This window comes from Ruegeria sp. CK3, assembly GCF_056536565.1.
Map to the genome: position 1 here is coordinate 114,359 of NZ_JBQFPV010000002.1, position 110,434 is coordinate 224,792.

Annotated in this window: 113 protein-coding genes, 3 tRNA genes, 1 pseudogene and 1 riboswitch (2 of these 118 cut by a window edge); of the genes and pseudogenes, 60 read left to right on the forward strand and 57 right to left on the reverse strand. The window is 58.6% G+C overall.

From position 1 onward, the window contains the following. Positions 1 to 888, reverse strand: partial view of a cation:proton antiporter gene (locus tag ACR0C3_RS02820; RefSeq protein WP_480757055.1) — the 5' portion only. The gene continues 270 nt to the left of window position 1, outside the view; only the first 888 of its 1,158 coding nucleotides appear in the window; its start codon is at positions 886 to 888; the stop codon falls past the left edge of the window. 199 nt (positions 889 to 1,087) lie between these two features. Between ACR0C3_RS02820 and ACR0C3_RS02825 the strand changes: the two genes are divergently transcribed. From ACR0C3_RS02825 to ACR0C3_RS02835, 3 genes and pseudogenes are all read left to right on the forward strand, one after another. Then, positions 1,088 to 1,537 carry a phasin family protein gene (locus tag ACR0C3_RS02825; RefSeq protein WP_480757057.1) on the forward strand — a complete coding sequence of 150 codons (450 nt, stop codon included), beginning with the start codon at positions 1,088 to 1,090 and terminating at the stop codon, positions 1,535 to 1,537. A gap of 57 nt (positions 1,538 to 1,594) precedes the next feature. Continuing rightward, positions 1,595 to 2,002, forward strand: coding sequence for a universal stress protein (locus tag ACR0C3_RS02830; RefSeq protein WP_480757058.1), 408 nt, complete (start codon positions 1,595 to 1,597; stop codon positions 2,000 to 2,002). Positions 2,003 to 2,113: 111 nt separating this feature from the next. Next, a pseudogene (locus tag ACR0C3_RS02835) lies at positions 2,114 to 2,665 on the forward strand (DDE-type integrase/transposase/recombinase); the annotation flags it as partial. Between the two features lie 119 nt (positions 2,666 to 2,784). Here ACR0C3_RS02835 and ACR0C3_RS02840 read toward each other — a convergent pair. Both ACR0C3_RS02840 and ACR0C3_RS02845 read right to left on the reverse strand, forming a co-directional pair. After that, complete coding sequence (locus ACR0C3_RS02840; RefSeq protein ID WP_480757060.1) at positions 2,785 to 2,982, reverse strand: glutathione S-transferase family protein; 198 nt, start codon at positions 2,980 to 2,982, stop codon at positions 2,785 to 2,787. Between the two features lie 207 nt (positions 2,983 to 3,189). Further along, the gene (locus ACR0C3_RS02845; protein ID WP_480757061.1) at positions 3,190 to 3,318 is read right to left on the reverse strand and encodes a thioredoxin domain-containing protein; all 129 of its coding nucleotides are present in this window, start codon (positions 3,316 to 3,318) and stop codon (positions 3,190 to 3,192) included. Between the two features lie 270 nt (positions 3,319 to 3,588). Here ACR0C3_RS02845 and ACR0C3_RS02850 point away from each other — a divergent pair, with 270 nt between their 5' ends. The 4 genes from ACR0C3_RS02850 (at position 3,589) to ACR0C3_RS02865 (ending at position 7,763) form a co-directional block, all read left to right on the forward strand. Further along, complete coding sequence (locus ACR0C3_RS02850; protein ID WP_480757062.1) at positions 3,589 to 4,320, forward strand: sulfotransferase-like domain-containing protein; 732 nt, start codon at positions 3,589 to 3,591, stop codon at positions 4,318 to 4,320. After that, complete coding sequence (locus tag ACR0C3_RS02855) at positions 4,317 to 5,243, forward strand: aminotransferase class IV (RefSeq protein WP_480757064.1); 927 nt, start codon at positions 4,317 to 4,319, stop codon at positions 5,241 to 5,243. Before ACR0C3_RS02850 ends, ACR0C3_RS02855 begins: the two co-directional genes overlap by 4 nt. 334 nt (positions 5,244 to 5,577) lie before the next feature. Further along, on the forward strand, positions 5,578 to 6,477 hold the full coding sequence (locus ACR0C3_RS02860; protein WP_480757307.1) for an aldose epimerase family protein: 900 nt from the start codon (positions 5,578 to 5,580) through the stop codon (positions 6,475 to 6,477). Positions 6,478 to 6,479: 2 nt separating this feature from the next. Further along, positions 6,480 to 7,763, forward strand: coding sequence for a cytochrome-c peroxidase (locus tag ACR0C3_RS02865; RefSeq protein ID WP_480757066.1), 1,284 nt, complete (start codon positions 6,480 to 6,482; stop codon positions 7,761 to 7,763). Here ACR0C3_RS02865 and ACR0C3_RS02870 read toward each other — a convergent pair. Both ACR0C3_RS02870 and ACR0C3_RS02875 read right to left on the reverse strand, forming a co-directional pair. Then, positions 7,757 to 9,268 (reverse strand): CRTAC1 family protein, encoded by a 1,512-nt coding sequence (locus ACR0C3_RS02870; RefSeq protein ID WP_480757067.1) that lies wholly within the window; start codon positions 9,266 to 9,268, stop codon positions 7,757 to 7,759. The genes ACR0C3_RS02865 and ACR0C3_RS02870 overlap by 7 nt on opposite strands. Continuing rightward, positions 9,258 to 10,475: an ROK family protein gene (locus tag ACR0C3_RS02875; RefSeq protein WP_480757069.1), complete on the reverse strand. Its 1,218-nt coding sequence runs from the start codon at positions 10,473 to 10,475 to the stop codon at positions 9,258 to 9,260. Before ACR0C3_RS02875 ends, ACR0C3_RS02870 begins: the two co-directional genes overlap by 11 nt. A 153-nt stretch (positions 10,476 to 10,628) precedes the next feature. On the opposite strand from ACR0C3_RS02875, the gene xylF reads away from it, so the two are divergent. The 4 genes from xylF to xylA all read left to right on the forward strand — a co-directional run bounded on the left by xylF (position 10,629) and on the right by xylA (position 15,127). Continuing rightward, on the forward strand, positions 10,629 to 11,648 hold the full coding sequence (gene xylF, locus ACR0C3_RS02880) for a D-xylose ABC transporter substrate-binding protein (protein WP_480757071.1): 1,020 nt from the start codon (positions 10,629 to 10,631) through the stop codon (positions 11,646 to 11,648). A gap of 66 nt (positions 11,649 to 11,714) precedes the next feature. Next, the gene (locus tag ACR0C3_RS02885; protein WP_170376204.1) at positions 11,715 to 13,013 is read left to right on the forward strand and encodes a sugar ABC transporter permease; all 1,299 of its coding nucleotides are present in this window, start codon (positions 11,715 to 11,717) and stop codon (positions 13,011 to 13,013) included. After that, positions 13,013 to 13,810 (forward strand): ATP-binding cassette domain-containing protein, encoded by a 798-nt coding sequence (locus ACR0C3_RS02890; protein ID WP_480671389.1) that lies wholly within the window; start codon positions 13,013 to 13,015, stop codon positions 13,808 to 13,810. The genes ACR0C3_RS02885 and ACR0C3_RS02890 overlap by 1 nt, the downstream gene beginning before the upstream one ends. Before the next feature lie 9 nt (positions 13,811 to 13,819). Continuing rightward, the gene (gene xylA / locus ACR0C3_RS02895) at positions 13,820 to 15,127 is read left to right on the forward strand and encodes a xylose isomerase (RefSeq protein ID WP_170642307.1); all 1,308 of its coding nucleotides are present in this window, start codon (positions 13,820 to 13,822) and stop codon (positions 15,125 to 15,127) included. 83 nt (positions 15,128 to 15,210) lie between these two features. On the opposite strand, the gene ACR0C3_RS02900 is transcribed toward xylA, so the two are convergent. The 4 genes from ACR0C3_RS02900 to ACR0C3_RS02915 form a co-directional block, all read right to left on the reverse strand. After that, the gene (locus ACR0C3_RS02900) at positions 15,211 to 15,636 is read right to left on the reverse strand and encodes a VOC family protein (protein WP_480757073.1); all 426 of its coding nucleotides are present in this window, start codon (positions 15,634 to 15,636) and stop codon (positions 15,211 to 15,213) included. 111 nt (positions 15,637 to 15,747) lie between these two features. After that, the gene (locus ACR0C3_RS02905; RefSeq protein WP_170376212.1) at positions 15,748 to 16,788 is read right to left on the reverse strand and encodes a TRAP transporter substrate-binding protein; all 1,041 of its coding nucleotides are present in this window, start codon (positions 16,786 to 16,788) and stop codon (positions 15,748 to 15,750) included. Between the two features lie 66 nt (positions 16,789 to 16,854). Beyond that, positions 16,855 to 18,183, reverse strand: a complete 1,329-nt coding sequence (locus ACR0C3_RS02910; protein WP_170551721.1) for a TRAP transporter large permease subunit — start codon at positions 18,181 to 18,183, stop codon at positions 16,855 to 16,857. Then, complete coding sequence (locus ACR0C3_RS02915) at positions 18,180 to 18,740, reverse strand: TRAP transporter small permease subunit (RefSeq protein WP_480757308.1); 561 nt, start codon at positions 18,738 to 18,740, stop codon at positions 18,180 to 18,182. The genes ACR0C3_RS02910 and ACR0C3_RS02915 overlap by 4 nt, the downstream gene beginning before the upstream one ends. A gap of 314 nt (positions 18,741 to 19,054) precedes the next feature. On the opposite strand from ACR0C3_RS02915, the gene ACR0C3_RS02920 reads away from it, so the two are divergent. Further along, positions 19,055 to 20,458, forward strand: coding sequence for an MATE family efflux transporter (locus tag ACR0C3_RS02920; protein ID WP_480757075.1), 1,404 nt, complete (start codon positions 19,055 to 19,057; stop codon positions 20,456 to 20,458). Positions 20,459 to 20,729: 271 nt separating this feature from the next. Here ACR0C3_RS02920 and ACR0C3_RS02925 read toward each other — a convergent pair. From ACR0C3_RS02925 to ACR0C3_RS02950, 6 genes are all read right to left on the reverse strand, one after another. After that, positions 20,730 to 20,804 (reverse strand) — tRNA-Glu (locus tag ACR0C3_RS02925). Between the two features lie 26 nt (positions 20,805 to 20,830). Further along, positions 20,831 to 20,905, reverse strand: a tRNA-Glu gene (locus tag ACR0C3_RS02930). Positions 20,906 to 21,013: 108 nt separating this feature from the next. Next, positions 21,014 to 22,756 (reverse strand): single-stranded-DNA-specific exonuclease RecJ, encoded by a 1,743-nt coding sequence (recJ, locus tag ACR0C3_RS02935; protein WP_480757076.1) that lies wholly within the window; start codon positions 22,754 to 22,756, stop codon positions 21,014 to 21,016. A gap of 92 nt (positions 22,757 to 22,848) precedes the next feature. After that, positions 22,849 to 23,832, reverse strand: coding sequence for a class II fructose-bisphosphatase (gene glpX, locus ACR0C3_RS02940; RefSeq protein WP_170376218.1), 984 nt, complete (start codon positions 23,830 to 23,832; stop codon positions 22,849 to 22,851). Between the two features lie 71 nt (positions 23,833 to 23,903). Continuing rightward, entirely contained in the window at positions 23,904 to 25,190 is a 1,287-nt protein-coding gene (locus ACR0C3_RS02945) for a homoserine dehydrogenase (RefSeq protein WP_480757077.1), read from the reverse strand. A gap of 126 nt (positions 25,191 to 25,316) precedes the next feature. Continuing rightward, positions 25,317 to 25,565, reverse strand: a complete 249-nt coding sequence (locus tag ACR0C3_RS02950) for a hypothetical protein (RefSeq protein WP_170376852.1) — start codon at positions 25,563 to 25,565, stop codon at positions 25,317 to 25,319. 99 nt (positions 25,566 to 25,664) lie between these two features. Here ACR0C3_RS02950 and ACR0C3_RS02955 point away from each other — a divergent pair, with 99 nt between their 5' ends. Continuing rightward, positions 25,665 to 26,252 carry a TetR/AcrR family transcriptional regulator gene (locus ACR0C3_RS02955; protein WP_480757078.1) on the forward strand — a complete coding sequence of 196 codons (588 nt, stop codon included), beginning with the start codon at positions 25,665 to 25,667 and terminating at the stop codon, positions 26,250 to 26,252. 24 nt (positions 26,253 to 26,276) lie between these two features. On the opposite strand, the gene ACR0C3_RS02960 is transcribed toward ACR0C3_RS02955, so the two are convergent. Next, positions 26,277 to 27,188, reverse strand: coding sequence for a pirin family protein (locus ACR0C3_RS02960; protein ID WP_480757080.1), 912 nt, complete (start codon positions 27,186 to 27,188; stop codon positions 26,277 to 26,279). Between the two features lie 158 nt (positions 27,189 to 27,346). On the opposite strand from ACR0C3_RS02960, the gene ACR0C3_RS02965 reads away from it, so the two are divergent. Further along, positions 27,347 to 27,814, forward strand: a complete 468-nt coding sequence (locus ACR0C3_RS02965) for a hypothetical protein (protein ID WP_480757082.1) — start codon at positions 27,347 to 27,349, stop codon at positions 27,812 to 27,814. On the opposite strand, the gene ACR0C3_RS02970 is transcribed toward ACR0C3_RS02965, so the two are convergent. Genes ACR0C3_RS02970 through ACR0C3_RS02980 form a run of 3 tightly spaced genes read right to left on the reverse strand, consistent with a single transcriptional unit; the run spans position 27,803 to position 30,739 of the window. After that, complete coding sequence (locus tag ACR0C3_RS02970) at positions 27,803 to 28,495, reverse strand: TadE/TadG family type IV pilus assembly protein (RefSeq protein ID WP_480757083.1); 693 nt, start codon at positions 28,493 to 28,495, stop codon at positions 27,803 to 27,805. The two genes, ACR0C3_RS02965 and ACR0C3_RS02970, sit on opposite strands and share 12 nt — an antisense overlap. After that, positions 28,485 to 29,054, reverse strand: a complete 570-nt coding sequence (locus ACR0C3_RS02975) for a TadE/TadG family type IV pilus assembly protein (RefSeq protein ID WP_480524633.1) — start codon at positions 29,052 to 29,054, stop codon at positions 28,485 to 28,487. Before ACR0C3_RS02975 ends, ACR0C3_RS02970 begins: the two co-directional genes overlap by 11 nt. Then, positions 29,051 to 30,739: a Tad domain-containing protein gene (locus ACR0C3_RS02980; protein WP_480757085.1), complete on the reverse strand. Its 1,689-nt coding sequence runs from the start codon at positions 30,737 to 30,739 to the stop codon at positions 29,051 to 29,053. Before ACR0C3_RS02980 ends, ACR0C3_RS02975 begins: the two co-directional genes overlap by 4 nt. 425 nt (positions 30,740 to 31,164) lie before the next feature. On the opposite strand from ACR0C3_RS02980, the gene ACR0C3_RS02985 reads away from it, so the two are divergent. The 4 genes from ACR0C3_RS02985 (at position 31,165) to rpoD (ending at position 37,142) form a co-directional block, all read left to right on the forward strand. Continuing rightward, positions 31,165 to 32,595 carry a Glu/Leu/Phe/Val family dehydrogenase gene (locus tag ACR0C3_RS02985; RefSeq protein WP_170376235.1) on the forward strand — a complete coding sequence of 477 codons (1,431 nt, stop codon included), beginning with the start codon at positions 31,165 to 31,167 and terminating at the stop codon, positions 32,593 to 32,595. A 117-nt stretch (positions 32,596 to 32,712) separates the two neighbouring features. Next, a complete protein-coding gene (locus tag ACR0C3_RS02990; RefSeq protein WP_170376237.1) occupies positions 32,713 to 33,009 on the forward strand; it encodes a hypothetical protein in 297 nt (98 codons plus the stop codon). A gap of 80 nt (positions 33,010 to 33,089) precedes the next feature. Then, entirely contained in the window at positions 33,090 to 35,039 is a 1,950-nt protein-coding gene (gene dnaG, locus ACR0C3_RS02995) for a DNA primase (RefSeq protein WP_480757087.1), read from the forward strand. A gap of 114 nt (positions 35,040 to 35,153) precedes the next feature. Continuing rightward, a complete protein-coding gene (gene rpoD / locus ACR0C3_RS03000) occupies positions 35,154 to 37,142 on the forward strand; it encodes an RNA polymerase sigma factor RpoD (protein ID WP_480757089.1) in 1,989 nt (662 codons plus the stop codon). Positions 37,143 to 37,295: 153 nt separating this feature from the next. Here the strand turns inward: rpoD and ACR0C3_RS03005 are convergent, their stop codons facing one another. Further along, entirely contained in the window at positions 37,296 to 38,255 is a 960-nt protein-coding gene (locus ACR0C3_RS03005; protein WP_480757091.1) for a helix-turn-helix domain-containing protein, read from the reverse strand. Positions 38,256 to 38,616: 361 nt separating this feature from the next. On the opposite strand from ACR0C3_RS03005, the gene ACR0C3_RS03010 reads away from it, so the two are divergent. The 6 genes from ACR0C3_RS03010 (at position 38,617) to ribD (ending at position 42,202) form a co-directional block, all read left to right on the forward strand. Continuing rightward, complete coding sequence (locus ACR0C3_RS03010) at positions 38,617 to 39,060, forward strand: thiol-disulfide oxidoreductase DCC family protein (protein WP_480757092.1); 444 nt, start codon at positions 38,617 to 38,619, stop codon at positions 39,058 to 39,060. Continuing rightward, positions 39,057 to 39,602, forward strand: coding sequence for a DUF4166 domain-containing protein (locus ACR0C3_RS03015; protein ID WP_480757094.1), 546 nt, complete (start codon positions 39,057 to 39,059; stop codon positions 39,600 to 39,602). Before ACR0C3_RS03010 ends, ACR0C3_RS03015 begins: the two co-directional genes overlap by 4 nt. Before the next feature lie 76 nt (positions 39,603 to 39,678). Next, on the forward strand, positions 39,679 to 40,077 hold the full coding sequence (locus ACR0C3_RS03020) for a hypothetical protein (RefSeq protein WP_170665391.1): 399 nt from the start codon (positions 39,679 to 39,681) through the stop codon (positions 40,075 to 40,077). Positions 40,078 to 40,102: 25 nt separating this feature from the next. Continuing rightward, on the forward strand, positions 40,103 to 40,516 hold the full coding sequence (locus ACR0C3_RS03025; protein WP_480757096.1) for a secondary thiamine-phosphate synthase enzyme YjbQ: 414 nt from the start codon (positions 40,103 to 40,105) through the stop codon (positions 40,514 to 40,516). Positions 40,517 to 40,634: 118 nt separating this feature from the next. After that, complete coding sequence (nrdR, locus tag ACR0C3_RS03030) at positions 40,635 to 41,105, forward strand: transcriptional regulator NrdR (protein ID WP_170376254.1); 471 nt, start codon at positions 40,635 to 40,637, stop codon at positions 41,103 to 41,105. Beyond that, positions 41,102 to 42,202, forward strand: a complete 1,101-nt coding sequence (gene ribD / locus ACR0C3_RS03035; RefSeq protein WP_480757097.1) for a bifunctional diaminohydroxyphosphoribosylaminopyrimidine deaminase/5-amino-6-(5-phosphoribosylamino)uracil reductase RibD — start codon at positions 41,102 to 41,104, stop codon at positions 42,200 to 42,202. The genes nrdR and ribD overlap by 4 nt, the downstream gene beginning before the upstream one ends. On the opposite strand, the gene ACR0C3_RS03040 is transcribed toward ribD, so the two are convergent. The 3 genes from ACR0C3_RS03040 to ACR0C3_RS03050 all read right to left on the reverse strand — a co-directional run bounded on the left by ACR0C3_RS03040 (position 42,199) and on the right by ACR0C3_RS03050 (position 46,717). Next, a complete protein-coding gene (locus tag ACR0C3_RS03040; protein WP_480757098.1) occupies positions 42,199 to 44,202 on the reverse strand; it encodes a capsular polysaccharide biosynthesis protein in 2,004 nt (667 codons plus the stop codon). The two genes, ribD and ACR0C3_RS03040, sit on opposite strands and share 4 nt — an antisense overlap. 3 nt (positions 44,203 to 44,205) lie before the next feature. Then, on the reverse strand, positions 44,206 to 45,339 hold the full coding sequence (locus ACR0C3_RS03045) for a polysaccharide biosynthesis/export family protein (protein ID WP_170689843.1): 1,134 nt from the start codon (positions 45,337 to 45,339) through the stop codon (positions 44,206 to 44,208). A 79-nt stretch (positions 45,340 to 45,418) separates the two neighbouring features. Beyond that, positions 45,419 to 46,717 (reverse strand): capsule biosynthesis protein, encoded by a 1,299-nt coding sequence (locus ACR0C3_RS03050; protein ID WP_480757100.1) that lies wholly within the window; start codon positions 46,715 to 46,717, stop codon positions 45,419 to 45,421. A gap of 140 nt (positions 46,718 to 46,857) precedes the next feature. Here ACR0C3_RS03050 and ACR0C3_RS03055 point away from each other — a divergent pair, with 140 nt between their 5' ends. From ACR0C3_RS03055 to ACR0C3_RS03075, 5 genes are all read left to right on the forward strand, one after another. Then, on the forward strand, positions 46,858 to 47,445 hold the full coding sequence (locus ACR0C3_RS03055) for a riboflavin synthase (protein ID WP_170689846.1): 588 nt from the start codon (positions 46,858 to 46,860) through the stop codon (positions 47,443 to 47,445). Positions 47,446 to 47,554: 109 nt separating this feature from the next. Then, on the forward strand, positions 47,555 to 48,676 hold the full coding sequence (ribB, locus tag ACR0C3_RS03060; RefSeq protein WP_480757101.1) for a 3,4-dihydroxy-2-butanone-4-phosphate synthase: 1,122 nt from the start codon (positions 47,555 to 47,557) through the stop codon (positions 48,674 to 48,676). Positions 48,677 to 48,678: 2 nt separating this feature from the next. Further along, complete coding sequence (locus ACR0C3_RS03065; protein ID WP_170470226.1) at positions 48,679 to 49,230, forward strand: 6,7-dimethyl-8-ribityllumazine synthase; 552 nt, start codon at positions 48,679 to 48,681, stop codon at positions 49,228 to 49,230. Next, entirely contained in the window at positions 49,227 to 49,709 is a 483-nt protein-coding gene (nusB, locus tag ACR0C3_RS03070) for a transcription antitermination factor NusB (RefSeq protein ID WP_170478264.1), read from the forward strand. Before ACR0C3_RS03065 ends, nusB begins: the two co-directional genes overlap by 4 nt. Before the next feature lie 59 nt (positions 49,710 to 49,768). Further along, positions 49,769 to 50,074, forward strand: coding sequence for a hypothetical protein (locus ACR0C3_RS03075; protein WP_480757103.1), 306 nt, complete (start codon positions 49,769 to 49,771; stop codon positions 50,072 to 50,074). A gap of 213 nt (positions 50,075 to 50,287) precedes the next feature. Here the strand turns inward: ACR0C3_RS03075 and ACR0C3_RS03080 are convergent, their stop codons facing one another. Together ACR0C3_RS03080 and ACR0C3_RS03085 are read right to left on the reverse strand one after the other, a co-directional pair. Further along, a complete protein-coding gene (locus ACR0C3_RS03080) occupies positions 50,288 to 50,713 on the reverse strand; it encodes an SRPBCC family protein (protein WP_170376273.1) in 426 nt (141 codons plus the stop codon). Further along, positions 50,710 to 51,030 carry an ArsR/SmtB family transcription factor gene (locus ACR0C3_RS03085; protein ID WP_480757104.1) on the reverse strand — a complete coding sequence of 107 codons (321 nt, stop codon included), beginning with the start codon at positions 51,028 to 51,030 and terminating at the stop codon, positions 50,710 to 50,712. The genes ACR0C3_RS03080 and ACR0C3_RS03085 overlap by 4 nt, the downstream gene beginning before the upstream one ends. Before the next feature lie 115 nt (positions 51,031 to 51,145). On the opposite strand from ACR0C3_RS03085, the gene ACR0C3_RS03090 reads away from it, so the two are divergent. Next, on the forward strand, positions 51,146 to 51,577 hold the full coding sequence (locus ACR0C3_RS03090) for an MmcB family DNA repair protein (protein WP_480757106.1): 432 nt from the start codon (positions 51,146 to 51,148) through the stop codon (positions 51,575 to 51,577). Positions 51,578 to 51,583: 6 nt separating this feature from the next. Here the strand turns inward: ACR0C3_RS03090 and ACR0C3_RS03095 are convergent, their stop codons facing one another. Continuing rightward, entirely contained in the window at positions 51,584 to 51,772 is a 189-nt protein-coding gene (locus tag ACR0C3_RS03095; RefSeq protein ID WP_170376278.1) for a DUF6324 family protein, read from the reverse strand. A 78-nt stretch (positions 51,773 to 51,850) separates the two neighbouring features. Between ACR0C3_RS03095 and ACR0C3_RS03100 the strand changes: the two genes are divergently transcribed. Both ACR0C3_RS03100 and ACR0C3_RS03105 read left to right on the forward strand, forming a co-directional pair. Continuing rightward, positions 51,851 to 52,333, forward strand: a complete 483-nt coding sequence (locus ACR0C3_RS03100; protein ID WP_480757107.1) for an N-acetyltransferase family protein — start codon at positions 51,851 to 51,853, stop codon at positions 52,331 to 52,333. Between the two features lie 47 nt (positions 52,334 to 52,380). After that, a tRNA-His gene (locus ACR0C3_RS03105) sits at positions 52,381 to 52,457 on the forward strand. A 92-nt stretch (positions 52,458 to 52,549) separates the two neighbouring features. On the opposite strand, the gene ACR0C3_RS03110 is transcribed toward ACR0C3_RS03105, so the two are convergent. The 11 genes from ACR0C3_RS03110 to secG all read right to left on the reverse strand — a co-directional run bounded on the left by ACR0C3_RS03110 (position 52,550) and on the right by secG (position 61,105). Next, entirely contained in the window at positions 52,550 to 53,356 is an 807-nt protein-coding gene (locus ACR0C3_RS03110; protein ID WP_480757108.1) for an ABC transporter permease, read from the reverse strand. After that, positions 53,353 to 54,240, reverse strand: a complete 888-nt coding sequence (locus ACR0C3_RS03115) for an ABC transporter permease (RefSeq protein ID WP_170376284.1) — start codon at positions 54,238 to 54,240, stop codon at positions 53,353 to 53,355. Before ACR0C3_RS03115 ends, ACR0C3_RS03110 begins: the two co-directional genes overlap by 4 nt. A gap of 81 nt (positions 54,241 to 54,321) precedes the next feature. Next, positions 54,322 to 55,071 carry a transporter substrate-binding domain-containing protein gene (locus tag ACR0C3_RS03120; RefSeq protein ID WP_480757109.1) on the reverse strand — a complete coding sequence of 250 codons (750 nt, stop codon included), beginning with the start codon at positions 55,069 to 55,071 and terminating at the stop codon, positions 54,322 to 54,324. Between the two features lie 34 nt (positions 55,072 to 55,105). After that, the gene (locus ACR0C3_RS03125) at positions 55,106 to 55,882 is read right to left on the reverse strand and encodes an ABC transporter ATP-binding protein (protein WP_480757110.1); all 777 of its coding nucleotides are present in this window, start codon (positions 55,880 to 55,882) and stop codon (positions 55,106 to 55,108) included. 125 nt (positions 55,883 to 56,007) lie between these two features. Beyond that, entirely contained in the window at positions 56,008 to 56,751 is a 744-nt protein-coding gene (locus ACR0C3_RS03130; RefSeq protein WP_480757310.1) for a phosphate/phosphite/phosphonate ABC transporter substrate-binding protein, read from the reverse strand. A 5-nt stretch (positions 56,752 to 56,756) separates the two neighbouring features. Then, positions 56,757 to 57,194, reverse strand: a complete 438-nt coding sequence (locus ACR0C3_RS03135; protein WP_170487737.1) for a tellurite resistance TerB family protein — start codon at positions 57,192 to 57,194, stop codon at positions 56,757 to 56,759. 20 nt (positions 57,195 to 57,214) lie between these two features. Beyond that, a complete protein-coding gene (locus ACR0C3_RS03140; RefSeq protein ID WP_170457878.1) occupies positions 57,215 to 57,664 on the reverse strand; it encodes a tellurite resistance TerB family protein in 450 nt (149 codons plus the stop codon). 42 nt (positions 57,665 to 57,706) lie between these two features. Further along, positions 57,707 to 58,000, reverse strand: coding sequence for a DUF1330 domain-containing protein (locus tag ACR0C3_RS03145; protein WP_480757112.1), 294 nt, complete (start codon positions 57,998 to 58,000; stop codon positions 57,707 to 57,709). 62 nt (positions 58,001 to 58,062) lie between these two features. After that, positions 58,063 to 58,839 (reverse strand): isocitrate lyase/PEP mutase family protein, encoded by a 777-nt coding sequence (locus ACR0C3_RS03150; RefSeq protein ID WP_480757113.1) that lies wholly within the window; start codon positions 58,837 to 58,839, stop codon positions 58,063 to 58,065. A gap of 96 nt (positions 58,840 to 58,935) precedes the next feature. Then, on the reverse strand, positions 58,936 to 60,579 hold the full coding sequence (locus ACR0C3_RS03155) for a CTP synthase (protein ID WP_170487733.1): 1,644 nt from the start codon (positions 60,577 to 60,579) through the stop codon (positions 58,936 to 58,938). A gap of 160 nt (positions 60,580 to 60,739) precedes the next feature. Next, positions 60,740 to 61,105, reverse strand: a complete 366-nt coding sequence (gene secG / locus ACR0C3_RS03160; RefSeq protein WP_170376300.1) for a preprotein translocase subunit SecG — start codon at positions 61,103 to 61,105, stop codon at positions 60,740 to 60,742. 150 nt (positions 61,106 to 61,255) lie between these two features. On the opposite strand from secG, the gene nthA reads away from it, so the two are divergent. The 5 genes from nthA to ACR0C3_RS03185 all read left to right on the forward strand — a co-directional run bounded on the left by nthA (position 61,256) and on the right by ACR0C3_RS03185 (position 64,627). Beyond that, positions 61,256 to 61,870, forward strand: coding sequence for a nitrile hydratase subunit alpha (nthA, locus tag ACR0C3_RS03165; protein ID WP_480757115.1), 615 nt, complete (start codon positions 61,256 to 61,258; stop codon positions 61,868 to 61,870). Beyond that, positions 61,867 to 62,544, forward strand: coding sequence for a nitrile hydratase subunit beta (gene nthB, locus ACR0C3_RS03170; RefSeq protein ID WP_480757116.1), 678 nt, complete (start codon positions 61,867 to 61,869; stop codon positions 62,542 to 62,544). The genes nthA and nthB overlap by 4 nt, the downstream gene beginning before the upstream one ends. Next, positions 62,541 to 62,870 carry a nitrile hydratase accessory protein gene (locus tag ACR0C3_RS03175; protein ID WP_480757117.1) on the forward strand — a complete coding sequence of 110 codons (330 nt, stop codon included), beginning with the start codon at positions 62,541 to 62,543 and terminating at the stop codon, positions 62,868 to 62,870. The genes nthB and ACR0C3_RS03175 overlap by 4 nt, the downstream gene beginning before the upstream one ends. 219 nt (positions 62,871 to 63,089) lie before the next feature. Then, complete coding sequence (locus ACR0C3_RS03180; RefSeq protein ID WP_170487726.1) at positions 63,090 to 64,385, forward strand: adenylosuccinate synthase; 1,296 nt, start codon at positions 63,090 to 63,092, stop codon at positions 64,383 to 64,385. Next, positions 64,385 to 64,627, forward strand: coding sequence for a DUF2842 domain-containing protein (locus ACR0C3_RS03185; protein WP_170642268.1), 243 nt, complete (start codon positions 64,385 to 64,387; stop codon positions 64,625 to 64,627). Before ACR0C3_RS03180 ends, ACR0C3_RS03185 begins: the two co-directional genes overlap by 1 nt. Before the next feature lie 151 nt (positions 64,628 to 64,778). Here the strand turns inward: ACR0C3_RS03185 and ACR0C3_RS03190 are convergent, their stop codons facing one another. After that, positions 64,779 to 65,339 carry a GNAT family N-acetyltransferase gene (locus ACR0C3_RS03190; protein ID WP_170765697.1) on the reverse strand — a complete coding sequence of 187 codons (561 nt, stop codon included), beginning with the start codon at positions 65,337 to 65,339 and terminating at the stop codon, positions 64,779 to 64,781. Positions 65,340 to 65,517: 178 nt separating this feature from the next. Next, on the reverse strand, positions 65,518 to 67,131 hold the full coding sequence (locus ACR0C3_RS03195; protein WP_480757119.1) for a hypothetical protein: 1,614 nt from the start codon (positions 67,129 to 67,131) through the stop codon (positions 65,518 to 65,520). Between the two features lie 123 nt (positions 67,132 to 67,254). Here ACR0C3_RS03195 and ACR0C3_RS03200 point away from each other — a divergent pair, with 123 nt between their 5' ends. After that, positions 67,255 to 67,962, forward strand: a complete 708-nt coding sequence (locus tag ACR0C3_RS03200) for a thiamine diphosphokinase (protein WP_480757121.1) — start codon at positions 67,255 to 67,257, stop codon at positions 67,960 to 67,962. On the opposite strand, the gene ACR0C3_RS03205 is transcribed toward ACR0C3_RS03200, so the two are convergent. The 4 genes from ACR0C3_RS03205 to ACR0C3_RS03220 are packed head-to-tail and all read right to left on the reverse strand — an operon-like array spanning position 67,907 to position 71,381. Continuing rightward, positions 67,907 to 68,821 (reverse strand): DMT family transporter, encoded by a 915-nt coding sequence (locus ACR0C3_RS03205; RefSeq protein WP_480757122.1) that lies wholly within the window; start codon positions 68,819 to 68,821, stop codon positions 67,907 to 67,909. The two genes, ACR0C3_RS03200 and ACR0C3_RS03205, sit on opposite strands and share 56 nt — an antisense overlap. A gap of 45 nt (positions 68,822 to 68,866) precedes the next feature. Next, positions 68,867 to 69,283: a GFA family protein gene (locus tag ACR0C3_RS03210; protein ID WP_480671303.1), complete on the reverse strand. Its 417-nt coding sequence runs from the start codon at positions 69,281 to 69,283 to the stop codon at positions 68,867 to 68,869. 21 nt (positions 69,284 to 69,304) lie between these two features. After that, positions 69,305 to 70,678, reverse strand: a complete 1,374-nt coding sequence (locus ACR0C3_RS03215; protein ID WP_480757124.1) for an L-serine ammonia-lyase — start codon at positions 70,676 to 70,678, stop codon at positions 69,305 to 69,307. A 1-nt stretch (position 70,679) separates the two neighbouring features. Continuing rightward, positions 70,680 to 71,381 carry a glutathione S-transferase family protein gene (locus ACR0C3_RS03220; protein WP_480757312.1) on the reverse strand — a complete coding sequence of 234 codons (702 nt, stop codon included), beginning with the start codon at positions 71,379 to 71,381 and terminating at the stop codon, positions 70,680 to 70,682. Positions 71,382 to 71,550: 169 nt separating this feature from the next. Here ACR0C3_RS03220 and rpiA point away from each other — a divergent pair, with 169 nt between their 5' ends. The 6 genes from rpiA to ACR0C3_RS03250 all read left to right on the forward strand — a co-directional run bounded on the left by rpiA (position 71,551) and on the right by ACR0C3_RS03250 (position 77,734). After that, positions 71,551 to 72,339, forward strand: coding sequence for a ribose-5-phosphate isomerase RpiA (gene rpiA, locus ACR0C3_RS03225; RefSeq protein WP_170457893.1), 789 nt, complete (start codon positions 71,551 to 71,553; stop codon positions 72,337 to 72,339). A gap of 124 nt (positions 72,340 to 72,463) precedes the next feature. After that, positions 72,464 to 73,822, forward strand: coding sequence for a glutathione-disulfide reductase (gene gor, locus ACR0C3_RS03230; protein WP_480757314.1), 1,359 nt, complete (start codon positions 72,464 to 72,466; stop codon positions 73,820 to 73,822). Between the two features lie 72 nt (positions 73,823 to 73,894). Next, positions 73,895 to 75,040, forward strand: coding sequence for an FtsH protease activity modulator HflK (gene hflK, locus ACR0C3_RS03235; protein WP_170376323.1), 1,146 nt, complete (start codon positions 73,895 to 73,897; stop codon positions 75,038 to 75,040). After that, the gene (hflC, locus tag ACR0C3_RS03240) at positions 75,040 to 75,918 is read left to right on the forward strand and encodes a protease modulator HflC (protein WP_170470136.1); all 879 of its coding nucleotides are present in this window, start codon (positions 75,040 to 75,042) and stop codon (positions 75,916 to 75,918) included. Before hflK ends, hflC begins: the two co-directional genes overlap by 1 nt. Then, positions 75,918 to 76,112 carry a DUF2065 domain-containing protein gene (locus ACR0C3_RS03245; RefSeq protein ID WP_170381551.1) on the forward strand — a complete coding sequence of 65 codons (195 nt, stop codon included), beginning with the start codon at positions 75,918 to 75,920 and terminating at the stop codon, positions 76,110 to 76,112. The genes hflC and ACR0C3_RS03245 overlap by 1 nt, the downstream gene beginning before the upstream one ends. A 185-nt stretch (positions 76,113 to 76,297) precedes the next feature. After that, entirely contained in the window at positions 76,298 to 77,734 is a 1,437-nt protein-coding gene (locus tag ACR0C3_RS03250) for a Do family serine endopeptidase (protein WP_170642501.1), read from the forward strand. Positions 77,735 to 77,957: 223 nt separating this feature from the next. Here ACR0C3_RS03250 and ACR0C3_RS03255 read toward each other — a convergent pair whose 3' ends face one another. The 5 genes from ACR0C3_RS03255 to ACR0C3_RS03275 form a co-directional block, all read right to left on the reverse strand. After that, complete coding sequence (locus ACR0C3_RS03255; protein ID WP_170376330.1) at positions 77,958 to 78,626, reverse strand: Crp/Fnr family transcriptional regulator; 669 nt, start codon at positions 78,624 to 78,626, stop codon at positions 77,958 to 77,960. Between the two features lie 121 nt (positions 78,627 to 78,747). Beyond that, positions 78,748 to 79,353, reverse strand: coding sequence for an inner membrane-spanning protein YciB (locus ACR0C3_RS03260; protein WP_170765682.1), 606 nt, complete (start codon positions 79,351 to 79,353; stop codon positions 78,748 to 78,750). 16 nt (positions 79,354 to 79,369) lie between these two features. Next, a complete protein-coding gene (locus tag ACR0C3_RS03265) occupies positions 79,370 to 80,272 on the reverse strand; it encodes an EamA family transporter (RefSeq protein ID WP_480757126.1) in 903 nt (300 codons plus the stop codon). Positions 80,273 to 80,358: 86 nt separating this feature from the next. Next, positions 80,359 to 81,444 carry a signal recognition particle-docking protein FtsY gene (ftsY, locus tag ACR0C3_RS03270; RefSeq protein ID WP_480757127.1) on the reverse strand — a complete coding sequence of 362 codons (1,086 nt, stop codon included), beginning with the start codon at positions 81,442 to 81,444 and terminating at the stop codon, positions 80,359 to 80,361. Between the two features lie 59 nt (positions 81,445 to 81,503). Then, entirely contained in the window at positions 81,504 to 82,142 is a 639-nt protein-coding gene (locus ACR0C3_RS03275) for a lysoplasmalogenase family protein (protein ID WP_480757128.1), read from the reverse strand. Positions 82,143 to 82,271: 129 nt separating this feature from the next. Between ACR0C3_RS03275 and ACR0C3_RS03280 the strand changes: the two genes are divergently transcribed. Beyond that, positions 82,272 to 82,667 (forward strand): hypothetical protein, encoded by a 396-nt coding sequence (locus ACR0C3_RS03280; RefSeq protein ID WP_480554587.1) that lies wholly within the window; start codon positions 82,272 to 82,274, stop codon positions 82,665 to 82,667. A 3-nt stretch (positions 82,668 to 82,670) separates the two neighbouring features. On the opposite strand, the gene xseA is transcribed toward ACR0C3_RS03280, so the two are convergent. Then, a complete protein-coding gene (gene xseA / locus ACR0C3_RS03285; RefSeq protein ID WP_480757130.1) occupies positions 82,671 to 84,155 on the reverse strand; it encodes an exodeoxyribonuclease VII large subunit in 1,485 nt (494 codons plus the stop codon). Positions 84,156 to 84,231: 76 nt separating this feature from the next. Here xseA and purD point away from each other — a divergent pair, with 76 nt between their 5' ends. Beyond that, a complete protein-coding gene (purD, locus tag ACR0C3_RS03290) occupies positions 84,232 to 85,494 on the forward strand; it encodes a phosphoribosylamine--glycine ligase (RefSeq protein ID WP_480757131.1) in 1,263 nt (420 codons plus the stop codon). Between the two features lie 81 nt (positions 85,495 to 85,575). On the opposite strand, the gene ACR0C3_RS03295 is transcribed toward purD, so the two are convergent. Continuing rightward, positions 85,576 to 86,343: an FG-GAP repeat domain-containing protein gene (locus ACR0C3_RS03295; RefSeq protein WP_480757133.1), complete on the reverse strand. Its 768-nt coding sequence runs from the start codon at positions 86,341 to 86,343 to the stop codon at positions 85,576 to 85,578. After that, complete coding sequence (locus tag ACR0C3_RS03300) at positions 86,343 to 86,666, reverse strand: 2Fe-2S iron-sulfur cluster-binding protein (RefSeq protein WP_170376365.1); 324 nt, start codon at positions 86,664 to 86,666, stop codon at positions 86,343 to 86,345. Before ACR0C3_RS03300 ends, ACR0C3_RS03295 begins: the two co-directional genes overlap by 1 nt. A 127-nt stretch (positions 86,667 to 86,793) precedes the next feature. On the opposite strand from ACR0C3_RS03300, the gene ACR0C3_RS03305 reads away from it, so the two are divergent. Beyond that, the gene (locus tag ACR0C3_RS03305; protein ID WP_480757135.1) at positions 86,794 to 87,165 is read left to right on the forward strand and encodes an OB-fold nucleic acid binding domain-containing protein; all 372 of its coding nucleotides are present in this window, start codon (positions 86,794 to 86,796) and stop codon (positions 87,163 to 87,165) included. 84 nt (positions 87,166 to 87,249) lie between these two features. On the opposite strand, the gene ACR0C3_RS03310 is transcribed toward ACR0C3_RS03305, so the two are convergent. From ACR0C3_RS03310 to ACR0C3_RS03320, 3 genes are all read right to left on the reverse strand, one after another. Next, positions 87,250 to 88,086, reverse strand: coding sequence for a hypothetical protein (locus ACR0C3_RS03310; protein WP_480757136.1), 837 nt, complete (start codon positions 88,084 to 88,086; stop codon positions 87,250 to 87,252). Between the two features lie 161 nt (positions 88,087 to 88,247). Next, positions 88,248 to 88,937, reverse strand: coding sequence for a glutathione S-transferase N-terminal domain-containing protein (locus tag ACR0C3_RS03315; RefSeq protein ID WP_480757137.1), 690 nt, complete (start codon positions 88,935 to 88,937; stop codon positions 88,248 to 88,250). Between the two features lie 23 nt (positions 88,938 to 88,960). Continuing rightward, entirely contained in the window at positions 88,961 to 89,896 is a 936-nt protein-coding gene (locus ACR0C3_RS03320; RefSeq protein WP_480757138.1) for a DUF726 domain-containing protein, read from the reverse strand. A gap of 132 nt (positions 89,897 to 90,028) precedes the next feature. After that, positions 90,029 to 90,106, forward strand: a riboswitch (SAM riboswitch). Between the two features lie 65 nt (positions 90,107 to 90,171). Between ACR0C3_RS03320 and metZ the strand changes: the two genes are divergently transcribed. Together metZ and folE2 are read left to right on the forward strand one after the other, a co-directional pair. Continuing rightward, a complete protein-coding gene (gene metZ, locus ACR0C3_RS03325; protein ID WP_480757139.1) occupies positions 90,172 to 91,365 on the forward strand; it encodes an O-succinylhomoserine sulfhydrylase in 1,194 nt (397 codons plus the stop codon). Positions 91,366 to 91,584: 219 nt separating this feature from the next. Continuing rightward, entirely contained in the window at positions 91,585 to 92,688 is a 1,104-nt protein-coding gene (gene folE2, locus ACR0C3_RS03330) for a GTP cyclohydrolase FolE2 (RefSeq protein ID WP_480757140.1), read from the forward strand. Between the two features lie 21 nt (positions 92,689 to 92,709). Here folE2 and ACR0C3_RS03335 read toward each other — a convergent pair whose 3' ends face one another. Continuing rightward, positions 92,710 to 93,792 carry a hypothetical protein gene (locus tag ACR0C3_RS03335; protein ID WP_480757142.1) on the reverse strand — a complete coding sequence of 361 codons (1,083 nt, stop codon included), beginning with the start codon at positions 93,790 to 93,792 and terminating at the stop codon, positions 92,710 to 92,712. On the opposite strand from ACR0C3_RS03335, the gene ACR0C3_RS03340 reads away from it, so the two are divergent. Next, on the forward strand, positions 93,791 to 95,239 hold the full coding sequence (locus ACR0C3_RS03340) for a TrkH family potassium uptake protein (protein WP_170376382.1): 1,449 nt from the start codon (positions 93,791 to 93,793) through the stop codon (positions 95,237 to 95,239). The genes ACR0C3_RS03335 and ACR0C3_RS03340 overlap by 2 nt on opposite strands. Then, positions 95,239 to 96,813, forward strand: coding sequence for a 5-guanidino-2-oxopentanoate decarboxylase (locus tag ACR0C3_RS03345; protein WP_480757144.1), 1,575 nt, complete (start codon positions 95,239 to 95,241; stop codon positions 96,811 to 96,813). The genes ACR0C3_RS03340 and ACR0C3_RS03345 overlap by 1 nt, the downstream gene beginning before the upstream one ends. A 59-nt stretch (positions 96,814 to 96,872) precedes the next feature. Here the strand turns inward: ACR0C3_RS03345 and ACR0C3_RS03350 are convergent, their stop codons facing one another. Further along, positions 96,873 to 98,612, reverse strand: coding sequence for a serine protease (locus tag ACR0C3_RS03350; RefSeq protein ID WP_480757145.1), 1,740 nt, complete (start codon positions 98,610 to 98,612; stop codon positions 96,873 to 96,875). A gap of 205 nt (positions 98,613 to 98,817) precedes the next feature. Between ACR0C3_RS03350 and ACR0C3_RS03355 the strand changes: the two genes are divergently transcribed. Then, a complete protein-coding gene (locus ACR0C3_RS03355) occupies positions 98,818 to 99,747 on the forward strand; it encodes a glycine--tRNA ligase subunit alpha (RefSeq protein ID WP_170376388.1) in 930 nt (309 codons plus the stop codon). 8 nt (positions 99,748 to 99,755) lie between these two features. Here ACR0C3_RS03355 and ACR0C3_RS03360 read toward each other — a convergent pair whose 3' ends face one another. Further along, complete coding sequence (locus tag ACR0C3_RS03360) at positions 99,756 to 100,388, reverse strand: MarC family protein (RefSeq protein WP_480757147.1); 633 nt, start codon at positions 100,386 to 100,388, stop codon at positions 99,756 to 99,758. Positions 100,389 to 100,467: 79 nt separating this feature from the next. On the opposite strand from ACR0C3_RS03360, the gene ACR0C3_RS03365 reads away from it, so the two are divergent. The 8 genes from ACR0C3_RS03365 to glmM all read left to right on the forward strand — a co-directional run. After that, positions 100,468 to 100,989, forward strand: coding sequence for a DUF6446 family protein (locus ACR0C3_RS03365; protein ID WP_170677600.1), 522 nt, complete (start codon positions 100,468 to 100,470; stop codon positions 100,987 to 100,989). Positions 100,990 to 100,999: 10 nt separating this feature from the next. Then, a complete protein-coding gene (gltS, locus tag ACR0C3_RS03370; RefSeq protein WP_480757148.1) occupies positions 101,000 to 102,211 on the forward strand; it encodes a sodium/glutamate symporter in 1,212 nt (403 codons plus the stop codon). Between the two features lie 9 nt (positions 102,212 to 102,220). After that, entirely contained in the window at positions 102,221 to 104,440 is a 2,220-nt protein-coding gene (gene glyS, locus ACR0C3_RS03375) for a glycine--tRNA ligase subunit beta (RefSeq protein ID WP_480757149.1), read from the forward strand. Positions 104,441 to 104,508: 68 nt separating this feature from the next. Next, the gene (locus ACR0C3_RS03380; RefSeq protein ID WP_480757151.1) at positions 104,509 to 107,070 is read left to right on the forward strand and encodes a putative PEP-binding protein; all 2,562 of its coding nucleotides are present in this window, start codon (positions 104,509 to 104,511) and stop codon (positions 107,068 to 107,070) included. 186 nt (positions 107,071 to 107,256) lie between these two features. Next, on the forward strand, positions 107,257 to 107,898 hold the full coding sequence (locus ACR0C3_RS03385; RefSeq protein WP_170638959.1) for a cell wall hydrolase: 642 nt from the start codon (positions 107,257 to 107,259) through the stop codon (positions 107,896 to 107,898). A gap of 163 nt (positions 107,899 to 108,061) precedes the next feature. Next, positions 108,062 to 108,982 carry a dihydroneopterin aldolase gene (locus ACR0C3_RS03390; RefSeq protein WP_480671913.1) on the forward strand — a complete coding sequence of 307 codons (921 nt, stop codon included), beginning with the start codon at positions 108,062 to 108,064 and terminating at the stop codon, positions 108,980 to 108,982. Continuing rightward, positions 108,979 to 109,977 carry a dihydropteroate synthase gene (gene folP / locus ACR0C3_RS03395; RefSeq protein ID WP_480757152.1) on the forward strand — a complete coding sequence of 333 codons (999 nt, stop codon included), beginning with the start codon at positions 108,979 to 108,981 and terminating at the stop codon, positions 109,975 to 109,977. The genes ACR0C3_RS03390 and folP overlap by 4 nt, the downstream gene beginning before the upstream one ends. Positions 109,978 to 110,011: 34 nt before the next feature. Beyond that, positions 110,012 to 110,434 carry the start of a phosphoglucosamine mutase gene (gene glmM, locus ACR0C3_RS03400; protein ID WP_170478391.1) on the forward strand. It continues 921 nt past the right edge of the window, so the window shows 423 of its 1,344 coding nt (coding positions 1–423); it begins with the start codon at positions 110,012 to 110,014; its stop codon lies off the right edge, out of view.

The following is a 110,434-nucleotide window of genomic DNA, read 5'->3' on the forward strand; positions in this document are numbered from 1 at the left end:
AAGAGCACCAGCCCAGCCCATCAAGCCGAAGGCTTCGATATCCAACGTGGCGCCAGCCAACAGGAAGAACAGGATCATGAATGGCCACTGAATATACTCGATCTCATGAAAAGCACGGTCGTGATGGCGGGCAAGATTCCCGATCACTGCGCCTGCAACCATGCCCGCTACCAAGAAGGAAACCTCCAGCCAAAGCGCGAGGCCCGCTGTGAGAAAGACTATGCCCACTGCTTCTGCCTGCATTGGCTCTCCCGGTTTCAAGCGGCCGGTCAGGTAAGCGGATGGCACGCCCAGTGCGGTACCCAACAAAATAGCCCCTCCGAAATCCCACATCGCTGTGGTCGTGACGGTTGCCCAGCCATCCGAATGACCGGCTAGGACCAGGGTGATACTGAATACGATCAGACCCCAAGCGTCATCAATTGCGACGACGCCCTTTAATGTCTCAGTGAAGCTGTTGGACACCCCAGATTGCTTGATCACGTCTGTCATGGCGGCCGGAGCTGTAGCTGTAGCAATTGCCGCCAGCACCAATGCCAGCCCGAAGGGTACGCCGATTGCGGTCAATCCAGCAGACACGATAACAAGAGTTGCAATCACGATTGAAATCGAAATCGTCAGAATGGCTCGGCCGTGCCGAACCAGGTTCTCGCGGGTCAAAGATCCTCCAAGAAGGAACGCGACCATCGTCAAGGCCACAATGGAGATCTCGTCGAACCACATTGCAACGTCGAGTGGGATCAACCCCATTCCGGCGTTCCCTGCGATCAGACCGAGGAAAAGTAAGGTTGTAACACGAGGAAGATGCGTGGCCCGGCCAAATTGGTCCGCCGCCAATCCGGCAAGAAAGAGGACACCAAGGGTAATCAGAAAGCCGGCAATGTGCATAGAAAACCAAGCGTTTAGTTCTTGTCTAGACTACTCTAACTCCAACCCTGCCTTCTAGGAACCGATGTCGGAGAGAATGCGATTGTCTCGCCGCTGCTTAAGCCGAATACCCGAAAATAAGGGATATTGATCTGTATTAAGGCGACGGCGCGCCGCGAATGGCACAATAGCTCATTCAGGAAATGAGGAGGAACTTTCGATGCCGACAAAGAAAACTAACACAAACAACCCGACCTCACTGTTGGATGTTTTCAAGCAAATGCAGCCACCCATGTCTGGCAATCCGGCCTTCGGAGCCCAGATCGAACAATTTTGGGACGCGCAAGAAAAATTGCTCGAAGAAACAGAGGCCTTTGCACAGCATTGGTTCGAACGGCGTCATGAGGCGGTTCGGACGGCTTTGCAAGCTGCACGCAATGTATCTTCGGCGAACCCGTCCGATCCATCGAAAGCCTTTCAAAGCATGGCGGAATGGCAGCGCCATTCGGCTGAGCGTTTGGTTGCTGACGCGCAGGAATGGTTCGAAACCGTGTCCCGTTGTGCATCTTATGTCGCTGAAACCGAAGCTGAAGCTGTCGAGAAAACAGTTGGTGATGTTGCTGCCGCCACAAAGAGTGCGGGGAAGTCTTCAAAGTCTGAGCCTGTGTAGGGTTCCTGGTGCCGAATTACCAAACTGAAATCATCTGAGCAGTAGATAGGAGGTCAAATGTACAAGAATATCCTGATCCCGGTTGCTCTGGACAAAGAACACGACACTCAAGCGTCGTTTGAGGCCGCGCGCCAATTGGCTGATGCCGACGCTGTTTTCACCGTTGTGCACGTCCAAGAACCTATTCCGGCATATGTAGGGTCTCAGATTCCAAGCGAAGTGCTTGCAAACACGCGGCATGAGATACTCGAGAGCCTGCATCAGACTGCCTCTGAAATTTCAGACGCGAAGGTACAGCTCATCTCTGGGCACGCGGGTAGGGCGATCGTCGACTTCGCAAATCAGAACGACGTTGATTGCATCGTCTTAGCGTCGCACAAGCCAGGATTCGAGGACATATTTCTAGGTTCCACTGCGAACAGAGTCGTGCATCATGCCAAGTGTTCGGTTCACGTAATTCGGTGATCCAAAGCTCGCGATGCGAGATATTTATGGAATGGCCCTTTCTTGCTGACTCAAAATAAAGGTCTTGTCAGAGGAACTTGTCTTGAGTCGGGTCGGGGGCTTTCGTTGCCTCTGCTCGTGAAAAGACGAGTTACCTTCAAGTGCTTTAAAACCAGCTCAGAGATCAATCGCTTGGCGGTGATGTTATGCGTTTGGTTTCCTCTGTCGCTTCTAAATGTGAGAGACCTGATGCATAAGCATGGCATCGAAGTCAGCCACAAGACCGTGCGGTAGTGGCGGAACTGGTTTAGCCCGATTTTCGCATTAGAAATTCGGATAAAACGGATCCAGCAGTTGCGGGCATACCCAAAATTGAAATGGCATGTCGACGAAGTGTTTGTTGAGATCAATGGAAAGCGGCTAGACCTGCGGAGTGTCGTTGATCACGAAGGAGAGGTGTTCGAAGCTGTCGTTACCAATCGCTGAAACAAGCAGGCAGCATTGAAATTCCTCAAGAAATTTAAGAAGCGCTTTGTTGTTGCGGAAAATATGGTCACGGTTTCTTTCGTATCATATCGGGCTGCTCTTAGAGAACTTGGTGCCGAGGGAAAACAACAAACGGGCAGTTGGCTCCACAACCGCGTTGAGAATTCGCACCTTCCTTACCGACGACGACAATCCGCTTGCCGTTACTTAAACTTGTCAATTTGCGTCGGGTTGGTTCTCCGGGCGCGCCTGATCAAAAGCGGCAAGGGACAGTGCGTGTTTTTCGATCTCGAGCAGTCGCGGAAAGTGTGTCATGTTCACCCCCCCCAGCGATGCGCGTCATAGAGCTGGGGGACAAGGCAGATATCGGCGAGGGTTGGGGTGTCTGTGAAACTGAAACGGGTGTTTTGCGGCAACAGCGCCTGGTAGGCGGCAAACCCTTCGGTCATCCAGTGGTGGAACCAATCGGTTTGTCCGGCAGAGTCCATTCCCATTTGAGATTTGGGGTAAGTCATGACCCTCAGGTTGTTCACCGGGTGGATGTCCATCGCGATGGCGTGCGCGGCGGCCTGGACGCGCGCGCGCAGCTGAGGGTGGGTTGGAAGTAAACTAGGTTCTGGCGCGATGACCTCCAGATAGTCGATGATTGCCAGCGATTGAGTCAGGGTCGTGCCGTCCTCAAGAACCAGAGTTGGAACACCCTTGCCGGGATTGAGCGTGGTTTAACCGGGTTCGCCTTGCTCTCCGGTGACCAGATCGACCGGGCAGTAAACGTAGCTGAGGCCCATGAGGTTCAAGGCGATGCGAACCCGGTACGAAGTCGTTGAGCGCCAGTAGGAATAGAGTTTCACGATATCATCCCGTCGTTGATGTAACATTGTTTCATTCGCAGCTAAATTCAACCTGAAAACATGCGACGTGAAACTGGTGTTTGCTTGAGGCCGATTTCAGGGTCCCTCCGAACTCTCGATGTTGACAAGATCGGGGTGTTGCTATGACAAGCAGAAGGGGTGTGCGTGAACTTGAAGTTGTGTCCTTATGTGACCGTAGCGCATACTAAAACTTCGTGCAGCGGCACGCCTACTATACCATCTGTCAACCCGATTGAGGGGTCTTAAGAAATGAACATAGCCTGCTGGTCTGGCCCCAGAAATCTGTCTACTGCCATGATGTATGCCTTTGGCGCGCGCGCCGATTGCGCCGTCTGGGATGAGCCGTTCTACGCGGCCTATCTGGCCGACACCGGGCTGGATCACCCGATGGGCGAGGAGATCGTTGCTGCCGGCGAAACCGACCCCATTCAAGTCGGTCAGGGTTGCGCAGCGCAGCCGCCCGAAGGCAAAGCGCATATCTACCAGAAACACATGACACAGCACATGGTTTGGGGCTTGGATCAGCCCTGGATGGATGGGTTGAAACATATCTTTCTGATCCGCCACCCCGCGCGCGTGCTGGCTAGCTATGCCGCAAAACGCGAAAACCCGACGCTTGAGGATATTGGTTTTGTGCAACAGGCCGAGATCTACAATCTTATCTGCGCTCGAACCGGGGCAGGGGTGATCGTCGACAGCTATGACATTCGTCAGGCGCCCGAACGGATGTTGCGGAAACTATGTTCGGCAATTGATCTGCCCTTTGACCCGGCCATGTTGTCTTGGCCTGCGGGCGGCCATCCCTCGGACGGCGTGTGGGCCAGCCACTGGTACGGGGCCGTACATGCCTCAACCGGTTTTGCGGGCGCTGAGGGGGCGCTCCCGACCTTGCCGCCCGCGCTTCAATCCATATGCGACGCGGCGATGCCTTATTATGAGCGGCTCAGGTCGGATGCACTTGTTCTGGAAGGTGATGCATGACAACCGAACTCTCAACCCATGACGCGGAATACGATGCCCGCAACGAGGACCTGAAAATCTGGGTCGATGGCGTGCTGGTTCACAAGGATGAAGCCAAGGTCTCGGTCTATGATTCCGGCTTCATGCTGGGCGACGGCATGTGGGAAGGGCTGCGGCTCTATGATGGATGCTGGGCCTTTTTTGACGAACACATGGATCGGCTGTTTGACAGCTGCAAGGCCGTGTCTCTGGACATCGGCAAAACGCGTGAGGATATTCGCGAGATTCTGGACGCTACCGCCGCCGCCAATGGCGCGACAACCGATGCTCACGCGCGGCTGATGATCACGCGCGGTCGGAAGGCCAAGCCGTTTCAGCATCCCAAGCTGTCGCGCTGGGGGCCGACGATTGTGGCCATCGTCGAACACTCCAAACCCGCTGAAGCGCTTACCGCGCGGGGGATACGTCTGGCGACCGTGCCACAGGTACGGGGGTTGCCGACCAGCCAGGACGCGAAGTTCAACAGCCACTCCAAACTGAACTGTGTCATCGCCTGTTTGCAGGCTGAACAGGCAGGCGCGGATGAGGGGCTAATGCTGGATCCGCATGGCTTTGTGAACACCACCAACGCCTGCAATTTCTTTATCGTGCGCAAGGGCGAGGTTTGGACCTCGACCGGGGACTACTGCATGAACGGGGTGACGCGGCAGAAGGTGATCGACCTGTGCCGCGCCAATGACATACCGGTTTTCGAAAAGAACTACTCACTCTACGAGACCTACGGTGCGGATGAGGTGTTTCTAACCGGCACCTTCGGCGCGCAAACCCCAGTGGCCGAGATCGACGGCAAACAGATCGGAGAGGGCAAGGCTGGTCCGATGACACTGCGGATTCGCGCGCTCTACAAGGAACTGGTCGCCCGGAACGTGGCCGCGCAAACGTGATTCTTGGCCAACCAGCGGGGTCGTGATCGCGCTGTTTGGGGTGCCCTGCCTCAAGGAAAGTAAGTGCCATTTAGTGCGGATAAAAAGCAATTTTCATCTGGTCTAGGCGTTCAACAATACCTATGATAGCGCTAACTTTGAGGCGCGAGCAGCCGCCATTCAGACGTAAACGCTAAGGCATCCGCCGCCTTGGGTGGAGTTTGGACCTGTTCGGCGGTCATATGAGCGCAGTAACTTGGGTCGGTCTTCAAGTTTGCCTTTGGATAGGACCGGAGTTGTCGCGACACTGCGCGACCCGCTGGGGAAAAGGGGAGGCGATTTGCAGTTTGAACAGGTGCGGTTGCAAGACAAAGACATGTCCGTCAGCCTCCTTAACTATGGCGCGATCACCCAAGGGTGGTGGATAGACGATACGCCGTTGATCCTCGGCTATGGCGATCCTCAGGCCTATCTGAACGATCCCTTTTATCATGGGGCAATTGTCGGGCGGGTGGCGAACCGGATAAAGGGTGCAGGCTTCGATCTTGCAGGCACGCGATACCGGCTGGACCCGAACGAGGGCGCCAACACACTGCATGGCGGGGCCGAGGGCCTGTCCCGCCAAATCTGGACACTGCAGCAGCTTTCGGATCGTGAGGCGGTGATGAGTTACCTTTCCCCCGATGGCGAAGGCGGCTTTCCGGGCGAGGTCAGGTTCGAGCTGCACGTATCGCTCCGTTTTCCCAATCTGACCTATACCATTACAGCCCAGCCGGACCGGCCAACGCCGATCAGCATTGCGCAGCATAACTACTATACGCTTGGCAGTTCTGCGGGCGTTGAAGATTTCACCCTGAAGGTGAATGCCGGGCATGTGCTGGAGACGGATGCGCAGGGTGTGCCGACCGGCAACCTGCAAGACGTACAAAACACGGCTCTGGATTTCAGGTCGCCGGGCCGCCCGGGTAAAAACGTCGATCATTTCTACGTGCTAAACAGCGACCGCGACGCGCAGCAGCCAATCGTCACGATTGACGCCGCAAATGGGCTTGGAGTGCGTGTATTCTCTAATCAGACCGGGGCGCAGGTCTATACTGCTGGTTCGCTCAGGGCACCGTTTCACGCGGGCGCTGGTCTTTGTATTGAGCCATCAGGCTATCCCAACGCGCCCAACATCAACGCGTTCCCCAGCATGGTTTTTTCACCTGAGCAGCCCTATCATCAGACACTTACACTCAAACTCACAGGGACCTAGGCATGAGGGTAGTTTCGGCGATTGGAATGATGGGATTGGCCTCGGCCGCGCAGGCGCTAGAGCTTGGCCCGCCCCCCGAATTCGCGGAACCCGATCTGGCCGTTGTCGAGCTGGGGCAGTTGCTGTTTTACGATCCGATCCTGTCGGGAAATCGCAACATCAGCTGCGGGTCGTGTCACCATCCGCGTCTGGGCACGTCCGACGGGTTGTCGCTGGGCGTGGGTGAGGGCGGTATCGGGCTGGGCGTGACGCGTGCGTTGGACCCCGAAAACCGCCCGGAACAGCGCATTCCCCGCAACTCTCCGGCCTTGTGGAACCTCGGCGCGGAGGAATTCACGGTCTTCTTCCATGACGGGCGGCTTGAGGCCGACCCAAGCCGCCCCAATGGCATCCGCACTCCGCTGGGAACCCATATGCGGCCGGGGTTCAAATCCGCCCTCGCGGCGCAGGCTATGTTTCCAGTGCTGTCGCCGGACGAAATGGCCGGGCACTTCTCCGAAAATGAAATCAGCAAAGCGGTGCGTCTGGGTCTGCTGACGCAAGAGGGCGGGGCCTGGGACCTGATCGCCGCGCGTGTCGCAGCCATTCCCGAATATCAAACGCGGTTCGAAGACGTTCTGCCGGGGGAGGAGATCACCTTCACGACGATTGCCAACGTCATAGCCGATTTCATCGCCTTCGAATGGCGGGCCGACAACAGCCTTTTTGATCAGGCGATGCGCGGAGAAGCCGAGCTTCCGCCTGAGGCACAGGCCGGGTTGGATCTGTTTTATGGCGAGGCTGGGTGTAGTTCCTGCCATTCGGGATGGCTCCAGACGGATCATGGGTTCCACGCCATCGCGATGCCTCAGATCGGGCCGGGCAAAGGTGCGCGGTTCGAAAGTCACTCGCGCGACGATGGTCGCATGCGGGTGACCGGTGAGGCCGACGACGCGTTTGCCTTCCGTACACCGTCGCTGCGCAATGTGACCCTGACCGCCCCTTATGGCCACAGCGGAGCCTATGCCGAGTTGGAGGATATGGTGCGCCACCACCTTGATCCCGTGGGGTCGTTGCAGCGGTATTCGCTGGAACAAGCACGTCTGCCCGCGTTTCCGGGTGCAGATGATCAGAGGGCTTTAGGCGAAACGACCGAAGCCATCGCTGCAGCCAATAGCCTGGATCCGGTTGCGTTAAGCGATGATGAGGTTAACGCGATCCTCAGTTTTCTGAACACCCTTGAAGACCCGGCCCTAAGGCTTGGTGTTCCCAAAACCGTTCCCAGCGGGCTGCCTGTGGATCAGTGATGGAGGCGGATGATCTGGTTGGCGTCATACGCCTGCCAGTCGCTTGTGGAGCCATCCGGCCAGATCATCCGCAGCTCGACTGCCTCAGCCGGTCCCAATCCGAAATGATGCAGGCCTGAAATCCCCCCAGCATGGCCGCCGCCAATGGTGATTTCGCGGGTCTGTATGCCGGAGGGCGTTCGCATCTCGATAAACCCGCCCACCGCAGCACGGTTGGAGGTGTTCTGAGAGACATCGACCAACACCCAATTTCCGGCGTTGCTTGTATTCTGGTGAACCTCCAGCGGCGCGCCCCGGTTGACGACCACAAGATCCAAGTGGCCATCATTGTTCAGATCGACCAAAGCGCCGCCGCGCGACTTGGCCATCGAAGCCACACCCGCCTCGGCAGCGGCTTCGACAAAGGAGCCATCAGGCTGTTGCAGCATCAGGTTGTTCGGGTCGTTCAAGGCCGCGACAGGCATCTGTTCAACATTCCCTTTTGTCACGAAAATATCGTCCAGCCCGTCGTTGTTGGCGTCTCCGAATTGAGCATGCCATCCGGTCGAAGGTCGCCCATCGCCGCCGACATGCGGTCTGTGCGCGGTGGTGCCTTTCTCATAGGTCGCATCGCGCCAGGTGGGGCTGTCCTCGGAGGAATCAAACACCTGAAACTTCTGGTCGCCCATTGACGTCAGATAGACATCGGAGAACCCGTCCCCTGTGAGATCGCGGGAGGCGATCCCCATTCCCCAGATCGAATAGGGCAGCCATCCGTCGTCCTCGGTGTACAGCCGCGGTTCAGCCTCCATCGCCCAGAGTTGCTCCTGCCCGCCGCGCACGTAGTAGTGGCGATCATTGCTGACCCGCAGGTCTGCCCGACCCGTGCGCGCCCAGTCGGAAAACAGGATCGACAATGAACAATAGCCCGGTTCAAGTGGCACCGGCGCGCCGAAACCTGATCCTTCGGGACGATAGAGGAGCGTCGGACCGCATGTCTCGAACGGACCCTCGGGGTCATAGCGGTCGACATAGGTGCCGAAGGCCAGCGTTGGCAGCGTCTCGCCGTCCTCCCACGTGGCCGAGAAACCAGTGGTCCAATGATCATCTGATTGAAAGTTCAGATCGGAAAAGCGCGTAAACTGGCAGTCGGGCTGGCCCTTCAACAAAAGGTCCTCACCGACCCTCAGAACCGCCAGATCCTGAAAGCCGTCGCCGTCGATATCCAGTGGATAGGCCCCGGTAACACCGGTCAGGGACAGGGCCTCTGGCGTGCCGACGCGGAAAGACAGGTCGCCGTCCGAGGCGTTGCGGAACAGTTGTGACGGGTTTGACCCGCCCGCGGCGAAGAGGTCGGGCAGGCTGTCGCCGTTGCAGTCGAACACCGCAACGCCTCCGCCGACGAAATGTTCCCAACCGCCGTCATAGACATGTGCGGCAACCTCGATCTGCTGAAAGCTTGGTATGGGCTGATCGGCCGCAACAACTGTGGCGCTTGCAAGGAGGAGGGCGCACTCACGATACATGGGCCGGCATCTCGCGTATCTTCAAGGTTGAGACCTGTTCGATGGCATAGGCGATGGCGCCTTTGGCCCACATGGTGTCATCCCACTGGTTGACCTTGATGTCGGGCAGGGGGGCATCGACGTGGACGACCCCCTTACGTATCCGCTCCATTACGTTGTCGGAATAGAGGTGCTGAAAGCTGACCTGACTGCCCGAGATGATGATACATTCGGGATCGAACAGATTGATCAGGTTCGAAACGCCCATTCCGAATACCTGCCCCGCCCGATCCAGCACGGACAAGGCATGTTGATCACCGGACTGCGCGTTGTCATGCAGATCGGCAATGGTGATCTGGTCGTGATCCTGACCGGCAACCGAAGCCTCTCGGATCAGGGCATATTCTCCGACATAGGCTTCAAGACACCCGCGCTGGCCACATTGGCAGAGCGCGCCATCCAGTTGCACCTTGGTATGTCCAAATTCAGCACCGCACCCGCGCTCGCCCCGGTAGAGCTTGCCGCCCAACACGATCCCTAGGCCGACGCCGTGTTCTATCGTAATGACAAGGAAGTTCCGCAAACCTTTGCCGAGTCCGAACAATTGTTCCGCCTTTGCAACGAGATTGGCGTCGTTTTCAATGAAGACTGGGCAATCAACCTCTTGCTGCAGAAGCGGGCCAAGGGGCACGTTCCGTTCCGAGATCGAGGAGGACCAATGGACAAAGTTATGCTCGGCATCAATCAGGCCCGCGATCCCGATCGAGACCCCCGAGATATCCGACATTGAAACGGACGCAGCCGCGCAGGCGCTTTCCAGCGCTTTTCGGATGGTTCGGGCAAAGTCGAGCGGGGTCATGCAGGCTTCGACCAGCGGGTATTTGATCGACGCAATCTCGAGCCCTTCGAAATCTGCGATCAGAACCGAGACATAGTGGCGTGTGACTTTGAACCCCGCGATCAGCAATGATCCACCGTTCAATTTAAGTAAAACACGGGGCCGCCCGCGTCGTGGGGACCCGGACTGAGGGTCGCCTTCAACCTCGTGGATCAGGCCCGCAGACAACAGGTCTGCCGTTGCGGTGGTGACGGTGGCGGGGCTGGTCTGCAAAGCACCCGCAATATCAATGCGCGAGATCGCCCCCTTGCGGCGGATATGCTCCAGCACGCGCAGCCGCGTTACGTTCCGCTGCTCGGTAGAGATAGAAGAGGCTTTGTTTTTCAGCATCTTGCCCTCGCGAATCCCGTCTTGGCATTCACCTTAGTCAGATTCTTATGTTAGCGATAGCATAAATATTTTGCCGACTGAAATAAATGTGCTACTCAAGTAGGTGAAGTCCTCGAATCACTTCGAAGGGACTCGAACAACCGGGAGGAAAGCATGAAGAAATTCCTAAGCATTTCAGTTGCGGCTGCTCTGATGAGCACGGCTGCCTTTGCTGAAACCGTCGTTGGCGTCAGCTGGTCGAACTTTCAGGAAGAGCGTTGGAAGACTGACGAAGCCGCGATCAAATCCGCGCTTGAAGCGGGTGGGGCCGAGTATATCTCTGCCGACGCGCAGTCGTCTTCTGCCAAGCAGCTGGCGGACATTGAAAGCCTGATCGCACAGGGCGTGGACGCGCTGATCATCCTCGCGCAAGACTCGCAGGCGATTGGCCCGGCTGTTCAGGCCGCCGCGGACGAGGGCATCCCGGTTATCGCATATGACCGCCTGATCGAAGATGACCGTGCATTCTACCTGACCTTCGACAACGTCGAAGTCGGCCGCATGCAGGCCCGCGCGGTGTTCGAAGCTATGCCCAAGGGCAACTACGTCATGATCAAGGGCTCTCCGACTGACCCGAACGCAGACTTCCTGCGTGGCGGTCAGCAAGAGATCATTCAGGCCGCTGTCGATAGTGGTGATGTTGTGATCGTCGGCGAAGCCTACACCGATGGCTGGCTACCCGCGAACGCACAGCGCAACATGGAGCAGATCCTGACGGCGAACGAAAACAACGTGGACGCCGTGGTTGCCTCGAATGACGGTACGGCCGGTGGTGTTGTTGCTGCGCTGACGGCGCAAGGCATGGAAGGTATCCCCGTCTCGGGTCAGGACGGTGACCATGCGGCGCTTAACCGCGTCGCGCTGGGCACTCAAACCGTATCCGTCTGGAAAGACGCGCGTGAACTGGGCAAAGCCGCAGGCGAGATCGCAGTCGCGCTGAGCAGTGGCACTGCTGCAGGAGATGTTGAAGGCGCGGTCAGCTGGACGTCGCCCGGTGGCACCGAGATGACTTCGGTCTTCCTGGCACCGGTTCCGATCACAAAAGACAACCTCTCGGTTGTTGTGGACGCAGGCTGGATTCCGCTGGAAGACCTGTGCCAGGGCGTGGAAAACGGCCCAGCCCCCTGTAACTAAACTACTATAATTCCCGGCCTGCGTAGGCGGGCCGGGATCCAAATCGCTGAACATGAAAGATCGGATATGACCGAAACTTCGTCTCAGCCGGTACCCCAGAAAAGCAAGCAAAACTTGTTCCAGCAGCTTGAGCTGGATATGCGGCTATTGGGTATGATCGGCGCGTTTATCATCCTTTGCATCGGGTTCAATATCGTCACGGATGGGCGTTTCCTGACCCCGCGCAACCTGTTCAACCTGTCCATTCAGACCGTGTCGGTTGCGATCATGGCCTGTGGCATGGTGTTCATCATCGTGATGCGCCACATCGACCTGTCTGTCGGCGCTTTGCTGGCGACGACATCCGCCGTAATGGCCATGACCCAGACCGAGCTGTTGCCGAACATGCTGGGCATGGGCCTGAACAACCCGGCCACATGGGCGATCACTCTGGTCGTTGGGCTTGCGGTTGGAACCCTGATCGGGGCCTTTCAAGGCTGGATGATCGGGTACCTGACAATTCCCGCCTTCATCGTGACCCTCGGTGGGTTTCTGGTTTGGCGCAACGTCGCCTGGTACATGACCGATGGCCAGACCATTGGCCCGCTGGATAGCACATTCCTGATGTTCGGCGGCACCAACGGAACGCTTGGCACCACGGCCAGCCTTTTGTTCGGCCTTGCCGCCACAGCCGCAGCGATCTGGGCGCTCTGGAGTGCGCGTCGGTCCAAGGCCGCACATGGTTTCCCGGTCAAACCCGTCTGGGCTGAAACAACGCTGGCCGGGATCATCGGCATCGCGATCATGGGCTATGTCTTCATCGTCAACAGCTACGCCATTCCTACCCGCCGGCTCGAGCGTATGTTCGAAGCGCGTGGTGAGATCATGCCTGAGGGTCTGGTCGTCGGCTACGGCATCCCGATTTCGGTTTTGATCCTGATCCTGGTAGCTGTCACGTTGACAGTCGTGGCCCGCAAGACCCGGTTCGGCCGCTATATCTTTGCAACTGGCGGCAATCCCGACGCGGCGGAGCTTTCTGGCATCAACACGCGCATGATGACCGTTAAGATCTTTGCCTTGATGGGCTTCCTGTGCGCACTGTCCGCTGTTGTGGCTTCGGCCCGTCTGGCCAACCACTCGAACGACATTGGTACGCTGGATGAGCTTCGTGTTATTGCTGCGGCCGTCATCGGTGGGACAGCCCTGTCCGGTGGTCTGGGGACGATCTATGGTGCGATCCTGGGGGCCCTGATCATGCAGGCGCTGCAATCGGGGATGGCGATGGTCGGTGTGGATGCACCGTTCCAGAACATCGTCGTCGGTGCTGTGCTCGTCCTGGCTGTCTATATCGACATCGTCTATCGCAAACGTTTGGGAGCGAAATGATGCAAGCTGAAGAAACGCAGAGAACAAATTCGGGTCGCGGCTCTGGCAAGCCGCCTCTGGTCGAAATGAACGATATCTCGATTTCCTTCGGGGGCATCAAGGCGGTGGATCACGTGTCGGTCGACCTCTACCCCGGCGAAGTTGTGGGCTTGCTGGGCCACAACGGGGCAGGGAAGTCCACGCTGATCAAGGTCCTGTCTGGCGCCTATCAGATGGACAGCGGCGAGATCCGGATCGACGGTGAAAAGGTCGAGATCAACAACCCTCGGGACGCGCGGGCCAACAATATCGAGACAATTTATCAGACGCTCGCTTTGGCCGACAACCTCGACGCCAGCTCGAACCTGTTTCTCGGGCGCGAGATGGTGACACCAATGGGCTTGGTCAACGATGCCGCGATGGAGGCCGAGTGCCGCAAGATCATGGGTCAGCTGAACCCGAACTTCCAGAAGTTCAATGACCCGGTCTCGGCCCTGTCTGGCGGTCAGCGCCAGTCGGTGGCGATTGCCAGGGCGGTGTATTTCAACGCGCGCATCCTGATCATGGACGAACCCACAGCCGCATTGGGCCCGCATGAGACCCAGATGGTTGCGGAACTGATCCAGAAGCTCAAGGCGCAGGGGATCGGGATTTTCCTGATCGACCATGATGTGCATGCTGTGATGGAACTGTGCGATCGGGCTTCGGTCATGAAGAACGGTCAATTGGTCGGAACCGTCGACATCCCCGATGTCACCGATGATGACCTGCTGTCGATGATCATTCTGGGCAAAAAGCCTGGCGAAAAGACTGAGTGAGGGAAGACAATGGCGAGTGGTTTCTTTCAAGAGATCGAAAAGATCCGGTACGAGGGCGAAGACAGCAAGAACCCGCTCGCCTTCCGTCACTACGATCCGGATGAAGTCATCATGGGCAAACGCATGGAGGATCACCTGCGTTTCGCCGTCGCGTGGTGGCACTCGTTCGCCTGGGAAGGCGGCGATCCGTTTGGCGGCCCAACGCTTGAGCGTCCCTGGCATCCGCAGGACGATATGGGCCGTGCCAAAATGAAAGCCGACATCGCGTTCGAGATGTTCGATATTCTCGGGCAGCCCTATTTCTGCTGGCACGATGCGGATATCCGACCCGAACAGGGCAACTATGCGGATAACCTGAGAACTCTGGAAGAGATCACCGACTATATCGGTGAGAAGATGCAGGTCTCGGGCACAAAGCTGCTTTGGGGGACCGCCAATATGTTCAGCCATCGCCGCTGGATGGGTGGTGCCAGCACGAACCCTGATCCGGACGTGTTTGCCTTTGCTGCCGCCACAGTGAAATCCTGCATCGACGCGACCCACAAGCTGGGGGGGGAGAACTACGTCCTATGGGGCGGGCGTGAAGGCTATGAGACGTTGCTCAACACCGATATGGGGGCTGAGCTTGATCACATGGGCCGGTTCCTGAACATGGTGGTCGAGTACAAGCACAAGATCGGCTTCAAGGGCGCCATTCTGGTCGAACCCAAGCCGCAGGAACCGTCCAAGCATCAGTACGACTACGACGCCGCCACTTGCATCGGCTTCCTTCGCAAGTACGGCCTTGAGGACGAAGTCAAGCTGAACCTCGAACAGGGGCACGCCATTCTGGCCGGTCACAGCTTTGAGCATGAGATCGCAACTGCGACGACTGAAGGCATGCTGGGTTCCATCGACATGAACCGCAATGACTATCAGTCGGGTTGGGATACGGACCAATTTCCCAATAACACGCCCGAGGTTGCCTTGGCCTACTATCATATCCTCAAGGCCGGAGGCTTCACCACAGGCGGGACCAATTTCGACGCGAAAATCCGCCGTCAGTCGATCGACGCCGAGGATCTGATCGCCGCGCATGTGGGCGGTATGGATATCTGCGCGCGCGGTTTGAAAGCGGCTGCCGCCATGATCGAAGATGGCGGGCTAGAGGCCGCGCTGGAGGACAGATACGCGGGCTGGTCGACGGAAGCCGCACAATCCATGCTGTCCTCTGGTCTGGATGAGATCACGGCCCGCGTCTTGGCCGAGGATATCAACCCGCAGCCTCGCTCTGGTCGGCAGGAAATTCTCGAGAACTACGTCAACCGGTTCGTCTGAACCGTTTCGTTTGGGCGGACTTCCCGACCAACAACTCTTTCAAAGGCCCGCTGCACGATCTAAGTGCGCGGGCCTCTTTGTGGTTATTCGCTCTGAACGACCTGTTGATGAACCTCGATCACATTGCCTTCTGGGTCTTGAAAGAAGACCTGATGCCATTCTTTCGCGAAGGTGGTGCCATAGTCGGAATAAGGGATGCCGCGTTTGTCTAGTAGCTTCAGGAATGCAGGCAGGTCATCGGTACGAAAGGCAATATGGCCGCGTTCCACCGGGTTGATCACTTGCCCGTTCTTGAAGGCGACGTCAAAGGCACGCTCGGCCAGATGCATCTGCATATGGCCCTCAGTCGCAAAGCGGATCTTGCCGTCATAACCGCTGTCCTCATTGGCCTCGGTCCTTGGGAAATTGTCTTGAGGGATATTATCCAGCCCCAGCACGTTGGTGTAGAAATCGTGCATGCGATCAACATCATCGGCGACGAAGTTGATGTGGTGGAATTCCAGTTTCATGCTCTGCCCTTGCCCTGAACCTTCGGTGTCTTGTGACCTCTAGCATGTCGGTTGGTTTCTGTGGATGACAAATTGGCAAGGCGACCCCTTTGCGCGGGGTCGCCCGGTTTTTTATTCGAAGTTATAGGGCACGCCGGCCTGATTGATGACGCTGTTATACTCTTGGAAGATGCCGATGATCTTCTGGTGGACTTCGCCTTCCTGAGCAATCTCGTCCCAGAACTCCTTGGCCGCATTCTCCACTTCGGCCCATTCGCCGGGCGGAACCGAGCGCAACTCCAGCTTGTCACCATTGGCCCGCAGAGCGGCTTCGCCACCCCAGTACCACTGGTTCCGATAAGTGTGTCCAGCCTCGATCCCGGCCATCACGACGGATTTCAGGTGATCCGGCAACTCGTTCCAACGCTCTTGGTTGGCGAACCACGATCCGATCCATGCGCCCGAGATGTTGTTGGTCAGGAAGTAGTCGGTCACATCAGCCCAGCCGACCGTGTAGTCCTCAGTAATGCCAGACCATGCCATGCCATCCAACTCACCCGTCTGAACGGCCACTTCGGCGTCCTCATAGGGGATGTTCACCGGAACCACGCCGAACTTGGCAAGGAAGCGACCAGCGGTCGGGAAGGTATAGAGCTTCAACCCATCCAGGTCAGCAACCGAGGTGATCTCCTTCTTGGTGTTGAAGTTGCACGGGTCCTGACCTGCGGCGGACAGCCATTGCACACCGACCTTGGCGTATTCGTCGCGCCAGATATCAGCCAGACCGTACTGGTTAAACAGGACAGGAACGTCGAGGATGTGCTTGGTTGCGAAAGGGAAATACCCTCCGAACACGCGCAGCGGCGTGGGCGAGGCCATTGAGTCATCGTCCGAATGCACACCGTCGATGGTGCCGCGCTGAAGCGCCTGGAACAGCTCTCCGGTGGGGACGATCTGGTCGGCATAGAACAGCTCGATCTCAAGCTCACCATTGGCGTTGGCGTTGATGTAATCGATGGCTGGTTTGGTCACATGCTCACCCAACGCACCCCCTGCGTAGGTCTGAAAGCGCCATTTGATCGGGGCCTGCGCTTTGACGATTGCGGGCGCTGCCAGTGTCGCAGGCGCGGCCAAAGCAGCAGTGCGTAAAAATCTGCGTCTTGTTGTTGTCATAGTCTTCCTCTCCTGTGCTTTTTGTTGAAATCGAACCGGTTTTTCCGGCTTCTCTTTCTTGTGTGCTCAGTTTCCGTAGACGACGCCCGGAAGCCACAATGCGATGTCGGGGAAGGCCATGACCAATCCCAGTGCCACAGCCATCACGCAGACAAACGGGATGATTGAGCGGTAAATGTCTTTGATCGTCACCTCAGGCGGGGCCATGGCCCGCATCAGGAACAGGTTATACCCGAACGGCGGTGTCATATAAGCGATTTGGCATGTGATCGTGTAGAGCACGCCATACCAGATCAGGTCAAACCCAAGCGCGCCGACCAGCGGCACGTAAAGGGGGGCGACGATGACCAGCATGGCCGTGTCATCGAGGAATGTCCCCATAAGTAGAAAGCTCAGCTGCATCAGGATCAGGATGATCCACGGGTTCAGGCCGAGTTGAACGGTAAACAGGTTCTCGATCGCTTTGACCGCGCCCAGACCGTCGAAGACGGCCCCAAAGGCAAGTGCGGCGAGGATGATCCACATGAACATGCAGGTGATGCCCAGCGTCTGCTTGATCGAGGTTTCAAAGACCTGCCATGTCATGCGCCGCTTCAGAACGGCTGCCAAAAAGGCCGCGATGGCACCAAGGGCCGAGCTTTCAACCAAGGATGTCCAGCCATTTACAAAGGGCACCATCATCACGGCGAAGATGCCCAGCGGCAGCAGGCCAGCGCCCAGTAGACGCATCTTTTCGCCCCATGTGACTTCCGCGCGTTCCTCCGCGCTCATCACGGGGCCAAGTGCCGGATTTATGCGGCAGCGGATGGCGATGTAGATGATGAACATCGTGGCCATCATCAGGCCGGGGATCACGCCGGCCAGCCAGAGTTGCCCGACCGGTTGGCGCGCGATCATGGCATAAAGGACCAGCACGACTGAGGGTGGCACCAGAATGCCCAAAGACGATCCGGCCTGTATCACGCCGGTGACCATCAGCTTGTCATAGTTGCGACGTAGCAGCTCGGGCAGGGCGATGGTGGCTCCGATCGCCATACCAGCCACAGACAGCCCGTTCATGGCCGAGATCAGAACCATGAGGCCGATGGTGCCAATGGCCAACCCACCGGACAGGCCGCCCATCCAGACGTGGAACATCCGATAGAGGTCATCGGCAATCCGGGACTCAGACAGGATGTAGCCCATGAAGATGAACATCGGCAGCGTCAGCAGGGGATACCAGCGCATCACCTTGATTGCCGCCGCAAAGCCTAGATCGTATCCTCCGCGGTCGCCCCAAAGGAAGAAGGCTGCGATTACGGCGACAAAGCCAATCGCGCCAAAGACCCGCTGACCGGTCAGCAACATCAGCATCATGGTCGAGAACATGAGCGCGGCAATCAGTTCGTAGCTCACCCGCGATGCCCTCCTTCAAGGTCTTCGGGGGCCATGTGGACGGGCTCATCATCCTTTTTGCCCATATCAAAGCCTTTGAAGCGCAGGATGTCCTTGCAGAGTTCCGAGATCGCCTGAAGCAGCATCAGAAAGATGCCGATAACCATTATGGTCTTGATCGGCCAGATATAGGGCCGCCAGGCCGAGGACGAACGCTCACCTCCATACTGGAACGAATACATCAAGCTGTCCCAGCCACCCCAGAGTAGAAAAGCGAGGTATGTAATTAGAAACAACACGGTCAGCGCGTCGATCTGGCTTTTCTTGCGGTCGGTCCATTCACCATAGAGCAGATCCATCCGGACATTCGCGCCCATCTGCATCGCGTAGGGCCCGCCCAGCATGTAGTAGGCCACCATCGCGAACTGCGCCATTTCCAGCGTCCACAGGGACGGCACGAAGAATGTCTTGGAAACCGAGGAATACAACAGGATCGCCATCATCACGAAGATGCCATACATGATCACGCGACCCAGCATCCGGTTGGCGCGGTCGATGAACCGCACGTAAGTCATCATGGGTCCTGTCACGAGAGGCAGACTTTCAGGCGTTTGGGGTCATCAGACCGAACGCAACCATGCCGATAGCGATGCTGACAGCAGCGCGTGTTCCGGGCAATGCATTGGTTTGATTCAGTGTTTTTGCTCACGCTGGTATCAGAACGAGATGGTTGGATTCTGTCAAGCACGGCGTCAGTTCAGGGCTTGCAAAACCCGACTCAGTGGTGATCGCCCGGAAATGGCCTGCCTTTTGGGCGAAATGAAACTGTTGACGCTGCGCTGCCATCTGAGAAGGTGACAGAACTCAAACGCCGTCGCAGAGCAGGTAGAACATGGCCAATCAATCCCAAGGCGAAGCCGTTTTCCTGAGTGGCAGCCTGATGAGACATGTCACGCGCATGTCTCTGACAACCAGTATCGGTCTGATGGCGATCTTTGCGGTCGATTTCGTCGACATGGTGTTTATCTCGATGCTTGGCAATGACGCGTTGGCCGCCGCCGTGGGATATGCCGGAACGCTTCTGTTTTTCACCAATGCAATCAATATCGGCCTGTCGATCTCGGCCGGCGCGTTAACGGCACGGGCCTTGGGGGCAGGGCGGCCGGAAGAGGCGCGGACATATGCCTCCAGCGTGGCCACGCTGGGTCTGTGCGTTGGGCTGATAACGCCGGTGCTGGTGCTTTGGAACCTCAGCGCGTTGTTGTCGTTATTGGGGGCCGAAGGCGAGGTTTTGAGGCTCGCCACACGCTATGTGTCGATCATTTTGCCGACCATGTGGGTGATGGCGATTGCGATGGTGGCTATGGGGGTTCTGCGCGCGCATGGGGATGCGCGGCGATCCATGATGGCGACGATCTATGGCGGCGTGGTGAACGCGGTTCTCGACCCGATCCTGATCTTCGCGGTTGGTTTGGGGCTCGACGGTGCAGCGATTGCATCGGTGCTGGCGCGGATATGCATGCTCGCGGCTGCGCTTTGGCCCGCCCTGCGCGTCCACCGAGGCTTTGCCCGCCCATCGCTGCGGCAAGTCGCATCCGATCTGAAACCGGTCCGGGCCATCGCGATCCCGGCCGTGCTGACCAACGTGGCAACGCCGATCGGCAATGCCATCGTCGTGCGTGAAATCGCCGAGTACGGGACGGATGCGGTGGCCGGAATGGCCGTGATCGGGCGGCTTCTGCCCGTGGCGTTCGCGGTCATTTTTGCGCTGTCTGGAGCGATCGGCCCCATCATCGGCCAGAACTTCGGGGCCGAGCAGTTCAACCGCGTGCGCGAGGCCTTTCTAGCCGGTATCAAATTCACGGCGATCTACGTTCTTGGAATGGCGGCTGTCCTATTCCTGCTGCGTGCTCCAATCGCAGATTTGTTCGCAGCCGAAGGCGAGACCCGCGTGTTGATCTACTTGTTTTGCGGACCGCTGGCGCTGGCGTCATTCTTCAACGGGGTCATTTTCGTTGCCAATGCCAGTTTCAACAACTTGGGCCATCCGGTCTACTCCACATGGATCAATTGGGGCCGCCACACAGTCGGCACTTGGGTCTTCGCCTCAATCGGATCGGCACTGGCCGGGGCGTCCGGAGTTCTGTTGGGGCAGGCTTTCGGAGGCATCATCTTCGCCGCGATCAGTTGGATACTGGTCGGCCGCGTTGTTTCAGGTCTGGAGCGCTCGCAGGCGATCGACCCGTTTGCCGGTCAGAATCGCCTGCATTCCTTGTTCGGCCGTCGCGGTTGGTAGCACCAGGCGTGTGCCGGTGAGCCATAGCCCTGCGTCAGCCATTTGATTCAACGATCTGTTTGAGATTGAAACGGTTGAAAAGCGAGACAATCTGGCGGAGGTTTGGGGTTCTGTAACGAAAGGTCGCCCAAGTGTTTTGCACAAGTGGTTATTTGGCAACCACAACTGAAAAAGCGCCGATAGAAATCAAAGAGAGAAGCATCAAAGAGAAAGCAGCTTAAGACTGAAGCCAGACTTCTGGTTTTCTTCTAGATATTGAATGCTGGTGAAGTGGCAGCCCGTAGGGGAATCGAACCCCTCTTTCCAGGTTGAAAACCTGGCGTCCTAACCGATAGACGAACGGGCCACTGAGCCTTGGCTCACAAGCAAAAATGGCAGCCCGTAGGGGAATCGAACCCCTCTTTCCAGGTTGAAAACCTGGCGTCCTAACCGATAGACGAACGGGCCACGCTAGCTTGTGGAGGGCCTTTTACGGTTTCACCCCGACCCCCGCAAGCCGAAAAATGCAGGGATGCGAAAGTTTTTTGAACTGTCCTGCCGTTGCCTTGAAACCAGTCATTTTGCCTCGGCAGCGTCCTCAAGTCGAAGCTGTACGTTCTGGCGACCACCCCATGTGTTTACCTCCAGCCGACCGGCGAAATGAAAGCGCGCTCCGCCGTGATTTGAAAGCTTTTCACCCATCGGTCCGTCAAAGGCTCCGAATGCGATGGCGTCCAGCCCGCCGCCAAGGCCATCCGCAAGCGAGAGCTTCAGATGCGACTCACCGGCCCGTTTGGCAAAACGCACCTGCAGGTCGGGTAGGGCGTAACGCGGGGCAGGGGCGCTGGCCCCAAAAGGCCCGGCTTTCTCAATTTGTTCAATCAGATCCACTGTCGCGGCGCCGGGCATCAACGCCCCGTCGAGCTTCATGTCCGCCGGACCACCTTGCCCCGCGCCTTGTTTTTCCAGCAGTTCTGACAGGCGCTTCATGGCCGGTTCCAACTGTTCGCGCATCACGGTTAGCCCGGCCGCCATCTTGTGACCGCCGCCTTTGACCAACAACCCCTCAGCCGCCAGCCGCTGAATCGAGGCCCCCAGATCAACGCCCGACACCGACCGCCCTGATCCTTTGCCTTCATCTCCGTCAAAGCCGATCACAATGGCTGGTCGGTTGGCGTTTTCTTTCAGGCGCGAGGCGACGATACCGACAACGCCCGGATGCCAACCTTCGCCAGCGGCCCAAACCAAGGGCGCGTCCAAACCGCGCTCCTGCGCCTGCTCAAGCGCCGCAACGCGTACGGCATTTTCGATATCGCGCCGTTCAGAGTTCAGCGCGTCTAGCCGTTCGGAGAGAGCCTGCGCTTCGTGCAAAGAGTCGGTGCTGAGCAGTCGCGCTCCAAGATCGGCTTGTCCGATGCGTCCCCCGGCGTTCACCCTAGGTCCCAACAGAAACCCGAGGTGATAGCTGTTTGGCGCGGCATCCATGCGTGCTACATCCGATAACGCGACAAGACCGGGGCGCTGACGGCCTGCCATGACCTTCAAACCTTGTCGGACCAAAGCGCGGTTCGCCTCGATCAACGGGGCAACATCGGCGACAGTCGCCAGCGCGACCAGATCTAGCAGAGGCACCAAATCCGGTCCCTTCGCCCCAGCCTCCCGCATTTGCCGCCCAGCCTCGACCAGCATCAGGAAGACAACGCCTGCCGCACAGAGATAGCCCAGATCGCCGCTTTCATCCTGCCGGTTCGGGTTCACCACGGCCACACAATCCGGCAAAGTCTCACCGCCGAGATGGTGATCCAGCACGATCACATCAGCCCCTTTTGCTGCAGCGATCGGATCATGGCTCAGCGTGCCGCAATCCACGCAGATGATCAGGTCATGCGCCGCTGCCAGCGATTGCAGCGCAGGCACGTTCGGCCCATAGCCTTCGTCGATGCGGTCCGGCACATAGAGCGTCGCCTGCAGACCCATCTGTCGCAGCCAGACCAGCAGTAATGCCGCCGAACTGCCTCCATCCACATCATAATCCGCAAAAACTGCGATCCGCTGCTTTTCGCGCACCGCTTTCAGAAACCGGGTCGCAGCGGTCTCCATATCTTTCATGCTGCGAGGGTCGGGCAAAAGCTCTTTCAGCTTTGGCTCCAGAAAACCAGCAGCCTCCATCGGAGGGACGCCCCGCCGCGCCAGCACTTGGCAAACGGCACGCGGCAAACCGGCCTGCTGCACCAGCATTTCAGTCGCGCGCTCAACCTCGGGCGCGGGCCCTACCCAGCGCCGGCCTGTCAAAGATTGTTCAACCCCAAGAAAACTCATCGCGCCTCTCATATGCCAAGGCCGGACCCATTTGGACCCGGCCTCTTCATCTTTTCACAGATACTCTCGCCGAAGGTATCGGCGCAAGCCGCTTAGGCTTCGTCGTGCGACCACATCGGCGTGCGGTAGGACATGCGGCGAACCGACCCGGTTTTCGAGCGCATCAGAAGGGTGGTGGTTTCAACCCAGCCCGGCTCACGCTTGATGCGCGGCAGCAGAGAGCCACCTGTTACGCCAGTTGCGGCAAAGATCACATCCGCCGTCACCATCTCGTCACGTGCATAGACACGGTCAAGATCGGTGATGCCTGCCTTGGCGGCGCGACCACGTTCGTCATCGTTGCGGAACAGCAAGCGGCCAAAAATCTGACCACCCATGCATTTCAGAGCAGCGGCAGCCAGGACGCCTTCGGGCGCGCCACCCTGGCCCATATACATGTCGATGCCGGTGGTTTCGCTTTCGGCGCAATGCATAACACCTGCCACATCGCCGTCAGTGATCAGACGGATCGAGGCACCGGTTTCGCGCACCTCGGCGATCATCGCCTCATGGCGCGGACGCTCCAGGATGCAAACGGTAATATCGGCTGGTTCGCACCCCTTGGCCTTGGCCAATGCCTCAACACGTTCGCGCGGACTCATGTCGAGCGAGACAACGCCTTCGGGGTAGCCGGGGCCAACGGCCAGCTTGTCCATATACACGTCCGGCGCATGCAGCATCGAGCCGCGCGGGCCCATGGCAATCACGGTCAGTGCGTTTGGCATGTCCTTTGCGGTCAGCGTAGTGCCTTCCAGCGGGTCCAGCGCGATATCCACGCCGGGGCCTTCGCCGGTACCGACCTCTTCACCGATATAGAGCATCGGCGCTTCGTCACGCTCGCCTTCGCCGATGACCACGACACCCGCGATATCCAGCAGGTTCAACTGCTCGCGCATCGCGTTCACGGCGGCCTGGTCGGCAGCTTTCTCGTCACCACGCCCCACCAGCGAGGCCGAGGCAAGCGCGGCCTGTTCCGCGACCCGTGCTAGGCCCAAAGACAGCAGGCGGTCGTTAAAATCGATTTTGGCAGGGTTCATGCGTTGTATTCCTTTGGCAGGCAATGGCGTTTCGTCTGGCATAGCCTGCGGATGGCGCAGGCTGCAAGGGTTCAGACCTGTTCGATGCGCAGCGCGACAGGCTCGCCCGCGACAACATCGGTCGTCCGGAACCCGTCCAGCGCCACATCCAGAGTGGCCCGCGTGGTTTTGTGCGTGACAATCAAAACGGGGGCTGTGCTGTCGCTGTGGCCGTACTGGCGCATCCGGTCAATCGACACGCCCGCATCGCCCAGAATGGCCGCAACCTTGGCCAGCGCTCCGGGTTTGTCCAGCAAGCCCAGACGCAGGTAATACGGCGCAGGCAGGCCTGTGATGGCTGGGGTGGCGTCTTGAAGGCTGGACGCAGGGCGCCCGAAGGTCGAGATTTTCAGACCCCGTGCCAGATCGCAAACATCGCCCATCACTGCGCTTGCGGTTGGTCCTTCGCCCGCTCCGGGGCCGCGCAGTACCACTTGTTCAACTGCGTCGCCTTCGATGACCACCATATTGGTGCCGCCTTCGAGTTGACCAAGCGGCGAGTCGCTGGGCACGAGGCAGGGCTGCATACGCTGTTCCAGACCGCGTGCGGTGCGTTGGGCCAGACCCAGCAGCTTGATCCGGTAGCCCATGTCATGTGCCTGATGGATATCGTCGAGGCTGATGTGCTGGATGCCTTCAATCTCGATCCCGTCGAAATTCGGCTTCGTGCCAAACGCGATCGAGGACAGCAGGGCCAGTTTATGCGCCGCGTCAATACCACCCACATCCAGGTTCGGATCCGCTTCGAGGTAACCCAGTTCAGCGCATTCATCGAATAGCGCGTTATAGCCTTTTTCCTGCGATTGCATGCGGGTCAGGATGTAGTTGCATGTGCCGTTCATCACGCCCATCACGCGGGTGATCTCGTTTCCAGCCAGACCTTCGGTGAGGGATTTGATCACCGGGATGCCTCCGGCAACGGCGGCCTCGAACCGGATCACGCGGCTTGCGGCTTCGGCCTTCTCGGCCAGTTCCTGACCATGGATGGCCAGCAGGGCTTTGTTGGCCGTAACAACATCCTTGCCGCTGGCCAGCGCCGCCTCGACCGAGGCTTTGGCCGGGCCGTTTTCACCGCCCATCAACTCGACAAACACGTCCACGTCATCGCGTTCTGCCAAGGCTACGGGATCGGTTTCCCACGCATAGTCCGACAGATTCACGCCCCGATCCTTGCTTGAATCACGGGCCGAGACAGCGACGATTTCAATCGGGCGTCCGGTGCGCGCCTGCAGCAGATCGGCATGACGCCGGACAATCCGGACAACACCCACGCCAACAGTTCCCAAGCCCGCAATTCCAAGCCGCAGCGCCTGTGTCATCCCGTGGGTTCCTTTCGCTCGTACCAGTCTGATTTCGGGCCTTTTGCCCGTTCAGCGCTGCCTTAGCCGGTTCAGGGCACGGGCGCAATCCGTCACGCGTCAGCCGGGGCTGGGAAAAGCCGATCTTTAGTTGATCTGCGCGTTTTGCAGCGCCTCGGCTTTCTTTGCCAAAGCCTCGCTCCGGGCAGTCAGGTCCTGCTCAACGGCTGAGGCTTCGCTGACCGGATCGGCAGGCGCGCCCAGAACGTTGGGTAGGGGCAAAAGCTTGGGGTAAGGCGCCGTCTTGACCGCGCGGGATTCGCTGCCTTCCAACTCAGGGAAATTGGTGCATCCGGCAAGGGTCAGGATCAGAACCAGAACAGGCAGGCGCTTCATAACAGGTGCTTTCACAAGGGACTGGTCTTGTGATGCCTCTTTTACCCGATCTGTTCAAGCGGGGTTCTATCTGAACATACGTTCAGATAGTGTCTGTCCATGGCTCGTACACAGGGATCACATTCGGACATAACCGGCCCGCGCATCCGCAAGGCAGCGTTGGGTCTTTTTGCGCGCCATGGCTATGCCGCCGTTTCGATGCGCCAGATCGCCAAAGAGGTCGGCGTTCAGGCCGGGGCGCTGTATAACTACACGCCCGACAAGCAAAGCCTGTTGTTTCGCCTGATGCGCGACCACATGCAGGAGTTGCAGCAAGCCTATGATGCGCTTGGTGAAACCGGCGACGCGCAAGAGGCTCTGCGCCGCTTTGTCGGGTTCCACATCCGGTTTCATCTGGAACGCCCCGACGAGGTTTTCATCGCCTATATGGAGTTGCGCAATCTGACGCCGGACAACTTCGCAGAGATCGAGGATCTGCGCCGCGCCTACGAGGACTCTCTGGAGCGGATATTGAGTGAGGGCCAGAAAGCCGGTCACTTCGCGATCTCGGACACCAAGATCGCCACGCTGGCGGTGATTGCCATGCTGAATGGTGTGATGACCTGGTATCGCTCGGGTGGGCGATTGTCGTTGGACGAGGTCGAGCAGATCTATTGGGACATGGTCCACCGCGCAGTGACGGCCTGACCCAAAGATGGGTCAGGCTTGACCTTAGTGGGCAGGGCGAATGAAGGTTCCATTGCGGAGCTCACGAAACGCCTGTTCCAGTTCGGCACGCGTGTTCATGACGATGGGCCCGTGCCACGCCACAGGCTCATCAATCGGTGCGCCCGAGATCAGCAGAAAGCGAACACCTTCAGGCCCGGCCTGAACCGTAATCTCATCCCCGGTGCCAAACCTTACCAGAGTGCGGTCTCCGGACATGTCGCGGATATTGACCTCTTGCCCGGCGACTTCCTTTTCCAGCAAAACCCCAGTCGGTTGGGACGCATCGGCAAAGGCTGCCTGACCCTGAAACACATAGGCAAAGGCGCGGCGGTAGGTGTCGATCTTGAAGGTCTTTTTGACACCGGCCGGAATATGCACGTCCAGATATTGCGGATCTGCTGCAATACCGTCCACCGGGCCGGTTTTGCCCCAGAACTCACCCACGATGACACGTACTGTGGTGCCGTCATCGTCGACGACCTCGGGAATCTCTTTGGCCTGAACGTCCTGATAGCGCGGAGCGGTCATTTTCTGATCCGCGGGCAGGTTACCCCAGAGTTGAAACCCGTGCATCTGGCCCGAGGTATTCCCGTGCGGCATTTCCTGATGCAATATGCCGGACCCCGCCGTCATCCATTGCACGTCACCCGCGCCGAGCGTCCCGCTGTTGCCCAGCGAATCCGAATGCTCGACCGTGCCGGACAGCACATAGGTGATCGTCTCGATCCCGCGATGAGGATGCCAGGGAAATCCGGCCTGATAGTCTTGCGGGCGTTCATTGCGAAAGTCGTCGAACAACAGAAACGGGTCCAATTCGGACGGGTCCTGAAACCCGAAGGCACGATGCAGCTTGACGCCTGCACCTTCCATCGTCGGTACGGCCTTGCGTGTTTCCAATGTGGGTCTGAGGGACATGGCAAACTCCTTCATTTGTTCGCAGGATGTATGCCCATCCGGGGAGTGGTCAATTTGCGCAGGGGCACCATGAATGTGCGCAAATGTAGGGCAGGGGAGGGCCTGTTTATTTCTGCGCAAAGCGGATACACGAGACAGCAGACAGACAGGAGGCAGTCATGCAGGACGAAGTGCTGGCAACGATCGAGGCATCATCCCCAAGACGGGTGGCCGGTGTTGCTATGCTGGGCAGCGTAGGTGTTTTGGTTATTTACGTGGCACTGGCTTCTCCGCCCGAACTCGTCTGGCAGTTGTTTTTATTGGCGGTTGGCGCGTCTTCTTTGTGGTTGGCCTATCGCGTTTGGATGGCCACTCAGGACAGGATCGAGCTGACTGCATCAGAGCTGCGCACCGGATCGGGGCAGGTGATTGCGCGGGTTGAGGAGATTGAGGCTGTCGACCGAGGTGTTTTCGCGTTCAAACCGTCCAATGGGTTTCTGGTGCGAACTCGCAAAAAGGCCGGTAACGTCTGGGCGCCTGGTCTTTGGTGGCGGCTAGGCCGCCGGGTTGGCGTCGGCGGCATGACAGCGTCCGCCGAGGCCAAGTTCATGTCAGAGATACTCTCGGCTATGGTGTTACAGCGTTGACGGCTCCACAGTGGTGTTATCTTCGGGAGTACTGTCGTCATGTCCGCTATCACCCCCGCCGTCACCCACGTTGTTGGCGTCCTTGCACGAGTCTGGCCCTTCGATGAAGGTGTATCCGCGGGGTTGTGTGAAGATGAACTTGTCGATGAAGAAGTCGTTGCTGCCGAACCCGAGTTTGAACGGACGCACGTAATGGTGCCTTGTCTCTACCAAAATCATCGTGGCATTGTCCGCCATGATCGGAATGCGATCTGAGACCTGATTAACTGTTTCGTTCGACCACCGCACTAGCCCTTCACCGCGCGTACAAGACCACTCTACGAAATGACGATCGTCACTGTCCGTGCCTTCGTCGCCAGTGTCCCAACGCACGAAAGAGATCCGCAACGCCAACCCGTTGCCTTCCTCAATCATGTACTTCTGAAGATCGTACATTGATGTGATGTACTGATCTGTCACCGTGTTCTTTTCTCGGGACAGGATATCGGCAACGGCGTAGGCCGCTTTCAGGTTGCTGGCGCCCTGACGATATCCGTCGAAATAGGTATACGTTGTCCAGACGGACCAGAAGAGTAGGGGAAACACCATGATGGCTTCGATGCTGACGACGCCGTCTTCTTTTTGAAGAAACCGCGAAGTGGCATTGCCAAGGTGCTGCTTGATAAATGACTTAAGGTTCATGGACAAACACCGTTGTTGCATGAAGTTCATACTGTCCGTCGGGGTCTTGTCGAGCTAGCTGGCCAAGAGTAGTGCCGAAGAACAAAGGAGAGATTTCGACACACGCCCGAATGATCATCAGTTCGTTTGCCGTTCCGGGTGAAAAGATCTGGTCGTCTTTGCCGCGAATTTCTTCAGGGGTATCCACGCAAAACGGACGATCAAAATCGCCAGTAAGGACCGTACTACTGTCGAATTGATTGACCCTCGTCATCTCAACCGCAAGGCTATTCATGCAGTCTGGAATGCCACCTGCTTCATCGCAGATGATCTGTTTGATCAGATCATGCGTCCAAGCAGTTTCGCCTTCATAGAGATCAATCCGGTTCATCCGCACATCTTGGATCGTTGAATCCAAGGCGCGCTCCAGGTTGGCATGGTTCCACGCCACGATCCCCATCTCGACCCCGGAATAGGTGGTCATTATGAAAATCGGAAACCACATCACAAATTCGATTGTGGCCATTCCCTTTTCTTCGCGGCGAAACCTTCGCAGCACTTTTTTCAGATGTCGGATCATTGGGTCAGCCTCAGATTCTGGATGCTCGCCGCGATATCGTCGAAGACTTCGCCAATCTCGGATCCTGTCGGTGCGAAATATGCGTTTTCATCCGATTTGCAGTACCATAGGAGGTTTCGACCGTTGGTGGTGGCCTCGTAAGCGACCGAGAAGATCAAGATGTTTCTTGCGCCCGATTTCGCATAGTCGCACATCGCTTCGACCTGATCGTCTTTTGTGGAACGGTTTTCGGTCTCAGTTGCCGCATAGTACCAGTTGTATGCATAGGTCGAACCCACGGAATCATACAGCAACTTATAGATTTCATATCGCGAGGTGCGCTCCCACAAGGCAGGCCATGTCAGAGAAAAGGCGGTCCCATTTTCATCGATCTGGCGAACCTCGTCCCTGTCGAGGTTGTCGCAATAGCCGCTGCTGTAGTAGGTTCCTCTGCAAAGGTAGACATCGAAATCGCTGTTGCCAAATGCGTGGTCCTGATACTCGTCGCGCACCCAGTATTTACCGCGACTGCTGTCCCAATATGCCCTGTCTACGCCCAGCCACGCATATCTGAAGCTGTCTTCGTTCTCGTCATAATGGTTCACATTGACGGAATAGATGTCTTCGTCTCCGTTCCACCAGATGCCTGATTGGCCATCGTTGTATGGCGGTTTCACCCAAGTGCGAGAAGTGTTTTCACCGTCGGTCATCAGAACGATGACTTTCATCGTGTCACTGCCGACGCTATCGGCAGGACGGCCCGCGAAATCGGCTGGTACCTGGCCGTTTGCGATCATGTTGGTGACTACGGGGCGGAAGTTTTCGTCTAGCACCGTCAGTGCCCATTTCATACCGACGTTGATCGACGTGTTGTCGCGCGCGTAAAACGAGTCGATGTAATTGTGTAGGTTCGTCTCGTTGTTCTGGTGAACAACAAGCTGACGACTGGCTTCAGAACGGCACCGTTCGTCAATGCGCGGTGAGCTGAACCCGCCGGACGGACGCTGATCGCCGCCATAGCGTGAATAGTATAGCGATTGGTTGTAGGTTTTCGTCAGATCGAACGCGCCTGCCGCCAGATCCGAGGTTTCAAAATCGATGCAGTTCGCAAATCTATTGGAGCCGGCAGTCGTAAGCTGGTTCATGACGGCAGAAGGGACACCCACCTGCGTTGCATAGGGAATAATCGAGATCGAGAGCTTGTCGGAACTTGTGTTCTCATACATTTTGGTGACAAAGCTCTTGGCTGCACCTTGCAGATTGGTCAGGCGCGACCCTCTCATGGAACCTGAAACATCCAGAACCATCGCGATTTCGACGTTGCCGATGGACTCTTCGGCGACGCTGACAACGTTCACGTTGATCGAGTCGACGTCCCACCATTTCATGAAATGCATGCGGACCGGCATCGTGGCACTTGCCTCAACGCGGCGCTGTCCGACGATTAACTTGTTTCCGTCATCATCGCAGGATCTTGGGGAGACTACGACTTCTCCATCTAGGAATGTGTCTAGGTTTTCTTTGACCAGATAGTCCTGCACGACGTCTTTTGGGCAAAGATTCTGCTGGAGGTCAGCGGCGGCCAGAACTGCGCGGTCCAGCGAATACTGAAGGCGCGCGCGTTCGTGGTCATAGCGCATCATGTCGACGGCAAATCCACCCACCGTGAAGATGATAAGGATCAAGCTCAGCGTCAGGATGGTCATGGTCCCGCGCTCGGAGCGCAGGAACGACGCAGCACCTTTGTCGGAGCGGTTGAATTGCTCAGTTCGTCTGGGTTCAGAATTCCTAAACACTTTTCTCATATCTAATCCCTGCAGGTAATCCGGCGCACGGAAGGCGGGTCATATCAACTTAAAGAATGTAGTCGGCGAACGTGGCGAGATTTGGGCGACTTTGCCACTATGCTGCTGGGATTGAACGGCAAACCGCTGCATTTGACGGGATGACGGTCGCTTTGTTTCTGTTGTGTCGACAATGATCGCCACAAAAATTTCCAAGGCGACTCAGCAGGGGGTTTTTATCACCCGTTTATAAAGTGATGAAATTTTCATCATAAAAGATTGCAGCTTCGGGCCAGTGGTGCGACAAAACGCCATAACGTTCGTCATTCACCGGTACGGAGGGATTAATGACCAGCACCAAGGAACCGAGCTTTCGTGAAAGTGTGGATCTGATGTTCAACAGGGCGGCGTCCCTGATGGATCTGCCGCCCGGTCTGGAGCAGAAAATCCGGGTTTGCAATGCCACCTACACGGTTCGTTTCGGGGTGCGTCTGCGCGGTGAGATTCATACCTTCACCGGCTACCGTTCCGTGCATTCCGAACATATGGAGCCGGTCAAAGGCGGAATCCGTTATGCCTTGGCAGTGAACCAGGACGAGGTTGAGGCGCTTGCAGCGCTGATGACCTACAAATGCGCCCTGGTTGAGACGCCGTTTGGCGGCTCGAAAGGTGGGCTGTGTATTGATCCGCGCAAATACGAAGAACATGAGATGGAGCAGATCACCCGACGCTTTGCTTATGAGCTGGCGAAGCGCGATCTGATCAATCCATCGCAAAACGTTCCGGCCCCTGACATGGGCACGGGTGAGCGTGAGATGGCCTGGATGGCTGACCAATACGCGCGGATGAACACTACCGACATCAACGCGCGCGCATGTGTGACGGGCAAACCGTTGAACGCAGGCGGCATCGCTGGTCGCGTCGAGGCGACAGGGCGGGGCATCCAATACGCACTACGCGAGTTCTTCCGTCACCCCGAGGACATCGCCAAGGCCGGTTTGTCCGGCAAACTGGACGGCAAGCGTGTCGTCGTACAGGGGTTGGGTAACGTGGGCTACCACGCGGCCAAGTTCCTCGCTGAAGAAGACGGATCGCGTATTATCGGGATCATCGAATGGGACGGCGCGCTGTATAACCCGGACGGTATCGACGTTGAGGCGGTGCGCAACTGGATCGTCAAACATGGTGGCGTGAAGGATTTCCCGGACGCGACCCACTCAACTGATGGCGCTTCGGTGCTTGAGGCAGACTGCGACATCCTGATCCCGGCGGCTCTTGAAGGTGTCATCAATCTGGACAATGCCGACAGGATCAAGGCGCCGCTGATCATCGAGGCCGCGAATGGACCGGTGACCGCGGGTGCAGATGAAATTCTGCGTAAGAAGGGCACCGTCATCATTCCTGATATGTATGCTAATGCGGGCGGTGTGACGGTCTCGTATTTCGAATGGGTGAAGAACCTCAGCCACATTCGATTTGGTCGCATGCAGCGCCGTCAAGAAGAGGCACGGCATGAGTTGATCGTAAGCGAGCTTGAACGGCTGGATCGTTATCTGGGCGATGCCTGGTCAATGTCGCCGGACTTCAAGGCCAAGTACCTCAAAGGTGCGGATGAGCTGGAGCTGGTGCGCTCGGGCCTCGATGACACGATGCGGATCGCTTACCAGTCCATGCGCGAGGTCTGGCACAGCCGCGACGATGTCGAGGATCTGCGCACCGCGGCCTATATCGTTGCAATTGATCGCGTGGCCAAAAGCTACCGGGCCAAAGGCCTGTGACAACTGGCGCACGGGGTGGCTTTTCTGCCCCGTGCGCAAACTGAATGCAGCGCGTCGATTGCGAAAACGGTACTGGCGAGTAAGCTGCGCGCAGACAAACGAATCCGGGAGACCTCAATGTTGCGTATCGCCATCGCTGCAGCCTTGCTTGCAACGCCTCTGGCCGCCGCCGAAACCAAGGAACAAAGCTGCCAGTATCAGGCCGATGTCGTGGCCGCGATCCAGAAAGCGCGTCTGGACAAGGTGAAAGAGCGCGACGTTGTGGAGGCCGTGGCTGAAACCAGCCCCACTTGGCCCGAGAACTATAACGCTGCGATTCCGTTAATCACGCCCTGGGTCTATGAGCAAAAGATGCGCGACGTGCGCAAAAAGGATCTTGGTGCGGCATGGCTCGAGCTGTGTTTGCAGCAATAATCCACAGCTCAGCAATTTCCCTGTGGACAACCGCGCGTCATCCCCTTGGCGCGCGTTTTCATTTCTGGCAGGTTTGAGCCATGTCATTGCCCCCCGGATTTCTCGATGAGCTGCGCACCCGGCTGAGCCTGTCTCAGGTTGTTGGGCGTAAAGTCATGTGGGATCAGCGAAAATCCAATCAGGGCAAGGGGGACATGTGGGCGCCGTGCCCGTTTCACCACGAAAAAACGGCGTCTTTTCACGTGGATGACCAAAAGGGCTTCTACTACTGCTTTGGCTGTCATGCCAAAGGCAACGCATTTACTTTCGTACAGGAAACGGAAAACGTATCCTTCATGGAGGCGGTAGAAATCCTGGCGCGTGAAGCTGGCATGCCGATGCCTGCGCGCGACCCGAAAGCGCAAGAGAAACAAGACCGCCGCACGCAACTGGCCGAGGTGATGGAGCAGGCGGTTCAGTTCTTTCGCCTGCAACTCAAGACCGGGGCAGGCAGTGCGGCGCGCGACTATCTGGGCCGTAGGGGTTTGGACGCCAAGGCGTTGGAGCGATGGGAGATCGGTTTTGCCCTGGACGGCTGGCAGGCGCTTTGGGACCATCTGACCGGCAAGAACGTGGCCGAGGATCTGATCCTCGGGGCGGGTCTGGCCAAGCCATCGAACAAGGGCAAAAAGCCCTACGACACGTTTCGCAACCGGATCATATTCCCGATCCGTGATCCGCGCGGTCGGTGTATTGCATTCGGCGGTCGGGCGATGGACCCGAATGACAACGCCAAATATCTGAACTCACCCGAGACCGAGTTGTTCGACAAGGGCCACAGCCTGTACAACCACGGGCCTGCGCGGCAGGCTGCCGGGAAGGGGCAGCCGCTGATCGTGGCCGAGGGCTATATGGACGTCATCGCGCTGGCCGAGGCTGGGTTCGGGGCGTCGGTTGCTCCGCTTGGGACGGCGATTACCGAACATCAGTTGCAGCTGCTCTGGCGGATTTCGAATGAGCCGATCATTGCGCTGGATGGCGACACGGCTGGCCTGCGCGCGGCGATGCGGGCCGTTGACCTGGCCTTGCCGCTACTTGAGGCCGGAAAGTCCCTGCGCTTTGCGCTGATGCCGGAGGGGAAGGACCCGGATGATCTGCTACGGGCCGACGGGGCGGGGGCTGTACAGGCCGTGCTGGACGGGGCCATCCCGATGGTGAAGTTGCTTTGGCAGCGCGAGACTGAGGGCAAGGTTTTTGACAGCCCTGAACGCAAAGCTGCGCTCGACAAGGTGCTGCGGGACAAGATCAAGCTGATCCGTGACCCCTCGATCCGATCGCATTACGGGCAAGAGATCAAAGATCTGCGCTGGCAATTGTTTCGCCCGCAGAGGCAGTCACAAAACCGTGCGTGGCAACCAAAAGGGAAGTGGCAGCCGCAGAAACAGCCTGCGACCGCGGGCGCGCGGGCCTCGTTCCTGGCGTCCTCGGACAATGCGGACATCCATCTGCGCGAAGCCGCGATTCTGGCCATTGCGATTCTGAACCCGCAGGTCGTGGTCCAGTTTGAGGCGCAGCTGGAAGAGATGGATTGTCACGATCCTGATCACGCAGCCCTGCGTCACGCCATTTTGCGCCATGCGATTGATGATCCTGAAAACCTTCGGGACCATATCGTTGAAACTTTGGGGGCCGAACCTCTTGAAAATCTGCTGAGCCTTCGCCATGTCGCAGTGATCCCCTGTGTGTTCAAACCAGGCGACGTTGAAAAGGCCGAGATGACACTGGCCGAGGAACTCGCGAAAATCAAAGCGCTCCGGGGGTTGGATGCTGAGATTGCCGAAGCCGCAGAGGAACTTTCTGATCTGGCCGATGAGGCGTTGACATATCGGCTGGCGCAAGCCGCCGAGGAGCGTAACCGCACAAGCCGCAGCCAGAATGAAGACAGGGCCGTTTTCGACATTGCCGACAATGGCGCGCGAATCAATCGCGACGAAAAGGATGCGTTCAAGGCAATCATGTCCGGGATCAATTTCGAACGGAAACGTCGCTGAAGTGATGTTTTCGTAAAGCACTGGAAAAGAAAAACAGGTAAACGGGTGGCCGAATCAGTTTCACGCGCTAATGATTCGGATCAAACGAATCACCCATCCCTGCAGGAGCATTGAATGGCCGCCAAAGACACGTCAGAAGATCGCAAGTCAGACGAGCAGGAACAGGAAATCTCGCTGGACATGAGCCAGGCCCAGGTCAAGAAGATGATCGCCGAGGCCCGCGAGAAAGGTTACATCACTTACGACCAGCTCAATCAGGTTCTGCCGCCTGATCAGGTCAGCTCGGAACAGATCGAAGACGTTATGTCGATGCTGTCCGAAATGGGCATCAACATCATCGAAGATGAAGAGGCCGAGGAAGAAGAAAACAAAGGTTCGACCGAACTAACCACCACGGACAACAACCGTGAGGTGGCTCTGGCCGGTGCCGCAACTGAAAAGCTGGACCGCACCGACGACCCCGTGCGCATGTATCTGCGCGAGATGGGCTCGGTCGAACTGCTGAGCCGCGAGGGCGAGATTGCCATCGCCAAGCGGATCGAAGCGGGCCGGAACACGATGATTGCGGGTCTGTGCGAAAGCCCTCTGACCTTCCAGGCGATCACGATCTGGCATGACGAACTTCTGTCTGAAGACATTCTTCTGCGCGACGTCATTGATCTGGAGACCACATTTGGCAACCAGATGGATGAAGACGGTGACGTGCAAGAGCCGGTCGTCGATACCTCGGCTGTGCAATCAGCCAAACCTGCCAAAGACACCGGGCCTGAGTTGGACGCCGATGGCAACCCGCTGAGCAATGACGATGATGATGACGAGGACGATCAGGCCAACATGTCGCTGGCCGCGATGGAAGCCGCCCTCAAGGATCAGGTTCTGACGACGCTGGAACGCATCTCGACCGACTTCTCGATGCTGTCAGAGATGCAGGACAGCCGGATTTCGGCGACTCTGAACGAGGATGGCTCGTTCAGTGAAAAAGACGAAGAGACCTATCAGAAGCTGCGCGCTGAGATTGTTGAGCTGGTGAACGGTCTTCACCTTCACAACAACCGGATCGAGGCGCTGATCGACCAGCTCTATGGCATCAACCGCCGCGTGATGTCTCTGGATAGCTCGATGGTGAAACTGGCCGACCAAGCCCGGATCAACCGTCGGGAGTTCATTGACGCCTATCGCGGGCGTGAACTGGACCCGAACTGGCTGACGGATATGGCTGAAAAGCCGGGCCGGGGCTGGCAGATGTTCATCGAACGCTCGACCGACAAGGTTGAGGAACTGCGCAACGATATGGCTCAGGTCGGTCAGTATGTAGGTCTGGATATCAGCGAATTCCGCCGCATCGTGCAACAGGTTCAGAAGGGCGAGAAAGAAGCCCGTCAGGCCAAGAAGGAAATGGTCGAAGCCAACCTGCGTTTGGTGATCTCGATCGCCAAAAAGTACACGAACCGTGGCCTGCAATTCCTTGATCTTATTCAAGAAGGTAACATCGGTCTGATGAAGGCGGTGGACAAGTTCGAATACCGCCGCGGCTACAAGTTCTCGACCTATGCGACTTGGTGGATTCGTCAGGCGATCACCCGTTCGATTGCGGATCAGGCGCGCACGATCCGTATTCCGGTCCACATGATCGAGACGATCAACAAGCTGGTTCGGACCGGTCGTCAGATGCTGCACGAAATCGGCCGTGAACCGACTCCGGAAGAACTGGCCGAAAAACTGCAGATGCCGCTTGAGAAAGTGCGCAAGGTGATGAAAATCGCCAAGGAGCCGATCAGCCTTGAGACGCCAATCGGCGATGAGGAAGACAGCCAGCTGGGTGATTTCATTGAGGACAAAAATGCCGTGCTGCCGCTGGACAGCGCCATTCAGGAAAACCTCAAGGAAACCACGACCCGGGTTCTGGCCTCTCTCACTCCACGTGAGGAGCGGGTTCTGCGGATGCGTTTCGGCATCGGCATGAACACTGACCACACTCTGGAAGAGGTCGGTCAGCAGTTCAGCGTGACCCGCGAACGTATCCGTCAGATCGAGGCGAAAGCCCTGCGGAAGCTGAAACACCCAAGCAGATCGCGGAAACTGCGATCCTTCCTGGATCAGTAAGATCAAAGGCGCCCCGGACGGAGGCGCCTTTTTTCGTTTCACCGTTCACATTGGCAGATGTGCCAAACACATTGGCGCGACTTCACATGTGTTGTGGCGTGTCCGTTTCTATATCCGTCTGGTCCACTCATGGGGCGGGCCGGGGCGAGGCGGCTAAGCTGATGACCCCCGGCTTCCAAGCGTCAGCGGATGTTTGACCCGCGTTTTGAAGGCGCTCGGCGGTTGACCTGTCCAACGCTTGAACGCTGTGGAAAAGGCGGATTGATCGGCGTAGCCCAGAGAATAGGCAATCTCGGACAGGTTCATTCCATTGGTGATGAAGGTCTGGGCCAGATCGCAGCGCAAATCCTCGGTGATGTCTCGGTAGCTGGTGCCTTCGCTTTGCAACCGGCGGGCAAAGGTACGCGCGCTCATGCCGAGTTTTGCCGCGACATCATCTGCGCTGAGGATTTTGCCCGGCAGCGAGCGGGTTATCAGCCCTTCGACCTTGGCGCGGGTCAATTGCTTCGGCAAGCGGCGCTCGGCTAGAACGCGTTCCCCGTATTCTAGTAGATGGGCGCGCAGGCTGGGGTCGTAGGTCGGGACGGGCAGGTTCAGCGAGGACGGGGACAGGACGATTTCGAGGCTTTCAGAGCCGAAGACAACCGGAAAACCTGCCAGTTGCTGGAAGGCATGGGTATGATCCCCAACCTCATGCTGAAAACGGATTTCAATAGGGTGGAAATCGGTTTGTGTCAGGTTGCGCATTCGGGCGACGGCGGCAAACATCAAGAACTCAGTTCGGCGGTGATAGCGAGCAAAGCTGGCGTCTTTCCAACGGGCCTCTAACGCGGCGAAATTCCCCGAAACGCGCAGGCTGAAGGCGATAGCAGGGTCGATCATGTCGTGGAAATGAGACGTGTTTTCAATCACCTGCTCCAGGTCTCGTGAGTATTTGCTGATATAGGCCGTCAAGGTCGACGAGGACGTGACGCCAAGCCCGACACTTGCCGCAAAGGTGATATCATTCAGAGCATCGCAGGCATAGCGGACAAACAGCGCCTCTTTGTGGGCGCAAAAGGAGGTCGCATCCTCCGGCAGATCGCGCGGGCCAAGTCCGCTGCGACCCAGCACCTCCAGGGTGCTCCGTTTTTCCAATCGCGCGTCGAGCGCCTTGCACAGAAAGTGAAGGCGGTCAATATCCACATTCATCGCAGCGAAGCCTTCCTTTCTCTGGACCGGGGCCGTTCCAGCATACTGCTTTTCTGTCAGAAATTCGAATGGATTTGGCAGCTGGCCACAAGCCTGGTCAATCTTTCCTGCCTATATCCTTTTCGTTGCCGGGTCAGTACCTTGTTGGGGATGAGGTCAGAGCCACCGCCGGTCTTACCAACCGGTCACCGGGTTCCCCGGCACACCTCTCCTTCTTGTCGCATTGTCCACCCATTGGCCCTATGTCACGCTATGCGGGCAAGCTTGAGTAGGTATCAGCGTCATGGCAGGAACTGAAACAACTGATCCATTCAAAGGGCGCAATCTGATCGTCTTTGATGGAGAATGCGTGCTGTGCTCAGGCTTTTTCCGGTTCATGCTGAAACGTGACAAAACCCGACGCTTTGAGTTTGCAACAGCGCAGTCTCCGCTTGGTCAAAGGATGTACAAGGCGTTGAACCTGCCCGTTACGGATTTTGAGACCAACCTCGTGATCGTAGATGGTAAGGTTTTTCAACGGCTTGATGCCCTTGCGGCGGCTGTGCGCGCGCTGCCGGGAGTGTGGCCTTTTCTATCGCTGGTACGGTTGCTGCCGAGCGCTGTGAAAGACCCGCTGTATTTCTCGATCGCCCGCAATCGGTATGCTCTTTTCGGTCGGTACGATACCTGTATGATGCCGGATGCTGCTCTCCTCGAGCGTTTTGCCGAGCAGGGGTTTGACGCGTGACGGATCCGTTTCTTCAGGCTTTGGCAGACCCAAGTGTTCTGCCCCAATCTGTGCGAGACCTGCATCACAGCCCAGGTGAATATGTCGGCGAATGCGATATCGAACGTGGCAAGGGTATTCTCATCCAACTCGCGCTTAAACTGGGGCAGTTTCCCCCTGCAGGCCGGAATGTGCCCGTTCGACTGATGACCCAAACTCAGGATAAAGACCACAGCTGGCTACGAGACTTCGGAGGCCACAAAACAACGTCAGAGCTGAGGTTTGACGCAAAAACGGGCCATGTTCATGAGCGTTTCGGGCCAATCTCGGTCTGGATGCGGCCTGTTGCCTCGAAGCGGGGGCTGGAGGTTCACATCCATCGCCTGACGGTTTTCGGCTTGCCGGTCCCTCGGGTTTTGCTACCGCAATCGTCAACGAGTGAATGGCAGGATGATTTGGGGCGCTTTCGGTTTGACGTATCGGCCTCGATGCCCGGATTGGGGTTGCTGATCCGCTACCACGGCTGGCTCACGCCGCTTCACGTTAAGGCGCAAGTTGGTTGAAATGATTGTGAGACCTGCTTTCCGCGGACGCGATGACCTCTAAACTAAAGGGAGCAGCAAGTGAGGAAAGAGTATTATGAAACAGTTACAATATTGCGCCGCTTTGGCGGTGTTTGCCCTGAGTGTTCCGGTAACGGCGGACGCGGCACGTTTGGGTTTTCAAGCCAATGCAATCAATAGCACCGACTTTGAAGTCATTCCCCGTACACGGGATGACACAGACGGGTATTGGTGCGAGGCGGCAGATTTCGCGCGCCGCAGCCTCGGGGCAGGTTGGCAGGACCCCATCTATGTGTTGCGCGGCTATGGACCTAGTGTAACAACTGGGCGTGTAACAGCGGTTCAGTTTTCGCTGAAACCGCCTCCGGCTGATGCTCCGGCACAAACCGGTGGCGTAAGGGGCCCCTTCGTTGTCGGCTCCAGCATATCCGTGCAGGGTGCAAATGCGCGGTGCGGTCGCCGGCAGATTTTCTAACAACTAAAGCAAAGGCCAAAACGCAATGCAGACGGAATTCGCGCTCCAGACCAATGGACCCGGCTTGTACGAATTCACGTCCCAGATTGCAGAATGGCTTAGTTCCCTTGAACGGGATGGTGTCCTGACATTGTTCGTCAGGCACACCTCCTGTTCTTTACTGGTTCAGGAGAACGCAGACCCCGAGGTGCAGACGGATCTGCATGCGTTTTTTGAGCGTCTTGTGCCTCCGTCTGATCATCCCTCGATGTCTTATCTGCGCCACACCTATGAAGGGCCGGATGACATGCCTGCCCATATCAAGGCGGCGATGATGCCGGTTTCCTTGTCCATCCCTGTCCGTCAGGGGCGGATGGTTTTGGGGACGTGGCAGGGAATTTACCTGTTCGAACACCGCCGCGCCCCGCATCGGCGGCTGGTCGCAGCACATCTGTCCTGACCCTTTATTTTGGGGTGCAAAATTCCGACTACCCAAATCCTAGCGGCTGCCCTATAGTTGTGGATAAGTAAGCCAAAGTGCTTACAAAAGAGGCCAGCTAGGGACGAGGAGACGGCGGATGCGCTGCCCGTTTTGCGGAAATATCGACACTCAGGTGAAAGATTCACGCCCGGCAGAGGATCACGTTGCGATACGCCGACGTCGGTTTTGCCCGGCCTGCGGAGGGCGTTTTACGACCTATGAACGGGTTCAGTTGCGCGATCTGGTGGTTATCAAAACCAACGGAAAACGCGAAGATTTTGACCGCGACAAGCTGGAACGTTCGATACGTATCTCAATGCAGAAACGCCCGGTTGATCCTGAACGGATTGATCAGATGATCTCGGGCATTGTGCGGCGTTTGGAAAGTATGGGCGACACGGATATTCCGTCCAACAGAATTGGCGAGATCGTCATGGAAGCTCTGGCGCGGATCGATACCGTCGCCTATGTTCGCTTTGCGAGTGTGTACAAGAATTTCCAGGCGGCCGATGATTTCGAGGAGTTTGTCCACGAACTGCGCCCGCCGCAGCCTTCGACGGACGAGTGAGCGAAACAGATAAGCGATTTATGGCGCTGGCTTTGTCTTTGGGTCGGCGCGGTCAAGGGGCATGTTGGCCCAACCCAGCTGTCGGGTGTGTCATCGTGCGCGACGGGCGGATTGTCGGGCGAGGGTGGACTCAACCCGGCGGGCGTCCCCATGCAGAGCCTGAGGCTTTGGCGCAAGCAGGTGCGCAGGCAAAAGGGGCCACGGCCTATGTCTCGCTGGAGCCATGCGCCCACTACGGCAAGACGCCGCCCTGTGCCGAAGCGTTGATCTCGGCCGGTGTGGCCCGCGTTGTTGCGGCGATTGAAGATAGCGATCCTCGCGTTTCCGGGCAGGGCTTTGCCATGCTGCGCGAGGCCGGGATCGAGGTTGAAACCGGCGTGCTGGCGCAAGAGGCTGAGCGTGATCTGGCCGGGTTCTTTCTGAAAACCGAACAGGGCCGTCCGTTTGTGACGTTGAAACTGGCCAACAGCTTTGACGGGCGGATTGCCACGTCCACCGGACATAGCCAGTGGATCACCGGATCAACTGCGCGACGCGAGGTTCACGCGATGCGCGCCCGACACGATGCCGTCATGGTCGGCGCTGGAACGGCGCGCGCGGATGATCCCTCGCTTACCGTTCGGGATCTGGGGATAGAGCGTCAGCCGGTGCGCGTGATTGTCTCGCGCCATTTGGATTTACCCTTGATGGGACAACTGGCGCGCACGGCCTCAAAAACGCCCGTCTGGCTATGTCATGGCCCGCATCCCGACGCCGAGCGCGCCCGCACGTGGGAGGGGTTGGGCGCGAGGCTGTTGCCTTGTGCGTTGCACGACCATCAGGTTGATGCGCGCGACCTGCTGCAACAGCTGGGCCAGGAAGGTCTGACAAGTATTTTCTGCGAAGGAGGCTCGGCTTTGGCGGCGTCGTTGCTAGCGCAGGATCTGGTCGATGAGCTTGTCGGTTTCACTGCTGGTTTGACCATCGGCGCCGAGGGACTTTCGGCGATTGGCGCATTAGGGCTGGAAAAACTGGACAGCGCCCCTCGGTTCGAGTTGATCGAGGCGCGCCCGGTCGGTGGCGACGTGTTGCACCGTTGGGCCCGAACAACGCATTAGCGTCGCCAGAGATGGGCATGGGTGGAAAAAGCACCCTGTAGCTTTGACAAAGCCCGATTCAGCGGCCCGCGTTTGGGGGGCTGACCCCGTGCCAACCGTTCAATGGCGACCTCGACGGGGCAGGGCGCGTCGGTAACCGGGTCCAGATAGCGGGGATAGTCAATCAAGCTGGCATGCACCAAACCCAGCAGGGATGGGCGTGCGCCGCGACGGGCCGGAACACTTCCAAGATCCGTGGTCAGGCCCCAACCGGCATAGAAGGGCGCGCCAAAAATGGTCACCGGAATGCCGCGCAATAGCGCCTCGAACCCCAGAAGCGAGGTCATGGTCCAGACCTCTTGCACCTCGGACAGCAAGGTTGACGGGTCGGTCTCAGTCGCGATCACATCCGCCAGCCCTTCAGCGTCGATCTGGCCCGAGCGCAGGCCAGCCTCGACATCCGGATGGGGTTTGTAGATCACAACGGCATCGGGATTAGCGGCCCGAACTTCGCGCAGCAGGTCCAGATTGGTGCGGATGGTGCTGGTGCCCAACAGGATAGACGCGTCATCCTCGACCTGCCCCGGCACCAAAATGCGGTGACCTTTGGGCAGAGCTGGCGCAGCGCCGCCGGTGTTGTATTTGCTCAACCCCTCGGACACGAGGGCCGAGATCACCCGCTCAACCCGGAACTCCTGATCCGGGCGCAGAGTTTCGCGCTTGGAAATCCACTCTTCTAAGCGGCTGGTTTGGGTCGGGTTATAGTAGATCCCCAGATCATCCGTGACCAGCGACAGGGGAGGCACAAGATCGGCGCCCAATCCGCGTGAGCGGAGAAAGCCGTCCTCGATACGGGTGGCACCCCCGGCCTCTCGGGAGTGATTGCCCCAGACCATGTGGGGGCGGTTGGATAGGGCAGGTGGCGACGGCAAAAACCGCATCTTCTGGTGCTGGCCGAACATGGCTTGCAGGTGCTTGCGCTTCCACATCCGCATGCCTGACGCGGTCCATCCCAAACGGTCCTGCCGCCATGCACGGGTCTGTGCCTCAAGCGTATCCAGCACGACCTCTAGCTCACACAACTGGTCCCGATAGGGATCATACCAAAAGGGGTAGAGTATCATGGCTGCAGCGAACAGTTGGGCGCGCGTCAGATTGCGTTGTCTGCGTTGAACGGGGTTTTCGTCCTGCGTCAAACCCCATCCGGCATAGAATGGCTGCCCGAAGACGCGGGGTTTGTGACCGGCGAGAATGGCCTCGAACCCCATTTGCGACGAGAGCGTATAGACACTGACCGCGCCGTCCAACAGCGGCCAAGGGCTGATGTTCTCCGCAACGAAGGAAACGCGTTCCGAGAGGTCTTGTTCGGTGTAGTGCCCGGTGCGGTGACCAGCCAGTGTTTCGGGATGGGTCTTGATCAGAACCGGCATCCCGGGGTTTTCTTCCTGCGCGATCACCAGCATCTCAAGAAACCGCGCGCGGTCCCCTCGGCTGGTCGTGACCGAGGCATCACCGACCGTCTGATCAATCACCAGCACATAGCCGGGGTCGGGGATCGGCGCGTCGGGGTCGAAGGCGGAATATTTGCTGAGGTTCAATTCCTTCAAGCGCTCAATCGCGCCACGCGCCCGGTTCAGAAGCGCGGTATCATCCAGCGGATGTGTCGCTAGAAGCGTTTCCAGATCTGACGGTTGGGCTGGATCAAAGTGTAAGCCCGAGCGATCCAGAAGCAGGCCTAAAGGCGGCTCGCCCTGGCGACCAGGGTGGAGAGATCTTAGAAAGGCGTCCTCGACCCGCAGCAAAGGGGTACCCCGGTCCTTAGCGATGCGTCTCCCTCGATGGGCCGTGGGGCTGTCACCCCAGATGGCAACGGTGTCCTCGAGTCGGGGCAGGCCCAGCCGGATGTCATATCCCGAAAGGGATAGAATGCGCCGGACGCGCCGGTTGGTCAGAAACCCGCCATTGTAGACAAATGCCCGGGACCGCGCCCCGCCAGTTGCGGTGTGGTCCCCAAGGGTCATGGTTTAGTTGCCGGTCAGGGTGGCGACATTCGCGACCGGCGTCAGGCCCCCGGCGATCAGAGAGATCGACTTTGTCCACTGCGCGTACGGTGCTTCAGTCACGTAGATTGTATCGTCGTCGCGGATTACGAAATCACGCGCAATGAACAGGCCATTGGGCGCGGTCAGGTTCAGCAGATAGATCATGCGCTGATCGCCCTGCAGATCGGAACGGCCCATCACTTGGCGGGCGATGTCCTGACGTTCGCGGCGTAGGACGAAGATACCGGTTGGATCAGATGAGACGGATACCAAGCCGCCAACCTGAGCCAGAGCCTCAAGCGCTGACAGGTCCTGACTGTCGAAGGCGACGCGCGATTGCCCACCGGTTGCGCCAAGCGCGATATAGGAACGGCTGTCTTCCTCGACCAGAATGCGGTCACCGCCGCGCAGCGCAACATCCAGCTTGGGATTTCGGAATAGGTCTTCGTACCAGACTGTCCCACGTTGATCGCCTCGGATCAGGGTGACCAGTGCGATATCGGAGGCCACTGAAACCCCTCCAGCCTGAGACAGCATGCCAAGCAGAGTGCGGGTTGGTCTTTCGATTGGATAAATACCAGGAGCGCCGATGGTGCCAGTCAGCGAAACGGTCGACCCGTCTCCGGCAAGGCGGCGTACTTCGACCTGAGGGTCAGGAGTTTGCTCTTCCAACTCATCCGTGATCAACCCGCGCAACTCTTCCGGAGTGTTGCCGGCGGCACGCAAACGGCCCGCATAGGGGACGAAAATGAAGCCTTCACTATCGACCTGAACCTGTTCCAGCGCGGTCGAGGAACCGACTTCGCCAGCCAGCAGACCGTCATCGACGTTCTCCCAGATCGTCAGGCCCAAAACGTCACCTGGGCGCACAGTATCTGCGGTCAGCGATGGGGCTGAAGTAAAGGACGAAGAGAACCCAAACTGAGGCACGGATGACGTGGCCCGTGAAACGCGATCATCGACTTCCACCACAAACGCATTGCCGCCATTATTGACTGAGCCGGCCAGAATCTCGTTCTTGTTTGGGCCCGCTTTGGGCAACTGGCATGCACTCAGTATGACAAGTGAGGTCACAAGGGCGACCCCCCGTACCCAACGGATTGGAAAGCGATGCACTGCCGATAACCTCAGTTCTACTTGTTTTTCGGCAAGCTACTCTTTTATCGCCACAACTTCCAGAGAAGGATGGCCGGGTCTACTCAACGATTTTCAACTGTGGCTCTGGGGTCGCGTCGTCGGACAGCATGGCCTGATAGGGATCATCAGCCCTCAGCATCATGTCGACAGCGCGGCGCAGCAATTGCCGACGTCCGCGCCGTGAATAGTAGCCGCCCGGAACCTGACTGGTTTCCAACAAAAATCGTCGATACAACTGGTAGGCCTCAATGTCGGGTAGTTCAGGGGCGGCGAAAAAACGGCTAACCTCCTGTTGTGACACAAGTTCCGGCTTGTCATAGACGGCACGGCCAAAAATCCGCAAGGGGATGCCGCGCCATAGCACTTGCTGCCCTGCGGTCGAGTTGATGGTCACGGCCGAGCTGGCGTCGTCCAGCAGTTTCGCCAGTTTGCCGCCGGGGACGTAATGCACCCGGCCTTTGATCCCGAGTTTGAGCGCCAAATCCCGAACACGTCGACGTAGGGGCTCGCGGTGGTTCTCAAGCGGATGTTCCTTAATGACCAGATGATGATGTGCGGGGGCGCCTTTGGCGAAGCCCTCCATCATTTGTTCTAAAAAAGCGCACATCCCCGAATATTCCGAATGGGACTGGACCGAGCTGTCATGACCCAGTTGCAAAAGCACAAGGTGATAGGGAAAGGCGCCGCTACGTACCCGTGCCGTGGCTAGACTTCGTTGCAGTCGGTGGAAAGGCATCAGCATAAGGCGCTTGAAATACAGCCGAAACTCTTTCGAGACTGGCAGCGCGCGGTGCGGTTTGAAATTGCGATATCGCCCGTTCAGAAACAGCACGAACCAGTGGTATAGCGCGCCGTAGAAGATGTGTTGTTGCATATCTCCCCAATGGGATGGCGGTGGCGGGGAATGTGCGCCCGAATGCGACAGTGCCTGTGCCATCTGGTCCAGATCCAGAGACATCAGCCGCGAATTGCCGTTTGAGCCGCCACGCTCATAGGTGACCCACCATGGGCGCAGGTAGCCTTCCTCGAACACATGCACGGTGATCCCTCGTGTCTTGGCGATCCTGACGGCGTTTGCGTGAATCGGGCGGGTGTCACCGTATAGAACGATGTCTGTCACCTGTTTCTCGGCAATCAGCGCCTGCATCACCTCGGGCCAGTGTTCTGGCGCGTCGCGATAGGGGATGTAGCTTTTCCTGTCGAACCAGAACGCCTGATCGCCCGCGTTGAAGCCAACGCGCCATGTTTGCGCCCCCGAGGCCCGCAGCATCCGGCCCAACGCGTTGAAAAACGGGCCATGCGGGCCTTGCAGGAACAGAAAGACCCGAGGGTCAGCGTTTGGGTCTGGGTGGTGCATCTGCGCGATTTAGCCAATATTCTTGTCGAAACTATGCCCGCCTGAGGGTTTCTCCGCAAGGTTGGGCTTGCCGGGCGGCGCGGATCAGCTTACCTCGGCCCTGATAGTCTGAGACAGGGTAGAACGCGAGGGTTGACGGAATGTTTACAGGAATCGTGACCGATATCGGAACAGTGACCGAGCTGGACCAGCAAGGCGACCTGCGTGCGCGCATCCAGACGGGCTATGACACGGCCTCGATTGATATTGGCGCCTCGATAGCAAGCGATGGTGTCTGTCTGACCGTGATTGCGCTGGGCGATGATTGGTATGACGTTCAGATCAGCGCCGAGACCGTCTCGAAAACCAACCTGAACAACTGGGCGCTCGGCAAGCGCGTCAACCTTGAGCGGGCGTTGAAAGTTGGCGACGAACTGGGCGGTCACATCGTGTCGGGTCATGTGGATGGCGTCGCCGAAGTTGTCGATCTGCGCGACGAAGGTGACAGCACTCGGGTCACCTTGCGCGCGCCCAAGGATTTGGCGCGTTTCATTGCGCCCAAAGGATCGGTTGCGTTGAACGGGACGTCTCTGACCGTGAATGATGTCGAGGGCTACGATTTCGGCATCAACTTCATCCCCCACACCAAAGAGGTCACCACATGGGGTGACGTCGCAGTGGGGGATCGGGTGAATCTGGAAATCGACACTCTCGCCCGCTACGTCGCCCGGTTGGCCGAGACCGTCTGAGCGTTAGAATACGTCGCGTCTGAGCGCGCTAAGGCCGTTTGTGCTCTGGCTTTTGGATGCGGGGTGGTCTATCCCGCCTTGCAGAATTGCTCTTGTGAAAGGCTGCCCCATGAGCTTTGAAACCCCCGGTCCGGTCGAGGCCCAGCTGCGCAACGCGATCAGCCCGATTGAGGAAATCATCGAAGAGGCCCGCGCGGGCCGGATGTATATCCTCGTTGATCACGAAGATCGCGAAAACGAAGGCGATCTGGTCATTGCCGCAGAATTTGCCGATGCCGAGGCGATCAACTTCATGGCAACCCATGGACGCGGGTTGATCTGCCTGCCGATGACGGCTGAACGGGTCGAGGCGCTGGCGCTTCCGATGATGGCGGTGAACAACTCGTCCCGCCACGAGACGGCGTTTACGGTATCGATCGAAGCACGTGAGGGCGTGTCGACCGGTATTTCAGCCGCTGATCGCGCGCTAACCGTGGCGACGGCGATCAATGAACAGAACACGATGGCCCATATCGCAACACCGGGGCACATCTTCCCCTTGCGCGCCAAGCGGGGTGGGGTGCTGGTCCGCGCAGGCCACACCGAGGCTGCCGTGGATATCTCACGCCTAGCCGGGTTGAACCCCTCAGGCGTGATCTGTGAGATCATGAAACCCGACGGCACCATGGCCCGTCTGCCCGATCTGGTCGAGTTCGCCAAAACCCATGACATGAAGATCGGTACGATCAGCGACTTGATCACCTACCGCTCGCGCAATGATAACCTCGTGGTCGAAACCTCGCGCGAGATGGTCTCGTCGGAATATGGTGGCGAATGGGAAATGCGCCTGTTCACCGATCAGCTTCACGGCATCGAACATGTCGTCATGATCAAAGGCGACATCACCACGCCCGAGCCTGTCCTGACCCGTACCCACGCGCTGCACGAAGCGCCGGATATCTTGGGCCTCGGTCCGAAATCTTCTCGTGAATTGCCGCGCGCGATGGAGAAGATCGCGGAAGAGGGCCGGGGGGTCGTCTGTCTGTTCCGCCAGCCGCGCAACTCTCTCTATGCGGCCGAAGATGAAGGCCCTCGGACGATCAAGCAAACCGGTCTGGGGTCTCAGATCCTGTCCAAACTGGGCATTCAAGAGCTGGTCCTGCTGACCGACTCGCCCGAAACCGTGTATCTGGGGCTGGACGCGTTTGGGCTGTCCATCGTTGGCACCCGTCCGATCCTGAAGGAAGACTGATCATGGCTGAACAAGACAAACATGGCATTCTGCCGACACCCAGCTTCGACAAGCCGGTAAAGCTGCTGATCGTCGCGGCGCCGTTCTACCGCGCGATTGCCGACAATCTGATCGCAGGCGCGAAGGCCGAGATCGAAGCGGCGGGCGGCACCTGTGAGATTGTCGAAGTACCCGGCGCGCTTGAGATCCCAACCGCTATCGCGATGGCTGATCGTCAATGCGACTTCGACGGCTATGTCGCGCTGGGCTGCGTTATTCGCGGCGAGACCACACACTATGAGACCGTCTGCAACGACTCCAGTCGTGCGATCCAATTGATGGGCCTGCAGGGGCTTTGCATCGGCAATGGCATCCTGACCGTCGAGAATGACGATCAGGCCGAAGTCCGCGCAAATCCCGAAAAGATGAATAAAGGTGGCGGAGCGGCCGCTGCGGCCTTGCATCTGATCGCACTCAGCCGTAAGTGGGGCTCTTCCAAAAAGGGCGTGGGTTTCAAGCCACCGTCCGAGTCCATCCTTGTGGCGGGCGACAGCAACGGATCCACGACAGCATGACCCAGACAGACGCGCCGAAACCGGCCAACCAGAAACGCCTGATGAAATCCGCCGCCCGGCTTTACGCCGTGCAGGCACTGTTCCAGATGGAGCAATCAGGGCAGACGACCGAAGCGGTCGTAAATGAGTTTCTGGATCACCGGTTCGGCGCCGTCTACGAAGGCGAAGAAATGCTGGACGGCGACATCAGCGTCTTCCGGTCGCTGGTCGACAATGCGGTGAACTATCAGGCACCGATCGACCAGATGACAGACCGCGCTCTGGTCGCCAAATGGCCGATCTCACGCATCGACCCAACCTTGCGCGCGTTGTTCCGTGCCGCCGGGGCCGAACTGACTCAAAGCGACACGCCGCCAAAAGTGGTCATCACCGAGTTCGTTGATGTTGCGCGCGCCTTCTTCCCTGAAGGCAAAGAGCCGAAATTCGTCAACGCCGTGCTGGATCACATGGCCCGCGAGGCACAGCCCGAGGCATTCTGACGCCTTTACTCGAGCCAAACATGCGCTAACCTGAATGTAAAAGTGCAATGAGGTTCGCCATGCCCAAACTGATCCGCATGTATATCACGCAAGTCGCCTGGGGTTTTGTTATCTCGGCCGTGTTTGTTGGGGTGCTTCTGGCATTTAACGTCGCAAACCTTCGTCATTTGATCACCAGCTCGGAAATCGGCCTGGTCGCTCTTGCGATGATCTGGTTCATGAACGGGATCGTGTTTGCAGGCGTCCAGTTCGGCTACAAGATCATGAGCATGGCAGAAAAACCCGGCGGCCCGCGTCGCGGCTCGCCTGTGGTGGATACCTTCAAGCCCGCATTGGCCAAGCAGGAAGCCCGCGCAGAGCGCTGAATTTCAGGGAAAATGTGGCGGGACCACCAGTCAACCGTGCGGTGTGATTCCCGAGGACCTGTATGTACAGGTGGGCGCCAGGTAATCAGGCCAGGACCTGAACAGAGCCAGCCCCCTCGGAATTGCTTAAGGCCACCAGAATGCTACCAGTCACAAGAAGGGCAGAACCCGCCAAGCGCCTACGTAGGGCGTCCGGCGGGTTTACACAAGGGGTCAGGCATCAACAGTTTCGTGCAGCGCTGTGCGCATCTTGCCGAAATGCTCATCCCAGCCATTGTCGAGCGCAAGAATCAGGCCGAATGCATCCGCACCCTGAGGCAAACCTTCATGTTGAAGGCTGAGCTTCGTACCGCCTGCGACGGGGGTCAACGTCCATTTGACTAGACTGACCGCGTCTCCCATTGGTTTCACAGTGAATGTGTATTCAAGATATTCAGGGGCACGTGCTTCCCGTACCTCGCCCCAGATCAGCAGGTCGCCGCTGTTGGTCCCGAACATTTGCAGTTTGCTTCCCTTGGTCAGCGTGCGTTCCGGCTTGTGAAACCACTCTGCCAGCCGTTCGGGTTCAGTTAGATAGGCCCAGACGGTATCTGGATCGGCTCGTAGAAAGATCGTTTTTTGCAATACGGCATTCGTCATTCTTTTTTCCTTTCAATAGCTTCCTTAAGAGAGTTGAGGCGTTCATCCCAGAACTGGTCAAAGTAGCTGAGCCAATCCAAGACCGGGGCCATGCCCTGTGGTTCAATGCGGTTGATGCGTTCTCTGCCGCGAGCTTCCACCGTAATAAACCCGCCATCAGACAAGACCGTCAGGTGCTTTTTGACGGCAGCCCTTGTCATGTCGAACCGGTTCGTCAGCTGCCCGATCGTCATGTCCTGAGAGGCAAGCAGTTTGATGATGTCCCGACGGGTTGGGTCTGCAAGCGCACGGAACGCGTTTTGGGTAAGGGTTTGCATTTGTCGCCTCGGTAAAGATACCATTTGGTATTATATTAATGTGATACCATATGGTACCATGTCAAGCGTTGAGTGAAGACTTTACTTTTGTTCACTAATTGTTCACATTCTAAGTATGACACTGGATTTACAGCCTGGACAGAAACTTGCGCGCGGCGTCGCGCGCCATCTCTCCGCCCACGGTTTTGTTTCCGTTGAAGAATTTGTGCCGGTGCGCGGGCTGCGCGTTGATGTGATGGGGCTAGGTCCAAAGGGCGAGCTTTGGGTGATCGAGTGCAAATCCAGCCGTGCCGACTATCAGTCAGATGCGAAGTGGCAAGGCTATCTGGAGTGGTGCGATCGATTCTTTTGGGCCGTCGATACCGAGTTCCCGACAGACCTTTTGCCCCAGGAAACCGGTCTGATCATCGCTGACGCCTACGATGCAGAGATCATTCGCATGGCACCCGAGGACAAGCTGCCTCCGGCCCGGCGTAAAAAGATGGTCCAGAAATTCGCCACCGATGCTGCGCGCCGATTGCAGGCGCTGCGCGACCCGCGACTGTGACGCAGATCAGCCTTTGACGGCCAGGGCAGCTTGTGCGGCGGCACGCAGCTCGTCTGCGATCTCTTCGGCTTCCTCGGGATCGAAATCCATCGGAATCTCAAGGCCATCGGCCTCGATAAACAGACGTACCATACCCTGATCAGTAGGGCCGATCTGAAGGTTGGCCTGAATGTCGCGTTCGGTGTTGATACCCATACTCGCCTCCGGGGACTGAGCGTTCCTGCTAGCGCGCACGGGGTTGAGAATCAAGTCGCGTTTACGCTCTGATACGGTATGGAGAACGTAAGGATCAGGGCTTTTCAGCCCCAGGATGCACCTTGGCTGATTGAGCGTCATGGAACCCTCTATGCCCGCGATGAGGGGTTTGATGACAGCTTCGCCCCGCTGGTCGCGCGTATTCTGGATGGATTTATTACCGATCATGACCCTTCGTGCGAGAGGGGTTGGATCGCAGAGGCAAGCGGCCAAAGACTGGGCAGCATCTTCTGCGTCAAGCTCGACGCGCAGACCGCAAAACTGCGCCTGTTCCTTCTGGTGCCCGAGGCGCGCGGTCTGGGGCTGGGAAAGCGGCTTTTGAGTACTTGTATGGGCTTTGCCAAGACGGCTGGGTACCAGCAAATGCAGCTCTGGACGCATGAAAGCCACAAGGCCGCCTGCGCCTTGTATCGGTCCACGGGATGGCAGCTGGGGGACAGCAAGCCGGTGCAGTCTTTCGGCGTCGATCTTGTCGAACAAAGCTGGAAAATTCGGCTTTAATCCTCTTGCATTCCCGTGGCGTGTTCGGTACATCGCCCCTCACAAGTGCCGCCTTAGCTCAGTTGGTTAGAGCGCTGGATTGTGGATCCAGAGGTCCCCTGTTCAAGCCAGGGAGGCGGTACCATTTCACCTCAATCTAACTAAGTTTCGAACAGAAAAACTGCGCTGTAAGCGCGGCGTAGTGCGTTTGGTTTTGATGCTCAGGCGCGCTGGAGATCAGCGCGCCAGGTTCAAGCGCAACTTCATTTTGCTTTTCCGGGCGGCGGGCAGGTGCCTGTTCAGTCGCTTGTTGACCAGTCCAAAGCCCCAGATGATGACCAGCGTCAGCAGGATGAAATAGAGGGCCAGAATCGGATAGGGGATGAACGGGTTGAAGGTCTTGTCCGCGAAATAGCTGGCGTAATACAGGGCGTCTCCGCGCTGCTGCCAGGCCGGGAAAGCCGAGAAAAAGACCAGCGTTGTCGCGTGGAACAGAAAGATCGCCTCGTTAGTGTAGGCGGGCCAAGCCAGTCGCAGCATGGTCGGCCAGACAATCCGGCGGAAGCGAGCCCAGCCGGTCATGCCATAGGCATCTGCGGCCTCGATATCGCCCTTGGGGATCGAGCGTAATGCGCCATAGAAGATCTCACCCGTATACGCGGCTGTATTGAGGAATAGCACGATCAATGCCCCCAACCAGGCCGACGTCAGGGCGTCGAACATCGGATAGGGCTTCTTCAGCGACAGGAAGAAGAAATAGGCAAAGAAGAACTGGATGAACAGCGGAGAACCTCTGAAAAGAAAGATGAACCATTCCGAAGGTTTACGCAGCCATTTGTTCGGAGATGCCTTGCCGACGGCCAGCGCGGTGGCCAGGAAAAAGCCAGTCGCCAGGGCCATGATGCCGAAATAGACATTCCAGATCATACCCGAGCCGATCAGCGTGAACTGTTCGCATAGGGTAAAGTCAGATTTTGGTAGCAGGCGTTCGCCAAGCCCGACAGAGCGCAGGGCGTAGTCCTGGATCGTCTGGATGCAGCTCATGCCGTCGTCTCCTTGCGCAGCAGCTCTCCGCCGGATGTGGCCTGACCGTGGGACAAGCGGCGCATCAGCTTTTCAAGCACGATTTCCGAGACGCGGGTCATGCCGAGATAGAAGATCAACAGGAACAGGAAATACCACATGCGCCAGTCGCCATGGGGGTAGTCAGTGAAGCGCGACGTTTTGGTGCCGCCCAACTCACGCGCCCAATAGACGATGTCTTCGATGCCCAGCAGGAACAGAAGCGGGGTGGCCTTGATCAGCACCATCCACAGGTTGGACAGGCCGGGCAGGGCATAGACCCACATCTGCGGTACAAGAATGCGCCAGAATGTCTGGCGGCGGGTCATGCCATAGGCCTCGGCCGTTTCAAGCTGAGCATGTGGCACGGCGCGCATACCGCCGAACAGAACGTTTGCCGCAAACGCGCCAAAGACGATGGAGAAGGTGACGACGGCCAGAAAGAACCCATAGGTCTCGTGAACCCATTCCGGGGCACTGCCCAAGGGCAGTTTGGCGGCCTGACAGACGATGAAGTCATTGCCTTGACGAACTGGATCTGTCCATTCGGGACACATGACCTGGTGGCGCGTCCACTCAAAGGCCTGGTCCAGGGCGATGACGAAAAACAGGAAAAATGCGATGTCCGGGACGCCGCGCACGATGGCGATGTACCCTTTGCCCAGCCAGCTGAGCGGCGCGACATGTGACCTGGCTGCCATCGCGCCCGCAAAGCCAAAGCTCAGCGCGACCGGAGCGGTCACGGCCAGCAGGCCAAGCACCTTTAGAAAGGACAGGTAGAACGACCAATGCACGCCGTTGGTCAAATAGCACGAAAACCAGCGGAACGTGCCCAGCGTGTCGGGATCAGCGCAATAGGAAAACATGTGGCGTCTTTCGAACGTCAACTCCAGCGCGAGGCCGGGGCAGGTTCGGCGCATTCAAGACGCCGAACCTTTTAGTGCAGATCAGTTGGAAACGACAGAGCCGTCGGCGTTGTAGGTCGGAACGCCTTCGCCGAACCATTTGACGATCAGCTCGTTCAGCGAACCATCCGCTTTCATCGAGGTGATTGCTTCGTCGAACTTGCCGCGCAATTCGCCGTCGGATTCACGGATGCCCAGGCCGATACCGCCGCCCAGCGGGACGTCATCGCCTACGAATACCAGCTCACCGGCCGATTCTTCGACGATCGGCACAAGGAAGTCTTTGTCGGCAAACACGGCGTCTGCTTCGCCGTTGCGTACGGCTGCGATGGTTTCTTCGGGGGTCGCGAACTCGACCAGAGTCGCGCCGGATTCAGCTACGTGACCAGCTTGAATGGTTGCAGTCTGTGCCGCAATGATGCCGCCGCCTACGTCAACACCGTCCGATGCGCCAACATAGGCCGACGCCGCAGGAGGGAAGTAGTTTTGAGTGAAATCAATCACTTCATCACGCTCGTCGGTGATCGACATGCCTGCGATGATGGTGTCGTAGTTACCTGAGACCAGGTTCGGAATGATCGAGTCCCAGTCGTTCTTGACCCACTCGCATTCCAGATTTGCGCGCTTGCACAGCTCGTCGCCCACCTCACGCTCGAACCCGTCGATTTCGCCGGCGTCATTAATGAAGTTGTACGGAGGGTAGGCGCCCTCGGTGCCCATGCGGACGGTGTCGGCCATTGCGATACCGGCGGTCAGTGCCAGTGCTGCGGTGGACAGAATCAGGTTTTTCATTGGTTACTCCCCAGTTTGGTTCTGTTTCTGAAACTTATGCCGCCTGAGTGGCGGAAAGAAAGCCCCGAAGCCGCTCGGACTCAGGCGCAGTAAAGATATCCTTGGCGCTGCCTTCCTCTTCGATCCGGCCCTGATGCAGGAACACCACGTGGCTTGAGATATCGGCGGCCATCTTCATGTCATGGGTTACGATGATCATCGTCCGGCCCTCAGCGGCAAGATCCTTGATCACTTTGATCACTTCCTGCTCCAGCTCGGGGTCGAGTGCCGAGGTGGGTTCGTCGAACAGCAGAGCTTCGGGTTCCATGCACAGGCCGCGCGCGATTGCAGCGCGCTGTTGCTGACCACCGGACAGTTGCGCAGGGTAGACATCGCATTTGTCGCCGATGCCAACTTTTTCCAGATATTTTCGCGCGCTGTCTTCCACTTCGGCCTTGTCACGGCCCAAAACGGTCACCGGGGCCTCCATGACATTTTGCAAAATGGTCATATGTGCCCACAAATTGAATTGCTGGAACACCATGGACAGATTGGTGCGAATGCGCAGGACCTGTTTGGGATCGGCGGGACGACGAGCGCTGCCCGAGCCGCTCCATTTGACGGGTTCGCCCTTGAACGTGATCTCCCCCTGCTGGCTGTCTTCCAGAAGGTTGCAGCACCGCAGCAAGGTGGATTTGCCCGAGCCAGAGGACCCGATGAGCGAAACCACATCGCCACGTTTCGCGGTGATATCCACGCCCTTGAGCACCTCGAGATTACCGAAGCTTTTGTGAAGGTCCTTGATCTCGATTACGGCAGAGGCGTCTGTCACGGAAGCTCCAGTCATGAGTGGTGTTGGTGCGGTAATAGGGCGGAAAATCCGGCGCAATGCAATGCGCAAAACACAGATTCGAGCGGGGAATCAATCAAAATGACCAAAGGTCGTGATCAAATTGGTTAGCTGCTGCGCAACTGTGCTTCGGGCGAAGGCGCAGTTGGAATAGCGAGGTACGCGCTGGCGGGTATTTTGATCAACCCACGGATGCGCAGCTTGCCTCGATCCTCATCCGTCAGATCATCAATGGCGTCCTGAACCGCGCGTGCGATCCGAGGCGCATCCTGAGATTTCGACGTGATATAGGGCAGCCCGGGGGTTGGTTCCGTTTCGGCAACGTCGCGCAATGTGTTTCCCAGATCGGTATGCAATTTGAGAAGCTCCCAGTTCAACGCGTCGAGCGCCGCGAAATCGCTCGCGCCCTCGGCCACTGCTTTGGCAGAATTGGCATGCGCTCCGGTTTGCTGCAGGCGCTTCGGTGAAAGCCCCATCCGGGACAAATGCGTGATCGGTGCGGACCAGCCGGATTGAGAGAGTGGTTCGTTATAGGCAAAGATCCCGCCCGTCAGCTCCGCCAGGCTGCGTGGATCATCGGCGCGGGCGACAAAGACAGATCTGTAGTAACCCGCGGGGCAGCCGGGCAGACCAAAGTCCGGCGTGCCGATCAGTTGCACCGCGTCATGAAGCTGCGTTCGGTAGGGCATGCCGCAGGTTTGGGCAAAGATCAGATCGGGATCGCGCCAGATGTCCCAGAAATCGCGGGACCGCTCAAGACTCGCGGGACCGAACCCCAAATGCGTCCTGATCAGAGCCCAGAAGCGATCGTTGGAGGCGCGCAGGGCGGGCATGTCATACATGCCCAGCATCGCTGTCACGCTTTGGCTGCCTTCTGACGGGCGAGGGCTGAGTCCACATCGCTGACACCCAATAGGCTGACCACAAGGCGTAGCAGCGAATCCTCCTCGCCAGTCCTTTGCCCATCTGCGAGGGCGACCGACCACATGGCCTGCACAACGGCCAGCCGATCATCGTAGGCGACGGCCTCTTTGATCGCGCGGGTGAAGCGGACGGTATCGGGGGCCTCGGCCTCAAGGTCTTCGGCGCGGGCGCGCAGGCCTGCGGCCTCAAAAGGCGAGAGGCCATAGCGTTCGACCGAGACCTTGTCGATTCGGGCCATCTCAGAGTCGGCGTAGTCATTGTCGGACCGGGCGATGCGCACCAAAAGCGCCGTCAGCGCAAGACGGGCATCGTCTTCGGCCAGAGGGTCGGGGTCAGGCTGTGTCAGCCGGGACAGAAAATCACGAAACATGAGACAGATATAGAGGCAGGTTAGTGAGCTTCCAAGCGGCTTTGCACGCGTTCACGGGCGGATTTGCTGTCGTTGAAGCTGAGTCCCATCGCCATGCGGGCCTCTTCAACGATCTTGATCTCACCCTCATCCGTGTCGCCATCGGCCAGCACGACCTCCCACAGCGCGTCCAGCGCGGCGAGGCGTTCATTCAGGTCGGTGGTTTCGCGGATCAGCTTGCCGAACGTGTCGGTGTCCGGTGCCGCCGCATGAAGTTTCTCGCAGGTGGCGCGAACCTTGGCGGCCTCGATCGCGTTGTGCTGATAGAGGCGGGCCAGAATGCGATCAATCAGGCTGATCTCTTCCAGTTTGTAGTCCCGGTCCGCTTGCGCAACACGCACCATCAATGCACCCAGCGCCAGTTCGGCGTCGGGATCGGGCAGGTGTTCCGTCTGTGGCGGTCGAAACGCTTGGAAGAATTTTTTCAACATGAGGCCAATCTAATCCATATTTTGTGGCGCGCCAAGTTGAGACTACCCGTCATAGCCCTCAATGATCACAAGATCGCCGAGCGAGACAGGATCGCGCAGCGCTTTGGCCTTTTGGTAGCCTTCGCTTTCGTAACAGGCGAGGGCTTGTTCGTAGCTGGGAAACTCGATCACAACCGTTCTTGCTCGCGCTGCGCCCTCTCTGACCTCTCGCGAGCCACCGCGCACCAGAAAGCGGGCGCCATAGGCGGAGAAGGGTTCAGCATTCGCTGCGATGTAGTTCTTGTATGCCTCCATATCGTCGACATCGACATGGGCCACCCAGTAGCCTTTTCTCATGCAAATCTCCCGTATCGGTTTAGGGCAAGGTGCGAAGTTTGCGTAAAAATTGCAAGCTGCGCTTATCCGGCGTAGCCAATGGCCTGACGCGCCTGTTCGGTTAGCCATGCGATCATCTGGCGATAGGGCACCGGGCCATAGCTGATCCGGGCCACGCCGAGCTTGGCGAGAGTCGCTGAATCCGGCGTGCCTGGCAGAGCGATTATGTTGACCGGTAACTCGGTGGCCTCACAGAGCCGTCGGATCATGGCCTCATCTTTCAGGCCCGGGGCAAAGAACCCGCTGGCTCCTGCGGATTGGAAGGCCGTAGCGCGGGCAATGGCGTCTTCCAGCATGGCGGCATCATGCGTGTCGGCCCGCGCTTTCAGGAAGATGTCCGTGCGGGCGTTGATATAGGCAGGAATACCGGCCGCGTCGCAGGCCTTGCGCATCGCTTCGATTCGCGCGGCTTGATCGGGAATGGTGTGAAGGCCGTCTCCACCGACGATCTGGTCCTCAAAATTGAAGCCAACAACACCGCAATCCAACGCCCGTGCCGTATTGTCGGCGATGCCTGCAGGATCGACGGCATAAGCCCCTTCAAAGTCCAGCGTGATGGGCAGATCAACAGCGCTGACGATGCGCTTCGCGTTGTTCAGCGCGGCCTCCAGCGGGATGTGCTGACCGTCTGCATAGCCCTGCGCCATCGCGACCGGAGCGCTACCCGTCGCGATCGCCTGCGCGCCTGCATCGCGCACTGCTGCGGCGCTGCCCGCGTCCCAGATGTTGAACAGGATGACCGGGTCGCCTTTGACATGAAGGCGCGTGAAGGTTTCAGCACGTTGGGCTTGGGTCGTCATGGGTATCTCCTGTCGAAACTCGTTCAACAGTTAATCCCATGACGCCGGAATCCTAAGCGCTTAATTGTGTCGGTACATCACGTTGCAGCGACCGGATTAGACCAGTCGAGAGCTGTCCTTGGCCGCGCGCACGAAGTCGCGGAACAGGGGATGCGGGTCAAACGGCTTGGATTTCAGCTCGGGGTGATACTGAACGCCGATGAACCACGGGTGATCCGACCATTCGACAATCTCGGGCAGGCGGCCATCGGGGGACATGCCCGAGAAGTTCAGGCCCGCTTTTTCAAGCTGCTCGCGATATTTGATGTCGACCTCATAGCGATGGCGGTGGCGTTCCTCGATCTGGGTGCCGCCATAGACATTCGCAACTTTCGAGCCTTCGGCGAGAACCGCGTTATAGGCCCCAAGGCGCATGGTGCCGCCTTTGTCGTCGCCTACTTTGCGTTCGACCTTATGGTTGCCCTGAACCCATTCCTTAAGGTGGTAGACCACCGGTTCAAACCGTTTCTTGCCAGCCTCGTGGTCGAACTCTTCCGAGCCCGCCTCGGTGATGCCAGCCGCGTTGCGCGCGGCTTCAATCACGGCCATCTGCATGCCAAGACAGATGCCCAGATAGGGCACCTTGTGTTCACGCGCATATTGCGCGGCTTTGATCTTACCCTCGGTGCCACGTTCGCCGAAACCGCCGGGGACAAGGATAGCGTGATAGCCTTCCAGATAGGGGGCGGCATCTTCGTGGTCGAACACCTCGGCATCGACCCATTCGATCTTGACCCTGACGCGGTTCGCCATGCCGCCATGGGTCAGCGCCTCGGCAATCGACTTATAGGCGTCTTCCAACTGTGTGTATTTACCTACAATCGCGACCTTCACCTCGCCTTCGGCGTTGTGGATGCGGTCGCTGACGTCCTCCCATTTGGCCAGATCGGGCTTGGGGGCAGGGCTGATCTGGAATGCGTCCAGAACCGCCTGATCCAAACCTTCCTTATGATAGGCCAGAGGCGCGTCGTAGATGGTGGACAGGTCCTGCGCCGCGATCACGCTATCGGGGCGCACATTGCAGAACAGGGCCAGCTTTTCGCGCTCTTTCGTGGGGATCGGCCCCTCGGACCGGCAAACCAGAATGTCGGGGGCCAGGCCGATCGAGCGCAGCTCTTTCACCGAGTGCTGGGTCGGCTTGGTTTTCAGCTCACCCGAGGCTTTGATGTAGGGCAGTAGAGTCAAGTGCATAAAGATGCACTGACCGCGCGGCTTGTCTTGGCTGAATTGACGAATAGCCTCAAAGAAGGGCAGGCCTTCGATATCGCCCACGGTACCGCCGATCTCACACAGCATGAAATCAACTTCATCCTCACCGATCGCGATGAAGTCTTTGATCTCATTGGTGACGTGCGGGATCACCTGAATGGTCTTGCCGAGATAATCTCCGCGGCGTTCTTTTTCCAACACGTTGGAATAGATACGCCCCGAACTGACCGAGTCGGTCTTGCGTGCGGCCACACCGGTGAAGCGTTCATAGTGACCTAGGTCCAGATCGGTTTCGGCGCCATCATCGGTGACGAAAACCTCGCCATGCTCGAAAGGCGACATGGTGCCAGGGTCGACGTTCAGATAGGGGTCCAGCTTGCGCAGACGCACTGAGTATCCCCGCGCCTGCAACAGCGATCCCAGAGCCGCCGAAGCCAGTCCTTTACCCAAGGACGAAACCACACCACCAGTGATGAAAATAAAACGCGCCATGTTTTTTCGGCTGCTCCCGTGAGACGTCAAAATCAGCTGCCCGACGGTTCCGAAAAACCGCTGCATCACGGGACTTCACGTATAAAGGATTCGCGCCAATAGCGCAAGAGAACCGCAAGATGCTGTTGCAGTTCTCTTTCAGGTTTCTAGGTTTTGTGGCTTAGTCGGCCTGCGGGATCAGCGGAGCGTTGTCGCCCTGCGCCGGAGGGAGCAGGTCATCTGCGGACGGAACCGCAGGCGCGCTTTCTTCAGTTGCGGCCGGAGCCGGAACGCCCAAACGGTCGATGACCGAGCTGCCCGAGGACTTCTGCGCTGCCAGAATCGTCAAGGTGATCGAGGTGACGATAAAGCAGGCGGCCAGGATCCAGGTCACTTTGCCCAGGGCCGTTGCAGCTGCACGGCCTGTCATGGCGCCGCCGCCACCGCCACCCATGCCAAGACCGCCACCCTCGGACCGCTGCATCAGAACGACGGCGATCAGGCCCAAAGCCAGAAGAAGATGGATGATGAGAACGACGTTTTCCATGGTGGTCCTGTACAGCGTGGCGTGTATCGCGTGGTACTTATGCAAGTTTGGTTCTGGGGGCAAGTCACGAGTTGGCATCACAGTTGATGATGTTGCACATCACGCCAAAGGGACTGGACAGATCGGTCAAGCTTGGCGCACCCTGCGGCCATGCCTCATGATCATTCTGACCACCCGCACGCTTTGTTGCCCCCCGAACCCGCGCTGCGCGTCAAAGCGCTCGAAACGATTCTGACCCGGAAGGGGTTGATTGACCCGGCGGCGCTGGATGAAATCATCGACACGTATCAGAACAAGGTCGGCCCGCAGAACGGCGCGCGCGTTGTCGCCAGGGCCTGGAGCGATCCTGCCTTCAAGGCGGCATTGCTTGAAGATGCGACGACGGTCGTGGCCGAGCTTGGCTATTATGGTCGTCAGGGCGAACATATGGTGGTGGTCGAAAACACGCCTGAGCAGCACAACATGGTCGTTTGTACGCTGTGCAGTTGCTATCCGTGGCCGCTGCTTGGTATTCCTCCCGGCTGGTATAAATCGGACGCTTACCGCGCCCGCGCCGTGCGCGAGCCACGCAAGGTTCTGGCCGAGTTTGGTGTGACGCTGGCCGAGGACGCAGCTGTACGCGTCTGGGACTCCACGGCCGAGATTCGCTACCTTGTGCTGCCCAAGCGCCCCGAGAGGACAGAAGGGTTGGGCGAAGAGGAACTCGCGGCTTTGGTCACGCGCGACAGCATGATCGGCACGGGCCTGCCCAAGGAGGCATCATGACGCGCGTTCACGATATGGGAGGGCGGTTTGGCGATGGCCCGATCAATCCGGAACCCGAAGATGCCCCCATCTTTGCCGAGGACTGGCACGCGCGGGCCTTGGCGGTAACGCTGGCCTCGGGCTTTTTGGGACAGTGGAATATCGACACATCGCGCCACGCGCGTGAGCAGCTGTCGCCGAAGGACTACACCCGGTTTTCCTACTATGAGAAATGGATCTCTGGGCTGGCCGATCTTTTGGTCGCCAAAGGGGTGCTTACCCTCGAAGACCTGCGCGGAGAAACCTCGGTCGATGATCATCCACTGACGGACCGCATGCTGAAAGCCGAAGCCGTCGCAGCTGCATTGGCCAAAGGCGGCCCCGCTGATCGCAATTCGAACATCGCGGCACAATTTGAGGTCGGGCAGATGGTGCAAACAGTGCGACCCGCCGCGAACCGTTTGGTGGATGGTGGGCACACACGTTTGCCGACCTACGCCGCTGGGGCCCAAGGGCGGATCGTTCGCCTGCACGGCACACATGTTCTACCCGATTCCAATGCCCACGGGCTGGGAGAGGCACCAGAACCTCTCTATGCCGTATCTTTCCTGGCGTCCGAGCTATGGGCCGATCCAGAACACGCCAAGGATGAGGTGGTGCTGGATCTGTGGCAATCCTATCTGGAGCCTGCATGAGCAACTGCATCGCAGCCACCGCCCCAGAGCCTGTGTTCTTACAACCCTGGCATGCGCAGGTCTTTGCGGTCACCGTCGCGCTGAACGAAGCGGGGCGTTTTGACTGGCCCGACTGGGCAGACCGGTTTTCGCACACATTGAAACGGAACGGTCTGAACAATGAACTGGATGGGGGGGATGACTACTTCCACGCATGGCTTGAAACCCTTGAGGCCTTGTTGGCTGAACAAGGAGATGCCGGCCAGGATGAGGTCACCTTGCTGCAGGACGCTTGGGAAAAGGCTTACCTGACCACACCTCATGGTAAACCGGTGCGCTTGCCGTAACGCGAGTTGGGGGCGCTGCCCCCGCCGCCTTTGGCGACTCCCCCGGGATATTTTTAGCCAGATGAAGCAGGGGATCCGTTCTTCATCTGGCTAAAAATATCCCCGCCGGAGGCATTGCGCGCAGCGCGATTTGCAGATGCGGCGAAATATCGGTTTCCCTACCGTCTGAGCCTCGTTATATCAGCCGAGTTTGATATCTTTTCGCGAAAAGGACCGGATATGGCCAACGTGGTTGTTGTCGGCGCCCAATGGGGTGACGAAGGAAAAGGCAAGATCGTCGACTGGCTCAGCGAGCGGGCAGACGTGATCGCGCGTTTTCAGGGCGGGCACAATGCCGGCCACACTCTGGTTATTGATGGCGAGGTTTACAAACTGCATGCGTTGCCCTCGGGCGTAGTACGCGGCGGTAAGCTCAGCGTGATCGGCAATGGCGTGGTTCTGGACCCATGGCATCTGGTCAAAGAAATCGCGACTGTGCGCGCTCAGGGCGTTGAGATCACGCCTGAGACGCTGATGATTGCCGAGAACACCCCTCTGATTCTGCCGATCCATGGTGAACTGGACCGCGCGCGCGAGGAAGCCGCGAGCAAGGGAACCAAGATAGGCACAACGGGGCGCGGGATTGGCCCGGCTTATGAAGACAAGGTCGGACGCCGTTCGGTGCGTGTTGCCGATCTTGCCGATGAGGCGACCTTGGAAGCTCGTGTTGATCGTGCGCTGCAGCACCACGACCCATTACGCAAGGGTTTGGGGATTGAACCTGTCGACCGGGATGCTCTCTTGGCGCAACTGAAAGAAATTGCAGCGGAAATTCTGCCTTTTGCGGCTCCGGTCTGGAAGGTTCTCAACGAAAAGCGCAAGGCGGGCAAACGTATTTTGTTCGAAGGCGCGCAGGGTGCGCTGCTGGATATCGACTTTGGCACCTATCCTTTCGTGACGTCCTCGAACGTGATCGCTGGTCAAGCGGCGACGGGCGTGGGGATCGGGCCGGGCTCGATCGACTTCGTGCTGGGAATCGTCAAAGCCTACACAACCCGCGTGGGTGAGGGGCCGTTCCCGACCGAGCTTGAGGACGCCGATGGTCAGCGACTGGGCGAGCGTGGGCATGAGTTCGGCACGACCACAGGCCGTCAGCGTCGCTGCGGCTGGTTTGATGCCTGTCTGGTGCGCCAGACCTGCGCGACGAGCGGGGTGAATGGGATCTCTCTGACCAAGCTGGATGTGTTGGACGGGTTCGAAACGCTGAAGATCTGCACCGGCTACGAGTTGGATGGCGAGCGTCTGGATTATCTTCCGACCGCCGCCGATCAGCAGGCGCGCTGCACGCCCATCTACGAAGAGATGCCCGGTTGGAGCGAATCCACCGAAGGCGCGCGCAGCTGGGCGGATCTGCCCGCAAACGCGATCAAATACGTGCGCCGGGTCGAAGAGTTAATCGAATGCCCTGTGGCGCTGCTGTCTACCAGCCCGGAGCGGGACGACACCATTCTGGTGACCGACCCGTTTGCAGACTGATGTCGGACGACAAGACACCCGGCCTCAGCTACAAGGCGCGCAGGCGTTGGTCTCTGTTCATTCTGGTGATCGGCCTGCCTGTCTATATTGTCGCCGTAGTCACGGTGGTGAACTGGCTGGATCGTCCTCCGATCTGGCTTGAGCTGTTGGTTTACGTGGCGCTGGGCATTCTGTGGGCTTTGCCCTTCAAGTTCGTGTTCAAGGGTGTTGGGAAAGAAGACCCGGACCAAAAGCCAGACTGATCAGTATCTCTGCTTGGGTCACAGGCTTGCGTCATTTCCCTGCGCACCACCGAGATAGTGAGATGAGGGCAAGTCCGAAGTTTCAGCTTTGGATGGTCCGGTTCTAAGAACGCATTTGGTCGTCAAAGGCGCTGCGCGTCTATGTCTGACCCTAGCCGGTTCGCCGATCGTTTCCCGACCAACTTAGGATCGCTCGGGCCATGGCATGATACTCGCCCGAGATTTCTTCGGCGACACTGAAGGGGGTGGGCCAGGGCGCTGTCAGGGTCGCCTCGATCTGTCCTGTCGTCAGTTTCAGCTCGGCCTCGTGTTTTGCAGCCAGACGGCGCATTTTTTGATTGGTGGCAAGGCACAACATGTGGACTTCGCGAAATCCACGATTGCGGGCTGCAGTGACTATCCGCGACAGCAGTGCATCGCCGATCCCTAGGTCCTGCCAGACTGTTTCAACGGTAAAGGCCAGTTCAGCCACATGGTTGTGGCTGTCAGGAACAGCCCGCAACTCTCCGACACCACGCAGGCAGGAATCGGGGAATGCGCCAAATACCAGCGCAGAATTTTTGAATATGCCTGAGAGATAATTCTCAACAAAGGCCGGGCTGACCGGTACGCCAAATCGAGATGTCAGTGCTTCTGCATCGAGGCTCTTGAAATGGCTTTCTATTTTGGGTTTGTCGAATGCTCTGAGGCGTCGAATAGGTAGTTCATACATGGCGGAGCCTTGATTTGAACACGAACTGAAAGATCTGTTACCTTTACTCAGACGATATCATTTTTCTGCAGTGCAGCATAGCGACATCATGTCCGCATCGAGATTCCGTAGGGTAAGTGCAAAAAGAAAATGGGTCGAAGAAATCTCCGACCCACTCTCGATAGCGAAATGAAGGATATCAGCCTACGGCGCGCTCACCTTCCGGGCGAAAACCGATGTCACTTGAGGCCGCAAAGCGCCCTCCGCCAGCTTTTTCGATTTTGCCGTCGCGCAGAAGCTGCCCGAAGGACTTCAGGCTTTCTTCGCGATTGAACTCATCCTGTTTCAGCGAGCGGACCTTGTTCATCAATTGCGGGCGCGAGAATTGTTCCTGCCCTTCGATGAAGGACAAGTACGCCGCAGCCGCTTCGAGAAGGTCGGACAGAGACTGCGCGCCCTGATCCTGTGCAAATTGTGCAAACCCGCTTTCTTCTGACGCGTCCTCGGACTGATCCGAGGTGACACGGCGGGGGGTCACCGGGCCTGTATCCGCGTTGGGGGCATCAATACGCTGCTCGGCGACCAGTTTCAGAGGGGCCGCCGTGTCTGTATCAGGGCGTTTGCTGGTGACCTGAACATCGTCTGGGCGGCGAGGGCTGACGACCGAGGCCAAATCGCCACGATACTCTTCATCAGTCGCGGCCTGCTGGGCCACATCTTCCGCCGAGGTTGCAGCAACGGCCGTACGCAGGTGGGAATAGGCCTCACGCGTGCCGCTAGCGGCCGGGTCGTCCATTTGCTCATCTGCTTTTGCCATCAGGCGCGAGACATCCTGATCCAGATCCGAGGACGCCATGGTCGCTTGCGCATCCATTTCCTCTTCGATCTCGTCAATCTCGAGGAACAGGCTTTCTTCATCCTCAGCAGTCAGAACACCTTGCTGTTCGTCTTCCGTTTCGTCTGCCGGGCTTAGGATATTTTCAACCTCATCGCTGTCATCGGTTGCCGTCTCGAAGTCTTCGTCGAAGGTCACCTCTTGGGCCTCTTCTTCCTCTGAGTCTTTAAACTCGATTTGCATTGGGGTCTCATCGTGCAAATCGAGTGGCGCCGATTCCATGGCTGGCGCACCCGGTAGTTCCGGCGCGTGTGCCTTTTCTACGGCTTTGGCAGCAGGTGCCTCGGTAGGGGCCGGGGACTGAGGGGCAAGGTCTTCGGGGCTCAGCGAACCTGCTGCAAAGGCGGCTGAGACAGCGTCCATCGGCGCGGGGGCGTCGGCCGTTAGGGGGGCGACCTCTTCCTCGGCATAGTTGTCCGTATCTACGTCCGAATGGGAAACAACCGCGCGGATGCGTTGCAGCTTGGCGGCCAGGCTATCGGGCGCCGGGTCCGCGTCGGCATCGACCGGCGCAGCTTCGGAAAAGAAAGATGCGGCAGTGTCTGTTTCAGGTGTCGCAGAGGGGGTCGGCTGGACAACATTCAGATCGGGCGATTGGGGCATGGCGTCATCCTGTGGCAGGGTCGCTTCAGGGGCGGGGGGCGTTTCAGTACGGGGGGGTGTTTCCGTGGCGCGCAGAAGCAGGCCGGTATCGCTTGGGCGCGCTTCAACCTGTTGCACGTTGTCGCGCTGTGCAATCCGCGTCAGCATTTCGGCGTCAGGTTGCGGGGGTTCAGATCCAAAGTATCTGTCTTCTGCCGCAAGATCGCGGAAGTATTCGGCTATGGCTTTCATAGTCTCGAAAGAGTCGTCGAACCCTTCCAAAGTGCACGAGAAAGTCCCATAGGAAACGGTCAATACCTTGTTGTTCTGTACCATCAGACATGCGTCCTTTACAAACTAACTGAGCCGATCCGCCCGGACAGGGGCAACCCGATCGACTCGGAACTAACTGCATGAACCTATCATTTTGTGGTCTCAATGTGTCCAAATCCGGGAAAAATGATCAATCTGAGGAAAAATGGGGCAATTGTACGTTCAAATGGCCCAATCGGGCTGTTTGGAGGGGGGCAGCTCAGTCCTGAAGACCTGAATTTGGTGCTGAATCGCGTCACATTTGCGGTCGCGGCAGACGGTGGAGCCTCGGTGCTGGTTGATTCGGGGCGGATTCCGGATGCCGTGATTGGTGATTTCGATTCGTTGTCCCCCGAAATCAGAGTTCGTATTCCCCAGGATCGCCTTTTTCCGATTGCGGAACAGGACAGCACGGATTTCGACAAGGCACTGCGCAACGTGCAGGCCCCTTTGGTGTTGGGGGCCGGATTTCTGGGAGGGCGGCTGGACCATCAATTGGCGGTCTTAAACACTCTGGTCCGATATCCGGACAAGGCCTGCGTTCTGATCGGCTCGAATGAGGTCGTTTTCCACGCACCGCCCAACATCGTATTGGATCTGGCGCCGGGCGAGGTCGTCTCTCTCTTTCCTCTGAAACAAGTCACCGGGCGCAGCCGCGGGTTGGAGTGGCCGATCGAGGGGCTTTACTTCGATCCGAGCGGGCAGGTGGGCACCTCGAACCGTGTCATTTCAAGGCTTGAGCTTCAGATGGACGGACCGGGAATGTTGGTGATGGTGCCTCGTAGCGCTCTGGATCAGGTCATGCAGGCGTTTCTGTCGGGGCAGAGCGCGCCGTGGCCCTCTCACGCAGAATAACATAGAGCCCTGCGGCGATCGTGATCAGGATGCCAAGCGCAGCCGGACCGTTCGGCAGGTCGTGAAAGATCAGCCAGCCGATCAGGGTGGCGACGGGGATCTCAAGATACTGCATCGGTGCCAGCGTGGCCGAAGGCGCATAGCGCAGCGACCATGTCATAAACAGATGGGCGATGGTCCCCAGTACTCCGATCGACAGAAGCAGCCAGTGTTCGCTGCCCGAGGGGAGGGTGAATGACAACTCCCAGATCTCAGACTGCGTTCCCCAGATTAGAAGGGGCAGCAGCAGGATCGTGGCAAACACGCCAGAGACGGCCTGTAACGACATTGGGTCCGTCTCTTTGGCGATCTGGCGCGTGACCAGCATGAACAAAGCAAAGACAACTGCGACGATCAGGGGCAAAAGCGCGGGCAGTCCGACTTCGGCAAAGCTGGGCTGAATGACCAGAAGCGTTCCGGCGAACCCGACGATACAGGCCGCAAGGCGGCGGTGCCCGACCTCTTCGTTTAGTATGTATTTCCCGAGCAGCAGCATGATGAAGGGCATCACGAAGGCGATGGCGACCGCGTCCGCCAAGGGCAGGAATTGCAACGCCGAGAACATCGCGGTGATGCCCGCGATGTGCAAAAGTGTGCGGATCACGGTTAGTCGCAGAATACGGCCCCGCATGCGCCATGGCCTGCCGGTAAACGCGACCAAGGGCACAAGGATCGCCGCCTGAACGGCAAAACGTACGAAAACCAACAGCGCCAGTGGGGTTGTTTCCCCCAACAGCTTTGCCAGCGCATCCCCCATCGGGGCGAGCACACAGAAACCAAGCATCAGTACGATGCCGAATACGGGACGATCCTGAGTCATGAGCGCGACGCTAGCGGTTTCCCAAGGCCGAGAAAAGCTCTGTTCTCAAGCCTTCGGAAGGGGTTGAACCTTGGTGTAGTCCGGACCGATGCAGGTGGGCAAATCATCGCCCAGTTTCAGCCACGTCAGCTTCTCTTCATGCGACACATGAAGGGTTGGCTCTAAGGCTTCGGGGCTCTCTAGCGTCGCAACATAAAGGTGAAGAACGTCCGACATCTTGGTCGACCGAAATGAGATCGGTGTTCCGCAATGTGGGCAGAAGCTCCGCTCGACCCCAGGCGAAGAGTTGAAGCGCTTCGGTTCTTCTCCGGTCCAGCGCCACTGGCCGTCGCGCACCCCGAAATAGGTCGTCATCGGAGCGGCACACTGGCGACGGCAACTGTCGCAATGGCATGAGACGCAGGACAAGACCGGAGGATCAACTTCATACGCGACCTTGCCACACAAACAATGTCCACGCATCACGCTGCCTCCTGTCTGACCTTAGCAGTTCGGGACGTTTACGGCCAAACCACCCAATGAGGTTTCCTTGTACTTCTCATGCATATCATGCCCGGTCTGACGCATGGTTTCGATCACAGCGTCCAGAGGTACAAAATGCTGCCCATCCCCGCGCAAAGCAAGAGACGCAGCCGAAACGGCCTTGATCGCGCCAAGGCCGTTGCGCTCGATGCAAGGCACCTGAACCAGCCCTGCAACCGGATCGCAGGTCATGCCCAGATGATGCTCCAGCGCGATTTCGGCGGCGTTTTCCACCTGCTCGGGCGTGCCGCCCATCACCGCGCATAGACCAGCCGCGGCCATCGCCGAGGCGCTGCCCACTTCGGCCTGACATCCGGCCTCGGCCCCCGAGATCGAGGCGTTGAATTTCACCAGCCCCCCAATGGCGGCTGCGGTCAGAAGGAAATCCTCGATATGGCTTTCCGACGCGCCGGGTACGTGGTCGAGGTAATAACGTAGTACTGCAGGCAGAACACCTGCCGCGCCGTTGGTTGGCGCGGTGACCACCTGACCTCCGGCCGCGTTTTCCTCGTTCACGGCCATGGCATAGACGCTCATCCAATCGTTGATTGTATGCGGTGCGGTTAGGTTCATGCCACGCTCGGCCATAAGCGCATCATATATACCTTTGGCACGGCGACGCACGCTGAGGCCGCCGGGCAGGATGCCGTCGGTGGTCAGACCACGCTCGATACAGTCGTTCATCACCTGCCACAGCCGGGCAGAGCCTTTGGCAAAGCTATCCGCGCAGCCACGTGCGATTTCGTTGTCGCGTTTCATTTCGGCAATGGATTTGCCGTTGGACTTTGCCATCTCCAACATCTCGACGGCGGATTTGAAAGGGAAGGGCACCGGGGCACCTTCGTCGGTGGCTTTGCCTGCAGCCAGTTCCTCTTCGGTCAGAACAAATCCGCCGCCGATCGAGTAGAAGACCTGCCGCAGGATCACATCGCCCTGCGCGTCGGTTGCCATCAGGATCATACCGTTGGCGTGGCCGGGCAGATTTTGATCGTAGTCAAAGACCAGATCGGTCTTTGGGTTGAAGGTCAGCGTCGGTAGCCCTTCAGGCGTTACCGTGTGCGTCTCAGCAATTGCGGCCAGCGCGGCCTCGGCCTTGTCGTTGTCATATGTGTCCGGCACGAATCCGGCGAGGCCAAGGATGGTGGCGCGGTCGGTGGCATGACCCACTCCGGTAAAGGCCAGCGAGCCGTGTAGTGAGCCGCGCAGCCCGGCAAATTCAAACGGCGATGCACGCATCATGTCCAGAAAACGCGCGGCGGCCACCATGGGGCCCATGGTGTGGGATGAGGACGGGCCGATGCCCACTTTGAACATATCGAAGACAGAGAGGAACATGTCAGATAGCTGAGCCTTCAGGAGGGTTGGCATAGATGGGTGATGTGAACGGCGTGGCCCCAAGACCTTCGGCGGCGATAGCCGTTCGCGTTGCAGGGCGCATCTCTAGCTTTGTTAGGATGCGCTGAAGATAGGGCGTATCGGCCAGTTGGTACCAGCTGCGGTCCGCATTGGATGGGTAAAGCGCCATCCAACGCATCATGCACGCGATATAGTATGTCAGAACTGAAGGCCGATCAGCGTTGAGCCAACCCGGTGTCTGCGCAGCGACTGCGTCCAGATTTTTCAGATGGGTGCGCAGCCTTGGACGTATTCCGGCCCGCAGGGTCTCGGCCTGTTTGGGGTCTATGTATTTCTCGGCATAAAACAGGATGCGCAGATCGGCATGGAGCGTGTTTGACGCGAAAAACAGCCATTTCAGAAAGGCGGCCCTGTCAGGGCTCTTTGACGCGGGCGCAAGTTGCCCATGGTTGTCGGACAGCCACAGCAGAATGGCAGCCGTTTCGAATATCGGCCCCTGAGGGGTTTCGAGAACCGGGATCAGCCCGTTCGGGTTCAACGCTCGGTAGGCTGCGCTGTCTTGCGCGTTCTGACTACGATCAACCAGCACCGTCTCATAGGGCTGGCTCATTTCGTCCAGCACCAGCCGGATCACCAGCGAGGCGTTATCAGGGGCATAGTGCAGGCGATAGGGCGTCATCATACGGACTAGATATACGGCAACCGAAACCTGAAAAGCCTTGTTTGCGACGTTTCCGATAGGAAACGCGCAATTGAGCGACATCTTTCGCATCCGGGCGACGTGAATTGGGTCTCGAAGTTGGCTGGAGCATTGCATATAAGTCTTGCAGACTATTTGGGGAAGACTGCCAATGACCGCGGATTTGTCGCCAATCGACACGGCCAAATACGTTGCGGCGTACCGCGCGGCTGACATGGTCGAAGACGGAATGCGGGTGGGGCTGGGCACCGGCTCGACCGCTGCTTGGCTTGTTCGCCGTTTGGGCGAGCGTGTCCAGCAAGAAGGCCTGCGTATCAAGGGCGTACCCACCTCAACCCGAACCGCGCAATTGGCGCGTGAAGTCGGGATCGAGGTCGTGTCGCTGGATCAGGCCGGATGGCTGGACCTGACGATTGACGGCGCGGATGAGTTCGACGGTGATCTGAACCTGATCAAAGGCGGTGGCGGCGCGCATCTGCAGGAAAAGATCGTGGCAACTGCTAGCGACCAGATGGTGGTGATCGCTGATGCCGGGAAAGAGGTCGAAACGCTCGGCGCGTTCCCGCTGCCGGTCGAGGTCATCCCCTTTGGCTGGCAGACCACGCGAACGCTTATCGAAGAAGTTCTGGATACGATGGATGTGCTTGGCACCAACTCAGCCCTTCGCATGAATGGTGAGGCCCCATTTGTGACCGATGAGGGCAATCATATCCTCGACCTGCATCTGCAGCGGATCGGCAATGCGCGGCAGATGGCGCTGGTTTTGAACCAGGTACCGGGTGTCGTCGAGAACGGGCTGTTTATAGACATCTGCGACAAAGTGGTTGTGGGCTACGGGGATGGGCGGGTCGAACTGCGCGACATCAATGCCGGAACCGTTGAATTGGACCAATTCCTTGACGGCGCCAAGGACAACCTGTTTTCGGATTTTTCGGACTGAGTGGAAGGCGCCATCCCGAGGACGTGTTGGAATATACTGGAAATTTACGCCTTTGGGGGTTGGCAGGGCGGTTTTCGCGCCCAGATATCCAAAGAATTTTGCAAGCTGAATGAAGGAACCCAGCATGAGCTTTGACTATGATCTCTTCGTAATCGGCGGAGGCTCGGGCGGGGTCCGCGCGGCGCGCGTAGCGGCGGGCGAAAACGGTGCCAAAGTGGCGCTGGCAGAAGAGGATCGGTACGGCGGCACATGCGTTATCCGTGGTTGTGTTCCCAAAAAACTGATGGTCTTTGCCAGCGAATATTCGGGGATGGTCGGTGACGCGCAGGCTTATGGCTGGGACATTCAGCCCGGAGCGTTCAACTGGAAAACCTTCCACGGAAAGCTGGTGACGGAACTGGATCGTTTGGAAAGTATTTACCGCAACATCCTGAAAAACAACGGTGTCGAGAGCTTTGATCAGCGTGCCCATGTGGTCGATCCGCATACGGTTGAATTGGCCGATGGCACACGCAAAACTGCCAAGCACATCCTGATTGCAACGGGTGGCCGTCCGGTTGTGCCGGACTTCCCCGGCTCGGATCTTGCGATCACCTCAAATGAAATCTTCCACCTTGAGAAACTGCCCGAAAGCATCCTGATCGTCGGTGGCGGCTATATCGCCAGCGAGTTTTCCGGGATCATGAACGGACTCGGCGTCAAGACCACTCAGTTCTACCGCGGTGCGCAGATCCTGCGTGGCTTTGACGAAGAAGCGCGTGGCCTGATCTGCGAAGAGATGCGCCAGAACGGCATCGACGTGCGTCTGGGCACCAATGTGCTTGAGATGACGAAAGAGGGCGACAAGATCCGCGTCAAAGCCACCGACGGGACCGAGGATCATTTTGACGTGGTCATGTATGCCACCGGGCGCACTCCGAATGCGGATAACCTGGGGCTTGAGGACGTGGGCGTCGCGCGTGGCCGCAAGGGTGAGATCGTTGTGGATGAGTACAGCCAGACCGGCGTGCCCTCGATCTACGCGATTGGTGATGTGACCGACCGAGTGAACCTGACCCCGGTTGCGATCCGCGAAGGCATGGCTTTTGTCGAGACCGTGTTCAAAGGCAACCCGACGCCAGTGGATCATGAGTTGATCCCGACCGCGATTTTTACCCAGCCCGAATTCGGCACCGTGGGCCTCAGCGAGGAAGAGGCGGCCGCTCAGGAACCAATTGAGGTCTATGCGACCTCGTTCAAGCCGATGCAGAAATCCTTTGCCGGTGGTACTCAGAGGGTTCTGATGAAGCTGATCGTCTCTCAGGCGACGCGCAAGGTGTTGGGTTGCCACATCGTGGCGCCTGGCGCGGGTGAGATGATCCAGCTGGCGGGCATTGCCGTCAAAATGGGCGCGACCAAGGAAGATTTCGACCGCACGGTTGCAGTTCACCCGGTCATGGCCGAAGAACTGGTGACAATGCGGCAACCTGTACGCACGGCTTGATTTGCAACTGCGCGCAACCAAGTTACAAGGAACACCGTGATCACACGGTCAAACACAAGGGAATAGACACATATGGCGGGCAACAGCGGTGGCCCCTGGGGGGGCGGAGGCTCCTCTGGTGGTGGAGGAAATCGGGGTAACAACGGTGACGGGCGCAAGCCTCCCGAAGGGGAGAGCCCGCAGATCCCCGAGATCGATGAGCTGATGAAAAAAGGGCAAGAGCAGCTGCGCGTCCTCATGGGCGGTCGTGGCGGCGGTGGCCGTGGCAGCAACGGTTCAGGCGGTGGCGGCGGTGGTCCGATCTTTACCAAAGGTACCGTGGCGATTGGCGCATTGGTCGCGATCGGCCTCTGGGCGGCGGCCAGTTTCTACACCGTGAAGCCAGAAGAACAGTCAGTCGAACTGTTCCTTGGCGAATTCTCGGCTGTTGGAAATCCCGGTCTGAACTTTGCACCTTGGCCGTTCGTAACTGCCGAAGTCATCCCCGTTACACGGGAACAGAACGAAGACATGGGCGGCGCTCGTGGCAGCGACGATGGTCTGATGCTGACCGGTGACGAAAACGTTGTCGATATCGACTATCAAGTCGTTTGGAACATCAACGACCCCGCTAAGTTCCTCTTTAACCTGCGTGACCCCCGCCAAACGATTCAGGCGGTGTCGGAATCGGCGATGCGTGAGATTATCGCGCAAAGCGAACTTGCTCCGATCCTGAACAGAGACCGCGGCATTATCGCAGAACGTCTGCAAGAGCTGATTCAGCAGACAATGGACAGCTACGATTCGGGCGTGAACATCGTCCGCGTGAACTTCGACAAGGCTGACCCGCCGCAGGACGTGATTGCCGCGTTCCGTGACGTTCAGGCTGCTGCGCAGGAACGGGATCGTCTTCAGAACGTCGCGGATGCCTATGCCAACCGTGTTCTCGCGGAAGCGCGTGGTGAAGCCGCTCAGGTTCTGGAAGAGGCCGAAGCCTACCGCGCCCAACAGATCAACAGCGCCCAGGGTGAGGCCAGCCGTTTCAGCGCGGTTCTGGAGGAATATTCCAAAGCGCCGGATGTGACCCGCAAGCGTCTGTATCTGGAGCGCATGGAGCAGGTTCTGGGTGACGTGGACAAGATCATCCTGGACGAAAACACCGGCGGCTCGGGGCAGGGCGTTGTGCCGTACCTGCCGTTGAACGAACTGCGTCGTACCCCTGCAGCGGAGAGCAACTGATGCGTAAAACGACATTTATCCTACCCGTCGTCTTCCTCGCGATTGTCGGTGTTCTGTCCTCGATCTTCATCGTGGATGAGCGTGAACGTGCTCTGGTTCTGCAGTTTGGTCGCGTTGTCGCGGTCAAGGAAGAGCCCGGATTGGCGTTTAAAATCCCTCTGATTCAAGAGGTTGTGCGCTATGATGACCGCATCCTGTCGATCGACGTGCAACCGCTTGAGGTGACGCCCCTTGATGACCGCCGTCTGGTGGTTGATGCCTTCGCGCGCTACCGGATTTCGGATCTGGAGCAGTTCCGTCAGGCCGTGGGTGTTGGCGGTATTCCGGTGGCCGAGGACCGTCTGGACCGTATCCTTCGTGCGGAAACCCGGGAAGTTCTGGGTTCGGTCTCCTCGCGCGATATCCTCAGCTCTGACCGTGCGGCTTTGATGCTGCGGATCCGCAACAGCGCAATTGCCGAAGCACGCGCGCTGGGCGTCAACGTCATCGACGTGCGCCTGAAAGCAACCGACCTGCCGCAGGCGAACTTGGAGGCCACGTTTGACCGGATGAAGGCCGAACGGGAACGTGAAGCAACCGACGAACGCGCCCGTGGTAACGAAGCTGCGCAGCGTGTGCGCGCGCAGGCGGACCGGACCGTGGTTGAATTGGTGTCAGACGCCAACCGCGAGGCCGAGATCATCCGCGGTGAGGCAGACGCCGAACGCAACGCGATCTTTGCTGAAGCGTTTGGACAAGACCCAGAGTTCTTTGAATTCTACCGCTCGCTGTCCGCCTATGAGCGTGCGTTGCAGGGCGGGAACAGCTCAATGGTCCTCAGCCCGGATTCGGAGTTCTTCAACTACCTGAAATCGCCCACCGGGCAGGCGACCCAGTAATGGGTATGATCCTTCTGGCCTTCGGGCTGGTGCTGATTGTCGAGGGGCTGGCCTATGCGCTGGCCCCTTCGCTTATTGAACGTATGTTAGAGGCGCTGCGCACGCTGCCAGAACAGGCGCGGCGTTTGGCAGGGCTGCTCTGTGTTGTCAGCGGTCTTGTGCTGCTTTGGGGCGCCTATCAGCTGGGGTTTTGACCCTTTGACCTCACTTGCCGGTGATTTCCCCGCGATCCTCAGTTGCGAGCGTGATCAAACCGACTACATTGGGTGGAAAGATAGTCTGCCTTAGGGCGGTCTGTAAGAAATTGACGACAAGGAGTTCCCAAGTGCAGGCACAAGCGCGCAGTATTTCCGTCCGGCGGGACGACAGTGTTGGTTTCATGCGACTGATGTGGCTGGCCTTCGGAGCGATGGTTTTGATCGCAGCGCAAACAGTTGCGGCGTATGCGCGTGGGGAAAGCCTTGCGCCGCTGGCGGAACAGATCAGCCCGGCGGTGGTCAATATCACCACGTCGACCCTGATCGAAGGCCAGACCGGGCCGCAGGGGATCGTGCCCGAGGGTTCTCCATTCGAAGACTTCTTCCGCGAGTTTCAGGATCGCAACGGCGACAATGGCGATCGCCCGCGCCGCAGCAACGCGCTGGGATCGGGGTTCGTGATCTCGGAAGACGGTTTTATCGTCACCAACAACCACGTCATCGCCGAGGCTGACGAGATCCTGATCGAGTTCTTCCCCGGCGATGGTCAGCCCGTGAAGGAATTGCCTGCGAAGGTGATCGGCACGGATGAGAAAACAGATATCGCTCTCTTGAAAGTCGAGGCTTCGGGGCCGCTGCAATATGTTCAGTTCGGCGACAGCGACACGGCGCGTGTTGGTGACTGGGTAATTGCCATGGGCAACCCGCTTGGGCAGGGGTTCTCGGTTTCGGCAGGGATTGTCTCGGCCCGTAACCGCGCACTGAGCGGGTCCTATGACGACTACATCCAGACCGATGCAGCGATCAACCGAGGCAACTCGGGTGGTCCCCTGTTCAACATGGATGGTCAGGTCATTGGCGTGAACACTGCGATTCTGTCGCCCAACGGCGGCTCGATCGGTATCGGGTTTTCGATGGCCTCCAATGTCGTGACCAAGGTCGTCGACCAGCTGCGTGAGTTCGGCGAAACCCGTCGTGGTTGGCTGGGTGTACGGATTCAGGACGTGACTGAAGATATGGCTGAGGCGATGGGTCTGGATAAACCCGGTGGCGCATTGATCAGCGATGTACCGGAGGGTCCTGCGAAAGAGGCCGGTCTGAAAGCAGGGGATGTGATCCTAAGCTTTGACGGGGTCGAGGTTGAAGATACCCGCGGTCTGGTGCGTCAGGTCGGCGAGACGACCGTGGGCAAATCGGTTCGCGTGGTCGTACATCGCGATGGTGGCACTCAGACTATTCTGGTCACACTCGGGCGCCGTGAGGATGCGGAGCGTGCCGAAACGAGTGAAGAAGACACTCCGGACGCGCCAACCGACGAAAACGCCGACATTCTCGGCCTGACTATTTCTCCGCTGACAGATACGCTGCGTGAAGATCTGGGGCTGGATGCCGAGGCGGACGGTCTGGTCGTGACCGAGGTTGATGAAGCCTCGGAAGCCTTTGCCAAGGGTCTACGCGCGGGTGACCTGATCACCGAAGCCGGGCAGCAGAAGGTCGAATCCATCAGCGACCTTGAGGCGCGTATTGAAGAAGCTACCGAAGCCGGGCGCAAATCCCTGCTTCTGTTGGTACGCCGTGGCGGCGACCCGCGCTTTGTCGCGCTGAGCCTTGAAAACTAAGCTCATCGCATAGCTACCGAAAAGGGCCGGGAATTTCCCCGGCCTTTTTCATGTCTTTTTGGTCCGGCAGAAAGAAAATAAGCCATATGCCTTTTGGGCATATGGCTTAGGTACAGGGAGAGATCAGTGGACAGATATCGGGGATGATTACTGACCTCCTACGGTAACGGGTTTACCCTAGGGCACTGACTTCTGAGTCGTCTGTGAACAAGATCACAAAAGGTCAGATCAGGTCCGATTCAGCCAAAGCGCGCAAAGCTTCGATGTCGTGGATCAGCAATCCGCCCCGCGATGCCTCAACCACATTGTCGCGTTTCCAGATCGAAATGGTTTTCGAGACGGCCTCACGCGTGGCCCCAACGAATTCGGCCAATTCACTTTGCGACAGGGTAATGCGTTCCGTTGGGTCGTCCTGCAGAGACGACAAGTGCAGCAGTTTGCGCGCCAGTCGAATCGGCATCGGCAGAAAGACCTGCTCGTTCAACTGTGAACTCATCGACCGCATCCGCAATCCGGCCAGACGGACCATATCAACCGCAAGATCGGGGTGTTGGCGGATTTGCTCCATCACGTCCCTGCGACGCACGCGCAGAACCCGAGAAGGTTCAGCAGCCGCAACAGTGGCCGTGCGAGGGCCGCTGTCGAACAGAGCGATCTCACCGAAGACCTCGCCCGGACGCATGAGCGTCAGCGCCAGCTTCCGGCCGCTCATCGCCAGGAAGGACACTTCGAGCGTCCCTTCGACGATGGCATAAAGCGCATCGCCTTCATCGTCCTGATCGAACAGGGTTTCGTTTTTATCCAAAGAGATTTCCGTCGCCAGCGCCGAGAGCATCTCGCGCAGGCCTTCGGATGCATCGGACAGGAAGCCGCTATTTGGGAATACCGCCATTCGGGTACTAATCTCCGGAGTAGGATGGTGAGTGGTTACTCAATTATTCACAGCAAGGTCAACAAGCCAAGCGGTTTCCTCGATGGAGTATCAAAGTGATATCATTGAGGCTATTGGTCACTTACTGGCGATCGGGGTCTTCCAGATAGCTTTGCAGGCGGTGGAACTGGAACATCAGGAAGGCCATCAACGCGATGGGAAAGGCGAAGGTTTCGATCTTGACCCACAGATCGGTGGACATCGTGCGCCAGACGATCTCATTGGCGATGGCCAGAACGGCAAAGCAGGCACAGAGGCGACGTGTCAGGATCATCCAGCCTTCGTGCTTCATCGGCAGCATCTCGTCCAAAACGTAGGCGAGGTAGGACTTTCCCTGCAGCAACCCGATCCCAAGAATGACCGAGAAGAACCCGTAGACCAGCGTGGTTTTCATCTTGAAGAACCGCTCATCATTGAACCAGGCGGTCAGGCCACCAAAGAAGATCACCATAAAGGCGGTAAATATCTGCATCCGGCTGAGCTTGCCTGTCAGGAACCACAAGATGCCCATTGCCGCCAGCATCAGCGGGACAAAGAGGATAGTAGCGATGATGAAGCCTGAATACTCGATACCGCCGATCAGAAAGCTGTCATCACGCAGTCGCAGGTAGATGAAGAAGAAGGCCAGCGGGGGCCCCAGCTCCAGCACCTGTTTCAGAAACGGGTTGATCTCTTTTTTGCCTGTCATCGTGGTGTCCTGCTGTTCATCCGCCCATTTCAACGATTACAGCGCCCAATGCAATCAGTGCCATCAGGGCGATGCGTCTTGGGCCAACGGTTTCTTTCAAAACCAGCCAGCCGATCAAGGCTGCAAATACAGTTGATGTTTCGCGCAGTACAGCCGCTTCTCCGACTTTGTCCAATCGGGTGGCCAGCATGATGGCTCCGAATGACAGCGGCGCGATCAAGCCGCCTGCGAGCCCGCGCAGCATCAGCGGACCTGGGGAAGGGCGGTTGATCATGGCACGCCATCTGAGGAACGCGTAGATCGGCATCGCGAAGCCGTCGATCATGAAGAACCAGGCCAGAAAGGTGAACGGATCAGCGGTGGCGCGGATGCCATAGGCGTCATAGGTCGTGTAGAGCGCTACGAAGAGACCGGTGGCAATCGCCAGGGTGAGAGCGATGCCTAGAGTCTCACGATTGGTTTCAAGAAACCGGAAATTATACGCGGCCAGCCCGAAGATGCCGGCCAGAAGGACGGCCACACCGGACCATTGCGTGCCTGTGAAGGTTTCTCCGAACAGAAGGTAGGCTCCGATCACAGTGAAAAGCGGGCCGGTGCCGCGAACGACCGGGTAGACCACCGTGTAGGAGCCTTTGGTATAGGCCAAGGCCTGAAGGATCTTGTAGGTGATGTGGATCAGCCAGACGATGCCGAAGATCGGCCACATATAGGGTTCGGGCCATGGCACGACGAATAGGGCAAAGGGGATGGCCATCAGACAATAGCAGGCGTCGATGGCCCCGCGAGACAGCCACGGATCGTGGCGGCCCTTTTGCAGTGCTCCAAAGACAGCGTGCAGGAAGGCGGCCATCAAGGCGAGGCCCAGGGCGAGGGTGTGGCCCGCTTCGGTGCCTTCGAGTGAGATCAGCCAGTAGCTCAATTGTCAGAACTTGTCCAGTGTGACGAGGCTGGGGGCCGTCTGCCCCCAGACCCCCGAGGATATTTTCAGCCAGATGAAGAGGCGGATCAGTTTTGGTCGAGGCCGGTCAGGGCCGCTGCGAATTCTTCGGGGTCGAACGGGGCGAGGTCGTCTATTTGCTCTCCGACGCCGATGGCGTGGATGGGCAGGCCGAACTTGTCGGCAAGCGCGACCAGCACGCCGCCTTTGGCTGTGCCGTCCAGTTTGGTCATCACAAGGCCCGACACGTCGGCGAGTTTGCGGAAGGTTTCCACTTGGCTGAGGGCGTTCTGGCCCGTGGTCGCATCCAGCACAAGCAGCGTGTTGTGCGGCGCGGTTTCATCGACCTTGCGGATCACGCGGACGATCTTGGCCAGTTCCTCCATCAGATCGGCACGATTTTGTAGGCGACCTGCAGTGTCGATCATCAGAAGGTCGGCGCCGTCCTGCTGCGCTTTGGTCAGGGCGTCAAAGGCAAGGCTGGCAGGGTCCGAGCCTTCGGGCGCGGTCAGAACCGGGACGCCTGCGCGGTCACCCCAGACCTGCAGTTGTTCTACGGCGGCGGCGCGAAAGGTATCTCCGGCGGCGATCACGACCTTCTTGCCAGCGGATTTGAACTGGCTGGCCAGTTTGCCGATGGTTGTGGTCTTGCCCGAGCCGTTGACGCCAACCACCAGCACCACTTGCGGGCGTTTCGGGTAGATTGGCAGGGGGCGGGCGACTGGCTCCATCACGCGGGCCACTTCCTGCGCCAGCAGTTGCTTGATCTCGCGGGAGGAGAGTTTGCGGCCAAAACGCCCCTCGGCCATGTTAGAGGTAACGCGTAGGGCCGTGTCGACGCCCATGTCCGAGGCGATCAGCAGCTCTTCGAGCTGTTCCAGCATATCGTCATCCAGCGTCCGGCGGATTTCGGCCTTGGCTTCCGTGCGGCTGAACAGGCGACCCAGTAATCCACTGGATGCGGGCTGATCTTCTTGCGCAGTCTCGGGTTGCGGTGCAGCTTCTTGCGGCTGCGGGGCGGGTTCGGGCGTCTGCGCTACCGGTTCTGGTGTGGTGGTTTCTTCACCTCCGTCTTCGACAATGGCGTCCAGCCCTTCCTCAAGACGAGATGAGGATTTGAACAGCTTGTCCTTCAGCTTTGAAAAAAACGCCATTTTCGGTCTCCGCAGGTGTTCCTCTCCACCTAATGTGGATTTGCCGGAGTTGCAAAGGGTCAGGTGAAAGCGATCAGCAATCCGGCCTGCGCGGCCCAATAGAGCGGCCAGACCAGATAGGGGGTCAGCTTCAGCACCGGGTGGCCTTGGGGCAGCAGAAACTTCTCGGTTGCCAGCACGAGGTCCGAGGCGATGAAGGCCAGTGCTGCAGGCAAGGCCCAACGCAGCATACCGGTCTCGGGCAAAGATAGAACAGCGACGCCCATGCCAAGGATGATCGGGATGTAGAGCAGAACCGGGAGTTTCAGCTCTCCGGCTCGCGGGGTGAGCAAAGTGGCGGCAACGATCCCCAGAAAGAGGAGTGACCAGAAATATCCTGGCCGTTCCAGAATGAGGTCAAAGTTGCTGTTGGGATGTGTCAGGAACAATGCGATGTAAGCGATATGGCCAGCGGCAAACGCGCCGATCCCTGCCATGAAGGTGGTGTCTGATTCGCGAGACAGCAGAGCATCCCCAACTGCGCAGAGGCCCAAGGCGACAACCAGCAAGGGCGCGCCTCCGCTGAGGAGGGCGACGAGCGCCAGCACAGCAACCGACGCGGTTTTCAGAACGGTACGGAGCGCGCTTGCCGGGCGCGGGGACAGCGGAAAATAGGCCAAGGCACAAGCGGCGGCGAGCCAGAATAGCAGGTGTGTCACGTCGGTCCCCTCAGTCTTGTTCGGGCCCACTGTTCTTTGCGGTGGCGCGCGGCACAATAATGACGTGAGGGCAGGCGAATACCGGCGTGGTGATTGGCCATGCCCGCCCGCATCTGACACTATGGCCTCATGTTGAGGCATCTTGTGATTCTATTGGCGCTGTCGGCGCAGACGGCGGGCGCGCAAACGGCGTTGTCCGGCGCCGAGTTCGACGAGTATACGCAGGGAAAAACCTTGTTTTATGGCTTCGAAGGGCAGGTTTACGGGGTTGAGCGATACTTGCCGAACCGCCGCGTGATCTGGTCGTTTTTGGATGGCCAGTGCAAAGAAGGCGTCTGGTATCAGCGTGAGGATCAGATCTGTTTCGTCTACGAGGACCGGCTAGACCCGCAATGCTGGGTGTTCACCCGGTCGGGCGGAGGGCTGATCGCGCAGTTCGAAGGCGACCCGCAAGCGACCGAACTCTATGAGGCGGAAGACCTCGGGGAGGAGATGGTGTGCCTGGGGCCTGAGGTTGGGGTTTGAACTCTAGAACAGCGATCCCTGATCTGGCGCGTCGGGTTTGGTTTTTTTCGCGGCAGGGCGGCCAGATGGACCGGTCGTCAAGCGGCCGTCTGAGAATTCGATCTCAAGCGCCGCGTGTTTGCCGGCCTGCGCCTTGGTGGTCACGACGTCGCCCTCGGCGCGCACAACCGCATAGCCCCGCGCCAGCGTTGCCTTGTAGCTGAGCGTTTCACGCAGGCGGTCAGTTGCGCTCAGTTGCTGGCGCAGCCGCTCCAGTCGGACGGATTGGGCCGCGTCTAGCCGCTCGGCCAGTCGGGAAATAGTCTGGCGTTGTTGCTCTATCTCACGCTGGATCGAGCGGAGGGAGAGGCGCGATGACAGGTTGCGCAGGTGTTCCTGACGGGAGGAGACGACGCCTCGCAAAGTCGATGGGCGCAGATGAGCCGACATCTCGACCAGTTGCAGGCGGCGGTTTTGCACCCCGCGATTCAATGCGGGTGTCAGGCGTTCTGCAATCAGATCAAGGCGTTGTCGTGGAGAGTTCAACAAACTATCCGGACGTGGAAGCGCACGCGACACGTCACGTAGTCGCTGCGCGCGGCGCTGAACCGCATCGCTGGCGGCCCGCGACAGGCGCGCGCCTTGTTCGTTGGTCCAGGCCACTAACTCCATCCGCACGGGGACGGCCAATTCCGCAGCGGCCGTTGGCGTCGGCGCGCGGCGATCGGAGACAAAGTCGATCAGCGTCGTGTCCGTCTCGTGCCCCACGGCTGAGATCAGCGGGATCTCTGATGCGGCAGCCGCGCGGGCCACGTTTTCTTCGTTGAACCCCCACAGGTCTTCGATTGAGCCGCCTCCGCGTGCAACGATGATCAGTTCGGGGCGCGGCAAAGCACCACCGGGCGTCAGCGCGTTGAAGCCTTCGATGGCGCGGGTCACCTCGGGCGCGCAGTTTGCACCCTGTACGGCGACGGGCCAGATCAGAACCTTGCGGGGGAATCGATCGCGCAGGCGATGCAGGATATCGCGGATCACCGCCCCGGACGGAGAGGTCACAACGCCGATGATCTGGGGCAGGTAGGGCAGCGGTTTCTTACGCTCGGGCGCGAACAGCCCTTCGGCCTCCAGCTGCTTCTTACGCTTTTCCAGCAGCGCCATCAGCGCGCCTTGGCCGGCCACTGCGACCTCATCAACATTCATGTTGTATTTGGATTGCGCGCCAAATGCTGTGAGGCGACCGGTGACGACGACCTCCAACCCTTCTTCGGGAACAACGGACAGTCCGGAAATCTGCCCCTTCCACGTGGTGCAGGCCAGAACGTTCCGGTCGTCCTTGATGTCGTAATACAAATGGCCCGAGCGCGCCTTGAACACGCGACCGACCTCGCCGCGTACACGGATTCGACCGAACGAGCCTTCTAGTGTGCGCTTCACTTCGCCAGAAATCTCGGAAACCGAGTATTCAGGGGTGTTTTGGCCGGGAATTGGGTCGTCAAGCAGGTCGGACATTTCAGCGCCTTGTGTCAAATGCCGTGCCAGCTTAGAACGCCGCGCAGGCGAGGCCAAGCAGATCGGAGACGACCTTATGAACATTCTTATTCTCGGCAGCGGTGGGCGTGAGCACAGCCTCGCTTGGGCGGTGATGCAGAACCCCAAATGCGACCGTCTGATTGTTGCACCGGGCAATGCCGGGATCGCCCAGATCGCCGAATGCGCGTCGCTGGATATCGAGAATGGCGGTGCGGTTGTTAATTTCGCCGAGGCCAACGCGATTGACTTCGTGATCGTCGGCCCCGAGGCGCCTTTGGCCGCTGGCGTGGCCGACCGCTTGCGTGAAGCCGGTGTACTGGTTTTTGGCCCCTCTTCCGAAGCGGCCCGGTTGGAAGCCTCGAAGAGCTTCACCAAAGAGGTGTGCGATGCCTCCGGCGCGCCTACCGCCGCCTATGCAAGGTTCACCGAAGCCGCGCCCGCCAAGGCCTACATCAAAGAGCAGGGCGCTCCGATCGTGGTCAAGGCTGATGGCCTGGCGGCAGGCAAGGGCGTGATTGTGGCGATGGACGAGCAGACCGCTCTGGACGCAATTGACGATATGTTTGGCGGAGCCTTCGGTGGGGCAGGTGCCGAGGTTGTCATCGAAGAATTCATGGATGGCGAAGAGGCCTCGTTGTTTGTGCTGAGTGATGGAGAGAACATCCTGTCCATCGGCACCGCGCAGGACCACAAGCGCGTGGGCGAGGGGGATACAGGTCTGAACACCGGTGGGATGGGGGCCTATTCCCCGGCTCCCGTTCTGAGCGCCGAGATTGAGGCGCGCGCGATGGATGAAATCGTCCGACCAACCATGGCCGAGATGAAGCGCCGGGGTGCGCCGTTCCAGGGGGTTCTCTACGCCGGTCTGATGATCAAGGATGGGCAGCCGCGTTTGGTGGAATACAACGTCCGGTTTGGCGATCCCGAATGTCAGGCTCTAATGATGCGTCTTGGGGCGCAGGCGATGGACCTGATGCATGCCGCAGCCGAAGGGCGCTTGGAAGAGACGCGGGTGAACTGGGCCGATGATCATGCGATGACCATTGTCATGGCAGCCAACGGGTATCCGGGTGCCTATGAGAAAGGCTCGGTTATCAAAGGTTTGGACAAACTTCCTGAAGACAGCAGCAACATGGTGTTCCACGCCGGGACAAACGCGGTTGAGGGACAAATTCAAGCTGTTGGCGGCCGTGTTCTAAATGTCACCGCCCGAGGTGCTACGTTGCAAGAAGCACGGGATCGGGCCTATGCCATGGTTGACGGGGTGGATTGGCCCGAGGGCTTTTATCGCCACGATATTGGGTGGCGGGCTCTTTAACTTAGTTGTGGTTCAGGGGGCTTTGCCCCCTCGGCCTACGGCCTCTTCCCCCAGGATATTTTTAGCCAGATGAACAGCGGATCAGCACTCTAAGGCTTGGTTCAGACTTCGTCGGCCTGTGAAAGGGCCGAGGTCTGACGTGGTCCATCCATTGTTGTAGGTGACGCTGATGATGCGCGACCAGTCGGCGCTGGCTGTGATCAGTTCTGGCGTTTCGCCGCAGTCGCGCAGGCCACCAGAGATATAGTCTTCGCCGATGCGATGGTTGGTCAGACCCGGCAGAGAGGCGGTCTCGGCCAACGCGCCATCTTTGTAGCGCCAGATGCGCAGGGTTTTGGCAAGGTGGGGGCGATCTATATAGGCGATTTCGATATAGCCATCACCATCCAGATCGGCGGCTCCGATCGGGGCAAGCCAGCGGAAGCGGGTTCCGATATGCGGGGTGGCAGCGATCTTTGTGCCGCTTGCGTCGTAGATTGCTAGTTGTGCGCCAAGTTGCGCGTGGGATTCGACTACGACAACTTCGGGCGTTCCGTCCGAGTCCATGTCTATCAGTCGAGGAAAAAGGTCTTCGAAAACCCGATCTTTGGACAGGCGTATCGTTCGCAGCGTTTGCACATTGTCTGAACCGCGAGTTTCGACCCGGAGTTCCAATGCGCCGTATTCCACGTCGTCCCCCAAGACGCCATGGGCGTAGCGTGTTGTGGGTTCGGTAAATTGGGCTTCGGTTATTTCCTCTGATGCCGCGGCAGAGCTCACGCCGGCCAGCCACAGGCACAACATCGGTGTCGCGCCGCGTGCCCGACGGTGCCAAGGGCAGACGGGGGGACGCGGCGCTTTGGAGGGCATCAGATCTGTTTTTCTGGCATTTGCACGACCAGACCGTCCAGTGCGTCCGTGACCTTGATCTGGCAGGTCAGACGCGAGCGGGCGGGATCGGGCTCATAGGCAAAGTCCAGCATGTCCTCTTCCATGTCATCCTTGGCGGGGATTTTCTCAACCCAGTCGGGGTGGATATAGACGTGGCAGGTCGAGCAGGCGCAGGCGCCGCCGCAATCGGCCTCAATGCCGGGAATGTTGTTGTCTCGGGCACCTTCCATAACGGTCAGCCCATTGGCGACGTCGACTGTATGTTCGGTACCGCTATGCTCGACATAGGTGATCTTTGCCATGGCTTGCGTCTTCCTTTTGCGATGTTCGAATTCTTCCTTAATCAAGGCATTTAGGTCTTTCTAGCCTCATTTGCGACTCTGTGCGCCGCGTCTGGACTTTCTGCGCAATTGTTCTATTTTTGTTCTCATGCTTGTTGCCGCGACCTGTCCTGATGTTTCAAACCGAACCTGGCCCCGCCCGCCTTCCTGTTTGCCCGCCAACCGGCTGGATCAGCCACCCGAAGGCGCGCGGGTGGCGGTGGCGGGTCTGGTGATCCTGCGACAGCGGCCCGGAACCGCCAAAGGGGTGATTTTTCTGACGCTTGAGGATGAGACGGGGATCGTGAACATCGTGGTCTGGCGCAAGATCTACGAGCAATTCCGTCGCGCGGTGATTTCGGGGCGGTTGCTGAAGGTCACGGGCCGAATGCAGCAGGCCGACGCCGTGATCCATGTGATTGCGGAAGAGATCGAGGATATCTCGGGAATGCTGGATGTGCTGGTGCGGGGAGAGGGGTAGGTCAGCTATTAGACAAACTCACCGTTCCTAGCCAGCCGCCAAAAAGCGTGCGCTTTGATTTGCAACCGCCGGGCAATGGTAAGTTCAGTAAAGGCGGTGCAAAGCTGGGTTGGCAACGGGTACTTCGTACCTCAAAGTAATCTTCTTTCCCGACAGACCAATTACGATAACAAAATCCCACCAACGTTCTTGATCATCATCGCTCCAAGAAGTGGAAGGGCTGTTTTCGGGGATGTCGACTGAGATTCTTATCTGGCTGCCACCCATCTCTTCCGTCTGACCTGTTAGTTTATGATCCACAACTTTCTCAAAAGTGACTCCGTCACTTTCTTCTCGGCGCACGACTTTCAGGTGTTCCAACCACGCTTCGATCTGTTCAACCTGCTGAACTCCAACCACCTTCATCACGGCCGAAAACTCTGCGCCAACCCATGCGGGACGGGTCTCGGAAGTCAAGTTGACATACTGCTCTAGAGCCCAGGCTCTCCAAGCAAAATAGGTGCTACGCGCAAAGTAAATCGCACCCGCCATCGGAAAAACATTGAGTACAACCCAATAGTTTCCTCCGGGTAGTCCCGAATGCAAGGTGGCAATACCGACGAGAGCAAACACCACCAATATTACAGTGAACGTCAGATTTCCCCAGAACTCCGGTTTGCTTCGCGAAGTCATTTGGTCTGTTCGCCACCTTTTGTCTCTCATCCAAGGCTCATCTGGGAAATCGCCTGTGGACGCGCGACGAAATCTGTCTTCGCGGTAATTCAGGAAACACACCCACAGAACTCCGACGAAAATCGTGAGAAACAACAAACAGAAAGGGAAAACCCACCAAGAGAACTTTTGATGCGAGACTGCGGCGACCAAGGTTGCCATCATAGTTGCTACCCCAATAGCGATGGCCCCATTGGTCGTAACACGCATTGAACGGTCTCCGAATTCAAAAGCTTGAGGGTCTACTGCCTCGCACGGCTAGCTAGTCTGGCTTTGCGACAACGATAAGGCAAATATTGCACAAGCTTGCATTTTCCCATTTCGAAGCATTCGCTTAAATGGGGACTGAGCCGACATAGGATCAGTCGGGCCTACCGTTTGAACAAAAAGTCCTGTGAACGCTTGTCCCGATGGTCCCCGCGCAGCTCTGCATACAAGGCGCGTCCGGCTTGCACGCCCGGGCGGGCGCTCACAGCCTCTAGCCAGCGGGCGAAGTGAGGCTTGTCGTCCAGAACCTGCTGCTGACCCTCCCAAAGGCTCGCCCAGCCCCAGATAGACATATCGGCGATCGAGTAAAAATCACCCGCGACATACTCGTTCTCGGCCAGACGCCGATCCAGCACGCCGTAAAGCCGGGCGACTTCGGCTCGGTAGCGGTCTTTGGCATAGGGCAGGTCCTGAGGAGGCTCCAGGTTAGGGGCATATTTCAGGAAGTGATGCGCCTGACCCGCCATCGGGCCAACGCCGCCCATCTGCCACATCAGCCACTCTTCTACCGCAACCCTGTCCCGTTCGGTCGCGCCGTAAAACCGGCCGGTCTTGCGCGCCAGATACATCAAGATCGCGCCGCTTTCGAACACGGAAATCGGAGCGCCATCAGGCCCGTCCGGATCGACGATAGCGGGCATGCGGTTATTGGGTGAAATCTTCAGAAACTCCGGATCGAACTGGTCACCCTTGCCGATATTGATCAGATGGGTGGTGTAGGGCAGCTCCATCTCTTCCAATGCGATGGAGGCTTTCCAACCGTTCGGGGTGGGCCAGAAATACAGGTCGATCATGATGACTCCTCAAGCTGAGGGGATCATGAAGCTTTCTGAGCAAACGGCAAGAGGCCCTGTGGGCGGGGTAGGGCAAAAAACCGTGACCAGCGCCTGTGCGGTTTTTCGGGGATACCGCGTTTGAGCCTTTGCAGGCAGAGGCGCTCGGGATCGCGCAGCAAGGCGTTGTAGACGCGCAGCACGCCGGGGCGTGTGTAGCTGGACCAGTGGCAGATACGCCGCTCGGGCGCGGCGAGCGGGGAGATCAGCGCCGACAGGTGATCCACCGTGTCCGGGCAATCGATCTGCAATGTGACCGAGTTTGGTGCCGTCAGGCCCGCGCCAATGCTGACATCGCCACGACGGGGTGGCTGGATGAAGGTTTCATAAAGAAAGTCGAATAGATCATTTTCGCGGCTGATGATGTTGATGAACTCAGCCGCGCGACCGGCAGGTGTGGTCAGGGCCGCGACGGTGCGGGATTGATAGGCAGCCCCGGTGAGAGAAATGATCCGGCTGAGCGCGCCGGGTGGAATGTGATGCAGAGCCTCCAGCGCCACCTCAATACCCATGGAATGGCCGATGAAATGGATCGGACGCTTTGGGTTCAAATGATGCACATCACGAATGACGTCAGCCAGTACCTTGCCCGCTTCAACTGCCCGACGTTGCGCCGACCAAAGCGGGCCCCGCGCGTCCCAACCAACGGCAATGGCAAGACCTTCGTCCTCAAACCCGCTACCAAAGCCCAGATGTTGTGGCCAGCTGGGGCTGTACCAAGGCATCGTCTTGGGGTGCAGCGACAGAATATGCCGGTGTGGGCAGGCACCGGCATCGTCGGGCCGATACTTGTATCCGTGGGTCATGATAATGACTGGTCCGTCGGATTGCTGGGCCTCTTGCACAGCCTCAATCAGGGGTCGGGAACTTCCATGCAACTCAGCACGTCCGTTGACAGCATTGATCCTGATTACTGGCATAGCTCTGCCCCATACAAGATGTTGTGGTGTCGCTTTGTCATGGCGCTATGACGTTTCCGTGAATGAACGATTACAGAACCGTGACGTCGCAGGCGTCGGGCTTGACGAATTCGCAACTGCGGCGTAAGGGCAACAACACCACGTGGCGATTTGTTACCGGATTGCGGGCCACGCTAAACAACACCGCTAAAAGGTCAGGATGAAAGGCCCCTTTCGCTTGACCGCGTCTGGGGTTTTTTTGATGCGCCTCGGGGATCGAGGCCGAAAGGAATGACATGAGCGAGAACTGGACCAAACGCACCCAAGCCGTCCATGGCGGCATCCGTCGCAGTCAGTACAATGAGGTGAGCGAAGCGATCTTCCTGACCCAGGGCTTCGTATACGACACTGCCGAGCAGGCCGAGGCCCGGTTCCTGGAATGTGGCCCGGATGAGTTCATCTATGCCCGCTACGGCAACCCGACTGTGTCGATGTTCGAACAGCGCATCGCCGCGCTGGAAGGGGCCGAGGATGCCTTTGCCACCGCCTCCGGCATGGCCGCTGTCAATGGTGCGTTGACCTCGATGCTGAAGGCGGGGGACCATGTGGTCTCGGCCAAGGCGCTGTTCGGGTCGTGTCTGTTCATTCTGGAAAACATCCTGACCCGCTACGGTGTCGAGGTGACGTTTGTCGATGGCACCGATCTTGACCAGTGGAAGGCGGCGATCCGCCCCGACACAAAAGCCGTGTTCTTCGAATCCATGTCGAACCCGACGCTTGAGGTGATCGACATTACTGCCGTTGCGGAACTGGCCCATGCGGTTGGTGCATTGGTTCTGGTGGACAACGTGTTCTCGACCCCGGTGTTCTCGCGTGCGGTCGAGCAGGGCGCGGATGTGGTGATCTATTCGGCGACCAAACATATCGACGGGCAAGGTCGGGCGTTAGGCGGTGTGATCCTTGGCACCAAGGAGTTCATCCGTGGCACCGTCGAACCCTACATGAAACATACTGGCGGTGCGCTCAGCCCGTTCAGCGCGTGGATCATGCTGAAGGGTCTCGAGACGATGGCTTTGCGGGTCAACGTGCAGGCCGCAACGGCGCAGGCTGTGGCTGAGGCGCTGGAAGGCCACTCGGCGCTGGAACGGACGCTGTATCCGGGTCTGAAAACCCATGCACAGAATGCTCTGGTGCAAACGCAGCTGGGGGGCAAGGGCGGAACCGTGCTGTCTTTGGACATTAAGGGCGGTAAGGACGCAGCATTTGCATTTCTCAATGCGCTGACGATCCCGGTGATCTCGAACAATCTGGGGGATGCGAAATCCATCGCGACCCATCCTGCAACCACAACCCATCAGCGTCTGAGTGATGAACAGAAAGAAGAACTGGGCATCACACCCGGTCTGATCCGCCTGTCCATTGGTCTTGAGGATGCAAACGACCTGTTAGCCGATATCCAACGCGCGCTAGACGTTTCGCAGGGGCAGTAGAAAACGCCTCTAATCGGTGCAGTGACAGGCAGAGAGGTGGAGCAACCTGCCTCTCTGATGCACGGTGACTGGCGGCACAATGTGTCGCTGCCGCGCGCAGAATGCCGGATTTACGCTGGGTTTTTTCGATCCATCCTGTTAATTGGCCCGTATCGGGTTAAAATGGATACTGAACTTCAGCCGTTTTAATTTCGACGGCCAACCGAGGAACCTCAGCCTATGAATGTTCACCCCCGTGACATTGACGACGCCCCCAACAGGGAACAGGCTGCAGAAGCGCTGAAATTGCTGCGGCAATGGGCCAAGACCGCACCTGCGGCCGAGATTAGCCAGTTGGACCCTTCTTTGGTGCGGCTCGTGCCCGGCATGTCGGCGGTGAACTATCCATCCCTGTCACGTGAATATCCCGAAGGTTTTGTCGCGGATGAGGCATATCGGGCCACATTGCCCGACCTGCAAAACGGCCCGTCCAGCCTGATCCGGGGCGCCAAGCAGCAGATCCAGCACGTGGGCATCTCGAACTTTCGCCTGCCGATCCGTTTTCACCGTAAGGATGGAGACGACCTGACGCTTGAGACTTCGGTCACCGGCACGGTGAGCCTGGAGGCCGAGAAGAAGGGCATCAACATGTCCCGCATCATGCGGTCCTTCTACAAACACGCCGAGCGGACCTTCAGCTTTGAGGTGATGGAAGCGGCGCTGAGCGACTATCTGACCGATCTTGACAGTTTCGACGCACGTCTGCAGATGCGCTTTTCCTACCCCGCCAAGGTGAAAAGCCTGCGCTCTGGCCTCGAGGGCTACCAGTATTACAACATCGCGCTGGAGCTGATCGAACAGAACGGCGTGCGCCAGAAGATCATGCATCTGGACTATGTCTATTCTTCGACCTGTCCCTGCTCGCTGGAACTGAGCGAGCATGCCAGGTCGCAGCGTGGACAGTTGGCAACGCCGCACTCGCAGCGCTCGGTCGCGCGGATTTCGGTGCTGGTGGATTGCGACGCCGACTGCCTGTGGTTCGAAGACCTGATCGAGCTGTGCCGCCGTGCGGTCCCGACGGAAACGCAGGTCATGGTCAAGCGCGAGGACGAACAGGCCTTTGCCGAACTGAACGCGGCCAATCCGATCTTTGTCGAAGACGCTGCGCGCTTGTTCTGTGCCGAATTGCTGGCTGACCATCATGTCGGCGATTTCCGCGTGATCGCCAGCCATCAGGAGAGCCTTCACAGCCATGATGCGGTCTCGATCCTGACGGAAGGGCCCACATTTGCGACCTCCAGCCTTGATCCGCGTCTGTTCACGACCTTATTCCACGTGGGCTAACCCTCCGGAGATGCGGAAAATTTAGCCGCGTCTTTTCCAAAACAGCGCCTTTTCGCCGCAATGCAGCGAAATTTGCTGCGTCTGCGCAGTAAATGGGCTATGAAGGCAGGGAATGCAGCTGCCGCTTGCCCGTCTATACGGGTGTGCCGCCCCCGGAAGGAAGCCGAGACGTGCGACGCCTTGGACTGCAAGACCCCGCCAACCGCCCGAGTGATCGGCGCGGACTGGGCATCCCTCTCTCAGTGTTCCGGCTGCATCGCATTTACAGGAGAGACATGTCATGAACCCAATATCCCAACCGTTGGAGCTGCAGGCGGCTGCAATGCGCGTGGCTGGATACGCCGTGGTCAGCCAGATGAAGATTATGCAGATCATGGCCCGGTCGGCCATGGAACTGCCGATGGCGCCCTTGCACGCGCTGCGCAATACAGCATCGGAGCCGGCGCCGGCCAAACCTGCAGCAAAACGTGCGACGGCACCTAAACCTGTTGCCAAACAGGCTGCAAAACTTGCTCCGGCCAAGCGGGCCTCGACTGCCAAGAAGGCGCAGCCCAAACCCGCTGCATCGAAGCCCAAGGCGGAACCGGTTGCAAAATTCACCGCTAAACCACGCACGGCGACGAAACCAGAAGCCGCCAAAGCTGCCCCCGCACCGGCGACGCCTAAACCTGCGGCTAAGGCAGCCCCGGCTGTAGCAAAGCCCAAAACGGCTGATAAGACGACCCCGGCAACAGCAAAGACAAAACCAGCGGCCAAGGCAGCGCCTACACCGGCGACATCCAAACCCGCAGCCAAGGCTGCCCCTGCGTCCGCAACACCTAAACCTGCGGCCAAGGCAGCTCCGGCAAAGACCGTGGCAAAAAAAGCGGCACCGGCCAAAACTCCGGCGGCCCCCAAGACTGCGCCAAAACCCGCGGCCAAGGCACCAAGTGCGGCACCGGCCAAAGCTGCTGCAGCCACGACAGAGGCCCCTAAACCGGCCCCTCGCAAAACGCGCGCGCCGTCTAAACCGCCCGCAATGCCCAAGGTCGTTGCGAAATCCGACGAGTAATCGGGGTCATCTGCTTGACACGGTCGGGCTGGCGCGCCAACGCTGCGCGTCATGATGGATCTTCGCCCGGTCGGATATGTGATTGGCATGCTGGTCGCCATTCTGGGGGCGACCATGCTGCTGCCTATGCTTGCCGACATGATCGAGGGGCGGGGCGAGTGGCATGTCTTTCTTGAAAGCGCGATCATCACCGTTCTGACCGGCGTTGTCCTTGCGCTGAGCTGCGCCAATGGCGTAGGAGAAGGTCTGACCATCCGTCAGACCTTTTTGCTGACCTCGGGCGTCTGGGTCGCGCTGCCGGTGTTCGGAGCAATTCCGTTTCTGTTTGGCGAGACCGAGCTGCGCTTTGTCGACGCGTATTTCGAGGCGATGTCTGGCCTGACCACCACCGGATCGACCGTGATTTCGGGTCTGGATGACCTACCGCAGGGCCTGCTGCTATGGCGCGGTATCCTGCAATGGCTGGGCGGCATCGGGATCATCGTTGTGGCTATGGTTTTCCTGCCTGAGCTGCGGGTCGGTGGTATGCAAATCTTCCGTTCGGAAGGGTTTGAAACCATGGGGAAAATCCTTCCCCGCGCGCAGGAGATCGCGGGCCAGATCTCGCTGATCTATGTGTTCCTGACACTGGCCTGCGGCCTTGTCTATGCGGCCGTCGGGATGGGGTTCTTTGATGCGACAGTCCACGCTATGACCACCATCGCAACGGGTGGATTCTCGAACTACGACAGCTCGTTTGCAACCTTCAGTGGCCCGGCGGAATACGCGGCCTCGGTCTTTATGATCCTCGCGGCATTGCCGTTCGTGCGCTATGTGCAACTGGCCAATGGCAACACCTCGTCGCTGTGGCAAGACAGTCAGATCCGGGCCTTTCTGGCAACCATTCTGGTACTGGTCGTCGTGATGTCTGTGTTCCTGACCTCGGTCTTTCCGCACCATTGGGAAAGGGCCCTGCGCGAGTCGCTGTTCAACATCACCTCGATCATCTCGGGCACTGGCTATGCGAGTGTCGACTACATGCTGTGGGGTAGCTTCCCGATCATGCTGTTCTTCCTGATCGGCCTGATCGGAGGCTGCGCCGGATCGACCGCCTGTTCGATCAAAGTGTTCCGCTATCAGCTTCTTTTTGCGTCGATCAAAACGCAGATCCGGCGCATTCGATCGCCGCATGGGGTTTTTGTTCCGCTTTACGACGGCAGACCTGTCAGCCGGGACGTTCTGACCTCGGTCATGAGCTTTTTCATGTTTTTCGTCCTGTCGATGGGGATTTTGTCCTGGGCGCTGGCGTTGACCGGGCTGGACTTCATCACATCCGTTTCGGGTGCTGCGACGGCGCTTGCCAATGTCGGCCCGGGGCTGGGGAATCAGATCGGCCCTGCGGGCAATTTCGCCGGCCTGAACGACACCGCGAAATGGCTGCTGACAGCAGGCATGTTGGTTGGTCGGCTCGAGTTGCTGGCCGTCTACGCAATCTTTACCGTCCAATTCTGGAGAGACTGATGAAAAGACCCCTTGGCGCGCAGCTGTCTCACATGCTGAGGGATCGCGGCGTGGATGTGATTTTTGGTATCCCCGGCGTCCACAATCAGGAAATGTACCGCGGTATAGAAGAGGCCGGGATCACCCATGTGCTGACCCGGCATGAGCAGGGCGCCGGTTTCATGGCCGATGGTTATGCGCGGGCGACGGGTAAGCCGGGCGTTGCCTATGTCATCACCGGTCCGGGGCTGTGCAACATCATGACACCGATGGGGCAAGCCTATAGCGACTCGGTCCCGATGCTGGTGCTGTCATCCTGTCTGGATGAGACGCAGGCGCAGCGCGGCCAGTTGCACCAGATGAAGGACCAGCAAGGCGCGGCGGGCACGGTCGCGGATTGGTCGGCGCAAGCGAACACCGCGCAGGCCGCTTATGGTCTGGTCGAGCGTGCGTTTGAGGAGTTCGAACTTTCTCGCCCGCGGCCCAAGCACATTCAGGTGCCGATTGCACAGCTTGAGGGCGATGCCGATCCCGCGCAGTTCCCGAACCAAACAGCCCTGCGCCCCAAGGTGTTTGCCCCGGATGTCGCGCCGGTTGTGTCCTTGCTGAACATCTCCAAACGACCTTTGTTCATTCTGGGCGGCGGCTGCAAATCGAACGAATGGCGGCAAATTCTGACTCAGCTGGGGGCAGCCTGTTTCACGACTTACGCGGGGCGTGGCATGGTCGGGGCGAACTATCCTTTGGATTTCGGGGCGATGCTGCCTCGGCCCGGCAGCGCCGAGGTGATCGCCTCAGCCGATCTGGTGATCGCTGTTGGGGCCGAGCTGGGCGAGGTTGACCTCTGGCGGGAAGAGCTTGGCCATTCGGCGCATCTGGTCCGCGTCGACTTGGACGCCGAGGTCCTGTCAGACCGCCACCGCGCTGCCGTCAAGATTCAGGCCGACAGTGCCAGCTTTGCCCGCGCCCTGTGGGCCGTTACTGAGAGCGCCAAACCTGCGACGGGTTGGACGGCTGAGGAAGTCGCTGAGGTGCGCGCCCGTTGGCGGGCCGAGGTTGATGCAGAGCGCCCAGGCATCGTGCCCGTCGTTGATGCGCTGCGCGCCGCGATGCCTGCCGACACCATGATCTATTCGGACATGACCCAATTCGCCTATGCCGCGAAAGAGGTCTGGGATATGGCCTATCCGCATCATTGGCACCATCCGACTGGCTTTGGCACCTTAGGCTATGCGTTGCCCGCTGGCATCGGTGGGGCAGTGGCGCGGCGCGGGCGGCCAACGGCGGTAATCGCCGGGGACTATGGGTTCCACTACACGATGCAAGAACTGGGCGTGGCGGTGGAACTGGGCCTGCCGTTGCCGATTATCCTTTGGGACAACGGCAAGCTGAAAGAGATTGAGGACAGCATGGTCCGCAGCCAGATCGCGCCTAACGCCGTTGTGGCGCGCAATCCTGATTTCTGCAAACTGGCCGACGCGTTCGGGGCGCTGTCCAGTGCGCCTAAAACTGTGGATGAGATGCAAGAGGCAGTCAAAGCCGCGTTTCAGGCCTCGGGGCCTACATTGATCTACCTGACGCCGGACATTCTTTAGTCGGGAAACTGGAAAGCCGCCGCGCAGATGCGCAGCGGTTTTATTAATTTTAGATGCTTTTAGTCCCAGCAATGCACCAGAACAGTCATCCCATTGGCGCGGCGGCTCAGCTCATTGGGTGAGATCTCGGCCGTCTCTTGCGCCGCTTGGCCCGAGATGCCCGCTTGGGTTAGAACGTCGTTCAGCCCTTGGGTCGAAACCGCCAGACTGACCGAGCTGGGCAAGGTGCGGTCTTCGGACGGGGAGGGCAGCAGCATGCCAACCACGCTGCCACTGTCGTCAAAGACCGGACCACCGGCATCGCCCGGCTGTGCAGCCAGAGCAAGACGTTTTACACCGGCTTCGCCGTTCAGGCCACGCACATCCGCGATCTGACCGAAGGTCAGCGTGGGTGCCCCCAAAGCCCCTTCGTACGAGAAACCGGAGACCGCGACCTCAGACTGAATGCGCGGCTGGTCAGAGCGGAACTCGGCTACGTTGATCGGGGCCAAAGACTTGCGCGGGCGCAGGACAGAGACGCCTAGATCGGCATCCGTCCAGGCCACCTGAAGCTCCTGATCGCCTTCCAGCGTGACACGGCTGCAGCTGTCGGCGGCCTCGGATACGGTCAGAACAGTACCGGACGCATCCGCAAAGAAGCCTGAACGGGACAGGCGCGGTTTGCGAACCTGAAGACCCGAGACCAGATCGACGCGCTGCTCAGCATCCGCGCCAGCGCTGGAATCCAGAACTGCGTCGGTGGTGGCAAAGCTGGCCTTTATCGCAGCCAGAACACGGGCGCGTCGGGCCTCATCACCCTCGGGCCAGACCAGCGTGAAGCCTTTGATCTTGCCATCCTTCAGCGCCGCTTCGGTGTAAGAGACGATGCCTTTGCCGCGCCCTTCCAGAGTAAAGCGATCACCGCGCAGCTCTCGTGGGCCGACAAGCGGTACGATTTCCAGCGATTGCATAACCTCATAGAGCGCGCGCAGGGTGGATTTACCACCCTCCTGACTGAGAAGCAGCGCCTGTGCGTTCAGTTCGGATTTACTTTGGAAATGCGCAAAAGGGGCCTCATAGCGATCAAAGGCGATGGCCCCCAGCGGCAAATCAACCGAGATTCCAGCCTGATCGTCGGTGTATCGCTTCATTCCAACGCTGATCAGCGGCGCGTTATAGTCCTCGATCAATGCGGCGCGTTGCACAGTGGTCAGAACGCCGGTTGCCTCATATCCGTTGAAGCTTTGCCAGTCGGCCATCGACCGGCGTGTGCCTTGGCCAAAGGCTCCGTCGATGGTCGAGTTGTAGAACCCGGCAGCCTGAAGTGCAGTCTGCAGGTCCTTGCGTTCCTGAGACGTCAACAAACGCTCGGATTGCAACGCCTGCGAGCGGGTTTCATCCGAAGGCTGCGGGGTTGCGTCAGACAGCGTGTCGATGGTGGGCTGTTCGGTCTCTACCGGCGGGGCAACGGTGCCCCGGTTCAAAACATTCGCCCCGATCGGCCAGTACTGCTGGCCCAAGGAACTTGAGAAAGTGATGAAACTGTCGCGAGGAATTTGTCCTTCGGCGCGGTAAACCCGCAGCACCTGTTCTGCGTCGCTGCGCAGATAGGGGCCGATCACAATGGCGTACCAACCGCTGCCCAGGCGAAAGCCATTCACGTCCGGCAGTGCGCGGGCGTAATCCTGCGCACGATCCTGTGCCTCACGCAGGGATGGCTGCGCCTCGACCTGAACCCAGACGCCCTGATCTTGCTGGGCGGTCGCCGCGCGTAGGCCGACCAAAAGAAACAATAGAATTGCCGTAAATACTCGTGTCATTTTCTGCCCGTTTATGCAGTTTTGATGCTTTTGCTCAGAATACCCGATTTCGGGTGGCGAAAGCCATGGTGGGAATGCGGGGAATTTGCGGTGTGGCAGCGCAGATACAGCAAGGACCCATTGGCCCGTTGACGCCCCTCGGCCCCTTGCATAGGAAGGGCCAAACCCATCGGAACCGGGCGCAGGCGCGCCCAAAGGGAATGTCATGACCGATCAGTCCAGCGCACCTCGTTCTTTTCAGGAGATCATCCTGCGGCTTCAGACCTATTGGGCCTCGAAAGGCTGTGCGATTCTGCAGCCTTATGACATGGAGGTCGGGGCAGGGACGTTCCACCCGGCGACAACCCTGCGCGCGCTCGGGTCCAAGGCATGGGCCGCGGCTTATGTTCAGCCCTCGCGCCGTCCCACGGACGGGCGATATGGTGAGAACCCGAACCGTCTGCAGCACTACTATCAGTATCAGGTTCTGATCAAACCCAGCCCGCCGGACCTTCAAGAGCTGTATCTGGGCAGCCTCGAGGCCATCGGCATCGATATGGAGCTGCACGACATCCGTTTTGTCGAGGACGACTGGGAAAGCCCGACCCTCGGCGCGTGGGGCCTAGGATGGGAGGTTTGGTGCGACGGTATGGAAGTCAGCCAGTTCACCTATTTCCAGCAGGTCGGTGGTCATGATTGCACGCCAGTCTCCGGCGAGCTGACCTATGGTCTGGAGCGTCTGGCGATGTACGTGCTGGGCATCGACCACGTGATGGACATGCCGTTCAACGATCCTCAGTCCCCCAGCCCGCTGACATACGGTGACATCTTCAAGCAGACCGAAGAGGAATACGCCCGTTGGAACTTTGATGTGGCCAACACTGAGGTTCTGCTTCGTCATTTCGAAGAAGCTGAGGCCGAATGCGCCACCATTCTGGCGCAACAGCATGATGATCCGAAAACAGGCAAGCGCATCGTGATGGCACACCCGGCCTATGATCAGTGCATTAAGGCCAGCCACATCTTCAACCTGCTGGACGCGCGCGGGGTGATCTCGGTGACCGAACGGCAGGCGTACATCGGCCGTGTCCGGGCGCTGGCCAAGCAATGCGCGGATGCGTTTGTCCTGACTGAGGCCGCCGGGTACGAGGCCTGATGCAGCGTTCAGGCCAATCCGGGCAGCAATGCCTTGAGGCCGTCAGAAATCATGCCGATGGCAATGGCCGAGAGGATCATACCCATGAAGCGGCTCATGATGACGCGTGCGTTGCTCGAAAGACGTTTGGACAGCCATGGGGCATTCCAGAAGGTGACCAGAAGCAAGGCAACGACGGTCAGGAATACACCTGCGAAAACAACAGCTTCAAGCGGCTTGTTGACGTGATGCGCGTACAGGATCAGGGTTGTGATCGTGCCTGGACCGACCAGAATGGGAAAGGCCAGCGGGTAGAACGCGACTGTGTCAGGCGCAGGATAGGCCTCTTTTTCTCCGTCCGTTCCGTGATGCGAGGTGCTTTCGTTGCCGTTCAGCATGTTCATGCCGATCATGAGCACGACCAACCCTCCGGCGACGCGCAGATGGTCTACGCTGATGCCGAACAGGCTCAGCGTCTGACTGCCAATGGCCGCGAACGCACCGCCCAGGATCAAACAGTAGAGCGCGGTTTTGACTGCGACTTTACGTTGATCCGTAGGGGGCAGGTCCTGCGTAACACTCAGGAACACAGGCAGGTTGGTGATCGGGTTCATGATCGCAAACAGCGCACCAAAGAACCCAACGGCGAGGGTCGATTCCATGAAAACACCCTTGTGGTTTAAAGTTTTACTGCGAAACCTGTCCCATTTTTCAGGAACTTGAAAGAGGTAGCCTAAGACAATGACGGGAAAATTGCTTGCGATCATTCTGGGGCTTTCGGCTGTGATGGCCGGGGCGGGCATGTATTACCTGCAAGTCTACGGCTTTTATTATGAGGTCGAACCGAAGCCCGGACAGGACGTCGCCCTATTGCCTGTGGATGGCGAAACTCCCCAGCCGATTGCCTATTCTTCTTTTCAGGCGATTGATGCCGATAGCTCTCCGATCCGGTATCGAGCCTGTTTCAACACGGATCTCTCCGAAGAACAATTGTTAGGTTTCATGCCGGTCGAGAATGCAGAGCCCCTGACCGCTCCGGGTTGGTTTGATTGCTATGATGCGGCCGCCGTGGCTGAAGCGTTGAAGACGGGGCAGGCGCAGGCCTACATGAGCGCGAAGAATATCCACTACGGAGTCGACCGCATTGTCGCGATCACCGAAGATGGGCAAGGCTTTGTCTGGCATTCCCTGAACAATTGCGGTGAAAAAGCCTATGATGGCACCGTGGTCGGCGAGGAATGCCCACCCAGACCGCAGCAGTAAGGAGACCGCCATGCAGCACGTCGTCGAAATCCCCGAGTTTCTGACGGCGACCTTAGGTTTTGCCGTTTACCTGCTTGGCGCACGGATCAATGATCGCGTCGCCGCACTTCGCAATTTCAACATCCCCGAACCCGTGACCGGAGGGTTGCTGGCTTCGTTTGCCGTTCTGGCGCTGTATTTGATATTCGATCTTGAACTCGCATTCGAGCTGGGTACGCGGGATTTTCTACTGGTCGTATTTTTTGCCGGGATCGGATTGAATGCACGTCTGTCTGACCTGATTTCGGGCGGCAAGCCGCTGTTTTTGCTTCTGATCCTGACCCTTGTGACGATCGTTATGCAAAACGTGATCGGTGCGGCTGGCGCTTCCATGTTTGGTTATCCGGCGCAGGCGGGTGTTCTATTCGGCTCGGCGGCGCTGATCGGCGGGCACGGGACGGCAATCGCATGGGCGCCCGAAGTCGCGCGGGCAACAGGGTTGGAAAGCGCGACCGAGCTGGGCGTGGCCGTTGCAACGCTGGGTTTGGTTCTGGCCGCCCTGGTTGGTGGACCGATTGCGCGGTTGCTGGTTGAAGGGCGCAATCTCAGCCCCGACCGTCCAGATGAAGGGCCAAGTGTCGGGCTGCCGGACGAAACAGAGGGCAAGTCGCTCGATATCGACCACCTGTCGATCATGCGCATTTTGCTGCATCTAAACCTCGCGATCATTGCGGGCTATTCTCTGAACGAAGCGATCTCGGCTGCTGGTCTCAAGCTGCCGCTGTTTGTGCCGTGTTTGATCATGGGAATCGTCATCGCCAATGTGCGCGCCTTAGTGGCACCGTCGGCCCCACCGGTATCGCGCACGCCATCGCTGGCGTTGATCTCGGAATTTGCCTTAGGCGCGTTTCTGGCGATGTCACTGATGAGCCTTCAGCTTTGGACTATCGCCGAGCTTGGCATGGCCATCGTCGTCATCATGTCCGCCCAGACCCTGTTCACGGTGGTTTTTGTGCTGTGGGTGCTGTTCCCGGTCATGGGCTCAAATTACCGCGCCGCGGTGTTGGCTGCAGGGTTCGGAGGCTTCGCTTTGGGTGCAACCCCCACTGCTATCGCGAATATGACCGCAGTAACCAAGCGATATGGACCATCGCCTATTGCCTTTATCGTGCTGCCCCTTGTATCCGCATTCTTTGTGGATATCGCCAATGCCATCGTCATCCAGACGATCGTAAATTTCTAAGGACCGAAAATGCCCGACCTGCTGATCGAACTGTTTTCCGAGGAGATCCCCGCGCGTATGCAGACCCGCGCGGGTGAGGACCTGAAAAAGCGGATCACCGATGGTTTGGTCGAGGCCGGTTTGACCTATGCCTCTGCCGCCGCCCTGACTACGCCGCGCCGTCTGACCTTAGCGGTTGAAGGGCTGCTAGCCGAGAGCCCGACGATCCGTGAGGAACGCAAAGGCCCCAAGGTCGGCGCGCCTGACAAAGCGATCGAAGGCTTCTTGCGCGGCGCTGGTTTGACCCGTGACCAGCTAGAGGAACGCGACACCCCCAAAGGCGCGGTCTATTTCGCCCAGATCGAAAAGCCCGGACGCCCGGCGGCTGAGATCGTGGCCGAAGTGCTTGAAGCCACGATCCGCAACTTCCCATGGCCCAAGTCGATGCGCTGGGGCTCCGGCCCGATGCGATGGGTGCGGCCTCTGCACTCGATCCTGTGCATTCTGACCGATGAGGCGGGCGCGCAAGTCGTTCCGCTTGAGGTCGAAGGCATCACCTCCGGCGACACGACCGAGGGCCACCGGTTCATGGCTCCGAACCGTTTTGCCGTCACCTCGTTCGAGGATTACGCCGCCAAGCTGAAACGCGCCTTCGTGGTCCTGTCGCCCGAAGAACGCGCCGAGCATATCTGGAACGACGCCCAGAACATGGCCTTTGCCGCTGGTCTGGAAGTGGTCGACGACAAAGGTCTGCTGGCCGAGGTCGCTGGTCTGGTTGAATGGCCAGTGGTGTTGATGGGGCAGATCGACGACGAATTCCTCGACCTGCCGCCTGAGGTGCTGCAGACCTCGATGAAAGAGCACCAGAAGTTCTTTTCCGTTAAGAACCCCAAAACCGGCCGGATCGAGCGTTTCATCACCGTCGCCAACCGTGAAACTGCCGACAATGGCGCGACCATTCTGGCAGGGAACCAGAAAGTCCTTTCGGCCCGCCTGGCCGATGCGAAATTCTTCTGGGAGAACGATCTGCGCGTCGCCAAAACGGACATCGCCCAATGGACCCGCGCGCTGGAAAACGTGACCTTCCACAACAAACTGGGCACACAGGCGGAACGCATCGAACGCATCGCCGCGCTGGCGTGTGAACTGGCCCCGTTGACCGGAGCAGATGCCGATCAGGCCGAAAAAGCCGCGCGTCTGGCCAAGGCCGATCTGAGCTCTGAGATGGTCTATGAATTCCCCGAACTTCAGGGTCTTATGGGCCGCTATTACATCGAAGCAGCAGGCGAGGACGCCGCCGTGGCCGCTGTGGCACAGGATCACTACTCACCGCTTGGTCCGTCAGATGACGTGCCGACCGCACCGCTTTCGGTGACCGTGGCGCTGGCCGACAAGCTGGACACGCTGACAGGATTTTGGGCGATTGATGAGAAGCCCACCGGGTCGAAAGACCCGTTTGCCCTGCGCCGTGCTGCATTGGGCGTAACTCGACTGATCCTCGAAAACGATCTGCGGCTGTCTTTGGATCGGTTCTTTGACAGCCAACTGATACGAGCAGAAAGCGCAATCAATGAGGCGCTGCCGGAAGCCAATGTTCTTGATCTGTTGGAAGAAATTGCAGAACGAGGTGTCTTTGGTGCTGCATTCCAGACGGTAAGAGACAAAATAGATGATTTGCCTGCGGCAGCTTTTCTTGAACTTGAGAAAAAGGTCCCAGATGCATCTGACGATCTCCTGTCGTTCTTCCACGACCGCCTCAAAGTCTTCCTCCGTGATGAGGGCATCCGTCACGACGTCATCGACGCCTGTATTGCGATGGGCGGCAATGATGACCTCAACCTACTGGTCAAACGCGCCCGCGCACTGAACGTGGTGATCGCGACCGAGGATGGGGAAAACCTCGTGCAGGGGTTCAAGCGGGCCAACAACATCCTGACGCAGGCCGAAGAGAAGGACGGGGTCGAATACTCCTACGGTGCGGATGTGAAATTCGCCGAGACCGACAGCGAAAGGGCTCTGTTCGCGGCGCTGGATGCCGCTCAGGCGCAGATTGATCCGGCGCTCAAGGCCGAGGATTTCCCGACCGCCATGGCGGCCATGGCCGCCCTGCGCGAGCCGGTGGATGCGTTTTTTGAGGATGTGCAGGTCAACACCGACAATGACATCCTGCGCCGCAACCGCCTGAACCTGCTCAGCCAGATCCGCTCGGTCTGTTCCAGCGTTGCCGATCTGACCAAGATCGAAGGCTAAAGGTCCGGGCGCGCGGATTTGCGCGCCCAGATCACCCTTGCGCGACGGGCGCATGGGCCTATGCTGCGGTGAAACCAAAAGGTGCCGCAGTGCAGAATAATCCGCATACCACGCTCATCACGTCCACCGCGCCCGTTGCCCCGCACACCCATGGGGGCCGGGCAAAGTGCCTGCAACGTCTGGTCCGGTTGGAGATGCCGGTGCCGCGCACGGTCGCGTTGTCTTTTGACGCGGTGCAGCGCATCGCCGAAGGACAAATCCCCGATCTGGCCGCAATCCTTGAGCAATTCGAGCCGACGGCCCTGCTGTGTGTGCGTCCCAGTTCCGAGGACCCCGATTGGGGCGGCCCCGGTGCGGTTCTGAATATAGGCATGAACGAAGCGCGGTTTGCCGAGCTATCGAACTCGATGGGCGATGAGCCTGCCGCAGCCATGTATCTGCGCTTTGTGCAAAGCTACGCGATCCATGTCGCGCGTTTGGATGCGGATGTGTTCGACGAGATCGACGAGGATGGTGTCGTGGGGTTGAAGCGTACTCTGCACGCCTATGAGGACGAGACCGATGAGGTTTTCCCCGAGGATCGCGGTGAGCAGTTGATTGGCGTTTTGCGCTCGATGGCGCGGGCGTGGGATGGCACCTCAGCGCGCCTGTTACGTCAGGCCAAGGGCGCTCCGGCCGATGCGGGGTTGGGGCTCGTCATCCAAGAGATGATACCGGGCGTCGGACAGGGCGAATGCGGATCGGGTGTGTTGCAGTTGGTGGATCCGACAACCGGGATGCCTCAGATCACTGGCCGGTACCTGAGCCAGAGTCAGGGGCGGGATGCGTTGGGCGAAGACGTCTCGGCGCTGTATCTTGAGAAAGACCCGCGGGGACCGTCTCTGGAAGAAGTGGCGCCCAACGCATTTGCCGATCTGAAAGCTCAGGCCGCTTTGATGCGCGAGAAGCTGCGCGAGGAAATGCAGGTCGAATTCGTGATCCAGAACGGCAATGTGCATATTCTGGACGGCGTGCGCGTTCAGCGGACCTCGCGCGCGGCGATGCGGATTGCGGTGCGGCTGGCTGAAGACGGTATCATCCCGCCACAAGAGGCGGTGATGCGCGTGGACCCTCATGCACTGAACGAACTGTTGCACCGGCAGGTCCACCCCGAGGCAGAGCGGGATGTACTGACCACCGCGATTGGCGCAAGTCCGGGGGCGTCGACCGGCAAGATCGTGTTTACGGCCGCCGAGGCGCAAGCCAGCGCCGCGCGGGGCGAAGCCTGTGTTCTTGTACGCCGCGAAACCTCGCCCGAGGATGTTCGGGGCATGCATGCCGCCGTTGCCGTTCTGACCGAAAAGGGAGGGATGACCAGCCATGCCGCCGTGATCGGGCGGGGTTTGGGTCTGCCTTGCATCGTCGGTGCCTCTGAAATGCGGTTCCAGACCAAGAAGAAAATGCTGACGACCCCGGATGGGCGAGTGTTCAAGACCGGAGACGTTCTGACGATCGACGGAAGCTCGGGTCAGGTTCTGGCGGGGCAGCCCGAGATGCTTGAGGCCGCGCTGGACGACTGCTTCCAGACACTCATGGGCTGGGCGGATGCCGAGCGGGATATCGAAATCCGCGCCAATGCCGATACCCCTGCGGATGCGCAGACTGCGCGCAATTTTCAGGCGCAGGGCATCGGCCTGTGCCGGACCGAGCATATGTTCTTTGACCCCGGCCGCCTGATCGTGATGCGCGAGATGATCTTTGCGCAGACCTCCTCGGGTCGTGCCGCCGTGTTGGAGCGTTTGCTGCCTATGCAGCGCGACGACTTTGTGCAGCTTTTCCGCATCATGGAGGGGCAGCCGGTCTGCATTCGTCTGTTTGACCCGCCGCTGCACGAATTCCTGCCCACCACCCGCGGCGGCCAGCGCGAACTGGCCGAAGCGTTGGATCTGCCTGTCTCGGATGTGGAGCGTCGTGTCTCTGCGATGACCGAATACAACCCGATGCTGGGCCTGCGCGGCGTTCGCCTGGGCGTTACGGTCCCGGAAATCTACGACATGCAGGCCCGCGCGATTTTTGAAGCCACGCTTGAGGCCCGCAAAAACGGTGCACCGGTTGTACCCGAGGTGATGATCCCTCTGGTTTCGGCCAAGCGAGAGGTCGAGTTGGTAAAGTCCCGCATCGACTCGGTGGCGGCCGCTGTCGCTGCCGAAAAGGGGCAGGAGTTCGAATACCGCCTCGGCGTGATGGTCGAAACACCACGTGCTTGCCTGCGCGCCGAAGATATTGCACCAAACACCGCGTTTTTAAGCTTCGGAACCAACGACCTGACCCAGATGACCTATGGTCTTTCACGCGACGACGCGGGGCGTTTCATGTCGGCCTATGTCCGGCAGGGGGTCTTCACCGAGGACCCGTTCCATGTTCTGGACGCCGACGGGGTTGGCGAATTGCTCAAGCTCGGGTCCGAGAGAGGGCGCGCGGCACAGCCCGATGTGACCCTTTCAGTCTGCGGAGAACACGGCGGAAACCCCGAATCAATCGCCATTTGCCGCGATCTTGGCTTTGACTATGTGTCCTGCTCTCCGTTCCGGGTACCGGTCGCTCGGCTGGCTGCCGCTCAACTGGCGATTTCGTCCAGACTTGGGGGTTGACAGCAGCCTGAAACCCAATGATTAGTGGTCAATAAGCGAACTTGTGGCGGAATTGTTTTTCTCCACGAGCGAATTTCCACTTGTATTTGCCTCTGATCTGGACCTTTGCGCAAGACTGCGCTAAATGCCTCGTCGCGCCCGCCGGGGGAGGGTTTGGCGCGTGAAGTGCCTGTGCGAGGTTATCTGATGCTACGTTACATAATGGCTGTTGCCACATTGGCGGCAACCGTGCTGCCGAGTGCGTCCTACGCTGAGAGGGAAGCTACGGATGCCAATAAGAAAGAACTAGTTGCCCGGAGTGAATTGCCGGGTCAGAGCTTTCGGGATTATCTGAAATTGTTCCAGCCGCGCAAAGTGGTGGAACCGATCAAAGTGTCCTATTCCAAGGATTGGCTGGACCAACAGCCCAAAGCGTCCGGAGATGAAGGCTGGAAATGCCTGTCAGAGGCGCTGTATTTTGAAGCCCGCGGCGAAAGCGTGCGCGGTCAGTTTGCAGTGGCCGAGGTTATCCTGAACCGGGTCAAGAGCAGCCGTTTTCCCGACAGCCTTTGCGGTGTGATCCGTCAGGGGACCGGCAAAAAGTACCAGTGCCAGTTCACCTATACATGTGATGGCCGCAAGGAAGTGATTCACGAGAAGAAAGCCTTTGAGCGTGTCTCGAAAGTCGCCCGCGCGGCGATGGATGGCGTTGCCAAAGAGTTGACTGAAGGGGCGACCCACTATCATACCACCGCGGTCCGCCCGTCCTGGGCGCGGGTTTATAAACAGACGGCGAAGATTGGTGTTCACATCTTCTACCGTCACAATTACCGCACTGCGAGCAACTGAGGCAGGTCTAGCGCTGCGTCTTGAATTCAAGGCGCAGCGTATACCATTGCACGCAGAAAAAGCGTCGAAATCAGCGGTTGGAATGGCGTTTGTATGAATGCTATAGGCCCTCGAAACGCCTAAACTGGGCGAAAGTTTCACCGAGCCCAAGAAGGCCTGACCCATGAGTTCTGAAATCCGCCTCGCTTTTGCGCACCCCTCTGAACGGTCCGAGGCGACCTCGCCCAGAGGGCCTTTGGATCGCATCTCGCTCCGTGATCATACTGTCGAGGTTGAGATCGGTGCCTTTCAGGCCGAACGCGGCACAACCCAGCGTATCTGCTTTAATATCGTGGTTGAGGTGCGTCCGCTGACCTCGGATATTGACGATGATGTGGATCGTATCCTGTCCTATGACCGCGTGACCGAGGCGATTGCTTATGAACTGGCGGCCGAGCGTCTGAACCTGTTGGAAACGCTGGCTGAACGTGTGGCCGAACGTATCCTGCTGGAGCCGCAAGCGGTTCGCGTTTTTGTCCGGATCGAAAAGCTTGATCGTGGCCCCGGTGCGCTTGGGGTCGAGATCGTGCGCGGCAAGGACGCTGTGCATCACGACGTCGTCGAAGAGGAACGCCCTCATCCACGTCTTGTTTATCTATCGAATGAGGCGATGGCGTCGGACAATCTGACCGGCTGGATCGATCAGTTGGAAAACCGTCAGCGTCCCTTGATCCTGTGTGTCGGGGCCTCGGACCTTCCAGTACCGCAGACGGGTCACGCTATGACCCAGCGCCGCATCGACCTTTTGTCGATCGAACAGAACGCGTGGGTTCTGGCCGCGTGCGATCATCGCTGCGTGGTTGTGTCGACCCGGACCGAGCTGGATTGGGCGATGAAGAACGGCCAGATTTGCGTCTGGGCCCCGTCAAAGATCGTTCTGGATGCTGTCGACGGCCCCTCTGCCGCGCCCTCCGACGCAGTTGCGCTGGCGGCATGGTTTGCCGCCACCTTTGAGGCCAGCGAGATGATGGTGATCGGAGGCGCCTTGCCGAAAGAGCCGAAAACGCCGCTGCGTGCTGTGGCCATTGATCAGGCACAATTGTGAACCGCTACTACCGACCGCTGGTCCAGCACGGTACGGCTCGTCCCGATGACGCCGTGCCTATGGCCGGACAGTCGCTCTGGTTCACTCATGCCGAAGCGCTTTCGCGCGATGGAGCGTCTCAGGTCGTAGCTGCAGCGGATATCCCCGCGGATGTGCTACAGCGCCTCAGCCGACCGCGCGCGGCGCTGTCCGGTTTGGATATGGCGCGCCCTCATATAATGGGTATCCTGAACGCAACGCCTGACAGCTTCTCGGACGGTGGCATCCACAGCTCGATCGAGGCCGCGCAGGCCGGAGCCCTTGAGATGGTCTCACACGGCGCCACGATTCTGGATATCGGCGGAGAATCTACGCGTCCTGGTGCAGATTTCGTCCCCGCAGACGAAGAGATCACCCGGACCCGCCCGGTGATCGAAGCGATCCGGGCTGAGACCAACGCCCTGATCTCAATCGACACACGCAAGACCGCTGTAGCCAAAGCGGCCTGCGAGGCCGGGGCGGGTCTGGTCAATGATGTCTCGGGCTTCACATTCGACCCGGAGCTTGCGCCTTTCTGCGCAGGGCTGGGCGCGCCGGTCTGTGTCATGCATATGCAGGGCGATCCTGCGACCATGCAGGACAATCCGGTCTATGAAAACGTGGTGCTGGATGTCTACGATTTTCTGGCCGGTCAGATCGAACGGCTTGAGGCGTTGGGCTTGAACCGGGATCTGATCATCGTCGATCCCGGCATTGGTTTCGGCAAGACCGAGGACCACAATCTGGCCCTCCTGCGCAACTTAAGCCTGTTCCACGGGCTGGGTTGCCCGATTCTACTGGGCGTCTCGCGCAAAGGCTTTATCGGCTCCATCGGGCAGGAGCCGCGAAAAACCGCGCGCGCGCCGGGGTCAATCGCGGTTGCTCTGGACGGATTGTCCCAGGGCGTGCAGATCATTCGGGTCCATGACGTGGCCGAGACAGCTCAGGCCTTGCGCCTATGGGCTGCCGTCCGTTAATCCGGTCACAAGCAGATTTTACGGAGAGTCGACTATGCGCAAGCTGTTCGGAACTGACGGTGTGCGGGGCACAGCCAATACGCATCCGATGACAGCAGAAATGGCCTTGCGCATAGGTGCGGCGGTCGGGCGCTATTTCCGGCGCGACACGACCGGAGTTCACCGCGTAGTCATCGGCAAGGACACGCGCCTTTCCGGCTATATGCTGGAAAACGCGCTGACGGCGGGTTTGACTTCGACCGGTATGAACGTGTTGCTGCTGGGTCCGGTGCCGACCCCTGCGGTGGGTCTGATGACCCAATCCATGCGCGCGGATCTGGGCGTCATGATCTCGGCCAGCCACAATCCGGCGGAAGACAACGGCATCAAGTTCTTTGGGCCTGACGGCTATAAACTCTCGGATCAGGCCGAGCTTGAGATTGAGCGTTTGATCGAAGAAGGCGTCAGCCCCGCTCAG

Bases quoted from the DNA above. Each gene is read 5' to 3' on its own strand.
- ACR0C3_RS03095 (WP_170376278.1), bottom strand. From the start codon at position 51,772: ATGGGTATCAACACCGAACGCGACATTCAGGCCAACCTTCAGATCGGC.
- gor (WP_480757314.1), top strand. From the start codon at position 72,464: ATGAGCTTTGACTATGATCTCTTCGTAATCGGCGGAGGCTCGGGCGGG.
- ACR0C3_RS02985 (WP_170376235.1), top strand. From the start codon at position 31,165: ATGACCAGCACCAAGGAACCGAGCTTTCGTGAAAGTGTGGATCTGATG.
- ACR0C3_RS03055 (WP_170689846.1), top strand. From the start codon at position 46,858: ATGTTTACAGGAATCGTGACCGATATCGGAACAGTGACCGAGCTGGAC.
- xylA (WP_170642307.1), top strand. From the start codon at position 13,820: ATGGCGAGTGGTTTCTTTCAAGAGATCGAAAAGATCCGGTACGAGGGC.
- ACR0C3_RS02990 (WP_170376237.1), top strand. From the start codon at position 32,713: ATGTTGCGTATCGCCATCGCTGCAGCCTTGCTTGCAACGCCTCTGGCC.
- ACR0C3_RS03295 (WP_480757133.1), bottom strand. From the start codon at position 86,343: ATGCCCTCCAAAGCGCCGCGTCCCCCCGTCTGCCCTTGGCACCGTCGG.
- ACR0C3_RS02885 (WP_170376204.1), top strand. From the start codon at position 11,715: ATGACCGAAACTTCGTCTCAGCCGGTACCCCAGAAAAGCAAGCAAAAC.
- nusB (WP_170478264.1), top strand. From the start codon at position 49,227: ATGACCCAGACAGACGCGCCGAAACCGGCCAACCAGAAACGCCTGATG.
- ACR0C3_RS03085 (WP_480757104.1), bottom strand. From the start codon at position 51,030: ATGCAAACCCTTACCCAAAACGCGTTCCGTGCGCTTGCAGACCCAACC.
- ACR0C3_RS02890 (WP_480671389.1), top strand. From the start codon at position 13,013: ATGCAAGCTGAAGAAACGCAGAGAACAAATTCGGGTCGCGGCTCTGGC.
- hflC (WP_170470136.1), top strand. From the start codon at position 75,040: ATGCGTAAAACGACATTTATCCTACCCGTCGTCTTCCTCGCGATTGTC.
- ACR0C3_RS03185 (WP_170642268.1), top strand. From the start codon at position 64,385: ATGTCGGACGACAAGACACCCGGCCTCAGCTACAAGGCGCGCAGGCGT.
- ACR0C3_RS02920 (WP_480757075.1), top strand. From the start codon at position 19,055: ATGGCCAATCAATCCCAAGGCGAAGCCGTTTTCCTGAGTGGCAGCCTG.
- folE2 (WP_480757140.1), top strand. From the start codon at position 91,585: ATGAATGTTCACCCCCGTGACATTGACGACGCCCCCAACAGGGAACAG.
- ACR0C3_RS02905 (WP_170376212.1), bottom strand. From the start codon at position 16,788: ATGACAACAACAAGACGCAGATTTTTACGCACTGCTGCTTTGGCCGCG.
- ACR0C3_RS02825 (WP_480757057.1), top strand. From the start codon at position 1,088: ATGCCGACAAAGAAAACTAACACAAACAACCCGACCTCACTGTTGGAT.
- ACR0C3_RS03245 (WP_170381551.1), top strand. From the start codon at position 75,918: ATGGGTATGATCCTTCTGGCCTTCGGGCTGGTGCTGATTGTCGAGGGG.
- ACR0C3_RS03110 (WP_480757108.1), bottom strand. From the start codon at position 53,356: ATGAGCTGCATCCAGACGATCCAGGACTACGCCCTGCGCTCTGTCGGG.
- ACR0C3_RS03180 (WP_170487726.1), top strand. From the start codon at position 63,090: ATGGCCAACGTGGTTGTTGTCGGCGCCCAATGGGGTGACGAAGGAAAA.
- ACR0C3_RS02900 (WP_480757073.1), bottom strand. From the start codon at position 15,636: ATGAAACTGGAATTCCACCACATCAACTTCGTCGCCGATGATGTTGAT.
- recJ (WP_480757076.1), bottom strand. From the start codon at position 22,756: ATGAGTTTTCTTGGGGTTGAACAATCTTTGACAGGCCGGCGCTGGGTA.
- xseA (WP_480757130.1), bottom strand. From the start codon at position 84,155: ATGTCCGACCTGCTTGACGACCCAATTCCCGGCCAAAACACCCCTGAA.
- ribB (WP_480757101.1), top strand. From the start codon at position 47,555: ATGAGCTTTGAAACCCCCGGTCCGGTCGAGGCCCAGCTGCGCAACGCG.
- ACR0C3_RS03120 (WP_480757109.1), bottom strand. From the start codon at position 55,071: ATGAAAAACCTGATTCTGTCCACCGCAGCACTGGCACTGACCGCCGGT.
- ACR0C3_RS03305 (WP_480757135.1), top strand. From the start codon at position 86,794: ATGCTTGTTGCCGCGACCTGTCCTGATGTTTCAAACCGAACCTGGCCC.
- ACR0C3_RS03010 (WP_480757092.1), top strand. From the start codon at position 38,617: ATGGCAGGAACTGAAACAACTGATCCATTCAAAGGGCGCAATCTGATC.
- ACR0C3_RS03220 (WP_480757312.1), bottom strand. From the start codon at position 71,381: ATGATGACGCCCTATCGCCTGCACTATGCCCCTGATAACGCCTCGCTG.
- dnaG (WP_480757087.1), top strand. From the start codon at position 33,090: ATGTCATTGCCCCCCGGATTTCTCGATGAGCTGCGCACCCGGCTGAGC.
- ACR0C3_RS03355 (WP_170376388.1), top strand. From the start codon at position 98,818: ATGACCGATCAGTCCAGCGCACCTCGTTCTTTTCAGGAGATCATCCTG.
- ACR0C3_RS03040 (WP_480757098.1), bottom strand. From the start codon at position 44,202: ATGACCCTTGGGGACCACACCGCAACTGGCGGGGCGCGGTCCCGGGCA.
- ACR0C3_RS03155 (WP_170487733.1), bottom strand. From the start codon at position 60,579: ATGGCGCGTTTTATTTTCATCACTGGTGGTGTGGTTTCGTCCTTGGGT.
- xylF (WP_480757071.1), top strand. From the start codon at position 10,629: ATGAAGAAATTCCTAAGCATTTCAGTTGCGGCTGCTCTGATGAGCACG.
- ACR0C3_RS03340 (WP_170376382.1), top strand. From the start codon at position 93,791: ATGATGGATCTTCGCCCGGTCGGATATGTGATTGGCATGCTGGTCGCC.
- glpX (WP_170376218.1), bottom strand. From the start codon at position 23,832: ATGAACCCTGCCAAAATCGATTTTAACGACCGCCTGCTGTCTTTGGGC.
- ACR0C3_RS03100 (WP_480757107.1), top strand. From the start codon at position 51,851: ATGGAGAACGTAAGGATCAGGGCTTTTCAGCCCCAGGATGCACCTTGG.
- ACR0C3_RS03140 (WP_170457878.1), bottom strand. From the start codon at position 57,664: ATGTTGAAAAAATTCTTCCAAGCGTTTCGACCGCCACAGACGGAACAC.
- ACR0C3_RS03150 (WP_480757113.1), bottom strand. From the start codon at position 58,839: ATGACGACCCAAGCCCAACGTGCTGAAACCTTCACGCGCCTTCATGTC.
- ACR0C3_RS03190 (WP_170765697.1), bottom strand. From the start codon at position 65,339: ATGTATGAACTACCTATTCGACGCCTCAGAGCATTCGACAAACCCAAA.
- ACR0C3_RS02960 (WP_480757080.1), bottom strand. From the start codon at position 27,188: ATGTCCCTCAGACCCACATTGGAAACACGCAAGGCCGTACCGACGATG.
- purD (WP_480757131.1), top strand. From the start codon at position 84,232: ATGAACATTCTTATTCTCGGCAGCGGTGGGCGTGAGCACAGCCTCGCT.
- ACR0C3_RS03320 (WP_480757138.1), bottom strand. From the start codon at position 89,896: ATGCCAGTAATCAGGATCAATGCTGTCAACGGACGTGCTGAGTTGCAT.
- ACR0C3_RS03075 (WP_480757103.1), top strand. From the start codon at position 49,769: ATGCCCAAACTGATCCGCATGTATATCACGCAAGTCGCCTGGGGTTTT.
- ACR0C3_RS03315 (WP_480757137.1), bottom strand. From the start codon at position 88,937: ATGATCGACCTGTATTTCTGGCCCACCCCGAACGGTTGGAAAGCCTCC.
- ACR0C3_RS03195 (WP_480757119.1), bottom strand. From the start codon at position 67,131: ATGGTACAGAACAACAAGGTATTGACCGTTTCCTATGGGACTTTCTCG.
- ACR0C3_RS03115 (WP_170376284.1), bottom strand. From the start codon at position 54,240: ATGTTTTCCTATTGCGCTGATCCCGACACGCTGGGCACGTTCCGCTGG.
- ACR0C3_RS02980 (WP_480757085.1), bottom strand. From the start codon at position 30,739: ATGACCATCCTGACGCTGAGCTTGATCCTTATCATCTTCACGGTGGGT.
- ACR0C3_RS02965 (WP_480757082.1), top strand. From the start codon at position 27,347: ATGCAGGACGAAGTGCTGGCAACGATCGAGGCATCATCCCCAAGACGG.
- rpoD (WP_480757089.1), top strand. From the start codon at position 35,154: ATGGCCGCCAAAGACACGTCAGAAGATCGCAAGTCAGACGAGCAGGAA.
- ACR0C3_RS02955 (WP_480757078.1), top strand. From the start codon at position 25,665: ATGGCTCGTACACAGGGATCACATTCGGACATAACCGGCCCGCGCATC.
- ACR0C3_RS03205 (WP_480757122.1), bottom strand. From the start codon at position 68,821: ATGACTCAGGATCGTCCCGTATTCGGCATCGTACTGATGCTTGGTTTC.
- ACR0C3_RS02840 (WP_480757060.1), bottom strand. From the start codon at position 2,982: ATGACTTACCCCAAATCTCAAATGGGAATGGACTCTGCCGGACAAACC.
- ACR0C3_RS03385 (WP_170638959.1), top strand. From the start codon at position 107,257: ATGCTACGTTACATAATGGCTGTTGCCACATTGGCGGCAACCGTGCTG.
- ACR0C3_RS02875 (WP_480757069.1), bottom strand. From the start codon at position 10,475: ATGCTGAAAAACAAAGCCTCTTCTATCTCTACCGAGCAGCGGAACGTA.
- nthB (WP_480757116.1), top strand. From the start codon at position 61,867: ATGACGCGCGTTCACGATATGGGAGGGCGGTTTGGCGATGGCCCGATC.
- ACR0C3_RS02975 (WP_480524633.1), bottom strand. From the start codon at position 29,054: ATGATCCGACATCTGAAAAAAGTGCTGCGAAGGTTTCGCCGCGAAGAA.
- ACR0C3_RS03390 (WP_480671913.1), top strand. From the start codon at position 108,062: ATGAGTTCTGAAATCCGCCTCGCTTTTGCGCACCCCTCTGAACGGTCC.
- ACR0C3_RS03080 (WP_170376273.1), bottom strand. From the start codon at position 50,713: ATGACGAATGCCGTATTGCAAAAAACGATCTTTCTACGAGCCGATCCA.
- rpiA (WP_170457893.1), top strand. From the start codon at position 71,551: ATGACCGCGGATTTGTCGCCAATCGACACGGCCAAATACGTTGCGGCG.
- ACR0C3_RS02855 (WP_480757064.1), top strand. From the start codon at position 4,317: ATGACAACCGAACTCTCAACCCATGACGCGGAATACGATGCCCGCAAC.
- ACR0C3_RS02950 (WP_170376852.1), bottom strand. From the start codon at position 25,565: ATGAAGCGCCTGCCTGTTCTGGTTCTGATCCTGACCCTTGCCGGATGC.
- ACR0C3_RS03130 (WP_480757310.1), bottom strand. From the start codon at position 56,751: ATGCTGGGCATGTATGACATGCCCGCCCTGCGCGCCTCCAACGATCGC.
- ACR0C3_RS03050 (WP_480757100.1), bottom strand. From the start codon at position 46,717: ATGCACCACCCAGACCCAAACGCTGACCCTCGGGTCTTTCTGTTCCTG.
- ACR0C3_RS03215 (WP_480757124.1), bottom strand. From the start codon at position 70,678: ATGTTCCTCTCTGTCTTCGATATGTTCAAAGTGGGCATCGGCCCGTCC.
- ACR0C3_RS02970 (WP_480757083.1), bottom strand. From the start codon at position 28,495: ATGAACCTTAAGTCATTTATCAAGCAGCACCTTGGCAATGCCACTTCG.
- nthA (WP_480757115.1), top strand. From the start codon at position 61,256: ATGCCTCATGATCATTCTGACCACCCGCACGCTTTGTTGCCCCCCGAA.
- ACR0C3_RS03280 (WP_480554587.1), top strand. From the start codon at position 82,272: ATGTTGAGGCATCTTGTGATTCTATTGGCGCTGTCGGCGCAGACGGCG.
- ACR0C3_RS02865 (WP_480757066.1), top strand. From the start codon at position 6,480: ATGAGGGTAGTTTCGGCGATTGGAATGATGGGATTGGCCTCGGCCGCG.
- ftsY (WP_480757127.1), bottom strand. From the start codon at position 81,444: ATGGCGTTTTTTTCAAAGCTGAAGGACAAGCTGTTCAAATCCTCATCT.
- ACR0C3_RS02830 (WP_480757058.1), top strand. From the start codon at position 1,595: ATGTACAAGAATATCCTGATCCCGGTTGCTCTGGACAAAGAACACGAC.
- ACR0C3_RS03365 (WP_170677600.1), top strand. From the start codon at position 100,468: ATGACGGGAAAATTGCTTGCGATCATTCTGGGGCTTTCGGCTGTGATG.
- ACR0C3_RS03135 (WP_170487737.1), bottom strand. From the start codon at position 57,194: ATGTTTCGTGATTTTCTGTCCCGGCTGACACAGCCTGACCCCGACCCT.
- ACR0C3_RS03020 (WP_170665391.1), top strand. From the start codon at position 39,679: ATGAAACAGTTACAATATTGCGCCGCTTTGGCGGTGTTTGCCCTGAGT.
- ACR0C3_RS02850 (WP_480757062.1), top strand. From the start codon at position 3,589: ATGAACATAGCCTGCTGGTCTGGCCCCAGAAATCTGTCTACTGCCATG.
- ACR0C3_RS02870 (WP_480757067.1), bottom strand. From the start codon at position 9,268: ATGTATCGTGAGTGCGCCCTCCTCCTTGCAAGCGCCACAGTTGTTGCG.
- hflK (WP_170376323.1), top strand. From the start codon at position 73,895: ATGGCGGGCAACAGCGGTGGCCCCTGGGGGGGCGGAGGCTCCTCTGGT.
- ACR0C3_RS03175 (WP_480757117.1), top strand. From the start codon at position 62,541: ATGAGCAACTGCATCGCAGCCACCGCCCCAGAGCCTGTGTTCTTACAA.
- ACR0C3_RS03345 (WP_480757144.1), top strand. From the start codon at position 95,239: ATGAAAAGACCCCTTGGCGCGCAGCTGTCTCACATGCTGAGGGATCGC.
- ACR0C3_RS02915 (WP_480757308.1), bottom strand. From the start codon at position 18,740: ATGATGACTTACGTGCGGTTCATCGACCGCGCCAACCGGATGCTGGGT.
- ACR0C3_RS03300 (WP_170376365.1), bottom strand. From the start codon at position 86,666: ATGGCAAAGATCACCTATGTCGAGCATAGCGGTACCGAACATACAGTC.
- ACR0C3_RS03350 (WP_480757145.1), bottom strand. From the start codon at position 98,612: ATGACACGAGTATTTACGGCAATTCTATTGTTTCTTTTGGTCGGCCTA.
- glyS (WP_480757149.1), top strand. From the start codon at position 102,221: ATGCCCGACCTGCTGATCGAACTGTTTTCCGAGGAGATCCCCGCGCGT.
- ACR0C3_RS03210 (WP_480671303.1), bottom strand. From the start codon at position 69,283: ATGCGTGGACATTGTTTGTGTGGCAAGGTCGCGTATGAAGTTGATCCT.
- ACR0C3_RS03200 (WP_480757121.1), top strand. From the start codon at position 67,255: ATGATCAATCTGAGGAAAAATGGGGCAATTGTACGTTCAAATGGCCCA.
- ACR0C3_RS03090 (WP_480757106.1), top strand. From the start codon at position 51,146: ATGACACTGGATTTACAGCCTGGACAGAAACTTGCGCGCGGCGTCGCG.
- gltS (WP_480757148.1), top strand. From the start codon at position 101,000: ATGCAGCACGTCGTCGAAATCCCCGAGTTTCTGACGGCGACCTTAGGT.
- ACR0C3_RS03145 (WP_480757112.1), bottom strand. From the start codon at position 58,000: ATGAGAAAAGGCTACTGGGTGGCCCATGTCGATGTCGACGATATGGAG.
- metZ (WP_480757139.1), top strand. From the start codon at position 90,172: ATGAGCGAGAACTGGACCAAACGCACCCAAGCCGTCCATGGCGGCATC.
- ACR0C3_RS03065 (WP_170470226.1), top strand. From the start codon at position 48,679: ATGGCTGAACAAGACAAACATGGCATTCTGCCGACACCCAGCTTCGAC.
- ACR0C3_RS03260 (WP_170765682.1), bottom strand. From the start codon at position 79,353: ATGACAGGCAAAAAAGAGATCAACCCGTTTCTGAAACAGGTGCTGGAG.
- ACR0C3_RS03025 (WP_480757096.1), top strand. From the start codon at position 40,103: ATGCAGACGGAATTCGCGCTCCAGACCAATGGACCCGGCTTGTACGAA.
- ACR0C3_RS02945 (WP_480757077.1), bottom strand. From the start codon at position 25,190: ATGACACAGGCGCTGCGGCTTGGAATTGCGGGCTTGGGAACTGTTGGC.
- ACR0C3_RS03250 (WP_170642501.1), top strand. From the start codon at position 76,298: ATGCGACTGATGTGGCTGGCCTTCGGAGCGATGGTTTTGATCGCAGCG.
- ACR0C3_RS03335 (WP_480757142.1), bottom strand. From the start codon at position 93,792: ATGACGCGCAGCGTTGGCGCGCCAGCCCGACCGTGTCAAGCAGATGAC.
- ACR0C3_RS03310 (WP_480757136.1), bottom strand. From the start codon at position 88,086: ATGCGTGTTACGACCAATGGGGCCATCGCTATTGGGGTAGCAACTATG.
- ACR0C3_RS03255 (WP_170376330.1), bottom strand. From the start codon at position 78,626: ATGGCGGTATTCCCAAATAGCGGCTTCCTGTCCGATGCATCCGAAGGC.
- ACR0C3_RS03360 (WP_480757147.1), bottom strand. From the start codon at position 100,388: ATGGAATCGACCCTCGCCGTTGGGTTCTTTGGTGCGCTGTTTGCGATC.
- nrdR (WP_170376254.1), top strand. From the start codon at position 40,635: ATGCGCTGCCCGTTTTGCGGAAATATCGACACTCAGGTGAAAGATTCA.
- secG (WP_170376300.1), bottom strand. From the start codon at position 61,105: ATGGAAAACGTCGTTCTCATCATCCATCTTCTTCTGGCTTTGGGCCTG.